This is a genomic window from Massilia pinisoli (genome assembly GCF_024753285.1).
Classification (GTDB): domain Bacteria; phylum Pseudomonadota; class Gammaproteobacteria; order Burkholderiales; family Burkholderiaceae_D; genus Telluria; species Telluria pinisoli.
In genome coordinates, this window is record NZ_JANUGW010000015.1 from 1 (window position 1) to 115,343 (window position 115,343).

The window sequence follows — 115,343 nt, forward strand, 5'->3', positions numbered from 1 at the left end:
ATAAAAAAGGCCGCGTTCGCACGCGGCCCTGTCCTCCTGCGGGCCGACCGACCGGTCAGCCCATGTCGATGCGGCTTACCAGTTGATCGCGTCGACGTAGACCGTACCCGTCCACGCGCCGCCCGTCGTCAGGTTCAGCCCGAGATGCTGCAGCGGCGTGACTGACGTCGACGGCACCGTCAGCGTGAACGTGTTCCAGGCGCCCGGCGTGAACGTGGTCGTCGGGTTCGAGACCCAGTTCCAGTTGTAGTCCTGGAGATAGGGCTCGATGCTCGTGATCTGGCTGCCGGCTGGGATGTACACGTGGAACGTGATCGTCGCGCCGGACGGCACGATCGTGCCGCCCACGGACACCGACGACGTGCCTGCCGCCGCGCCGCCGAAATTCACGGCGAGCGACCGCAGCCCCGCGTAGTGCTGGGCCGTCGACGTTGCGACGCCGCTGATCTGCGCGCCGCCGGGCGTCCACAGCTGGTTGTCGACCTCGAAATTGAACTTCGACGGATCGGGGTTGGTGCCGGGCATGCTTGCACTGACCTCGCTCGAGAAACCGGACGCGCCCGAGCTGTTCACGGCCACGATGCGGTAGTAATACGTCGTGCCGGGGTTCAGGCCCGTGTCCGTGAACGTCGTGCCGGTGATGCCGGTGACGGACGGCGTGGCGGATTCGTTGCCCGAATTGCCGGTGCGGTACAGCTGGTAGCTGGTGGCGCCGCTGACGGCATTCCACGTCAGGCTGGCCTGGCCGGTGCCGGCCGTGGCCGTGAGCCCGGTGACCGCGTACGGCGCGCCATTCGGCGGCGGAGGTGTGGCGGCGCCGGTCAGCAGGTTGAGCAGGGGCTGATCGGTGACGGAGCCCGTGTCGTACGTGAACAGGGAGTTCGGCACGCTCCAGAAGAACGGGCTCAAGCCGTGTGCACGGGCGGAATCGCCCGAGAACTTGTTCCAGTACAGGCGGGACGCGTTATTCCACGTCTGCGAGGCGCCCGTCAGGCCTGGCGTCACGTACGCCCCGAACTCGCCGATCATCACGGGCACGCCCTTGCTGACGAACTGGTCCTGCAACTGCTGCATGGCGGCGTCGATGGCGCCCTCCTCGCCCCACGTGGCGTTACGGGTCGGATCCCCCGAATAATGGTAGGCCGTGCCCCAGTAGTACATCGCGTTGCCCCAGGTCTGGTCCGTGTGGATGATGGTGAACAGCGACGGCGTGTAGTTATGGAACTCCATCATCAGGCGGCCCGGCGTCGGGTCGGACGGCAGTGCCTTGACCCACGACGCGTCACCCTGCATCGGCAACACGAGCCAGCGGTTGGTGTTGTTGCCGCCGACGCCACGCACCGCGTTGACGAAGGTCTGGTAGTACGCCAGCGTCGTCGCCGTCTGCGACGGCCTGCTGATGTTCGGTTCGTTCGCGGCCGCGAACAGCAAGTGGTTGTCGTAGCCGGCGAACGCGGTCGCGATCTGCGTCCACATATTGCGCATCTTCGCGTCGAGCGCGGGGTCGACCGTGTCGCCGATATTGTTTTCGAACCAGCCGTTGTCCCAGTGGTCGTTGATGACGACGTACATGCCGGCCGCGATGCTGTAGTCGACGGCCTGCTTCACCTTCGCCAGATAGGTCGGATCGATCTTGCCCGTGGTCTGGTCCGTATTCGTGTTCCACGCGCACGGGATGCGCACGGCGTTGAAGCCGGCGTTGGCGGCGGCCGCGTACACGGCCTGGCTCGGGTACGAATAGCCCCAGACCGCTTCCAGTGAATTCCCCAGGTTGAAGCCGCGCGTGGGCATCGGCAGCGCCGTCGTGATCGGCGGCGGGTTCACGGCCTGCACGTTCACCGCGTTCGTGTACAAGGTCGAGCCGCCCGTCTTGTCCCTGACCGTGACCGCCTTCATGCCGGCGGTGCCGCCTGGGGTGCAGCGGTAATGCGCTTCCGTGGCGCCGGTCGAGAGCGTCGTCATGCCCGTGCAATCCGTCACGTCCAGCGCCAGGGTGCTGGGCAATTTACTGCCCAACACCTTGAAATACGCGGTCTGGCCCACGTGCAGCGTGGACAGTGTCGCGAAGGTCGAGTCGGTCGAATTGACGGCGCTGACGCTGGCCGTCGAGGTGCGAGCCGTCGCGGCCAGCAGCCGGGGCGACTGCCCGCCGGCGCCCGCATCGGAATCACTGGCACCGCAGCCCGCCAGCAGGACCGCTGCCGCCACAGCAGCAAGAACGAAATGTTTTTTCATATGTCTCCGCCTCCAATATCCTTGTTGGTCGAGTACTCATCATGGAAGACGCGGCCTTGAATTCAATTACATTTTTGCGCAACTTGATTTAACAAAATGTCCGAGATGGCATATGCATATGTGATCCCACTCGGCGTGCACTTCCGCATCGGGGTCACGTGGACGCGCAGAACAAAAAAGGCCGCGTTCGCACGCGGCCTTCATCCTGCAGGCTAGCGGACGGGAACGTCCGCGTCGCCGCTGCTTACCAGTTGATCGAATCGATGTAGACGGTGCCCGTCCACGCCGCCCCCGTCGTCACGCTCAACCCGAGCCTGTGCACCGGCGTGATCGACGTCGTCGGCACCGTCAGCGTCAACGTGTTCCAGGCAGCCGGCGTGAAGCTGGTGACCGGGTTCGAGACGTAGTTCCAGTTGTAGTCCTGGATGTAGGGCTCGATCTTCGTGATCTGGCTGCCGGCCGGGATCCAGACGCGGAAGGTGATCGTCGCGCCGGGCGGGACGACCGCGTCGTTCACCGTCACCGACGAGCTGCCCGCCGCCGTGCCGGCGAAGTTCACGGCCAGCGAGCGCTGCCCCGCGTAGTGCTGGGCGGTCGACGTCGCGACGCCGGTGATCAGGCTGCCGCTGGGCGTCCACGACTGGGTGTCGGTCTCGAAATGGAACTTCGTCGGGTCCGGGTTGGTGCCCGATGTCGTCGCCTTCGCCTCGGTCGAGAAGCCGGACGCGCCCGAGCCGTTCACGGCCACCACGCGGTAGTAATACGTCGTGCCGGCGTTCAGGCCCGTGTCCGTGAACGTGGTGCCGGTGATGCCGGTGACGGACGGCGTGGCCGCTTCGCTGCCGGAATTGGCCGTGCGGTACAGCTGGTAGCTGGTGGCGCCGCCGACGGCAGTCCACGACACGGTGACCTGGCCGGTGCCGGCCGTGGCGGTGACGCCGGTGACCGCGTACGGTGCGCCGTTCGGCGGCGGCGGTGCGACGCCGCCGGTCAGGGCGGTGACGAGGGCCGCGTCGGTGATGGCGCCCGTGTCGTACGCGAACGGGGCGTTCGGCGTGCTCCAGTAGAACGGGCTCAGGCCATGTGCGCGGGCGGATTCACTCAGGTACTTGTTCCAGTAGAGCCGCGATGCGTTGTTCCAGGTCTGGTCGGCGCCCGTCAGGCCAGGCGTGCCGGCCGCCTGGTATTCGCCGATGATCACTGGGACACCCTTGCTGACGAACTGGTCCTGCAGTTGCTGGTAGAACGCGTCGTTGTAGCCCTCCTCGCCCCACGTGGCGTTGCGGCTCGGATTACCCGAATAGTGGTACGACTGGCCCCAGAAGTAGATCGCGTTGCCCCACGACTGGTCCGTGTGGATGATCGTAAACAGCGACGGCGTGTAGTTGTGGAATTCGACACCCAGGCGGCCCGAGGTCGGGTCGGATGGCAATGCGGTGATCCAGGACGCGTCGCCCTGGATCGGCAGCATGAGCCAGCGGTTGGTGTTGCCGCCGCCGGCGGCGCGCACCGTGTTGACGAACGACTGATAGTACGACATCAGCGTATTCATCTTCGTGGGCGAGTCGATCGACGGCTCGTTCGCGGCGGCAAACAACAGGTGGTTGTCATAGCCGGCGAACGCGGTCGCAATCTGCGACCAGATCTTGCGGTACTTCGCGTCGAGGGTCGGGTCGACCGAATTGCCGATGTTGCTGTCGAACCAACCGCCGTCCCAGTGGACGTTGATGACGGCGTACATGCCTGCCGCGATGCTGTAGTCGACGGCCTGCTTGACCTTCGCCATGTACGTGGGATCGATATTGCCCGAGGTGTCGGCGTTCGACGCCCACGCGCACGGGATGCGCACGGCGTTGAAGCCGGCGTTGGCGGCGGAGGTGTACACGGCCTGGCCCGGGATCGAATAGCCCCAGATCGCTTCCAGCGAATTGCCGAGGTTGAAGCCGCGGGTGGGCATCGGCAGCGCCGTCGTGATCGGCGGCGGGTTCACGGCCTGCACGTTCACCGCATTCGTGTACAAGGTCGAGCCACCCGATTTGTCCCTGACCGTGACGGTCTTCATGCCGGCCGTGGTGCCCGGCGTGCACCGGTAATGCGCCTCGGTGGCGCCGGTCGAGAGCGTCGTCATGCCGGCACAATCCGTCACGTCCAGCGCCAAGGTACTGGGCAATTTACTGCCGACCACCTTGAAATACGCGGTCTGCCCCACGTGCATTGTGGACAGTGTCGTAAAGGTCGAGTCGGTCGAATTGACTGTACTGACGCTGGCCGTCGAGGCGCGGCCGGTCGCGGCCAGCAGGCGGGGCGATTGCCCACCGGCACCCGGGTCCGCGTCACTGGCGCCGCAGCCCGCCAGCAGGATTGTGGCCGCCACAGCAGCAAAAACGAAATGATGTTTCATATGTCACCACCTCCAAGATTTATTATTGGATGTGTGATCATCATTGCAGGCGCGACCTCGGATTCAATTAAGTTTTCCCGTAACGCCGCGAGGAAATCCACCGGGACGGCATACACGGGTCAGCAAAAACAAAAAGGCCGCCCCGGTCTCCCGGGGCGGCCTTAATGCGTGCGAAAAACGGCAGGTCAGCGCTTCGCGTCCGCGCCGACCTCGTCCGGGCGCAGCTGGCCGGCCAGGCGGTCCAGCACGCCGTTCACGTACTTGTGGCCGTCGATGCCGCCGAACGACTTGGTCAGTTCCACGGCTTCGTTGATCACGACGCGGTACGGGATCTCGAGCTGGTTCTTCAGCTCGAACGCGCCCAGCAGCAGCACGGCGTGCTCGATCGGGGACAGTTCCGCGATCGGACGGTCGACCGTCGGCGCGATCACCTCGCGCAGTTCGACGGACTGGGCGATCGTGCCGTTCAGCAGCGTCGAGAAGTAGTCGCTGTCGGCCTTGTCGAAGCCGTGCGCGCCGCGGATGTTCGTGACGATCGTGGATGCAGGCTCATTGTTCAGCAGCCATTGATACAGCCCCTGGAGCGCAAACTCGCGCGCGCGGTGGCGCGGCGTGCGGTTCTTGTTGGGGTTGGCGTGCGAGGTAGTGTCAGTCATGGTTGTACTCGGTTGCTTTGCGACTCGGTTGCTTCACTCTTCTTCAGCCTGCAGCTCTTCCAGGCCCAGCAGCAGGTTGGCCATCTCGACCGCGACGCGCGCCGCGTCCGTGCCCTTCTCGGCCATGCGGACTTCCGCCTGCTCGTCGGTCTCGGTCGTCAGCACCGCGTTCGCGATGGGCATGCCGTAGTCGAGGCCGATGCGAGTGATGCCGGCGCCCGACTCGTTCGACACGAGTTCGAAGTGGTAGGTTTCGCCGCGGATGACGGCGCCCAGCGCGATCAGCGCGTCGAACTGCTGCGTCTCGGCCATCTTCTGCAGCGCGAGCGGGATTTCCAGCGCGCCAGGAACGGTCACGTGCAGGATGTCTTCGTCGGCCACGCCGAGGTGCTTCAGCTCGGCCAGGCATGCGGACAGCAGGCCGTGGCCCACGTCGGCATTGAAACGTGCCTGCACGATACCGATGCGCAGGCCCTCGCCCGCCAGATTGCTTTCAAAAGTTCCTACCGTCATGGCTATGCCTTTTCTTTATTAATTAATGTATCAATGGTACCGCGTTGGCGCCGCCCTGCGTAATGCGTCACGCCGGGATGTCGCAGCCGGGCTTCGCCAGGTAGCCCGTGACCTCGAGGTCGAAACCGGTCATCGACGGCATCTTGCGCGGGTTGGCCAGCAGCTTCATCTTGCGCACGCCCAGCTGGCGCAGGATCTGCGCGCCGATGCCGTACGTGCGCAGGTCCAGGTTGGCCGCGCGGCCGACGGGGCGCGCCGGCTTGTCCTCGAACTGCGCGAACAGCTCGCCCGCCGTCTCAGCGCAGTCCAGCAGGACGATGACGCCCGCTTCGGCTCGCTGCACGGCCTGCATCGCGGCGGCCAGGTTCCACGAGTGCGACGTCGAGGCGCTGTCCAGGACGTCGATGATGGAGACGGGTTGGTGCACGCGCACGAGCGTCTCGCGGTCTTCCTGCGGCGTGCCGTGCACGAGCGCCAGGTGCGCGGAGCCGCTCGGCTTGTCGCGGAAGGCGACCAGCTTGAACTCGCCGTGCACGGTGGCCAGCGAACGCTCCGCGACGCGCTCGACGAGGGTCTCGTGCTGGCTGCGGTAGTGGATCAGGTCGGCGATGGTGCCGATCTTGAGATTGTGTTCCTGCGCGAATTCCAGCAGGTCCGGCAGGCGCGCCATCGTGCCGTCTTCCTTGATGATCTCGCAGATAACGGACGCCGGGGTCAGGCCCGCCATTTCCGTCAGGTCGCAGCCGGCTTCCGTATGGCCCGCGCGCATCAGCACGCCGCCCTTCACGGCACGCAGCGGGAAGATGTGGCCCGGCTGCACGAGGTCTTCCGGCTTCGCATCCTGCGCGACGGCCACCTGGATCGTGCGGGCGCGGTCGGCCGCCGAGATACCGGTCGTGACGCCTTCCGCCGCCTCGATCGAGACGGTGAAATTGGTGCCGAACGACGTGCCGTTACGCGTGGTCATCATCGGCAGTTCGAGGCGGTCGCAGATCTCCTCGGACAACGTGAGGCACACGAGGCCGCGCGCGTGGCGGATCATGAAATTGATCGCCTCGGGCGTGACGTGCTCGGCGGCAAGGACCAGGTCGCCTTCGTTCTCGCGGTCTTCCTCGTCGACCAAAATGACCATGCGCCCTGCGCGCAGTTCGTCGACGATTTCCTGGGTGGTGGAGATGGGCATGTGGATTCCTCGGGATTACGGACCGGCTGGTGCGGAAATCCGCTATTTTAAAGGATTTGCCCGTCCTCGACCGTATCCCCGCCGGGCCTCCGGCCCGTCTAGAGTCTTACTACCACTCCCGCCCCATTGTTTCGTTGCATAATGACAACGAGACACATTGCCGGGGCCGCGCCTGTCGGGCAAGGTAGAATGATTTTTTCTGTGCAGAGGACTTCGTCGCATGCTCATCCGTATTGTACGCATCTCGTTCCTCGTCGCCGCCCTCGTCGTGCACGGCCTGGCACCGGGCGCATCCCTGAAGCTGGACGATCCGCTGCCGGTCGGGGCGCAGGTCAAGGTCGGCAAGCTCGACAATGGCCTGACGTACTACATCCAGCGCAACCGCATGCCCGAGCACAAGCTGGAACTGCGCCTCGTCGTGAAAGCCGGCTCGATCCTCGAAGACGACGACCAGCAGGGCCTCGCCCACTTCACGGAGCACATGGCATTCAACGGTTCGCGCCACTTCAAAAAGCACGAGCTGGTGTCGTACCTGCAGTCGATCGGCGTGAAGTTCGGCGCCGACCTCAACGCATACACCTCGTTCGACGAGACCGTCTACATCCTGCCCGTCCCGTCCGACCGCAAGGACGACGTCGACAAGGCCTTCCTCGTGCTCGAAGACTGGGCCCACGGCCTCACGTTGACCGATGCCGACATCGACAAGGAACGCGACATCATCCTCGAGGAAGCGCGCCTGGGCAAAGGCGCCGGCGACCGCATCCAGAAAGTCCTGATGCCGAAGATGTACAACGGCTCGCGCTACGCCGACCGCATCCCGATCGGCAAGGACGACATCGTCCGCACCTTCAAGCCGGACACCCTGCGCCGCTTCTACAAGGACTGGTATCGCCCGGACCTGATGGCCGTCGTCGCCGTGGGCGACATCGACCCCGCAAAGGCCGAGCAATTGATCCGCCGTCATTTCTCCGGTCTCAAGAACCCGGCGCACGAGCGCCCGCGCGAGTATGCGCAGATCCCGGCCCGCACGGACAACGAAGCGCTCGTCGTCACCGACAAGGAGGCGGGGCCCGCGTCGATCCTGATCCGCTATCCGGTGCGGCCGTTCCGCGAGCGCGAGACGCTGCGCGGCTACCGCGAGCAACTGGTCGAAGCGCTGTTCGCCGGCATGCTGAACCAGCGCTTGCAGGAATTGTCGCAGCTGCCGTCGCCGCCGTTCATCGGCGCCAGCAGCGCGCTGTCGCGCCTGACGCCGCGCTACCGCTCGTACAACGCGATGGCCGCGCTGGGCATGAGCGGCGCGACGGTCGCCATCGACGCGCTCGTGCAGGAAAACGAGCGGGCGCGCCGCTTCGGCTTCACGGCGGCCGAACTCGACCGCATGAAGAAGACGATGATGCGCACCTACGAGCGCGCATGGAACGAACGCGACAAGACCGATTCCGCCGTCCACGCGTCCGAGCTGATGCGCAACTTCCTCGAAGGCGAATCGATCCCCGGCATCGATGCGGAATACCGCTATGTGAAGAACATGGTGCCAGGCATCACGCTCGGCGAAATCAATGCGTATGCGGCCAAGACGATTCCCGCCGACTCCGGCAAGCTCGTGATCTACACGGGGTCCACGAAGCCCGAAGGCGACGCGACGATTCCCACCGGCGACCAGCTGCTGGCGGCCGTGACGGCGGCCGAAAAGCGCGACGTGCAGGCGCACGACGAAAAGGCCGTGGCCGCGCACCTGATGGACCATCCGCCGGCACCGGGCAAGATCGTCGGCGAAAACCGCGACGAGGCGCTGGGCCTGACGCGGCTCACGCTGTCGAACGGCGTCAAGGTGATCCTGAAGCCGACCACGTTCCGCAACGACCAGGTCTTGATGAGCGCCGCCCGCTTCGGCGGCCAGAGCCTGTTCGACGACAAGGACATGTTCAATGCCCGCTACGCCGACACGATCGTCTCCGCGATGGGCCTGAAGGATTTCTCGCCGCTCGACATGCGCAAGATCCTGGCCGGCAAGGCCGCCTCGGTGAGCGCGGGCCTGGGCAACAACACGGACGTCGTCGCGGGCACGGCCGGCGCCACCGACGTCGAGACGATGCTGCAGATGGTGTGGCTGAAGTTCGCCGGCGTGCGGCGCGACGAGGATCTGTATAAATCGTTCATCGGCAAGCAGATGGAGCTCGCGCGCAACCGCCTGTCGCAGCCGGGCGCCCTGTTCGGCGACACGGTGCTGGCGACCTTGTACAACAACAACCCGCGCGCACCGCGCGCGCTGCGCCCCGAGGACGTCCCGAAGATCGACCTCGACCGCGCGATCGACATCTACCGCCAGCGCTTTTCCAGCGCCAAGGGCCTGACGTTCATCTTCGTCGGCAGCTTCGACGTGGCCGCCATCAAGCCCCTCGTCGCGACGTACCTCGGCAGCCTGCCGACGCCGGACATCCCGACGGCCTACCGCGACCTCGGCATCCGCCCCGTCGCCGGCGTCGTGAAGCGCGAAGTGAACAGCGGCTCGGAAGACCGCAGCACCGTGTCGCTGACGTTCACGGGCCCGACCGACGTCACGGAGCTGGAAGAACTGCGCCTGTCCGCGCTGACGGAGGTGATGAACATCCGCATCATCGACGTATTGCGCGAAAAGCTGGGCCTGATCTACGGCGGCGGCATGGAAGGCTCGATGACGCGCATCCCGTACAGCCACTACACGATCGGCGTCACGTTGCCGACGGGGCCGGACAACGTCGACAAGGTCTTGAACGCGACGTTCGCGGAAATCGAGCGCATGCGCACGCAGGGGCCCACGCAGGCCGACCTGGACAAGGTCAAGACGAACTGGCTGCAGACGTACCGTAAATCGCTGCAAGAAAACACGTACTGGCTCGCGGCGCTGCAGACGTCGCTGACGGAAGGCACGGACCCGGGTACCATCCTCACGTTCGACAAGGAAGTGCAGAACCTGACCGTGGACGACGTGAAGCGGGCGGCGCAGCGGTTCCTCAACACGGAGAATTATGTGCAGGTCGTGTTGAATCCGGAAGCGAAGGCCGCGGCGGCGCAGGCCAAGAACGACACCGGCAAGCAGCCCAGGTCGTAGGGTGGGCGGCTCTGCCGCCCACCCTACGCTGGCATCAACGCGCCGTGATCATTTCAGGTATTTGTTGAACCACGCGATCTCGCGCGCCCGCAAATCGCGCTGGTTCTCCGGCTTGCGGAACGCGTGCCCCTCGCCGTCGTACACGAGCAAGGTGGTCGGCACGCCCAGCGCCCGCAGCGCGTGCCAGAACTCGAACGATTGCGCCGGCGGACATTCCACGTCGCGCTCTCCCACGTAGATCAGCGTCGGCGTGCGCGCCGCCTTGATCGACTCGATGGGCGACAGCGCGCGGTAGATCGCCGGATCGTCGTACATCGTCGCGCCGAAGTAAGGCACCATCCACTGGTCGATGCCGTTCTGGCCGTAGTAGCTGATCCAGTTCGCGATGCCCGCACCGGCCACGGCGGCCTTGAAGCGCTGGCTGTGCGTGACGCCCCACATCGTCATGAAGCCGCCGTAGGAATGCCCGATCAGGCCGAGGCGGTTACCGTCGATGGGGGCCTGCGCGATGGCCGCGTCGACGCCGGCCAGGATGTCGCGCCAGTCGCCGCCGCCGAAGTCGCGCCGGTTCGCGCGCGTGAACGCGGCGCCCTGGCCATAGCTGCCGCGCGGGTTCGGCATGAAGATGAAATATCCCTCTTTCACGAGGTCGCGCATGAGCGCGTTGCCGCCCTCGCCCGCCGCCACGTAGTGAGGCGTCGCGGCCGCCGCGGGGCCGCCATGCACCGTGACGATCATCGGATACGTTTTCCCCGCCGCGACGTTGCGCGGCCCCACGAGCCAGCCCTGCACGTGGAAACCTTCATTGGTCCAGCCGACGCTGCGCGCGGCCACCTGCGGCGCGAAGCCGTCGTTGTCGCCGGTGATGGGCGCGAGTTCGGGGAGGCGTCCGGCGACGATGCGCGGCGCGTGCTCGAAATCCTCCGTGACCGACGCCGCCACCTTGCCGTCCGCGCTGAACGCGAAGCGCCCGTCGCGTCCCGCCGTCGCGGTGACTGGCGCCTGCCACAGCACGCGCACCGCGCGCGCGTCGGGGTCGATTGCCGCGATGCCGGCATCGCTGCCCGCCAGCACGGACGCGAGCAGCTCCTTGCCGCACCAGGCGATGCCGTTGAACGTGCCCTTGTAGTCGGGCGTGACGTCGACGGGTTCGCCGCCCTCCAGCGGCACCGTGTAGACGTCGCCGCCGACGGACCCGAAGTCGCTCATCAGCCCGCCGATGAACGCCACCGTGCGGCCGTCCGGCGCCACGTGCGGCATGTTCATCTGCATCTTCGGCGCGGCGATCACCCGCAGGCGCCCGCTGGCCGCATCGACGTGGCCCAAGGTGGCGATCCACCAGTTGTTGTCGCCGTTGCCCTTCGCGCTCGTGACGACGAAACCCTTGCCGTCCGGCGTCCAGTCGTATTCATAAATGAACGTGTCGCCCGGCGACACGAGACGATATTCGCCGCCGGCCGCGGGCACGATCGCGATGCGTTGCTCGTCCTCGTTCCCGGCGAGGCCGATCTCGCCGATCTGGCGCGCGCCCGCTTCGACGGCCCCCGTCAGCTTCTTCGCGCCGACCGTCGCGAGGAAAGCGATCTGGCGCCCGTCCGGCGACCAGCGGACGCTGCCCGCGACGCCCTTCACGGTGGCGAGCGGCGTCATGCGGCCATCGCGCAGCAGGACGACGGTGGCGGTGCCGGCGTTCGGATCGGCCACGATTGCCGCCAGCGTCTTCCGGTCCGGCGACCACGCGAGCGTCCCCACCTTGCACTGCGCGCAATCCGTTTTCTGCCAGGTCGACGCGATCTTGCCCGTGGCCGTATCGCGCACGACGACACGCGGCCCCGTCCGGGGCTCGCCCTCCACCGCTTCGACGGCCGCGACACGATCGCCGCCCGCCGTCATCGCGAGCGCGTGGTAGGTGCGCATGCCCGCCGGGTCGGCGGACGCGAGCCCCGCCGCGGCCAGCAGCGCGATCAGCGCCGCGCCGCGTGCGAGGGTCTTGTCATGCTTGTGGATGTCCAACGCCATTGTCTCGTCCTTGTTCTCGTTGTGGATGCCAACGTAAAGACGGACCCGCTTACGCTGGAGAAAATACCAGCGCGAAGTCTACGCCAACTCTGCAACCGTTGGCATCCCCGTTTTCGCGACGGGTGCGGCGCCGGCGGTGCGCGTCAGGCCTTGGCGGCGCTGAGCATGCGCTCCACGTAGCGCGCGATCAGGTCGATTTCCAGATTGACCTTCGCGCCGGCGCGCAGGTGCTTCAACGTGGTGACGGCGATCGTATGCGGGATCAGGTTGATCGAGAAGCGGCAGCACTGGCTGCCGGCGGCGTCGATGTCCTCGACGCTGTTGACGGTCAGCGACACGCCGTTCACAACGACGGAACCCTTGTACGCCAGATATTTACCGAGGTCGCGCGGCGCGTCCACGACGAGCTTCCACGACTCGCCCACCTGCTCGAAGCTGTGCACCTCGCCCAGCCCGTCGACGTGGCCCGACACGAGGTGACCGCCCAGGCGCTCGGCCAAGGTCAGCGCCTTTTCCAGGTTCACTTCGCCCGGCTGGTCGAGGCCGACCGTGCGGTTCAAGCTTTCGCGCGACACGTCGACGGCGAACGCGTTGTCCGATTTTTCGACGACCGTCATGCAGGCGCCGTTGATGGCGATCGAGTCGCCCAGCGCCACGTCGGCCAGCGGCAGCCCGCCCGCGTCGATGGCCAGGCGCACGCCGGCATCCGCGCCGTCCGCCAGCGGGGTGACCGATTGGATGCTGCCGACGGCAGCGACAATTCCGGTGAACATGAGTCTTTCCTTTGCTGTATCGATTTCTGAATTCGTTTGGCGCTCAGCTGGCGGGGCCGTTGAGATGCTCGTCCGGGCGGAACCGGGCGAGGATGCGCAAGTCCGGGCCGACCTGGGTCACGCCGTGAAAATGCAGCGGCAGCTTGTCCGCGAGGTGCGCCAGCGGCGGCAGCGCGAACATGCCCTGCCCCGGACCGACGAGACTGGGCGCAAGGTACACAAGCAGCTCGTCCACGCAGCCTTCGCGTACGAGCGACGCGTTCAGCTTCGCGCCGGCCTCGACGTGCAACTCATTGATCTCGCGCCGCCCCAGTTCAAGCATCAGGGCCGGCAAGTCGACCTTGCCGGACGGATTCGGCAGCATGATGATCTCGTGGCCCAGCGCACGCAACGCCGCCTCCTTGTCCGGATTCGGCATGGCCGCGACGATCCAGCACGGCACGCCTTCAAGGACGCGCGCATCGGGTTCGATGTCGAGGCGGCTGTCGACGATCACGCGGCGCGGCTGCAACGGCGTGTCGATGCCGCGCACGGTCAGCTGCGGATTGTCGACCTTGATCGTGCCGATGCCGGTCAGGATCGCGCTCGCGCGCGCGCGCCACGCATGGCCGTCCGCGCGCGCCTGTGGGCTCGTGATCCACTGGCTCTCGCCATTGTCGAGCGCCGTCGCACCGTCCAGGCTCGCCGCCGTCTTCAGGCGCACCCACGGACGGCCGTGGCGCATGCGCGTGAAGAAGCCGATGTTCAGTTCATAGGCCTGCTCGGCCAGCAGCCCCGCGCTGACGTCGACCCCGGCCGCTTCCAGCTGCGCGAGGCCGCGCCCCGCGACGATCGGGTTCGGGTCGACCATGGACGCGACGACGCGTCCGATCCCCGCCTGGATCAGCGCGTTCGAGCACGGCGGCGTGCGGCCGTAGTGGCTGCACGGCTCCAACGTCACATAGGCCGTGGCGCCGCGCACGTCGTTGCCGCGCGCCTGGGCATCGCGCAGCGCCTGGACTTCCGCATGGGCCTGGCCCGCGGGCTGCGTGTGGCCGGCACCGATGACGGTGCCGTCGCGCACGATCACGCAGCCGATGCGTGGGTTCGGCGCCGTGATGTACATGCCCTTCGCCGCCCATTCCAGGGCCAGCGCCATGCCGTCGGTATCGCTCTGTATCTGCACTCTTCGTTCCGGTCTCGCTACGATGTGTTGCCGCGCCTTGCCATGCTCAGGGCGGCGCCGGTGCGCCGTCGCACCCCGCGTCGCGCGCGGGATCGCAGACGCGCGCGCGGCCCAGCATATTGATTTTAATACGACGGATGTGCCCGCCGTGATACAACGACACCGTGCCCCAGCGAGCCGCCGCGCTGTCGCCGTCGGCGCAGCTGCGCCCCGCGCCATTGTAGGCGATATAGTACGGCCGTGCCGAATTCGTGAAGCTGAAGTCGACGGCGATGCCTGGCGGCAGCGGGCCGTGCTCCGCGACCGGACCGGCCGTGCCGGTTCCGCCGCCAGCGCCGGCACCACCACCGCTGCCGCCACCGTCATCGTCGTCGAGCACGCGCCAACCCAGGCGCCAGTCGGCCCCGAGCGGATCCAGCGGCACGAGCTTGACCTGCCGCCCTCGCGCGAGCGCGCGGGCCCGCGCGAAGTCAATCGCGGCGAACAGGTCGGCGGTGGCCGCCTTCAGTTGCTGTGTGCGCACGAGGTCGCGCAGGTCGGGCGCGGCGACCGCCAGCAGTACGGCGGCGATGGCCAGCACCGTGCACAGTTCCGGTAGCGATAGGCCGGCGGCGGGTGGAACCGGCTTGCGCCGGGACGTCACGGCCAGCATCGCATCCCCGTGCCCTGTGCGCCCTGGCGTCCCGTGCTGTCGAGCGTCAACGTGCCGCAGTCGGGATCGCGGAAGCGCGCGTCGACGCGGGCCGTACCCGGACGGGCACGGATTTCGACGCATTCCGCGATGTCGCGTCCGGGACACGCGTACGCATCGAGTTCGTATGCGCTGGCGGCCGCGTTGGCGCCGGACCACCACACGAATCCATCCGGTCCGGACGCGTCGGCCGAGAACGGCACGTAGCTGTTGTGGCGGAGGCGGTAGCGCTCCTGCCGCTGCATCGCGTCGATCAATGCCGCCATGCCCTCAGTACGGCGCGTGCGCACGATGTAGCCGGAGTACGTGGGATACGCGAGCGCGCCCAGGATGCCCGCGATGGCCAGCACGATCAACGCTTCGATGAGCGTGACGCCGGTGCCGAGGTCCACGCGGCCGAGCCGGCAGGCCCGCCCGGCCGCGTCACGGCTGCGTGCGGGCATGCAACTCCGCCCAGTTCGCGATCTCGCGCCAGCCGACGCGACCGGCCGGTAGCTGACTTCCTTCTTGCGCAGATGAAGACCTGTTGCCATCGCCATTGCCGTTTTCGTTTGAGGTTCCATTGCCGGTCGACGCGCCGTTGCCGTTGCCATCGCCGGTCCCGTTCGCACCGCCGCTCGCGCCCGCGCGGCCGCCTCCGCTGGCGGCCCCGTTCCCGCCGCCGCTGCCGTCGCCGGACGCGCCACCGGTCCCATCCCCGCCTCCGCCCCCGGGACCGCCGCCTGTCGACGCTGACAGCGGCAACCGATACACGGACTGCAGCACGGCATGGGTCGACGCCCGGGTCCCGAACCCGATCGCCGTGACGCGGTAGAACGTGCCCTGCTGCGCCGTGGCCCCGGTCGGTGTGATCCGCTCGATCAGATACGCGGGCAACCGCGCCGGCAACACGCCGCGTCCGACAGCCAGCACGGCCCCCGTGAAGCGGCCGTAAGGCACGAGCGCCGGGTTGGCCGCAGCGGCCAAGTCCAGCGTCTGCCACGCAGGCGGCCCTGTGGCCAGGCAGAGCCCCAGGTCGTCCGCGCCGCGCCCGCATCCGGCGACGAACGCGGCCGCACCTGCCGGCGTGAAGTGGACAGCACGGTCCGGCGACGGCGTCATGCCAATTCCCGCGATGTCGTGCTCGCCGTCGCGCAGGGCCGCCTCGGCCGCGGCCAGCGCCACGTCACGGTCGCGTTCGTTGTGAGCGGCGGCCAGCAGCGCGAAGGCGCCGCGGACGACGGCCAGGCCGATCGCCATCGTCGCCAGCATCAGCATCAGCGCGCAGACAAGAGCCAGTCCCCGCTCGGCGCGGCGTGTGCGTCCAGGTCGCGTATCCGCTGGCTTCATGATTGCGGCCCCGGCAGCGCGACCGTGATCGTGAACAGCCGCCGCTCGCGCCGCCGCAAATCGGGCGACATGCGCGCCTCGTCGAGCGAACTGCCGAGGTCGTCCGCACCGGCGGCTTGCGCATAGGCCGCACCGAGCAGATCGTGGCGAGCGCTGCCCGGTTCGCTGCGCGTGGGGCGGCTTCCGTGCAGCAGCAGGCCCACGCGCACGGCGACGACGCGCTTCCAATGTGTGCGCCGGTTGAACTCGGCCTCGCTCAAGCCCGCCAACGCGTCGTCCAGCGCATCCACGGCGGCTGCGTTCAGGTAGCGGTTCGGGGCGCCGTCGGGCGGATCGTCCGTATCGACGCCGTACAGCACCTGGAAGCCGTCCACGCCGCTCACGAGCGCATCCGCGCTCCAGTGCGCGGCGCCGCGGTATTTGCAGCGCAGCTCGGCCTCGCCTTCCGTGTTGCGCGCCACGTAGAAGATGCTCCAGCCCTCTTCTCCCGCTGCGACGGGAAAGCCGGCGCAGTCGACGACGCTGCCGTCGCCGGCGGGTTCGGCGCCTGCACCGGGAAAGCGGACGGCCAGTACGTCGCTGCCGTTGACGACGCCCGGCAGCGGATCGGCGATGCCCGGTGTCGCGCGCGCCAGCGTGCGCGCGTCGAGCCCGGCCAGGCGCGCCGGCGCTGTGCCGGCGGCCGGGCCGGCGAACGCGTCGACGTCGACGGAAGCGGCCTGGTGCACGGCGCGGCGGATGACGTCGATGGCGACGCGTCCGCCATCGTCGACGGCGGACGACTCGACCTGGGCCGCGTACGTGCCGTTCGCGAGCACGAGCAAGTGCCCGGCCATCAGCACGATGCCGAGGCCGACGGCCAGCGCCACCATCAGCTCGGCCAGCGTCATGCCGCCGTCACGCGTCCGCCGTCGCACGGCGCGTGGCGCCACGTGTCGCGGCGCCGACGGCCGCGGCGCTCGCGCCGCCCTGCTCGGAGCCGTGCTCAATGCCGTACTCAATGCCGTGCTGATGGTCCCGCTCATGGCGCCGCCCCCGCCAGCGCCAGCATCACCTTGGGCGCGCCGGTCGCCGTATCCCCTTGCGCACGCCAGCCGATCTTGACCACGACCGGCGCGCCGGTCCGGCCGTCGCACGCCCAAGCCGAAAGCCCCGTCGCATCAGGCGAAGCGGCATCGCGGCATGTAAGGATGCGGCCGCCGGGGAAAGAAATCGCCAGCGCCGACGACAGCTCGAACAGGTCGAACCGCGCGAGGTCATCAGGATCGCAGGCCGTGTCCGCATAACACGACACAGGCGTCGCCGGCACGCCGCTGTCCGCGTCATAGTCGACCTGGAGGTAGGGATTGGCGTCGTCCGGCCGTGCCGCAGCGACCGGATTGGCGCGCATGCGCTCGCCCAGCGACGACGCAAGCCGAGTGCCATCGGCCAAGCGCGCCGCATCCCGCGCGGCGCGCACGGCCAGCGTCTGCAGCCCGGCAGCGCCTGCGATGCCAAGCCCGACGACGAACAGCGCAACGAGCACCTCGACGAGCGTGAATCCAGAATGAAATGGGAACCGTGACCGCAACCGCATGACCGACCTCCAGCGCACCGTGTTCGGAGCTGCCAAGGTAACAGTCGAGCGCAGGCAAGCCGTGTGATGACTCAACCGTGCAGATGCAACTAAATCGGGAGAATACGGACGCGCGCTTATTTACGCGGCTGACCCACTTCAGCGATCGCTTCCTGGAACTCAGCCAGGTCTTCGAAGTTCTTGTAGACGGACGCGAACCGGATGTAAGCGATCTTGTCCAGACGCTTGAGTTCCTGCATCACGAGTTCGCCGATGTAGACGGAATCGACCTCGCGCCGGCCGCTGGTGAGGAGTTTTTCCTCAATCGACGCAACGGCGCGGTCGATGGCTTCGGCCCCGACGGGACGCTTGCGCAGCGCCAGCATCAGGCTGCCGCGCAGCTTCGAGGATTCGAATTCCGTGCGGCTGCCGTTCTTCTTGACGATGATCGGCATCGAGAGCTCGATGCGTTCGTAGGTGGTGAACCGCTTGTCGCAATGGACGCAGCGACGCCGGCGCCGGATGGCGTCGCCTTCCTCGGATACGCGGGTATCGAGGACCTGGGTGTCTTCATGCTGACAGAACGGACATTTCATGAGCTTGGAGAGGGCGCCGCGAGGACGCCCTCCTTATCGCATTACGCTGCGTAGACCGGATACTTGTCGGTCAGCTGCTTGACTTCAGCCTTGACGCGATCGATGGTCGCGGCGTCGTGCGGGTTGTCCAGCACGTCGGCGATCAGGTGGCCGACCTTGACGGCGTCCTCTTCCTTGAAGCCGCGCGTCGTGAACGCGGGGCTGCCCAGGCGGATGCCCGACGTCACGAACGGCTTCTGCGGGTCGTTCGGGATGCCGTTCTTATTGCAGGTCATGTGTGCCTGGCCCAGGATCGCTTCCGCTTCCTTGCCGGTCAGGCCTTTCGAACGCAGGTCGACGAGCATCACGTGCGACTCGGTACGGCCCGAGACGATGCGCAGGCCGCGTGCGGTCAGCGTGTCGGCCAGTGCCTTGGCGTTCTTGACGACCTGCTGCTGGTACGCCTTGAATTCCGGCGTCAGCGCTTCCTTGAACGCGACCGCTTTACCGGCGATCACGTGCATCAGCGGACCGCCCTGGATGCCCGGGAAGATCGCGGAGTTGATGGCCTTCTCGTGCTCGGCCTTCATCAGGATGATGCCGCCGCGCGGGCCGCGCAGCGATTTGTGCGTCGTCGACGTGACGAAGTCGGCGTGCGGCACCGGGTTCGGGTATTCGCCCGCGGCGATCAGGCCGGCGTAGTGGGCCATGTCGACCATGAAGTAGGCGCCGACTTCCTTCGCCACGCGGGCGAAGCGCTCGAAGTCGATGCGCAGGGCGAATGCGGACGCGCCGGCGATGATCAGCTTCGGCTTGTGCTCGCGCGCCAGGCGTTCCATCTGCTCGTAGTCGATGTCTTCCTGCTCGGTCAGGCCGTAGGAGATCACGTTGAACCACTTGCCCGACATGTTCAGCGCCATGCCGTGCGTCAGGTGGCCGCCTTCGGCCAGCGACATGCCCATGATCGTGTCGCCCGGCTTCAGCATGGCGAAGAACACGCCCTGGTTCGCCTGCGAACCGGAGTTCGGCTGCACGTTCGCGGCTTCCGCGCCGAACAGTTCCTTCACGCGGTCGATCGCCAGCTGCTCGGCGATGTCGACGTATTCGCAGCCGCCGTAGTAGCGCTTGCCCGGATAGCCTTCGGCGTACTTGTTGGTCAGCTGCGAGCCCTGGGCTTGCATCACGGCCGGCGACGTGTAGTTCTCGGATGCGATCAGCTCGATGTGGTCCTGCTGGCGCTTGTTTTCCTTCTGGATGGCATCCCACAGATCCGGGTCAACCTTGGCGAGCGTGTGATCTTTTGCAAACATGAAAAAACTCCAATCGATAAGAGAACCAGGCAACGGTCAGCGCTGAACGGGGAAGCCGGAAACACACGGGGCAGCCGCGCACAGACGCGTACCAGTCGGTGGCTGCCCAGGCGAACGGCAAGTTTGAAATCTCACGTTCCCCGGTGGGAGCCCACCTTCGCCACGCACCGGCAGGCCGATCGCTCCTTGATCGGACGGCAGCGCACGGTTTTCGCCAGTTACGTGAGATGTAAATGGAACTTTCGATTGTACGGGATTGTGCGGTCGACAGGCAAGAAAACCGATGACGACCTGGCAAGCCCGAGGAGGCGCGCCGCTGCACATGGTCATTTCAGCTACAATCGCAAGGTTGCAACCTTGCCAGGCATATAAACATCATGATCGTTTTTATCACCGGCGCATCCGCCGGATTCGGCGCCGCCATGGCGCGTACTTTCGTCAAGAACGGCCATCAAGTGGTGCTGGCGGCGCGCCGCAAGGAGCGTCTGGACGCGCTCGCACGCGAACTGGGCGAATCCGCGCTGCCCGTCACCATGGATGTCACGGACAAGGCCTCGATCGAGGAAGCGCTGTCGATGCTGCCGCAATCCTGGCGCCAGATCGACGTGCTGATCAACAATGCGGGCCTGGCCCTGAACACGAAGCCCGCGCATGAAGTGCCGCTGGAAGACTGGGAGACGATGATCGCGACGAACGTCCGGGGCCTCGTCACGATGACGCATGCGCTGCTGCCGTCGATGGTCGAACGGGGCAGCGGCCTCGTCATCAACATCGGCTCCGTGGCAGGCCGCACGCCGTATCCGGGCGGGAACGTGTACGGCGCCACGAAGGCGTTCGTCGAACAGTTCACGTTGAACCTGCGCGCCGACCTCGTCGGCACCGGGGTGCGCGCCACGAATATCGCGCCGGGCCTGTGCGGCGGCACGGAATTCTCGAACGTGCGCCTGCGCGACGACGCGGCGGCCGCCAAGGTCTACGAGGGCACGCAGCCCCTGACGGCCGAGGACATCGCCGAGACCGCCTACTGGATCGCGTCCCTGCCCCCGCACGTCAACATCAACCATATCGAGATGATGCCGACCTGCCAGGGCTACGGCCCCCTCAACATCAAGCGCACACAGGGCTGAACGACCGGCGCCGGGCCGGATCGGCCGACGGGCGAACGAATTGTTTTCGCTTTGTAACAGCGGCGCCGGCCATCATGAAAAAGTGCTACAGTTGCTGGCTTGGCATGGGGCGGTGGCACCCAAAACGTCCCACCGCAGATACCCGCGCTTATGTATCCGAACGAACATAGCGCGGATGAAAATCGCGTAAAATGTTTCCCATTTTCATTTATGGCAGCTGACATGCCTTCAGTTTTCACCTGGACGGTTCGGGTCTATTACGAAGACACGGACGCCGGCGGCATCGTGTACTACGCCAATTACCTGAAGTTCTACGAACGTGCGCGCACCGAATGGCTGCGTTCGCTCGGCATCGATCAGCAAACCTTGCGCGACCGGGACGGTGCAATCTTCGTCGTGCGCAGCGCCAACATCGACTACCGCGCGTCCGCCCGCCTGGACGACGAAGTCACGCTCACCCTGAACGTGGAAAAGCTTGGTGGCGCCTCCGTGCACTTCTCCCAGCAAGCCTGGCGCGGCGACACCCTGCTCTCCAGCGCCGATGTAAAAGTCGGTTGCGTCGACGCGGCCACCATGCGTCCCCGTTCCCTTCCAGACGTTGCCGCTGCTAAAATGCGTCCCGCCTGATAATTCATTTGACCAAATATTATTTCCAATGAACGCAGTCCAAGACCTCTCCTTCATTGAACTGATCCGCCATGCCCACGTGCTGGTGCAGTTGCTGATGGCCCTGCTGTTCGCGATTTCCCTGATGAGCTGGACGTACATCTTCCGCAAGTTGTTCGCGATCCGCGCCGCGCGGCGCCAGACGGAACAGTTCGAGCGCAGCTTCTGGGCCGGCGGCAACCTGCACACCCTGCACCAGAGCGCCAGCAGCCAGCGCGACCAGAGCGGTCCGCTGGCTCGCATCTTCGAAGCGGGCATGGGCGAGTTCATCAAGGGCAAGCAGGCATCGCGCGACGCACTCGACATGGGCGCCGTGCTGGATGGCGCCCGCCGCGCCATGCGTGCCGCCTTCCACCGCGAACTGGACCAGCTGGACACGCACCTGAACTTCCTCGCGTCCGTCGGCTCCGTGTCGCCGTACATCGGCCTGCTGGGCACCGTGTGGGGCATCATGAACGCGTTCCGCGGCCTCGCCAACGTGCAGCAGGCCACGCTGGCGACGGTCGCGCCGGGCATCGCGGAAGCGCTGATCGCCACCGCGATCGGCCTGTTTGCGGCCATCCCCGCCGTCGTGGCGTACAACCGCTTCACGCACGACATCGACCGCCTCGCGATCCGCTTCGAAAGCTTCGTCGAGGAATTCTCGAACATCCTGCAGCGCCAGTCGCGCTGATCGCCGCAAGAGGATTCGACATGGCCTTCAACAGCAGCCTGCGGGGCAACCGGCGCAAGCTCAAGTCCGAGATCAACGTCGTGCCGTACATCGACGTGATGCTGGTGCTGCTCATCATCTTCATGGCGGTGCCGCCGACGCAGAACCCCAGCGAGATCAAGCTCCCGAGTGCCGAGCGCTCCACGCAGCCGCCCGACGACTACATCCAGATCGCCGTCAAGAACAACGCCCAGCTGCAGATCGGCATCACGGGCAAGAATCCGCAACCGCTGGAAAACGTGGACAGCCGCAGTACCCTCGTCACGCGCCTGCGCGATATCCACGCCGAGCATCCTGACTATCCGGTCTTGATTGCGGGCGACCGCGACAGCAAATACGACGACGTCATCCAGCTGATTTCGGAAGCCAAGAAGATGGGTATCAACCGCGTCGGCCTGGCCACGAAGTGAAGAAGAACTGATGTCAGCAACGAAGCACAACAACATCGGCAACGGCTCGCCCTACGAAGTGCCGCCTGAACCGAACCGCTGGCCGGCCATCGGCCTGGCGGTGGGCGTGCACGCCCTGTTGCTGGCCTTCCTGTGGATCGGCATCAGCTGGCAGAACAACACGCCCATCGCCGTCGAGGCGGAAATCTGGGACGTGACGACGCAGACCGCCGCCCCGCCCCCGACGCCCGCTCCCGAACCGGAACCCGAGCCGGAGACCCCGCCGCCGCAGCCCGCGCCGAAAGCTGCGGTCCCGCCGCCGGTCGTCGAACAGCCGCAGCCGAAGCAGCCCGACATTGCCCTCGAGCGCGAGAAGAAGCGCAAGGAAGAACTGAAACGCAAGCAGGCCGAGGAAGAGCGCGAACGCGAGCTCGAGCAGAAGCGCGCGGACGACAAGAAAGCGAAGGCCCTCGCCGAGAAGAAGGAACGCGAACTCGAAGAGAAGAAAGCCAAGGCCGAAGCTGAAAAGAAAGAAGCCGAGAAAAAGAAAAAAGACGACGCGGAAAAGAAAAAGAAAGAGGACGCGGAGAAGAAGAAAAAGGCCGCCGAGGAACAGAAGAAACTCGACGCCGCACGCGACGCCGAGATGCGCCGCATCACGGGCGCGGCCGGCAATCCGACCAACACCGGCAAGGCGGAGAAATCGACGGCGCCGCGTAACGACCCGGGCTATTCCGCAGCCATCACGGCCAAGGTCAAGGGCAATACGTCGTACGCCGGCAGCCTTGACGAGCCGGGCAATCCGACGGCCACGTTCCGCGTCGAACAGCTACCCACGGGCGAGATCATTTCGGTCAAGAAAATCAAGAGCAGCGGCGTGCCGTCATTCGACGACGCGGTCGAAAAAGGCATCAGCAAATCGTCCCCACTGCCCAAGAAAAAAGATGGTACGGTAGAGCGATCCCTTGTGATCGAGTTCCATATGAAGGACCTGCAGTGATCGCGTCCCGACTCTAACCATTGCTGAGAGAAACATGAAGAAACTACATACCCTGCTGTTTTCGGCCTCCCTCCTGATGGGCGTGGCCGCACATGCCCAGCTGAAAGTCGAAATCGCCGGCGTGGGCAGCAACCAGATCCCGGTCGCGGTGGCGGCATTCGCCGACGAATCCGTCGCACCCGACCAAGTGTCCGCGATCATCCGCGCCGACCTCGAACGCAGCGGCGTGTTCCGCGTGATCGACGCGCGCCAGACCATTTCCGATACGGCCAACGTCGACCTGTCCGCGTTCAAGGCGAGCGGTGCCGATGCGCTCGTCGTGGGCTCCGTGCAGCGTCTCGCGGACGGCCGCTTCCAGGTGCGCTACAAGCTGATGGACACCGTCAAGCAGGCGCAGCTGTCGCAACTGTCGGACGCCGTCAGCGCGCGCAACACGCGCCTGGAAGGCCACCGCATCGCCGACGACATCTACGAAAAGCTGACGGGCGTACGCGGCATCTTCTCGACCCGCATCACCTACGTGAAGCAGGACCCGGCCGCGCGCGACTACAAACTCGTCGTGGCCGATGCGGACGGCGAAGGCGAACAGGTCGCCGCGCACGGCCGCGAGCCGATCATCTCGCCGTCGTGGTCGCCGGACGGCACGAAGGTCGCGTACGTCTCGTTCGAACTGCGCAAGCCCGTGATCTACGTGCAGAACCTCGTGACGGGGCAGCGCACGATCGTCGCCAACGAGAAGGGCAACAACTCGGCGCCGGCCTGGTCGCCGGACGGCACGAAGCTGGCGCTCGCCCTGTCGAAGACGGGCAATACGCAGGTCTGGATCGTGAACGCGGACGGCAGCGGCCTGCGCCGCGTATCGAACAGCAACGGCATCGACACGGAGCCGCAATTCTCCGGCGACGGGCAGTCGATTTACTTCACCAGCGACCGCAGCGGCGGCCCGCAGATCTACAAGATGAGCGTGAACGGTGGCCAGGCCACCCGCGTCACGTTCCATGGCAACTACAACATCAGCCCTCGTATCTCCCCGGACGGCAAGACGCTGGCGTGGATTTCGCAACGCGAAGGGGGTTTTTCCCTGTATGCGATGGACCTGGCCTCCGGCCAGGAACAGCGCTTGGCCGATGGGGCCACCGAACCGAGTTTTTCGCCGAACGGCAAGTACATCATGTATGCGACGAAGGGTGGCGGGCGTACCGCGTTGGCCGTTGTGTCGGTCGACGGACGCGTCAAGCAGCGCTTGAGCACCCAAGCGGGAAACATTCGGGAGCCCAGCTGGGGCCCGTTTATGAAGTAAATCTTTTTGACCAGGAGAAAAACCATGCGTAATGTAAAAAGTGTAGCGTTCATCGTTGCCGCCGCCGCCCTGCTGTCGGCATGCTCGTCGACCAAGCTGCAGGAAGCCCCGAAAGTCGAAGAAAAGCCGGTCGCACAAGCCCCGACGCCGCAGGCCGACACCCGTGAAATCCGTCCGGTCGAAACCGGCAACGTCGATCCGCTGAACGACCCGAAAGGCGTCCTGGCGAACCGCAGCGTGTACTTCGACTTCGACAGCTACGCCGTGCGCGACGATGGCAAGGCAGTCGTCGAGAACCACTCGGCCTACCTGACCAAGAACAAGCAGCGCAAGGTCCTGATCCAAGGTAACACCGACGAACGCGGCGGCACCGAGTACAACCTGGCCCTGGGCCAGAAGCGTGCCGAAGCCGTGCGCAAGTCGATGGCTGCCCTGGGCGTGTCGGACAACCAGATGGAAGCTGTCTCGCTGGGCAAGGAAAAGCCGAAGGCCACCGGCCACGACGAAGCTGCCTGGGCTGAAAACCGCCGCGCCGACATCGTCTACCAATAATCGGGACGCTGTCGCCGCTGTCGAGGACAGTACGTTGACAGCGGGGCGGGATGCGGTGCAGACTGCATCCCGCCCCGTTTCCATTTGGATTTGTAAGTTTTCATAGGTCTAGAAAAAGTCATGATGATCAAACTGTCCCAGTTCCGCCGCGCCGCCATCGCCCTCGCCCTGACCGCCTGGCTGCCCCTGCAGGCGCACGCCGGCCTGCTCGACGACGACGAGGCACGCAAGGCGATCCTGGACTTGCGCGCCAAGGTCGCCGCTTTGACACAAGACCTGAACGCCCGCATGGACACGAAGGCCGACAAATCGATCGGTGTCGACATGCTGAACCAGCACGAGCAGACCATGCAGGAGATTTCGCGCCTGCGCGGCCAGATCGAAGTCCTCGCCAACGAGATCGCCAACGCGCAAAAGAACCAGAAGGACCTGTACGCCGACCTCGACGCCCGCATCAAGAAGCTCGAGCCGCGCCAGGAAACGATCGACGGTCAGACGGCCGAAGTGCTGCCGAGCGAAAAGAAGACGTACGACGCCGCGATGGACCTGTTCAAGTCGGGCGACTACAAGACGGCCGCCACCGCGCTGCAGGACTTCGTCCGCCGCTTCCCCGACTCCGCGTACGCGGCCAACGCGCAGTACTGGCTCGGCAACGCCTATTACGCGCAGCGCGACTACAAGAACGCAATCGCCGCGCAGGAAGCCGTCGTCGCCAACTACGGCACCAGCGCGAAGGCGCCGGACGCCATGCTCAACATCGCGTCCAGCTACACGGAACTGAAGGACAAGAAGAACGCCAAGAAGGCCTTGCAGCACCTCGTCTCGAAGTACCCGGACTCGGCCGCCGCGCAAGCCGCGAAAGACCGCCTGGCCGCGCTGAAGTAAGCCGCGCGTGTCCGTATTGCACCGTGACCGTTTGACACGGTCGCGGTTCCCCCCTATAATCTTGCTTCTTTCGGGTCGTTAGCTCAGTTGGTAGAGCAGCGGACTTTTAATCCGTTGGTCGCTGGTTCGAGCCCAGCACGGCCTACCAGAATTCAGCAGCAGCAAGCAAGGCGTGACGAGTGATCGTGACGCCTTTTTTGTTTTTATCGTCCGCTCAAGCCGTCATTGCCTGGAGCGCCTCGATGTCGTCCGGGTCGCGCGCCAACCGCTCCGCCGCCGCGCGGATCTTGCGGTAGTAAATTCCGTTGCGCACACCGCGATAATCCATGTACGCCTCCGCGACGGGGTCCGGCCGCTTCTCGCGCCGCGCCCGGTCGATCAGCACTTGCAGATAGCGCGTGCCCGTCCGGATGTTCGTCGCCTCGTCGATGAAGGCGGGGCTGTCGTGGAACGCGTCGGCGGCGGCGTACAGCGCGGGCTCGGTGCAGCGCTCGGCGGGCGGCTTGCACAGGTTATCGAGCCGGAACAGCTCGCGGTTCGCCACCTTCAGCACCTGCATCAGCCCGCGCGCGCTGCTGCCCGCGGGCTGGGCGCAGGCATCGAAGCGCGACTCCATATAGATCTGGCAGACGATGACCGAGTCCGGCAGGCCCGAGCGGTTGTTGTCGTGTACGAGCCGGTGGATCTCGCGCAGGCGCGCGACCGGGGCCGGGCACGCCAAGGCGCTGCTTTGCTGTGGAACAGTCCGGTCGGCCATATCGCCCTCCTTCGTCGTCACGACCCTATCGTGCTATCCGTCTTGCATGCTCGGTTTGCGCACGCTCAGCGGGAGGCGAGCTTTGATTGCTTCGACTCAAGTGTTCCATGGGTCCACCGCTCGATAATTTCCGATTGAAATGCTCCTGTCCCGCAACCAAGGAACCCGCGCCATGCCCCTCGATCTCTCCGACACCCTCGTCGTCGGCATCTCCGCCACTGCCCTGTTCGACCTGGCGGAAGCCGACGCCGTCTACAAAGCCAGGTACGCCAAGAATCCCCTGAGCGCGTTGGAGGAATACCGCGCCTGCATGCTCGAACGCGAAAGCGAGCCGCTGCGCGACGGCACCGGCATGGCGCTCGTGCGCGCCCTGCTCGGCCTCAACCGCTACGCCGAGTCCGACGCGAAGCCGCTCGTCGACGTCGTCGTCATGTCGCGCAACAGTCCGGAAACGGGCGTGCGCGTCTTCAACAACATCCGTTCGCGCGGCCTGTCGATCGCGCGCCATGCGTTCACCGGGGGCGAATCCGTCGTCGACTACCTGGACGCGTTCGACGTCGACCTGTTCCTGACGACCAACGTCGAAGACGCCCAGCGCGTGATCGACGCGCAGGCGTGTGCCGCAGCCGTCCTGAAACCGCCGCCGCATGCGGCCGAGGCGCCGCCGGACGACCAGGTGCGCATCGCGTTCGACGGCGACGCCGTGCTGTTCGACGAATCCAGCGCGCTCGTGGTCAAGACGGACGAAAAGCAGAACGAGCCGACGAACGACGGCCCGTACGCGATCCTGCTGCGCAAACTGGCGCGCCTGCAGCAGCGGCTGCCGTTCGGCGCGGACGTGTCGCCCGTGCGCATCGCCATCATCACGGCGCGCAGCGCGCCGGCCGAGATGCGAGTCATCAACACCTTGCGCCACTGGGGCGTGTACGTGAACGAGATCTTCTCCCTCGGCGGCGTGGCGAAGTCGAAGATCGTCAAGGCATTCCGCGCCCACCTGTTCTTCGACGACCAGGACCTGCACCTCGACCCCGCGGCGCGCCACGTCCCGTCGGGGCGGGTGCCCTACCGCTCCGATTCGCCGCTGTTCACACCGCTGCCGCTCGACTTGTCCGCCGACCCGCCGCTGCTCGTGGAAAAAGTCGAGGCGGGCTGACCGGAGCCGTCCGCCCCGCGCACCTCGAAGGGGACGGCGGCGACCGCCCGGCCATCGCTCCCCACCAGCTTCAATTCGTGTTTGCCCGGCTGCGGCGCCCACGTGGCGGCGACGTCGGCCGGCCCCATATTCGTGCCGTCCAGCTCCCAATGCAGGTCCGCGCCGCCGTACGCACGGAACGTCATGCGCTGCAGCGGCGCCGGGATGTCCGGGTCGAGGGCGATGACACTGTCCGCGGCGGGATACGCGATCCGCGGCGTGCGCTTTGCGGGCGCCAGCAGCTCCACGACGGCAGTCTCCGTGCCGCGCACGAACCACTCGGCGCGCTCCGGCTCGATGGCGGGCACGAAACGCACCGTCTGGCGCACGAGGCCAGCCGGCGCGGCCGGCGCGCGGCTGGGGCGGTCGCGGTGCAGGTAGTCCATCACGTCGCGCCACAGCGGGGCGGCGCCGGACACACCGGACACGTCCCACATCGAGCGCCCATCGAAATTCCCCACCCACACGCCGACCGTGTAGCGGTCCGAGAAACCCACGCACCAGTTGTCGCGCATGTCCTTGCTGGTGCCCGTCTTGACGGCGCTCCAGAAGCCCGTCGCCAGCTCGTTCGACAGGCCGAACGTCGTGCTGCGCGCAGCGCGGTCGGACAGGATGTCGGCCACGATGAAGGTCGCGCGCGCATCCAGCACGCGCCGCTTGGCGGAGGTGGCGCGCGGCACGAACGTCACGCCGTCCTGCAGGCCGCCATTCGCCAGCGTGCGGTAGGCGTTCGCCAGTTCCAGCAGGCTGACGTCGCCCGAGCCGAGCGCCAGCGACCAGCCGTAGAACTCGGGCGCTTCCGTGAGGCTCGTGATGCCCAGCAAGCGCAGGCGCTCGTGGAAGCGCTCGAGCCCCGCCAGCATCAACGTGCGCACGGCGGGGACGTTGAGCGAGCCCGCGAGACTCGTGCGCACGCTGGCGGCGTCGCGGTATTGATGGTCGTAGTTCTGCGGCACGTACAGGCCGCCGACGGTCGGGATGTCGACCGGCGTGTCGTCCAGCAGCGACGCGGCCGTCAACTGGCCCCGTTCCAGCACCAGCTCGTACAGGAACGGCTTCAACGTGGAGCCGGCCTGGCGCAGCGACGTCACGCCGTCGACCTCGCCCGCACCGCCGTTCGCGACGTAGGCCAGCACCTCGCCGCTCGCATTGTCGATGACGACGACGGCGCCGTCCCCCACGTTGCGCTCGGCCAGTTCGGCCAGGCGGCGATGCAGCGCGGCGGCGGCGAAGCGCTGCAGGCCCGCGTCGAGGGTGCTGCGCACGACGCTGCCCGGGCCGCCGCCCAACCGGCGCGCCAGTTGCGGCGTCGTGCCCGTGGTCGCCGCAACGGGCGCAGATGACGGCGGCGCCGCGCGCGCGAACGCGGCGTCGACTTCCCATTCGATGGTCCCGCAATCCGTGCGTGGATCGAGCTCGCGCGCGAGTGCGCACGCGCGCCGCGCGACGAGCGCGGGCGCCGCCGTGGGCGCGCGCAGCAGGCTCGCGAGGATCGCGGCCTCGCCCGCGTCGAGTCCGGACGGCGCCTTGCCGAACAACCCGCGCGCGGCGGCGCCGATGCCTTGCAGCTCGCCACGGTAGCTGGCCAGGTTCAGATAGGCTTCGAGGATCTGGCGCTTGCTCCATCCCGCTTCCAGCTCGCGCGCCGCCAGCGCCTGGTCCCATTTGCGTACCCACGTGCGGCCGGCCGATCGGGGCGCCAGCTTCGGGTCGAGCAGGCCCGCGAGCTGCATCGTGATCGTGGACGCGCCGCGCGTGCGCGTGCCGGTGGCGCCGAACAGGTTGTCCCACGCGGCCTTGCCGATGGCCTGGAAGTCGATGCCGCCGTGTTCCATGAAGCGCTGGTCTTCCGCCTGCAGCACCGCGCGGCCGACGGTCGGCGAGATGTCGTCCAGCGCCACCCACGGCGTGCGCCGGCCTGCCATGTCGACGCGCACCGCGGCGATCGTCTCGCCATGGCGGTCCAGCAAAGTGGCGTCCGACGAGCGCCACGCCGACTTGACGTCCTGCGGCGTGGGCACGGCGGCCCACAGCGGGACCGCGACCAGCAGCAGCAACCACGCAGCCCTCGCCTTCACGCCGGCCTCACTGCACGACGACACCGGCATTCGGCACCTCGCCGAACATCTCCGGCGCATACATGGCTTCCACGCGCGTGGACGGCAGCGAGAAGTGGCCCTCGTTGTTCAGCCGCACCGTGTATTCGACGGTGAAGCGGCCCTTCGGCACCCATTCGTAGTACGCGCGGTAACCGGCGTGCGTGCGCTCCTCGAACGCGGGCCACGTCCAGCCGGTGCGGCGTTCGCCGGCCGTCGCGATGCGCGCATCGCGGCCCAGGCCCGAACCGAGCACGCTGGCGCCGGCCGGGATCGGATCGTCGACGACGACCCACGTCATGTCGGACTGCGCATCGATGTCGAGGTGCACGCGGTAGACGTCGCCACGCGACCACGCGCCCTTCGTCTTTTGCTCGACGGGCGTGACGGTGCGCGCGATGCGGTAGCCGGACGACAGCGGCGCCGCGAGGGGCACGGCCGCGAGGCTCTGCACGGTCGCCCACGGCTTGCCGCCGCCGAGCTGGCGCAACGTGAGCGTCCCCGGGCCCTGCGGCCATCCCTGGAGCACCGTCGCGGGCACGGGCCCCGTCCAGCTGACGGGCTTGCCGTCCGCGCCCGTCGTCACGATGTTCGCGTTGCCCGTCACCGGTTCGCGCTCGTAGGTCTCGGAAAACCGCTTCAGCGCGACGACGCCCCACGCATTGGCCGTCGTCGTGTCCCAGTGGCCGTGGTGCTGGCGTCCCAGCGTGCCGCGCGCGAGGCGGCCCGCGTCGATCTTCCATGCCGGGTCGTCCAAGGTCGCCAGCAGCAGGCGGTTGGCGTTGACGTCGGCGGACGTCATGAGCCACCACCAGCCGTCCGCGCGCTCCGTCGAAAAGCCCATGGTCGTGCCCTGCAGGTTCAGGCGCGCGCGCAGCACCTGCGTGGCCTCGGCCAGCCGTTCGTCGCGCCGCGGCAGGTCGTGCGTACGCTTCAGGATCAGGTACCAGTCGATGACGGCCGACGTGGGCCACAGGTTCGGCCGGATGTCGATCGAGTCCAGCATGGCCGGCTGCACCGTCGTGTCGCGCGACAGCGCCTCCAGCGCGGCCAGCTTGCGCACCGCGAGCTCGCCCGCGGCGCGCGGATTGCCGCGCACGACCTTCCCTTCGACGAACCCGGCGAGGCCCGCTTCCATGCGGCCGCGCAGCTCGTCGGGAATCGCGTAGCCCGCTTCGTTCGTCACGGACAGCACGTAGGCCGTGAGCACGTCGCTGCCCTCGTCCATCGGCGCGAAATACTTGACGAGGCCATCGCTGTCCAGGTGCGCCGGCAACGTGGCCACGACCTTGTCCCACATCGCGCGGTCCTGCAGCGCGACGGCACGCGACGTGCGCTGCTCGAAGCAGGAATAGGGATACGCCGCCATGTAGTCGTGCACGCCGGGCAGCTCGCCGCCCAGGCGCGCCAGCAACGTCGTGCGGATGCCGCCGCGGCCCGGCAGCGCATCCTTCGGCCGCTCGATGGGCATCGTCTGCGTGCCGTCGACCTGCACGAGCGTCGCCTGCAAGGTGCGCACGGGGACGGCGGCGCTCACCTGCTGCGTCACGCGCATGCGGTCGCCCGCGCCGTCGCCGGCGGCCGCGACGTCCCACTGCAGCTTGCCCACGCCGACGGGCACCGTGTAGTCCCAGCCGATCTCGCGCGCTTCGCCCGGTTCCAGCGCGATGTCCTGGCGGGGCAGCGCCTGCGCCTTGCCGGCATCCGCCGCGACGGCCGCATCGAGGCGCACGGCAAGCCGGTGGTCGGACGCGTTGCGCACCGTGAAGCCGGCGCGCAGCCGGTCGCCCTCGCGCACCTGCGGCGGCAGGCCCGCGACCACCATCAGGTCTTGCGTCGTGCGGATGTCCGTCGCGCCCGTGCCGAACATGCCGGCGCCGCTGTTTGCCACGGCGACGATGCGGAACGACGTGAGCGAATCGTTCAGCGGCACGTCGACGTGCGCCTCGCCGTTCGCGTCGAGGACGACCTTGCCCTTCCACAGCAGCAGCGTCTCGAACAGTTCGCGTCCGGCACCGCGGCCGCCACCGCCGCCGTGCGGGAACGCCTTGCGGCCGAAGTGGCGCTTGCCTACCACCTGCATCTGCGCCGTCGACGTCTCCACCTGCAGGGTGCGCTCGCGCATCATCGTCTCGAGCAGGTCCCAGCTCGTGTTGGGCATCAGTTCCAGGAGGCCCGCGTCGACGGCGGCCACGGCGACTTCCGTGCCGGCGGCGGGCCGCGCGCCGTCCGGGCCGCGCACGCGGATCGCGACGTGCGCCTGCTCGCGCACCTTGTACACGGGCTTGTCGGCCGCGACGTCGACCTTCAGCTCGTGGCCGCGCCAGCCCACGCGGATCGGCGCGATTCCGAGTTTATAGGCGGGCTTGCCGAGGTCCACGAGCGCCGTCGGCTGCACGCCCGTCACGCGGCCGCGCACGACGAGGGCCGACACGAACACGTTCGGCGCATAGCTCGCTTTCACGGGAATCGAGATCGTCTGGTCGCGGCCCGACAAGTGCCGCACATACGTGTCGAGGATGCCTTCGCGCTCCACGGTCACGAGCACGGTCGCGCGCCGGAATGGGCTGCGTACCTGGAAGCGCGCCTCCTCGCCCGGCTCGTAGCGCTTCTGCGCGGGCAGCAGGTCGATGCGGTCGTGGTCCGCCGTCGCGAACCATTGGTCTTCGTCGCCCGCCACATACACTTCGCGGTGCGTCGCGGCCACGCGCTGCTGCGGATCCGTCGCACGGGCGCGCAGGATCAGGTCGCCGTCGACGGGTGCCTTCGTGTCGCACAGCAGCAGGCCCCGTTCGTCCGTCGTGCCGCTGCACGCGTCGCCCACGCGCTTGATCTCGCTGCTGTTCTCGTACGCGTAAAAGCCGCCGACGAGGCGGCGCCGGTGCGAATACGTCATGCGCTTCAGGAGGTCGACCGTCACCGGCACGTTTGCCACGGGCTTGCCCGTCACGTCCAGCACGACGACGTGGAATTTCAGCGCGTCGCGGTTCAGCAGCCAGCCGTCGGGCTTGATCCCGACGACGTACGCCGACGGCCACAGCGGCACCTGCGTGGACACGGTCAGCGTCTCGCCGTTGGCGTCCTGGTACGACATCTCGGCCACCAGGTTTTTCGGACGCTCGATCGCCGGCAGCTTGTCGACGACGATGCGCGCGCCGCCCGCACGGTCCAGCTGCAGCGACTGCGTGCGCGCGACCTCCTGGCCCGGCGTGCCTTCCGCTTCCTCACCCTCGTCCGCATCCTCGCCGCTTTGGTTCACGACACCCTCACGCACGTCGCCCGCGCCCAGCGCAAATTCGTCATAGCCGGCGAACTGCACGCCCGAGTCCTGCACGACGCTGCTCACCTTCACGGGCGCGAGCCCCGCCGGGCCGCCCGACAAATAGCTCACCTGCGCGTCGAGCGTGACGGACTGCGGCGCCACCGCGGGCTGCTTCGGCCCGGCCAGCTGCGCTTTCATCGTCGGCACGCGGAATTGCTCGACGCGGAACTGACCCGCGTCCTGGCCGCCGATCAGCACGTCGTACGTGCCGAGCTTCGCCTCCGCCGGGATCGCCCACTCGCCTTGCGCGCTGCCGTTCGCGTCCCAATGCAGCGGGAATTCCACCTTTTCGCCGCTGCCCTCGTGGACGAGGAAGCCGCGCGCGGGCAGCGCCGTCTTGTCCGTGCCGAGTTCGCGAGTACGCCAGTCACGCACGTCCGGCGGTGCCGGATCCTTCGCGCGCACGAACGCGAAGCCTTGCGTCGTGCGGCGGCGCAGGTAGTGCTTCATGTGCACCGTCTCGCCGGCGCGCAGCAGGGTGCGGTCGAACACGGTGGCGACGATGCGGCTGTCCTCGTCGCGTTGTCCCGTGGGCAGGTGGAAGCGCCAGGCCTCGATGCCCTGCTGCCAGGTGGACAGGGTGAACGTGAAGTCGTCGCCGCGCGCGGCCGTCACGACATAGACCTCGCCCTCTTCGCAGCGGGAATGCGGCAGCGCCTGGCGGATGCGCGCCACGCCGGCCGCATCGCTCGTGCCGCGCCACAGCAGGCGCGCCGCGCAATCGCGCACTTCCACGCGCGCGCCCGCGACGGGCTGGCCCTTGTCGAGCGACGTCACCCACACGAGCGACGATTGCGCGCCCAGCTTGAAGTGCGCGGCCAGGTTCGTGACGAGGGCTGCGCTGCGCACGTAGGCCGTGCGGCCCTTCGCGTTCAGCGCCGCGCCCAGCCGCGGGCTTTCCAGCTCCACCGCGTAGAAGCCGGGTTCGCGCAGCGGGATGCCGATCACTTCGAACGCGCGCCTGCCGTGCGGCTTCGGCAACGTGAAGCGCTGCAGCGACTCCGCCTTCGTCCCCTTGAAGATCGACGCCTTCAGCTGCTCGCCTTCGGGCTGGCTGGGATTCAGGCCGCCGTGCGGGCCCGCCACCTTGCGCAGCCATGCCAGTACGTCGGCCGTGCGGCTCGCGTCCAGGCGCAGCGCCGTGCCGTTCGTGTGCATGCGGCCGGCCATCTGCGCCTCCACGTTGCGCACGGTGACGGGCAGCAAGCGGTCGCCGCGCGCCTCGATGATGCCGAACGGCGCAGCGAACTTGACGAGCGGCGGCTGCTCGCCCGTGCGCACGGCCAGCGGGAAACGTCCCGCGTTGACGAGCGGGCGGCCCGCATCGTCGTGCAGGCCGGCCGGCACGTGCAAGGTGAAGCGCGCCTGTTCCGGGAACGGCCCCGGGATGCCGACCGCGTTGACGAGGTCGGCCGGACCATCGCCGTCCTTCTCGACGCGCGCCGGCCAGCGCTTGCCACCGGGACCTTCAAGATAGACCTGCGCCGCGTCGGTCGCGCGCACGGGCGCGCTGAACGTCACGCGCATCGGCAGGAACGGAATGCACTGGGAGCGCGCGTTGACCTTGTCGCAGTTGAAGCGCGCCGTGAAATCGGGGCGGGTCTTGAACGACAGCGTCTGGTCCTCGGCGGTCGCGACGCCGTTCGGCGCGGCCACGCCGGCGCCCCACACGAGCGCCACCTCCGCGTCCGCCGGCAACGTACGCTGGCATTGCACGACGACGATCCGGCGCAGGCGCCCGGCCTTCTCGTCCGCGCGCAGACGCGCGTCCGTGTACGACCACGATTCCTGTTCACCCTTGTCCTCGGCCACCACGCGGGCGGCGAACCAGCGGTCGTTCTGCAACACCTGCAGGCGCGCGTCACCCTGCAGCAAGGTGATGCCGATCTTTTCGCCGATGCCGTCGGCACGGCACCAGGCGTGCTTGCGGATGCTGTCCGCATCGGCACCGGCGGCCAGCGCGAGCGCGAACGCCTGCTGCGAGTCGATGTGCTCCGCGCCTTCGCGCGGCAACGAGCCCACGATGGCGGGGCCGCCCGTGGTGACGTCGAATGTGTGCCGTCCCGCGACCGGCTGGCCGGCGAGGTCGCGCACGTCGGTCTTCAGGGTGAAGCGGCATGCGATGGCGCCCGGCAGGTCGCGCTCGAAGTCGTAGCTCCACGTCTGCGCGTCGACCCAGCGGCCGCTGCCCGGCACGGGGCAGTCGACGTCGAACGGCGCCGGCGCGCGCAAGTCGCCGAACGCGACCATCGGCTGCGAGAACCGCGCCACGGCCTGGCGCACGCGCCGCACCTGCCCGTCGGGCGTGAATCCGGTGACGGTGGTCTGCGCCCACGCGCCCGACCAGAAGCACAACAACACGAGGCACAGCACGCGGCGCAGGACAGCCATGGTATCTCCGGCAAGGGGCGTCAGGATGACGGATGAGTGTTGCAAAGTCGGATTGCAGTGTCAACAACATTAAACTTTTGCAACACCCGGTCCCGGATGACCATCATGCAACCCGGCATGATTGGATATAAAATGCGGATCTTATATTTCCTGCACGCATATAAGGCGTGCGGGTCACGAACGAGGACACCATGAGTCTCCCCCTGATCCTGAACCTGGCGATCGCCCTCGCCGGCTGCGGCGTGCTGTACACGATGCAGCAACGGCACCTGTCCTTCACGAAGCGCGTGTTCACGGGCCTCGGCCTCGGCATCGTGCTCGGCGCCGCGTTCCAGGCGTTCTACGGCACGGGCGCGCCCGTCATCGCGCAGACGAACGCCTACCTCGACATCGTCGGCACGGGTTACGTGAAACTCCTGCAGATGATCATCATGCCGCTGATCATGGTCTCGATCATCCAGGCCATCCTGAAGCTGCGCGATGCGTCGTCGCTGGGCAAGATCAGCCTGCTGACGATCGGCACCTTGATGGTCACGACCGCGATCGCGGCCACCATCGGCATCCTGATGGCCAAGCTGTACGGCCTGTCCGCCGTCGGCCTCACGTCGAGCGCGGCCGAGGTCGCGCGGGGCCACTACCTCGAAGGGAAGCTGGCGACGGCGCAGGACGTGTCGCTGCCGACATTGATCCTGTCGTTCATCCCGGAGAACCCGTTCCTCGACATGACGGGCGCGCGCAAGACGTCGACGATCGCCGTCGTGCTGTTCTCGATTTTCATGGGAGTGTCTGCCACGGGCATCGCCGCCAAGAAGCCGGACGTGTTCGAAAAATTCAGCGAGTTCGTCCACGTCGCCCACGTGATCGTGATGCGCATGGTGACGCTCGTGCTGCGCCTGACGCCGTTCGGCGTGTTCGCCCTCATCACGCAGGTGCTGGCGAGTTCCAGCCTGCACGACATCGTGAACCTGATCGGCTTCGTGATGGCCTCGTACAGCGCACTGATCCTGATGTTCGGCGTGCACCTGGTGATCATCGCGGCCGTCGGCCTGAACCCGGGCCGCTACGTGAAGAAGATCTTCCCCGTGCTGGCGTTCGCGTTCACGTCGCGCACGTCGGCCGGCTCCATCCCGATGAGCGTGCAGACGCAGACGGCGCGCCTCGGCACGCCGGAAGGCATCGCCAACTTCGCCGCGTCGTTCGGCTCGATGATGGGCCAGAACGGCTGCGCCGGCATCTATCCCGCGATGCTCGCCGTGATGATCGCGCCGACCGTCGGCATCGATCCGTTCACGAGCGGCTTCCTGCTGCCGCTCGTCGGCATCGTGACGATCGGGTCCGTCGGCGTGGCCGGCGTTGGCGGCGGCGCCACGTTCGCCGCCCTGATCGTGCTGTCGGCGCTGAACCTGCCGGTCGCGCTGGCGGGCCTGCTGATTTCCATCGAACCCCTGATCGACATGGGCCGCACGGCGCTGAACGTCAGCGGCTCCATCACGGCCGGCACGTTCGCCAGCCGCGTGCTGGGCCAGACCGACATGCGCGTATTCGACAGTGATGCGGACGCGAACCTCGACAGCGAGGAACAGGTGGCGTGACGCCCCGAATGGTCGCGTAAGACGGCGGCAGGCGCCCGCGTAAGACCGTGCCTACACCGAGTTTTAACGTACGTTTTCGTCCGGAATCGTGCGCGGAAAGCCCGCCGAATCCGTCTATGATCTCGTCATGTCAAAATCACAAACGGTCGGATGATGGATCAGAAGTGGCCTCAAGAGATCTGGCTCGTCAGGCATGGACAAAGCGCGGGCAACGTCGCCCGTGATGCCGCCGAGGCAGCCGCCGGCCTCAGCATCGACATTGCCGAACGCGACGTCGACGTCCCCTTGTCCGACCTGGGCCGGCGCCAGTCGCAGGCGCTGTCGGACTGGTTCGCCGCCTTGCCGCCCGACGGCCAGCCGAACGTCGTGCTGCATTCGCCATATTTGCGCGCAGCGCAGACGGCCGACATCCTGATGCAGCGCCTGAACCGCGACGAGCTGCTGGCCGTGCATGCCGACGAACGCCTGCGCGAAAAGGAGTTCGGCATCCTCGACCGCCTGACCGTGCGCGGCATCGCCGAGAAATATCCCGAGCTGCATGAACAACGCCACCACGTCGGCAAGTTCTACTTCCGTCCGCCCGGCGGCGAGAGCTGGTGCGACGTCATCCTGCGCCTGCGCAGCGTCCTCGACACGCTCACGCGCGAGTACCCGCGCGAACGCGTGCTGATCGTCGCGCACCAGGTCATCGTCAACTGCTTCCGCTACCTGGTGGAACGGATGGACGAGGCGACGATCCTCGAGCAGGACCGCGCCGGCGACGTGCCGAACTGCTCCGTCACGTCGTACGCGTTCGACCCCACATTGGGCAAGCGCGGCAAGCTGGCCGTGCGGTTGATCAATTTCGTCGCGCCGCTGGAAGACAGCGGCACGCCCGTCACGGTCGCCAAAGACCAGCCCACCGCCGCCAAGGCCTGAGGTCCTCCATGCCGCAGCACACCCCTGCCCGCCCGCGCGACGTCGACACGAGCCTGCTGCGCGCCTGGCCGCTGCCCGTGCCGTCGAACGACGCCGACAAGGAGGGCCGCGGCCACGTCCTCGTGCTGGGCGGCTCGCGCGAAATGCCGGGCGCCGTGATCCTCGCCGCCACCGCCGCGCTGCGCGCGGGCGCGGGCAAGCTGACGATCGCGACGGGACGCAGCGTGGCGCAGCTGGTCGCGCTGGCGATCCCCGAATCGCGCGTGCTGGGCCTCGCGGAAAACGACGCGGGCGGCTTCACCGTCGAGGCCGTGGCCGCGCTCGATCCGCTGGCCGACAAGATCAGCGCCATCCTGATCGGGCCCGGCATGCAGGACGAGGCCGCGACGGCCCGCCTCGTGCACGCGCTGCTGCCCCGCCTGGACGGCACCGACACAAAGGTGTTACTGGACGCCGAGGCAATGGGCGCCGTGCTGCATCCGCCCGCCGGCGATCCCCCGTTCCGCTTCGCCGTGCCCGTGCTGCTGACGCCCCATGCGGGCGAGATGGCGCACCTGACGGGCATCGCAAAGGACGACGTCTGCGCGGCGCCCGACCGCCACGCGCTGGACGCGGCGCAGCGCTGGAACGCCGTCGTCGCGCTGAAAGGCGCGCGCACCGTCATCGCGGCGCCGGACGGCGAAGAGTGGCAGCACGAAGGCGGCAACGTGGGGCTCGCCACGTCAGGCTCCGGCGACGTGCTCGCGGGCGTCATCGCGGGGCTCGCGGCGCGTGGTGCGCAGCTTGCGCAGGCCGCCGCCTGGGGTGTCGCGCTGCATGCGCGCGCGGGCGAGAGGCTGGCCGAACGCTTCGGAAAACTGGGTTACCTGGCGCGGGAATTGTGCGACGACATTCCCTCGCTGCTCGAACAGGCCGCCGGCACGGATGCCGGCGCGCCGCCACGACCATCCGGCCATGTCGCCGGTGGGCTGAGGACTGGACGATGATGGTCCGGTCCGTATCAAGAGAAGGAGCGCAATCCGACGAACCGGCCGGCCCGATGCCAGTCTAATCGTCACAGTCGGATTCGTACTCCACCGGGGCCGCGTATTGCGTCGGTTCCCCGATGGTTCACGCTTGGGCCTGCAGGTCCATCGGGAACCCTAAGCCGTCGCCGACCTCCGGCGCATTACCCGGAGACGGCGGCACACCATAGACGTGAACGAGGAGTCATTCAAATGAAAGCTCTTAACAACGCATCGAAAGTCCTGTTGGCTGCGGCCTTGATGGCAAGCCTGGCCGCCTGCAAGAAAACGGAACCCACCAGCACGACGGGTACGGGTGAAACGTCGGCCACCGCGCCGACCAGCAGCTCGGGCACGAGCGGCACCAGCGGCTCGACCGCCACCGGCACCACGGGCGCCACCGGCACGACGGGCGACACCACGGGCACCGGCGCAACGGGCACCACGGGCACGATGAACGGCAGCACGGGCACAACGGGCACGACGGGTGATACGGGCACCGGCGCGACGGGCACCGGCACCACCGGTACCGGCACCACGGGCACGAACACGACGGGCCACTGATCGCCATGGCGCAGCGGCAAAGGGTCGCAGACGGCCCTTTGCGCCGGCGCGGCCTGCCACCGCGCTGGCATCATGGCACCGCAAGACCGTGCGGTCGTCGTTCCGGCACCGAGACCGGTAGGGTGGGCACCGCAACGAACAAGGGCCTGCACGTGCAGACCCTTGTTCTTGCTTGCCGGCCGCGGCCGGCAACGTGTCACGCCGTTGCCGGACGGCCGCGGCCCAGTGCGAAGCGGCCGACCTTCACGATCGTGCGGTACACGAGGCGCACGAGCACCAGCGTGAGGATCGCCTCGATGAAGGTCATCACGAATGCCGGCACCGCCGTGTAGCGGACGGCGCGGCGGTGGAACTTCGCCACCATCCGGTCGCGCGCGATCTCGATGCTGTCGTAGAACGTCGGGACGACCAGCAAGGTGAGCATCGTCGACGTGATCGTGCCGCCGATGATCGCGATTGCCAATGGCTGGTAGAACTGGCCCGAATCGCCCAGCGCGAGCGCGACCGGGAACATGCCCGCGATCAGCGCGAACGTCGTCATCAGGATCGGCCGCAGGCGGGCGCGGCCGGCGGCCATCAGCGCTTCCTCGCGATCCATGCCTTCCGCCTCGCGGGTACGGGCGGCGTCCAGCAGCAGGATCGCGTTCTTCGCCACGAGGCCCATCAGCATGATGATGCCGATGAAGCTCATCAGGTTCAGCGTGCCGTGCGTGAGGATCAGCGCGAGGACGACGCCGATCAGCGACAGCGGCAGCGACAGCATCACGGACAGCGGCGCCGTGAACGAGCCGAACTGCATCACGAGGATCAGGTACATCAGGCCGATGCCGGAGACGAGCGCGATCGTCATCTGCGTGAACACCTCGGCCTGGTCCTTGCCGGCGCCGCCCAGCGACAGGCCGTAGCCCGGCGGGAAGTCCATCGACTTGGCCAGCTTCATGGCCTCGTCCGTGACTTCGCCGTTCGAGCGGCCCTCGACGTTGGCCGACACGGTGATGACGCGCTTGCCGTCCTTGTGCTCGATCGCCGACGGACCTTTGCCCATCGTGATCTTCGCGATCTGGTCGAGCGGGACCATCGTGTTGGTGCCGTTCACGGCGATCGGCAGGCGCTCGATGTTCTCGGCGCCCACGCGGTCTTCCGGTGCCAGGCGGACTGCGACGTCGCGGGTCTCGCCCGTCGGGTCGACCCAGTCGCCCACTTCGATGCCGGCGAACGCGACGCGCAGCGCGCTGGCGGCGTCGCCGACCGAGATGCCCATCATGTTCGCGAGGCCACGGTCGAGCTCGATCTGCAGCTCGTCCTTCGGATCCTGCTGCGACAAGGTGACGTCGACGGCGCCCCGCACCTGGCGCAGCTTGTCCATGTAGGCGTTCGTCAGCTCCATCAGCTTGCGCGAATCGGGGCCCGTGAACTCGATCTGCACGGGCTTGCCGTTGCCGTTCAAGTCGTCCGTGACCGTGTACTCGGCACCGACGAGGCGCGCGATCTTGCCGCGCAGCTCGACGGCGATCTCGGCGGCCGTGCGGTGGCGCTGGCCGCGCTTGCCGATGTCGACGTAAATGCGGCCGCCGGCCGACGTGATCGAGCTGTTCGTCTCCTTCGTTTCCGGCAGGGTGCGTGCGATGGCGGCCGCCTCTTCCATCTTCATCTTGGCATAGCCCACCGACGACGACGCCGGCGTGCGCACTTCGATGGCGATCTGGCCCGCGTCCATCTTGGGCAGGAACGCGGAGCCGCCGAAGCCCATGTGCAGGGCGAGCGCGCCGACGAAGCTGGCGACGGCGATCAGGGTCATCCAGCGGCGGTGGTGCAGCGCCCAGGCGATCACGTGGCCGTAGCGGTTGGCCTGGTGGTCGAACCAGACGTTGAACTTCGCCAGGTATTTCTCGATGCCGCGCTTCGGTGCATGGTGGTGGCCCGGCGGGTCGCCCCAGTAGGCCGACAGCATCGGGTCGAGCGTGAACGAGATGAACAGCGACACGATCACGGAGCACGCGACGGTCAGCGCGAACGGCCGGAACCATTCGCCGGAAATGCCCGGCATGAACGCGACCGGGATGAACACGGCCATGATGGAGAACGTCGTCGACGCGACGGCCATGCCGATCTCGGCCGTGCCTTCCAGCGCGGCCGTGCGGCGGTCGGCGCCGTTTTCCATGTGGCGCACGATGTTTTCCCGCACCACGATGGCGTCGTCGATCAGCACGCCGATGGCCAGCGACAGGCCCAGCAGGGTCATGAAGTTCAACGTGAAGCCGCACAGCCACACGGCGATGAACGCGGCCAGCACGGACGTCGGCAGCGACAGCGCCGTGATCAGGGTGGAGCGCCAGGAATTCAGGAACGCGTACACGACGAAGATGGTCAGCACGGCGCCGAACACGAGCGATTCGATCACGTTGTTCAGGCTGCGCTGCGCCTCGTCGCCGCCGTCGCGCGTCACATCCAGCTTGGTGCCCTGCGGCAGTTCCTTGTTGATGTCCTCGACCATCGCCCGGACCTTCTTGGCGATGCCGACGGTGGACGCTTCACGCGAGCGGACGATCGAGATGCCGACGTTCGAGCGGCCGCTGCGCATCGAATAGCTTTCGATGTCGGCGAAGCCGTCCTTCACGTCCGCCACCTGGTTCAGGCGCACGATCGTGTCGCCGTTGCGCTTGACGACGATCTGCGAAAAGTCTTCCGGATGCTCGATGCGGCCGACGAGACGGATGCCCTTCTCGTCCAGTTCGCTGCGCACCTTGCCGACCGGCGCATTCGTGTTCTGGCGCGACAGCGCGTTCGTCACATCGCTGACCGAGACGTTGTACTCGCGCAGCTTTTGCGCGTGCAGCAGCACGGACAGTTCGCGCTTCAGCGAACCGTTGACCTGCACGTTGGCGACGCCGTCGACGGCGCGCAGGCGGTCGGCCAATTTGTCCTCGGCGAGGCGCGAGATCTCGGCATGGCTCAGCGTGCTGGACGACAGGGCGAGATTCATGATCGGCTGGGCCGACGGGTCCACGCGCCGCAACACGGGTTCGCGCATCTCGACCGGCAGCTTGTAGCGCACGCCGGCGATCGCGTTACGCACGTCGTCGGACGCTTCGATCAGGTTGCGCTTGAAGTCGAACTGCAGCACGATCGTCGCGCTGCCTTCGTTCGCGTACGAGTTGATCTCTGTGACGCCGGTAATCGCCTGCATCGGCTTTTCGAGGCGTTCGAGCAGTTCGCGCTCGCTCGTCTCCGGCGACGCGCCCGGGTACGGAATCGTGACCACGATGATCGGGATCTCGACGTCCGGGTTCTGGTTCACGCGCAGCTTGGACAGCGCGAGCAGGCCCATGCACATCATGCCGATGACGAGCACGAGCGTCGCGATGGGTTTCTTGACACTGAAATTGGACAGGAACATGTCGGATTCCCCAGATTATTTGGCCGGCGCCGGATTGCTGGCGGCGCTCGCCACCCGCGCTGCCGTCATCTCGACCTTCTGCCCGTCCTTCAGGCTCGAGTTCGGATGGCGCAGCACGGTGTCGCCGGCGGCCACGCCGCCCTTCACTTCGAAGCCGCCCGAGCGAGGGTCGCGCTGGCCCATCGCCAGGTCGGCCTTGGCCAGCGTGTTGCCCTTGACCTTCCATGCATACGTCTTGTCACCGTCACGCACGAGCGCGGACTCCGGCAGCATCAGCGCGTCGGACAGCTCGGCGTCGATATGGCCTTCGGCATACAGGCCGGCCACGCGCGGACGGCTTTCGCCCGCGAAGCCGACGAGCACCTCCACCTGGCGCGTGACGTCGTTCGCGGCGGGGTCGATGCGCTTGACGATGCCGCTGAATTTCTGTTCGCCGTAGCCGTTCACGCGGAACATGACGGGCTGGCCGACCTTGACGGCGGCGATCTTGTCGGCCGACACACGGCCTTCGAAGCGCATGCTCGACGGATCGATCACCTTCAGCAATTCCTTGCCGATCGCCGCGGTGTCGCCCGGCGACACCTTGCGGTCCGACACGATGCCGTCGAACGGCGCACGCACGAGCGTGCGGGTGACCTGCTGCTGGGCGGCCACGACGCGCGCGCGCGCGGCCGACAATTCGCTCTGCGCGGAGTTGCGGCGCACTTCCGCATCGTCGAGCGCCTGGGCCGACGTCATGCCCGAGGCGCGCAAGGTCTTCAGGCGCTCGAGGGCGCGCTGCGACTGCTCGAGCGCCTGCGTGGCGGCGCGCTGGGCTTCCTGGGCCGACATCAGGCTGTCGCGGATCGACGTCTCGTCGAGCTTGACGAGCACGTCACCTTTCTTGACCGGATCGCCGTTTTCCTTCAGCACCTGCAGCACGACGGCGGACACTTCCGCGCGCAGATCGGCCTTGCGTTCCGGCTGGATCGAGCCCGTGATCACGGGGCCGTTCGCCAGTTCGCTGCTCTGCACGGTCAATACATCCTCGGGCGCGACGAGCAGCTGGACGGCCTTGCCATCCTTCTGTTTGCCGTCCGCCTGTGCCGTGGTGGCGCCCGGCTTGGCAGGGTCCTTGTCATGTTTTCCGCACGCAGTCAGTGCAGAAGCAATGGCAAGGAAAATTATAGTTTTGCGCAACATTTTTTTGTTCCCCCGAGGATGGACTCGCTACCTGTAAAAATAAGAATGGAAAAGGCCAGCGGGCAGTATCAATGACCCTGTCCTGACCGTCAATTGACGGTTCGGCAAAGCGCGGTTTTGGTGGGATGAACTGCAGATAGGCGGGATGAAATGCGTTTGGCCGAGTATGAATTGCACGACAAAACGGACAGGCGGACGGGGGGCGGACGTCCGCCCACTGTGCAGAGTTACCTGGAGAACAGGTGGTACACGAGGTTGCCCATCAGGATGCCGGTGACGATACCGCCGCCGATCTCGACCAGCGTGTGGCCCATCCGCTCGCGCAGGGTCTTGTGGCCGGTCGTGCCCTCAGCCAGGCGGTTGATCGCGGCGGCCTGGCGCCCCACGTGCTGGCGCAGGCTGTTGGCGTCGATCATCACGATGAAGCACAAGGTGACGGCCACGCCGAACGCCGGGTGGCCGATGCCCTCGCGCAGCGCGATCAACGTGGCCATGCTCGTGACGGTGGCGCTGTGGTTGCTGGGGAAGCCGCCGTTGCCGACCAGGTTGAACGCCCAGCGCCGCTGGCGCGCACTGTTGATGAGGAATTTGATCGGGCCGACCACGAGCCAGGTCAGCAAGGGGGTGACCAGGTAAGAGACATCCATGTGAAATCCATTCGACGAAGACGGCGGGCATTATCGCAGATGCCATGTTGCGTGAGCAATTTCATGCTGACCCAACACCGGCGCCACACGGCATCCGCTGCGCCCGCCGCCGTGGGAACCGGTTAATATGCGCGGGTGTGGTGTTTCAGTCAATAATTCGGCGCTGCCGGGCGCCTTGGTGAGTCTTGGGAGAAGTGCATGCAACATTTCAGGTTGTCGTTCGTGGTCGCCGCCGTCCTGCTGGCGCTGGCCGGCTGGTGGGGCTTCGCCCACGGCGGCAGTGCGGGGCTGCTGCAGGGCCTGTGGATCGCGGCCGTGCTCGGGGTGCTCGAGATCTCGCTGTCGTTCGACAACGCCGTCGTCAACGCGACCGTGCTGCGCAACTGGAACCCGTTCTGGCAAAAGCTGTTCCTCACGGTCGGCATCGTCGTCGCCGTGTTCGGCATGCGCCTGCTGTTCCCCCTGGTGATCGTATCGGTGGCGACGGGCCTGGGCCTCATCGACGTGTGGCATATGGCGGTCGCCAACCCGGCCGAGTACGCCCGCAACCTCACGTCGCGCCACGCCGAAGTGGCCGCGTTCGGCGGCGCGTTCCTGCTGCTGGTCTTCCTCAACTTCCTGTTCGACGAGGAAAAGGAACTTCATTGGCTCGGCTGGCTCGAAGAAAAAGTGGGCCAGTACGGCACGGAAGGCCTCGCCATCCTGCTGGCGCTGCTCGCCGCGTTCGGCTGCATGAGTCTCGTGCCGCCCGAGCGCAAGCTGTCGGTGCTGATTGCCGGCATCATCGGCGTGCTCGTGTACGTGGGCGTGGACTGGTTTTCCGGGCTGCTGGAGGAAGAAGAATCCGATCCGGCGGTGGGCAAGCTGATCTCGCAGGGCAGCATCGGCGGCTTTTTGTACCTGGAAGTGCTGGACGCGTCGTTCAGCTTCGACGGCGTGATCGGCGCGTTCGCGATCACGAACGACGTCGTGATCATCATGCTGGGCCTCGCGATCGGCGCCATGTTCGTCCGCTCGCTGACCGTGTTCCTCGTGCACAAGGGCACGCTGGACGAATTCGTCTTCCTCGAGCACGGCGCGCACTACGCGATCGGCATCCTCGCGCTGATCATGTTCGCCAGCGTCGAATACGAGATTCCCGAATGGTTCACCGGCCTGTCCGGCGTGGCGTTCATCCTGGTGTCGCTGTGGTCGTCGATCCGCTACAGGAAGCGCACGGCGCTGGAACCGGCGGCCTGAACGTAACTCTCAACCGAAAGCAGAAAGGAAGCAAGATGGCGATCAGTTTGCAGAAAGGCGGCAACGTCAACCTGTCCAAGGAAGATCCGAACCTCAAGCGGGTCATCGTCGGCCTCGGCTGGGATCCGCGCTCGACCGACGGCGCCACCTTCGACCTCGACGGCAGCGCCTTCCTGCTGCGCGGCGACGGCAAGGTGCGCGGCGATGCCGACTTCATCTTCTACAACAACCTGCAGTCCGCGGACGGCGCCGTCAAGCACACGGGCGACAACCGCACGGGCCAGGGCGAAGGCGACGACGAGCGCATCCTCGTCGACCTCACGCGCGTGCCGCCCGAGATCGAGAAGATCGCGTTCTCCGTCACCATCCACGAGGCCGACCAGCGCCGCCAGAACTTCGGCCAGGTCGGGCGCGCCTTCATCCGCTGCCTGAACGCGGACGGCGAACGGGAGATCGCCCGCTACGACCTGTCGGAAGACGGCTCGTCGGAGACGGCGATGATCTTCGGCGAGCTCTACCGCTACGGCAACGAGTGGAAATTCCGCGCCGTCGGCCAGGGCTATAACGGCGGCCTCGGCCCCCTCGCCCGTTCGTTCGGCGTGAACGCTTAAGTCTGGCCTGATTGACAATCCGGGCGCTCATGTCAGAATGGGCGCGCTTCGTCACGTCCGTGACCTCAACCACCGCACACGACCATGCCCAATACCCTGCCGCGCCGCGCCTTCACCCTCCTCGTTGCCGTCGTCATCGCCGCCGTGGCGCTGTTCGCCCTGTACACGTGGGTCGTGCTGCACTGGTCGTATTCGGAAGGCGAACGGGCGGGCTATCTGCAGAAGCTGTCGCGCAAGGGCTGGCTGTGCAAGACGTGGGAAGGCGAGATCCTGCTGTCGAGCATGCCGGGTGCGATCCCCGAGCGCTTCAACTTCACCGTGCGCGACGAGAACGTCGTGCGCCAGTTGCAGGCCGCGATGGGCCAGCGGGTGCAGCTGACGTACGAACAGCACATCGGCATCCCGACCTCGTGCTTCGGCGAGACGCAGTACTTCGTCGACAAGGCCGTCGTCGGCGGCACGAACCCGGTGGCGCCCGGCAATATGTGACGTCTTGCCACACAAATGTTAGACGCAAACATTTTTGTTGCCGCCTGAGTCGCCCTGTCCTACACTCTCCTGAGCATGCATACAGACAACAGGAGACAACATGCAACAGAATGCCATCCGCAAGATCGTCATCGTGGGGGGCGGCACGGCAGGCTGGATGACCGCGGCCCCGCTGGCCCAGCGGCTCGGCAGGCGCTGCGAGATCGTGCTCGTGGAATCGCCGGAGATCGGCACCATCGGCGTCGGTGAAGCGACCTTGCCCACGATCCGCTTCTACAACAGCGTCCTCGGGCTGGACCACGCGGACTTCGTCAAGAAGACCCAGGCCACCTTCAAGCTCGGCATCGAATTCAAGGACTGGGGCCACGTCGGCAACCGCTTCTTCCACGGCTTCGGCGACTTCGGACCTCTGCTCAACGGCATCCAGCCGCACCATTACTGGTTGCGCCTGGCCCGTACGTTCGACCAGATGCCGGCCATGGACAACTGGTCGATGGCGTCCGTGATGGCGCGCACGAACAAATTCGCGATGCCGTCGGACGCGCAACCGCAGGTCACGGACGCATTCACGTTCGGGTACCAGTTCGACGCCGGGCTGTACGCCGCCTACCTGCGCGATTACGCAATGGCGCGCGGCGCGCAGCGCATCGAAGGCAAGATCACGGGCGTGGACCAGCATCCGGAGACGGGCTTCGTCACGGCCGTGCGCCTCGACGACGGCCGCGCGATCGGGGGCGACCTGTTCATCGACTGCTCGGGCTTCCGCGCCCTGCTGATCGAAGGCGCGCTCAAGACGGGGTACGACGACTGGAGCGAATACCTGCCCTGCAACAGCGCGCTCGCCGTGCCGTCCGCCCGCGTGGCGCCGCTCACGCCGTACACGCGCTCGACGGCGAAGGGGGCGGGCTGGCTCTGGCGCATCCCGCTGCAGCACCGCACGGGCAACGGCCACGTGTACAGCAATGCGTTCACGACGGATGAGCAAGCACGCCAGGACCTGCTCGACGGGCTGGACGGGGCAGCGCTGGACGAGCCGCGACAGCTGCGCTTCGTGACCGGCAAGCGCAAGAAATCGTGGGTCAAGAATGTCGTCGCCATCGGCCTGTCGGCCGGTTTCGTCGAACCGCTGGAATCGACCAGCATCAGCCTGATCGAAACGGCCACCGGCACGCTGCTCGAACTGTTTCCGGACCGCGAGTTCCGTCCCGAACTGGCGAACGAGTTCAATCGGCTCATCAACAGCCGCTACGAGTCGATCCGCGACTTCATCATCATGCACTACAAGCTGACCAAGCGCGACGACACCGAATTCTGGCGCCATTGTGCGAACATGAAGATCCCCGATACGCTCGCGGAACAGATCGAGCTGTTCCGCGAGACGGGCCGCGTGACGATCCGCGACCGCGACAGCTTCGGCCTGCCCTCGTTCGTCTCGATGTTTGTCGGCCTGGGCATCGAGCCGAAGCGCTACGACCCGTTCGTGGACGAGGTCGACATCCGCCAGCTGCACGGGCATTTCGCCGGGCTGCGCGATCTCATTGCGCAGGCGGCGGCGAAGATGCCGGACCATGCGGCGTTTTTGGCGTCGAACCCGAAGGCGTAAAAAAAACGTCAGCGATGTGCTGACGTTCGCGTGAACCCGGCAGCGCGATCACTCGTGCTCGCGGTCCGCCCGTTGCTTGGCGACGGCATCGGCGAGACGAATCGCGGCCTGCACCTTCGACGGCTGCTGCGAGAACCGTCCCAGCACTTCGCGTGCGAGGTCTTCCGATTCCGCGCGCTGCTTGGCCCCGGCCTGGCGCGCCTCGATCTGTTCGCGCAGCGCGGCCAGTTCCGCCACCTGCTCGTCCTGGCGCGCCGACTCCAGTTCGACGAGACGCTTCTTCGCATCCGCCATTTCCTGCGTCGCCAGCGCCGTCTTGCGCTGCATCTCGGCCGCCCGCTGGGCGTCGGCCAGCAGCGCGCGCTGGGCGTCGCGCTTGTCGATCGCGGCCTGGGCCGCCGCCTGCTCGGCCGCCTCGCGCATCTTCGCCAGCTGGGCGCGTTCGGTCTCGGCGGCGGCGCGGGCCTCGGCCGCCGCCACGGCCGCCCGTTCGGACGCCATGCGCGCCGCCGCCGCTTCGTTGGCGCCCACGTCGGCCGCCGTCTGCTGCTGCTGCGACGACAGCTTTTGTTCCAGCAGCAGCAAGGCGTCGTGCGCGACGTTCGCGGCGGCCCGCTCGGCTGCCAGCAATTCTTCCGTCAACTGCTGCTGGCGCCGCTCGTGGGCCGCGCGGTCGGCCTGCGCCTGCGCCAGTTCCGCCGCGCGCGCCGCCTGGGCGCGCTGGGCGTCGGCGACGGCTTGTTCGGCGTCGGCCTGGCGCGTCGCCTGCTCCGTGACGGCACGCTGCGCATCGATGACGGCCTGGCGCTCGGCGGCCGCGCGCTGTTCCTGTTCGGCGTGTGCGGCCAGCAGCGCCGCGTGTTCCTGTTCGGCCGCGGCGCGGCGCGCGTCGAATTCGGCCTGCTGGCGAGCAAGCGCGTCGCGGTGCGACTGCAGCAACGCGGCGTGCTCCTGTTCGAGGGCGGCGCGGCGCGCCTCGACGTCGGCCTGCTGGGCCGCGAGCGCGTCGCGCTGGGCCTGCAGGCGGGCCGCATGCTCCTGCTCCGCGGCCGCGAAGCGGGCCGCCGCCTCGGCCTGCAGTGCGGCGATCTCGCGCTGCAGCGCTTCGATCCGCTCGGCCAGCCGCGCCGCCTGCTCCTGTTCCGCGGCGGCGCGCGCCTCGGCCGCCGCCGTCAACGTGCGCTCGGCCTCGAGACGTGCGTGCTCGCGCGCCAGCGCATCCTGCTCGGCCTGCACGCGCGCGGCCTCGGCCTGCGCGGCCTCGCGTGCCTGTGCGGCGCGCTCCTCTGCAAGGCGCGCGGCCTCGCGCTCGTGTTCGACCCGCTCGGCCTGGGCGGCGACTTCCGCCTCGGCCGCCGCGTTCTGCGCGGCGCGCGCCGCCGCCGCGGCGTCGGCCAGTGCGGCCCGCTCCTCGGCGAGTTGGCGCTCGCGCTGCTGCGCCTCGGCGTCGCGGTGTGCCGCCTCCTGCGCCATGCGGTCGGCCTCGGCGCGCAGGCGCGCCTGCTGCGCCGCTTCGCGCTCGGCGTCGAGGCGCGCCTGGCTCTGCTGGGATTCCTCTTCTTCCGCCGCGGCGCGGGCCAGCGCGACGTCGCGCAGCTTGCGGTCGGCCTCGATGCGCGCCTCGGTGGCGGCGAGGATGCGCGTTTCCGCTTCGCGCCGCGCGCTCGCGGCGTCGGCCGCCATCTGTTCCAGGCGCTCGCGGTGGACGGCGGCGTCGCGCAATTCCTTCTCCGTCTGCATGCGCATGCGCAGCGATTGCGCGGCCGTCCGCTCCGATTCCACCTGCGCCTGCGCGATGGCTTCCCGTTCCTGTTCGATGTGCGCGAGGGCGCGTGCTTCCTCGAGCGCGCGCGCCTCCGCGGATGCGCGCGCGAACGCGGACGCCAGCGCGACCTGGTCCGCCCGCTCGCGCTGCTGGGCCAGTTCCAGCGCTTCGGCCTCCGCCTGCGCGAGCTTCTCCGCGGTCTGGCGCGCCGCGCGCTCGGCCCGTTCGCGCTCGCGCGCGAGGATCGCCACGCGGGCATCGGCACTGGCGCTGTAGTGCACTTCCTCGTGCGCTGCGTGCACCGCGGCCGCGCGCTCGGCGGCCTGCAGGCGCGCCTGTTCGGCCTGCATGGCCAATGCGTCGGCCTCGCGCTGGGCGCGTTCGGCCATCTCGGCGTCGACCCTCGCCTGTTCTTCCGCCCGCTTGCGGGCATCGTCCTCGGCGCGGGTACGCGCCTCGGCCGCGAGGCGGATCTGCGTGTCCGATTCGACGCGGGCGCGCAGCCCGGCCGTCTCCTGCCGGATCGCGTCCAGGCGCTCGGCCGCGGCCTTGGCGGCGGCGCGCAAGGTCTCGATGCGGTCGCGGTTGGCCTCGATCGCGTCTTCCGACGCCTGCGCGTTCGCGAGCGCCGCGGCCGCCGCTTCCGCATCGATGGCGGCCCGTTCCTCGGCCAGGCTGCGGGCGCGGGCCTCGGCATGGGCGCGGTTCTCGGCCGCGACGGCCGCCTTCGCTTCCGCCTCCACGCGCGCGATGCCTTCCTTGATCGCACGCTGCTCCAGATGCTCGCGCTGCGGCTCGACTTGCGGCGCCGCGTGCTCCTGGGCGGCGGGCATCAGGTCGATCGTGAAATCGGCGTCGTCGTGCTTGGCGGTCGGGTCGGTCTGGTCGGCGCGGTCGGTCATGGAATGCTCGCTGGATGGCAAGCGGGCCCGGACGGGCCCGCACTACGATTATGCGGCATGGCTGCGTTTCGTGTCACGCCGAGCTGAATCGTGAAACAGTGGCAATTCCGCGTTTAGACCGGCCACAAAGGCGGCTCATCCATCAGCGCCACCTGCTCGCGCAGCTCGAGGATGCGGTCTTGCCAATAGCGTTGGGTATTGAACCAGGGGAAAGCGGCGGGAAACGCGGGATCGTCCCAGCGCATCGCCAGCCATGCAGAGTAATGAATGAGCCGCAATGTACGCAGCGCCTCGACGAGATACAGCTGGCGCGGGTCGAACTCGCAAAAATCCTCGTAGCCCGCGAGCACGTCGGACAGCTGGCGCACCATCTCGTGGCGCTCGCCCGACAACAGCATCCACAAGTCCTGGACGGCCGGCCCCATGCGGCTGTCGTCGAAGTCGACGAAGTGCGGGCCGTCCGTCCACAGCACGTTGCCCACGTGGCAATCGCCGTGCAGGCGGATCAGGGGCAACGCGCCCGCGCGGTCGTAGCAGCGGGCGACGCCGTCCAGCGCCTGGTCGAGCACGCTTGCATACGCCGTCAGCAGCTCGGGCGGAATGAACCCGTGGCCGATCAGCCAGGCGCGCGGTTCGCGGCCGAACGTGTCGAGATCGAGCCGCGGACGCTCGGCGAACGGCCGCGCCGCGCCCACCGCGTGGATGCGGCCGATGAAGCGGCCGATCCATTCCAAGGTGGCCGGATCGGACAACTCCGGCGCCCGCCCGCCGCGGCTGGGAAACACGGCGAAACGAAAGCCGTCGTGCTCGTGCAGGGTGCGGCCGTCGATCGTCTCCGCCGGCACGACGGGCACTTCCGCGTCGGCCAGTTCTTGCACGAACGCGTGTTCCTCGAGGATGGCGGCGTCGCTCCAGCGGCCGGGGCGGTAGAACTTGACGACGACGGGAGGCCCCTCCTCGCGCCCCACACGGTACACGCGGTTCTCGTAGCTGTTCAGCGCGAGAAGGCGGCCGTCGCCGCACAGGCCCACGCTGTCGACGGCGTCCAGCACCATCAAGGGATCGAGTCGGGAAAAAGGGTGTTGGCTCGGGTTGTCAGACTGTGTATCCATCCCGCCATTGTAAGACGGGCGGCCGGAACGCGTCTTTTTTCGCCGGGCGGGGGGCAACAGGCGTTACACTGGCGCCTTCAACGCAAGGAAACGCAACAATGCAACTCGACCAGCCCCTCTCCGAAAAAGAATTCGACGACCTCGACAACTTCCTCCTGTCCGACCGCTGCTCCGACGACGCGATGACGATGGACACGCTGCATGGCTACCTGACGGCCATCGCCATCGGCCCGGAAACCATCATGCCCGCCGAATGGCTGCCGCGCGTGTGGGGCGAAGAAGGCGCCGTGCCCAAGTGGAAGAATCCGAAGGAGGAAGAGCGCATCGTCAACCTCGTCATGCGCTTCATGAACGAGGTGCTCGTCACGTTCGAGGTCGCGCCGAAGGAATTCGAGCCGCTGTACGTCGAGCACGACATCAACGGCGAGACGCTGATCGATGCCGAGGCGTGGTGCTGGGGTTTCTGGGAAGGCATGGAGCTGCGTCCCGGTTCGTGGGACGAGATCTGGGATTCGGAAGCGGGCCCCCTGATGCGCCCCATCTACCTGCTGGGCGCCGACGAGATCGACGAAAGTGAGCTGGCCGAAGTCGAAGATCCGAAGAAGGCGCACAAGCTGGCCCTGGACATCGAGGCGAACCTGCCGGGCATCCACCGCTTCTGGCTGCCGCGCCGCAAGGCCGCCGTCGAAACCGTGCGCCGTGACGAACCGAAGGTCGGCCGCAACGACGATTGCCCGTGCGGCAGCGGCAAGAAGTACAAGAAGTGCTGCGGGGCCAACGAAGGCTGACTCCGCCAGGATGGCGCCTCGGCGCGCACGCCGACCCGGCTGCCACACCGCACGGCCACGACCATCCATTGCCCTGTCGGCGTCAGCGATAATCCCCTTGGTGTGGACACGCCGTGTCCACACCGCTGCAGTTCCTCTTCCCTCGTTCGCGCGCCCGCTGGCTCGCTTTCGACGCGTCCCCGCTGACCCCGTTCGCCGCTTCCTGTCGATCGCCATCGTGCTTGCCCGCTGATCTGCTGCGGCGTCAATGGCCGGGCATTGCCACGATTTCGATGCATGCGCGACACCAGTGATTCCTGTCGAAAATATTTACACTTGACAGTTGTCGAATTAGTAAGTGCTTGTTAATACTAAACATTTCGTGCTGGCATCTATCTTGCTTTATAGATATTGTCCTCAACCACCTGAAAGAAACTGAAAAAAATGAAAAAGATTCTTCTGAGCTTGGCTCTGGTTACCGGTGTGTTTTCGAATGCTCAAGCAGTCATCATCGATTCCAGCACCGCGATTCCAACCGCGAACATCCTCAGCAACTTCAACAATAGCGGCCTCGACTGGGTGTATGCCGGTCCGATCGCACCGAACGAATGGGGTGCAGGAAATATCGAGCCAGCCAGCTACCGCGCCGCTGAAGGCTGGCGTGCGGCTACCGCGGCCGAGTGGGCCGCCCATCCGCTGTGGAACGATTTCATTGCCCCTGGAAACCCGGGCGGCATCGTTTCCCCGCAGACGATTACCGACCATTCGATCTACATCTATGCTTCCGAGTACTGGAGCGATTTTAGGCACGTCGATACGGGCGACTTTGCCTTTGGCAATGTAACCGACGGCGTGAATGGCCCGATCAGCGGCGTACCGGAAACGATCTATGTCCGGAATACGCCACAGAGCAACGATGTGCCGGAACCTGCATCCATCGCCCTGCTCGGTCTCGGCGCGTTTGGCATGAGCGTACTGCGTCGTCGCAAGGCGCGTTAAGACATACCGTCAGATCAGCATGTCTGATACGAAGAGGCCAACAGTCATGTTGGCCTTTTTCGCGTTGGCGGTCCGATCTACCCGTTCTGTACCGTGCTGTTGGCGTACACCCAGGTGTATTCGGCACCGAACAGGAAGATCTGCGCGGAGTAATAAAACCACGCGACGAGAATGACAAACGAGCCGGCCGCACCAAAACCCGAGGCCACGCTCGATTTCGCGAGGTACAACCCGATCAACGCTTTGCCGACATTGAAGAGCAACGCCGTGACCGCGGACCCCATCCACACATCGTGCCACGATATCTTCGCGGTCGGCATGATCTTGTAGATCATCGCGAACAGCACGGTGAAGAGCGCGAACGACGCGGCGAAATTCAATACGTTTGCCAAGACGCTTTCCGCTGCCGTCACCCCGCCCAACCAATCGCTGGCCGCTGCCAGCGCGGCGCTGACGACGAGTGAAATCATCAGCATGAAAGCCAGTCCGAGAACCAGCCCGAACGATAATATCCGGCTGCGCAACCAGCCCCATACGCCCGACGGCTTCGCTTTCGCCGGCACGCGCCAAATGCGGTCCAAATCCGTTTGCAGCTCGGCGAACGTGGCGGTTGCGCCCACAAGCAGAAGAACACCGCCAACGATACTGGCGACAACCCCGGTAGATGGTTCGCGCGCAGCGTTCAGCAAGCCCTGCAAGGCCGTCGCCCCCTGCTTACCCATAATGCTTTGAAACTGGGCAATAATTGCTCCTTGTGCGGCGTCCTGTCCAAATACCATCCCGGCAATCGCGATGATCAACACCAGTAGCGGTGCCAAGGAAAACAGCGTGTAATACGAAAGCGCTGCCCCCATGCTCGGCGCGTAATCATCCATCCATGCGTTTGCCGCCGCCCGGAAGATCTGCCACTGGCGACCAATCCAGCTCGTCGAGGTTTGCTCGAACGTCGGGCGCGCAGGCGCGCTTGCAGATGGTTCCGCGTCCTTCGCGTCGACTTTGCCGTCCTCAAAACGCGTCGGCGCGGGTTCCTTTTCTTTCTCGACCGGGGCGGATGCATCGGCGCTGACAGTGCTCATGGCCGAGGCAATCGGCGCGACCAGTGAGAGAACAAAACTACCGACCTTCAGCAACTCCCCGAGGCGGTCTTTACGCTCCGGTGCAATGTCGGATATCGGGGCTTTCTTGCGCCTGAGGAGCGCGTAGCCCGCCGCCGAGATGCCCAGTACGGCGGCGCCGCGCATGTACGGAGAGGAAAGCACGTCCGAAACCTTCGATTTCAACGCTTGGAATTGCTCATTCGTTCCCAGCTCGGCGGCAGCCAGCCGGGTTTCCGCTTCATGGATCTCGTGAGCGGTCGTGGTCATATCGTCCTCCTGTGGCTCTTACGGTCATCAGATGTGCTATCGACTTGATAGCTTCACCGTAAGCCTTCCATCAGGGACGTTCAGTACGGTGACTCACCGTCTACAGGAGCAAAACTCCGCGCCGTCGTGTTTTTCACGCTCCCGCAACAGCGCTGGGAAGTCGATTGTCAATAATGAGGTTCAGCGGCGGCGGGCGGCGATGCGGTTGTTTTGCCGATGTTAATCTGGCCGGTATAGGCGTCACCCATTCCCGATGCGGCGACGACAAATTCGTCAGGGCCGGAACGAACGGATTCGGCACGAGGGCCGCACTCCTTTTGGCAGCTCCAGGCGCTTCCACCAGTCGACGTCAAATCGAACGTGACCGGGGCGAGGTCCTTGAGGTAAGTGGGGATCGGCGCAGGCACTTCGGCAGGGAACCATTCGGGCTTTGTTTTCATGCTGTGAACATTGCCGGTCAACGTCAGAATAAGCGACGTCGGGGCGGCATTAAACGCCTCGCGTATCCGTGTTGCCATCTTCTCGTCATTGCGAAGGTGCCAGTCGGCGCCTGCCCCTTGCATGGCAAACACTTCCAGAGAATAGCCGGCCTGACGCAAACGACGCAAACCGTCGATCATATCGGCCATCGCCACGCTGGCCCTGCCATCTTGCCCTTGCTTCCAAAACTCAGTGCGCAACAGCGCGGTACGGGCGGCGAGGTCACCCGTTGATTGCAGATAAGTGGCGAGAGGCTCGTTCAAGTCGACGGGCATTTCCAGGCCGACCGCAACACTGGCGCCTTGTCTGAGGGCAGCACACACGATGCGCAAAAAAGTGGCCGGTGACTCCTTGGTGCCGTGACCTTCGCCAAACATCACGATCCGGTGACCGCGCAAATAATCGGTCGTACGCGGAATCGCCGAGCAATCCATGCCAGCGGGAATGTTCACTGCCCTCGTGGGCACCGCGAGAACCGCAATGAAGGCAGTAAATATGGTGACGGCGATGCTGCGTTTCTTCATGTCGAGCGTCCTCGTTTTTGCAGAACAAGAATATTGCGCGAGATCGACTGGAAAAGGCACACGCATATCCCACGTGCCGCCGAGTGTCTGGATTTGGCCGAACTCAGCCGTTCGGATCAGCATAGCAGGCTGCCATTGAGAAAAGCTCTCCGATTGTCACGACAGCTTCGGCGGTTGCAAAAGCTTCACAATTAGCAATTATTTCCTTATAGAAATCAAATTTTGTTCCATAATGACGCGGCATTTCCGATAGGAATTGATGTTCTTCGGCTCAACATCTGCATTTCAACTAATTTCACCCAACGGAAAAATAACAATGGCACTCGTAATCAAGAAATGGTACGCCGGCACGACCCAGAACAAAGACGGAAATTATGTGCACCTGATCGGGCGCGAGGCCGGTCTGTTCGCCTGGCTCCTGTCTGTCATCGGTATCGATCCCACCACGGAAGTCGAAATCCGGGACACGATGATCGTCTTCACTGCCGGCTCCCTGTCTGGCAAGCAAAAACGCGTCATTCCGATGCTGTCGGTTTGCTCGGCCTATTACGGCTACGTCAAGCCCTGGCAAATGGCCCTGCTGCTCGGGTTGCTCCTGACGCCATTTTTTGGACTCGGCTTGATTGTCGGTCCACTTTACTATTTCCTGAACAAGGAATTGACCGTGGGCGTCGTAGAGAACTCGAGCTGGGTCGGTGGTTTCGCGTTCAAGCGCTCTGTGATCGAGGGACAGAATATCGGTGAACAAAAGGCGTATGAAGTCATCAACATCATCCGCAGCCTGATCGAAGCAAAAACGGCTTAAGAGGAAGTGCGGTCCTGTGCGTACTGCATTGAGTCGCCGCTTCAGGCCGCTTCGGCCAGGCGAGCCTCGAACAGCGCGGCCAGCAAGTCCGACTGGCTGACGACGCCGAGAAACACGGCGCGCTCGTCCACGACGGGAATGTGGTGCAGGCCCACGTTGCTCATCAACGGGACGAGCGTGGCAATCGGTTCGTCCGCGCTCACGACCGCGACCTTCGTCGACATCAACTCCCCCACCGTCGCCGCCCGCTCCGGCCGCACGCCCAGCACGTGGGCGAACAGGCCGCGCAGGCGCTCGGCCACGGTCTGGTAATCGTCCAGGCCCGCATGGTGCAGGAAATCGCTCTGGCCGATGATGCCCGCCACGCGGCGCGACGGGTCCAGCACCGGCAGCGCGTGCAGGTTGTGGTGGCGCAGCAGGCGCCATGCTTCGGCCAGCGTCATCTCGGGCGTGGCCGTCACGACGTCCTTCGACATGATCGCCCCGCAGTTCACCGTGCCGAAGCGGCGGGCGTAGGCGCGCTGCTCCGTCTGCAGCAGGATCTCTTCCAGGTCGTCGCGGCTGACGTCCAGCACCTGGCCGTAGCGCGCGAGCACGCCGTCCAGGTCCTCGGCCGTGAAGCCCAGGCGCGCCATCGGTGCCGGGTCGCGCGTCGCGTGCGCCGCCTGCTGCGCCGTGCGCAGCATCGATTTCTGGTTGTGCGGATAGCGCCGGCCCGTCAGATTGTTGAACACGAGCGCGGCCAGCACGATCAGCGTGGAGTTCAGGCAGACGGGCAGGAACGCGAACGTGAAGCCCGCCGCGTGGATCGCGGGTCCGCCGAGAACGGCCGTCAGCGCCACGGCGCCGCTGGGCGGATGCAGGCAGCGCAGCAGGAACATGACGAAGATGGCACAGGCGCCCGCCAGCGGCGCGGCCAGCGCGGGATTGGCGACGCTCTTCGCGCAGATGATGCCGATCAGCGCGGAAATCGTGTTCCCGCCGATCACGGACCACGGCTGGGCCAGCGGACTGGCCGGCACGCAGAACAGCAGCACGGCTGATGCGCCCATCGGGGCGACGAGGGCCAGCGGCCCGATGCCCGATCCCTTCGTCAGCATGTCGCTGAGGATCGCCGTCACGAACAGCCCCACGAGAGCCCCTGCCACCGCACGCATGCGTTCGCCGCGCGGCACCGTATTCGGCTGCGGTACGAACGAGCGCAGCCATTCCAAACTGTGTTCCAGCATCATTCCTGTCGCTGCAAAAAAATATCACGTTATGATATATTATTTGGTTCCCAAAGCCAACGCCCTCCAGCAGGTCCATCCCCGTGAAAGACGAATCACCCCCGCTGTCCAAGCCGGATTTCGCCGCATTGTCGGAATTCCGCTACCAGATGCGGCGCTACGAGCGCTTCTCCGAAAACGCCGTGCAGGCGGAAGGCATCACGCCGCTGCAATACCTGCTCCTCCTGCACATCAAGGGTTTTCCCGGACGCGAATGGGCCACCGTCGGCGAGCTGGCCGAGCGCCTGCAGGCCAAGCAGCACGGCGTCGTCGCGCTCGTCTCGCGCTGCGAGGCCGGCGACCTCGTCGAGCGCCGCACGAACGCGGCCGACCGGCGCCGCGTCGAAGTGCACCTGCTGCCCAAGGGCGAAGCCTTGCTGACGCGCCTGGCCGCCGTCCACCACGCCGAACTGCGCGCGCTGCAAGGCGTCTTCACCGTTCCCACTCTTGCATGACAATATGAAAACAACCACGCACCCTACCGCGCCCCGGCGCGACTTTTCCGGCGACGCGAACCTGCTCCGCATCGCCGCCCTCGCCGCCGTCATCGGCGCGCTCAGCACGGTCGCCGCGCGCGTCCTGCTGACGATGATCCGCTTCTTCACGGACCTGTTCTTCTACGGCAAATTCTCGTTCGACGACCTGTCGCCGGCCAACAACACATTGGGCGCATGGGTGATCGCGATTCCCGTAATCGGCGGCCTCATCATCGGCCTGATCGCCCGCTTCGGCACGGAAGCCATCCGCGGCCACGGCATTCCCGAGGCGATCGAGGCGATCCTGTTCAAGCGCAGCGCCATGTCGCCGAAGGTCGCCGTGCTGAAACCGCTGTCGTCCGGCATCGCGATCGGCAGCGGCGGCCCGTTCGGCGCGGAAGGCCCGATCATCATGACGGGCGGCGCAATCGGCTCGCTGCTCGCCCAGTACTTCCACCTGACGGGTGGCGAGCGCAAGTCGCTGCTCGTAGCGGGCGCCGTGGCCGGCATGACGGCCGTGTTCGGCACACCGGTGGCCGCCGTGCTGATGGCCGTCGAACTGCTGCTGTTCGAACTGCGCCCGCGCAGCCTGCTGCCCGTCGCGACGGCGTGCGCCGTCGCGGGCTTCCTCCGTCCGCTCGCGATCGGCGCGGGCGCCCTGTTCCCGCTGCAGACGGCAGCCGTGAGCCCCGTGGCCCTCGTGTCCTGCCTCGTCGCGGGCATCGCGTGCGGCGCGCTCGCGTGGCTGATGTCGACGGCGCTGTACCGCGTCGAGGACGCCTTCCACCGCCTGCCCATCCACTGGATGTGGTGGCCGGCGCTGGGCGGCCTCGCCGTCGGCATCGGCGGCTACTTCCAGCCGCGCGCTTTAGGCGTCGGCTACGACGTCATCGGCGACCTTCTGCACAATCACATGCTGGCGGGCGCCATCGTCGGCCTGCTCGCGGTGAAGCTCGTCATCTGGTTGATCGCGCTCGGGTCCGGCACGTCCGGCGGCGTGCTCGCTCCGCTGCTGATGCTGGGCGCGGGCCTCGGCGCCCTGCTCGGCCCCTACCTGCCCGGCGCCGATCCCGCGCTCTGGCCGCTCGTGTTCATGGCCGCCACCCTGGGCGGCATGATGCGCGCGCCCGTGATGGCCGTCGTGTTCGCCTTCGAACTCACGCATGACGCGAACTCCCTGCTGCCGCTGCTGGCGGCATCGGCCGGCGCATACGGCTTCACGGTGCTGACGATGGGCCGTTCGATCCTGACGGAAAAGATCGCCCGCCGCGGCCACCACATCTACCGCGAATACGGCATCGACCCGCTCGAGCGCCACAGCGTGGCCGAGGTCATGACGACGGACGTGCTGCACGTCGACGCCAACGACACCATCGGCACCGTGCTCGCGAACCGCTTCGGCCCCGGCCAGCAGCACCGCGCCTTCCCCGTCGTCCGGAGCGGCGTCGTCATCGGCATGCTCGAGCGCGACACGCTGACGGGCCACCTGCCCGAGCTTCCCGTCGGCGCGCTGTACGGCGCCAACCCGCCGCTCGTCGCGCTGCCGGGCGAGACGTGCCGCGCCGTCGCCACGCGCCTGGCCGTGCACGGCATCGAACGCCTCCCCGTCGTGGCGCAGCCCGGCCACGGGCAACTGGTGGGCATCGTCAGCCGCAGCGACCTGATCAAGGCGACGGCCACCTTGCACGACGAGGAACACGAACGGCTCGTGCTACGCACCTTGCCGCTGGGACGCGGCCGCCGCGCGTCCGATCGCGCCGAAACCTGACCGAGGGCAAAGAGGCCGCGCGGGCGGCCGGCACGGTCCAGCGAGTTACTGAACAATCATGTACGATAAGCAACCCGCGTTCGCGCGCGGTCGTTCATTCATCGAGGATAACAACATGATCAAACCGCTCAAGCAGACCCTGCTCGCCGCCGCCCTCGCCATGGCAGCCGCCGGCCTCGCCGTTCCCGCCGCCCAGGCCGCCGCGCCGATGGTCAAGACGCCGGCCCCCGGCTTCTACCGCGTGATGGTCGGCGACTTCGAAGTCACGCCGATCAGCGACGGCACGTTCGACCTGCCGATGGACCAGTACATGCGCGAGAAGCCCGAGGTGACGCGCGCCGCCATCGCGAAGAATTTCCTCAAGGTGCCGGTGGAAACCTCCGACAACGCCTTCCTGATCAACACGGGCAGCAAGCTCGTGCTGGTCGACACGGGCGCCGGCGCCCTGTTCGGCCCGACCGTCGGCAAGTTCGTCAACAACCTGAAGGCGGCCGGCTACCAGCCGGAACAGATCGACGAGATCTACATCACGCACATGCACGGCGACCACGTCGGCGGCCTCGTCAGCAACGGCCAGCGCGTGTTCCCGAACGCGATCGTGCGCGCCGGGAAGGCCGACGCCGACTACTGGCTCAGCCAGGCCAACATGGACAAGGCACCGGCCGACAAGAAGGATTTCTTCAAGGGCGCGATGGCGTCGATCAACCCGTACATCAAGGCCGGCAAGTTCAAGGCCATCGATGCGGACGGCGAACTCGTCCCGGGTGTCTCCGCGATGGCCGAGCATGGCCATACGCCGGGCCACACGGTCTACGCGGTGGAGAGCCACGGCCAGAAGCTCGTGCTGATCGGCGACCTGATCCACCTGGCCGCCGTCCAGTTCGACAATCCGCAAGTGACCATCGCCTTCGACAGCGACGAGAAGGCCGCGTACGCGGCGCGCAAGCGCGTGTTCGACGAGGCGGCCAAGAACGGCTGGCTGGTCGGCGGGGCGCACCTGCAGTTCCCGGGGCTCGGGCATCTGACCACGCAGGGCAAGGGGTATCGCTGGGTGCCGGTCAATTACACGCAGATGCGTTAAAAAGCTGCCGCCGCCCGGTGCCGCTGCATTGATGCGTAGGGTGGACGGCTGTGCCGTCCACGCGTTCAAACGACACACGCGGGACCACACGACCTGATCCGACCAGTCTCCGCTGGCTGGACGCGTGGACGGCGAGCCGTCCACCCTACCTCTCTGACTCGATTCCTGCCAACAAGGCCGCCAGCTCATCCATGTCGACGGGCTTCACGAGGTGATGGTCGAACCCCGCCTCGAACGCCGCGCGGCGATCCTGTTCCTGTCCATAGCCCGTGACTGCCACCAGCACGATCGCGCCCGTCTGCGCATCCGCGCGCAGGCGGCGCGCCAGTTCGTTCCCGTCCATGTCCGGCAGGCCGATGTCGAGCAGCGCCACGTCCGGCCGCTGCTGGCGCGCCCGCTCGAGCGCGCGCTGCGAATCGTGTTCGACCTCCACCAGGTAGCCGCACGCTTCCAGCAGCATGCCCAAGGTGGCCGCGGCGTCGACGTTGTCGTCCACCACGAGCAATCGCAGCGGCCGCCGTCCACCGGACGCTGCGCCGGCCGTGTCAGTGGCGAAGGCGGGTGGCGCCGTCGGCATGGCAGGCTCCATCAGCGGCAGCGCCACCTCGAACGTGCTGCCCTGCCCCAGCCCCGGACTCGTGCAGAGGACCGTGCCGCCGTGCAGCTCGACGAGGTTCTTGACGAGTGCAAGCCCCAGCCCGAGGCCGCCCTGGGCGCGGTCGGACGAACGCTCGGCCTGCGTGAACAGGTCGAACACATGGGGCGTCAGCTCCGGCTCGATGCCGATGCCCTCGTCGCGCACGACGAGCAGCAACCGGCCACGCGCCTTGTCGATGGTGGCGGCAACCTCGATGCGACGGTCTTCCGGCGTGTACTTCGCCGCGTTGTTCAGGAGGTTCGCGAGCACCTGCACGAGGCGCGCGCGGTCGCCGAGGACGGTCGCATCCGGATCGGCGATGTCGACGGCGAGATGCTGGCGGCGCGCTTCGAACATGGGACGCACCTGCTCGATCGCCTCGTCGACGATGGTGCGCGCCGCCACGGGCGCGCGCGCGAGCGTGACGAGCCCGCGCGTCACGCGCGAGACGTCCAGCAGGTCGTCCACGAGGCTCGTCATATGGCGCACCTGCCGGCCGATGATCGCGCTGCTCTGGCGCACCCTCGCTTCATCGAGGCGGCCGATGCGCAGGAGGTCGGCGGCGGCGCTGATCGGCGCCAGCGGGTTCCTCAGCTCGTGCGCCAGCATCGCGAGGAATTCGTCCTTGCGGCGGTCGGCCGCGTGCAGCTTGTCCTCGGCGGCCTTGCGCTCCGTGACGTCGCGGAAGAACGTCACGATGCTGTCGTCGGCCGTCGGGTAGGCGCGCACCTCGCACCAGATCTCGCCGCCGTCCGGCATGCGCTGGCGGTACTCCGCCGTGCCGGCCACGCGGTCGCGCATCACGCGGCGGTACATGCGCCCCGCCGCGCTGTCGATCGCCTCCGGCCAGATATCCCAGTGGTTGCGGCCGATGACGTCGTCCGCTTCCATGTGCGCGATGCGCAGGCCGGCGGGGTTGATCTGCAGGACGGTCCAGTCGCTGGCGAGCAGCATGAAGCCTTCCGCGATCGTGTCGAGGATCGTGCGGCTGCGGTCGCGCTCTTCGCGCAGCGTGCCCTGCACGCGCGCCAGGTCGGCGGCGGCGCGGATGCGCTCGGCGGTGCCGCGCGCCAGCGCGACGTCGGCGTCCGTCCACGCGTGCGGCCGGTCCAGGCCCAGCATGAGGAAGGCCTGCAGGCGCCCGCTGCGGCGCAGCGGCACGGCGAGGCAGGCCTGGATGTCCAGCGCGAGGTACGTGCCCTGGCGCCCGGCCGTGCGCGGGTCGGCGCGCACGTCGGCCACGGCGACGACGTCGCCCGCGCGGCCCGCACGCCCCAGCTCGGGGCCGAACGCGTCGATGGCGAATGTGTGGCCCGCGACGCCGGCCAGGCCCGGCCGGCACCAGTCGCGCGGCACCGCCATCGTGGCGAGCCCATCGTCGACCTCGGCGTACAGCACGCGCGCCATGCCCAGCTCCAGGCCCAGCAGCGCGCAGCCCTTGCGGATGGCGTCGTCGCTCGACGCGAGGGGACGCAGCGCGTCGGCCATCGTCAGTTCGAACGCCGCGCGGCGCTCGGCCTGCACGCGGGCCGTCGTCTCGATGCAGGTGCAGTACAGCCCCGCGACGCGGCCGTGGCCGTCGTGCAGCGGGGAATACGAAAACGTGAACCAGGTCGACTCGCGGAAGCCCTTGCGCTCCATCGTCAGGGGCAGGTCTTCGAAATAGGCGGAGATGTTCGACAGCGCGCGGTCGACGATCGGCACGAGGTCCGGCCAGATCTCCGACCACACCTGCTGGAATGGCGCGCCGAACGCGGCCGGGTGCTTGTCGCCGAGGATGGGGGCGTAGGCGTCGTTGTACAGGAAGCGCAGGTCGGGCCCCCACGCGACGAACATCGGGAAGGCGGAGCTGAAGGCCATCGACACGGCGGTGGCCAGTTCCGGCGGCCAGCCTGCGGGCGGACCGAGCGGCGACATGCTCCAGTCGTGCTCCCGCAAGAGACGCCGGACTTCGCTCTCTCCGCCGAGGCCGGCGGTGGTACGCAAAATGTCAGCCATGCGCCGATTCTCGCATACCTGCTCCACGACCCCATGCACGATTGCAACTTCGTATCGGGGGTCGCGTGGTCGCGTTACAGCTTGATGAAGTGCTCGCGGTAGTAGCGCAATTCTTCGATGGACTCGATGATGTCGGCCAGCGCCGTGTGCTTCTGCGCCTTCTTGAAGCCGGACGCCAGTTCCGGCTTCCAGCGGCGGCACAGTTCCTTCAACGTGGACACGTCCAGGTTACGGTAGTGGAAGAAGGCTTCCAGCTTCGGCATGCCGCGCGCCATGAAGCGGCGATCCTGGCAGATCGAGTTGCCGCACATCGGCGACTTGTTCGCCGGCACCCACTGCTTCAGGAAGGCGATCAGCTGCTCCTCGGCCTGCGCTTCGTCGATCGTCGACGCCTTCACGCGGTCGATCAGGCCCGAACGGCCGTGCGTGCCCTTGTTCCAGGCATCCATCTTGTCCAGGGTGGCGTCGCTCTGGTGCACGGCGATCACGGGACCTTCGGCCAGCACGTTCAGGTTGGCGTCCGTGACGACGGCGGCCACTTCGATGATGCGGTCGTTGTCCGGATCGAGGCCGGTCATTTCCATGTCGATCCAGACGAGGTTGAATTCGTTCGGACGCTGGGCGGATGCTTCGGTAGGGGTGGCTTGTGACATAATTCTCTCTTTGCTGTAATAGCTAAACCTGCATTTTCTCACAGGCATAGAATGCTTTCATCCGCGTTTTCGGTTTTGTTCGTCGTCTTTCTGCTGCTGACCCTCGGCCTGCGCTACTGGCTGGCCCGGCGGCACATCCGTCACGTGCTGCGCCACCGCGACAGCGTGCCGGCCGAATTCGCCGAAAAGATTCCCCTGTCCGCGCACCAGAAGGCGGCCGACTACACGGTCGCCAAGACCCGCTTCGGCCTGTGGGGGGCGCTGTGGAACACGCTCGTACTCACCGGCTTCACCCTGCTGGGCGGCCTGCAGGCGCTGTCGACGGCGCTGCTGCACGCGACCGGCCCCGGTATGGTGCACCAGATCCTGTTGATCGTCGCGTTCGCCGTCGTCTCCGGTGCGCTCGACCTGCCATTCTCGTACTACCGCCAGTTCGTGCTGGAAGAACGCTTCGGCTTCAACAAGATGACGGTCGGCCTCTGGGTCGCCGATGCCGTCAAGGGCGCCCTCGTCGGCGCCGCCATCGGCCTGCCGCTGCTGTGGGTCGTCCTCACCCTGATGGACAAGACGGGCACCTTGTGGTGGTTGTACGCGTGGCTAGTGTGGAGCGGCTTCCAGCTGTTGATGATGGTGCTGTACCCCACCGTCATCGCGCCGTTGTTCAACAAATTCACGCCGCTCGCGGACGACACGCTGAAGGCCCGCATCGACGGCCTGATGGCACGCGTGGGCTTCGCCGCGAAGGGCCTGTTCGTGATGGACGGCAGCAAGCGCTCCGCGCACGGCAACGCGTATTTCTCCGGCTTCGGCGCGAATAAACGCATCGTGTTCTTCGACACCCTGCTGTCGCGCCTCGCGCCGGCCGAGGTCGAAGCCGTGCTCGCGCACGAGCTGGGACACTTCAAGCTGAAGCACATCGTCAAGCGCATCGTCGTCCTGTTCGCGCTGTCGCTCGCGTTCCTCGCCCTGCTCGGCTGGCTGAAGACGCAAGTGTGGTTCTACACGGGCCTCGGCGTGCTGCCCCTGCTGGGCCAGTCGAACGATGCGATGGCCCTGCTGCTGTTCTCGCTCGTGCTGCCGGTCTTCACGTTCCCCTTCTCGCCGCTCACGTCGATCACGTCGCGCAAGCACGAATTCGAGGCGGACGCCTTCGCCGCGAGCCACAGCGACGCGCGCGACCTCGTGTCCGCTCTCGTCAAGATGTACGAGGACAATGCCTCCACCTTGACGCCGGACCCGCTGCATTCCGCGTTCTACGATTCGCATCCGCCGGCCTCGGTGCGCATCCGCCAGCTGCGCCTCGCGGGGGCCGCATGAGTCTCGTCGACCACCACTGCGTGCACGGCGCCGCCGCGCTGGACGATGCGGCTATCCAGTCCCTGCTGCCCGACGTGCCCGACTGGCACCTGACCGGCAACCGTCTCGAACGCGAATTCGTGTTCCGCGACTTTCACGAAACGATGGAATTCGTGAACGCCCTCGCCTTCATGATCCACCGCGAAGACCACCACCCCGACCTCACGGTGGGCTACCGCCGCTGCACCGCGGCGTGGACGACGCATTCGGCCGGCAACCGCCTGTCCGAGAACGATTTCATTTGCGCAGCCAAGGCGGACGCCCTGTACGCGGGACGGGCGGGCGCATGAGCAAACACGATCTGACGGGTACCATCGTCGCGGCCCACGGCCGCCATTACCTGGCCGACGTCGACGGCGAATTCCTCCAGTGCGTCACGCGCGGCAAGAAGACGAATGTGGCCGTCGGCGACATCGTGCACCTGAAGCGCACGTCGAACGACCAGGCCGTCATCGAAAAGATCGCGGAGCGCACCACCTTGCTGTACCGCTCCGACCAGTACAAGAGCAAGCTGCTGGCGGCGAACATCTCGCGGCTGTTCATCGTCATCGCGACGGAACCGAGCTTCGCGGACGACCTCGTGTCGCGCGCCCTCGTCGCGTGCGAGGCGGCCGGTGTCGACGCGCACCTCATCCTGAACAAAGTCGACCTCGAGCCGAACCTCGCCCGCGCGCGCGAACGGGCGAGCCTGTACACGAACCTCGGCTATCCGCTGCATGAAGTCTCCGCGAAGACGCATCCCGAGGAGACCGTCGCCACGCTCACGCCGCTGCTGCAGGGCCAATCGTCGATCCTGATCGGCCAGTCGGGCATGGGCAAGTCGTCGATCGTGAACCTGCTGGTGCCGGATGCGGACATCGCCGTGCGCGAAATCTCGGAAGCGCTGGACACGGGCAAGCACACCACGACGTTCACCCGCCTGTATAAATTGCCGGCGGGCGGTACCTTGATCGATTCGCCCGGCTTCCAGGAATTCGGGCTGTACCACCTGACGGAAGGCATGCTGGAACGGGCGTTCGTCGAATTCAAGCCCTACCTGGGCGGCTGCAAGTACTACAACTGCCGCCACCTGGCGGAACCGCAGTGCGCCGTGCTGCAGGCCGTCGCGGACGGCAAGATCGCGAAGCTGCGCCACGACCTGTACGCCCAACTGCTGCACGAGTCGGCGCAGACGTTGTACTGACAAATTCCGCGCCAATTTCCCGGCAGATAAACAAAAACGCTTATAATCCAAGAGATTATCGTATCTCAGACACAAAAAATGGCTGGCACGACTCCCACCAACATCAAGCATTTCCTGCAGCTTTCCGACTTCACCCGCGCCGAATTCGAGTACCTGATCGAGCGTGCGACCGTCATCAAGCGCAAGTTCAAGAACTACGAGATCTACCACCCGCTCGTCGACCGCACGCTCGTCATGGTGTTCGAAAAGAACTCCACGCGCACGCGCCTGTCGTTCGAGGCGGGCATGCACCAACTGGGCGGCGCCGCGATCTACCTGAACACGCGCGACAGCCAGCTGGGCCGCGGCGAACCCGTCGAGGACGCGGGCCAGGTCATGTCGCGCATGTGCGACATCATCATGGTGCGCACGTTCGGCCAGGACATCATCGAGCGCTTCGCGGCGCATTCGCGCGTGCCCGTGATCAACGGCCTGACGAACGAACACCACCCCTGCCAGGTGCTGGCCGACATCTTCACATACTACGAGCACCGCGGCGCCATCGTCGGCAAGACGGTGGCGTGGATCGGCGACGCCAACAACATGCTGTACTCGTGGCTGCAGGCGGCCGAGGTGTTCGGCTTCCACCTGAACGTGTCGACGCCGAAGGGCTACGACCTGGACCCGACGCTTGTCACGACGAAGAACTACACGCTGTTCGAGAACCCGTCGGACGCGTGCGCCGGCGCGCACCTCGTGAACACGGACGTGTGGACGAGCATGGGCTACGAAAAGGAAAACGCCGAGCGCCTGAAGGCGTTCGACGGCTTCATCGTCGACGAGGCGAAGATGGCGCGCGCGAGCGCCGACGCGCTGTTCATGCACTGCCTGCCCGCGCACCGCGGCGAGGAAGTGTCGGCCGGCGTCATCGACGGTCCGCAATCCGTCGTCTGGGACGAGGCCGAGAACCGCCTGCACGTGCAGAAGGCGCTGATCGAATACCTGCTGCTCGGACGCATCGAAGACAAACACTGACACCACCCTTGAGCCTGATCGTCGGCCCGCTGAGGGCCGGCTGACCATCATCCCCCTCCACATCTGACACCACTGGAACTTCCATGAGCGACATTAAAAAAGTAGTCCTCGCCTACTCGGGCGGCCTCGACACCTCCGTCATCCTCAAATGGCTGCAGGATCACTACCAATGCGAAATCGTCACCTTCACCGCCGACCTGGGCCAGGGTGAAGAGCTGGAGCCGGCACGCGCCAAGGCGCTGAAGTTCGGCATCAAGCCGGAAAACATCTACATCGACGACGTGCGCGAAGAGTTCGTGCGCGACTTCGTGTTCCCGATGTTCCGCGCCAACACCGTGTACGAAGGCGAATACCTGCTGGGCACGTCGATCGCGCGTCCGCTGATCGCCAAGCGCCTGATCGAGATCGCCAACGAGACCGGCGCCGACGCCGTGTCGCACGGCGCGACCGGCAAGGGCAACGACCAGGTCCGCTTCGAGCTGGGCGCGTACGCGCTGAAGCCGGACGTCAAGATCATCGCCCCGTGGCGCGAGTGGGACCTGCTGTCGCGTGAAAAACTGCTGAAGTACGCGGAAGACGCCGGCATCGACATCGACATGAAGCACAAGAACGGCGGCGCGCCGTACTCGATGGACGCCAACCTGCTGCACATCTCGTTCGAAGGCCGCCACCTGGAAAACCCGAGCGCGGAAGCCGAGGAATCGATGTGGCGCTGGACCGTGTCGCCGGAAGCGGCCCCCGACCAGGCCGAGTACCTGGACATCGAATACGAACACGGCGACATCGTGGGCCTGAACGGCAAGAAGATGACGCCGGCGCAAGTGCTCACGGAGCTGAACCGCCTCGGTGGCAAGCACGGCATCGGCCGCCTGGACCTCGTGGAAAACCGCTACGTCGGCATGAAGTCGCGCGGCTGCTACGAAACCCCGGGCGGTACCATCATGCTGCGCGCGCACCGCGCCATCGAGTCGATCACCCTGGACCGCGAAGTGGCGCACCTGAAGGACGATTTGATGCCGCGCTACGCCTCGCTGATCTATAACGGCTACTGGTGGGCGCCCGAACGCGTCGCGCTGCAGACGCTGATCGACCACACGCAGAAGAGCGTGAACGGCTGGGTGCGGGTCAAACTGTACAAGGGTAACGTGATCGTCGTGTCGCGCGATTCGAAGACGGATTCGCTGTTCGACATGAACATCGCCACGTTCGACGAAGACGGCGGCGCCTACAACCAGGCCGACGCCGGCGGCTTCATCAAGCTGAACGCGCTGCGCATGCGCATCGCCGCCAAGGCGCGCGCAAAACGCGGCCAATAACGCGACCCGTCACACCGCGCGGGCTTGCCCGACGAGCCGCCGCTCCGCGAGGACCGGCGGCTTTTTCGTGCGTGCAGCCTTTTCAGCGGCCCGCCGGCACGCTACCATCGCGTCTCCCCTGCCGGACACCATGACCGATCACAGCGACAATCCCTGCCTGTCGTGCGGCGCCTGCTGCATGACCTACCGCGTCTCCTTCTACTGGGCCGACGGCGACGCGCGCGGCCTGCCGCCCGCCCTGACGGAGCGCGTCAACCCGCACCTCGCGTGCATGGCGGGCACGAACTCGAACACGCCCCGCTGCGCGGCCCTCGAGACGGGCCCCGGCGGCCACGTCGCGTGCCGCGTCTACGAGCAGCGTCCCGATCCCTGCCGCGAGGTGCAGATCGGCGACGACAAGTGCCGCCATGCGCGCGCACGGCACGGCCTGCCCGCGCTATCCTGAACAAGCCGGCCCCGGCCGCGCGTTTCATCCGTGCGGGAATTTCCGTGAAGCCAATAAACTGATACATTCACGACGTTTCCCCCGACACACTGGAGAGCGCATGTTTAACAATTTGAGCATCAGGCACAAACTCGTCGCGGGCTTTGGCGCCATCGTCGCGATCATCCTGTTCCTGCTGATCCTCGCCTATAACAATTTCGCCCGCCTGTCGGACGCCAACCAGTGGAACCGTCATACGCTGGAAGTGCTGCTTGAGATCGACCAGATCGCCACGTCCGTGCTGCAGGTGCAATCGTCCGCGCGCGGCTACCTGTTGACGGGCAACGAGGCACTCGTCGCGCCGATCCACACCGACTACGCGACGGCACGCGCCCACCTGAAGCGCATCCAGGCCCTCACCGTCGACAACGCCCAGCAGCAGGACCGCCTGCGCCGGCTCGACACGCTGCTCTCCACGTGGATGGAACAATCGGTCACGCCGCAGATCGAGTCGCGCCGCTCCGCGGGGGCGGCCGGCACGGTGAACGTGTCGGCGCGGATCGAAGCCACCGTACTGGCGGGTACAAGTTCCATCGGCGCCGTGCGCGGCGTGCTGGACGACGTGGAAGCGGAGGAAAACCGCCTGCTCGTCCAGCGCCAGAAGGACACCGACACGCTGCGCGAAACGATGACCGTGCTGCTGACCGCGGGCGGCGTCGTCTGCGTCGCGCTGGCCGTGCTCATCTCCACGCTGCTCGTGCGCGCGATCTCGCGTCCGCTGGACAGCCTGATGCGGGCGGCCGGCCAGATAGCGGGCGGCACGCACGGCGCCCGCGCCGAAGTCCTGTCGCGCGACGAACTGGGCCAGGTGGCGCTGGAATTCAACCGCATGGCCCAGGCCATCGAGGACAGCCAGTCCAAGGAACAGGCGGCGACGAGCACGCTGCGCGCCAAGGTCGACGCGCTGCTCGACGTCGTCTCGAAGGCCGCGCGCGGCGACCTCACGGGCACGATCGAGATCGCGGGCACCGACGCCATCGGCCGCCTGGGCGAAGGCCTGGCCACCATGTTCGGCAACCTGCGCAGCCTGCTGAACAACGTGCAGCGGGCCGGCATCCAGGTCACCACGTCGGCCACGCAGATCGCCGCGTCGGCGCGCGAGCAGGAAGCGACGGGCATCGAGCAGGCGCAGACCAGCGTCGAGGTCCTGTCGACGACGCGCGAGATCTCCGCGAACACGTCGCAGCTGCTGCGCACGATGGAGGAAGCGACGGAGGTGGCCGACTACACGACGTCCGCCACGACCGAGGCACAGGACAACCTCAGGCGCATGGACCAGTCGATGCAGCAAATGGTCGCGGCGACCGACGCGATCAGCGCCAAGCTCGCGACCTTGTCGGAAAAGGCCAGCAACATCAACGGCGTGCTGACGACCATCACCAAGGTCGCGGACCAGACCAACATCCTGTCGTTGAACGCGGCGATCGAGGCCGAGAAGGCCGGCGAGGCGGGCCGCGGCTTCGCCGTCGTCGCCAGCGAGATCCGGCGCCTGGCCGACCAGACGTCCGTGTCGACGTGGGACATCGAGCAGATGCTGAAGGAGATGCAGTCCGCGGTGTCGGCCAGCGTCATGGGCATGGACAAGTTTACCGAGGACATCCGCCGCAGCGTGGACGAGGCGCGCCACGTGGCCGAGCAGCTCTCCGGCATGACGGAGCAGGTGAGCAAGCTGCCGCCCCGCTTCGACCTCGTGCTGCAGGGGATGCAGTCGCAGGCCGTCGGCGCACAGCAGATCACGGAGACGATGACGCAGTTGTCCGAGGCGAGCCAGCAGTCGGTCGATTCGCTGAAGGCCACGAGCGAGGCCGTGCACCAGTTGCAGTATGCCGCCACGGACCTGCAGCAGTCCGTCGCCACGTTCTCCGTCACCCAGTAGGCGGGCCCGCGATGAAAGTGATGGTGTTCCACATCGGCGTCGACCGCTACGCGCTGCCCCTCGCGGACGTGCTGCGCGTGGTGCCCGTGGCGAGCCTGAAAGCGCTGCCGGGCGCCCCCGATTTCGTGCGCGGCCTGCTCGACCTGCACGGGGAGGCGATTCCCGTCATCGACCTGTCGCGCCTGGCCGGCGCGCCGCCGGACGCCGTCCGCTACGACACCCGCATCCTGCTCGTCGACGTGCCCGCCGGCGGCCGGCGCCGCAGGCTGGGCCTGAAGGCCGAGCGCGTGATCGGCGTGGCCGACATCGACGGGCCGTTGGCCGATGCGGGTGTCGCCAGCGCGCCGTGGCTCGGCCAGGTCGCGGCCGGCACCGAAGGCATGCTGCAACTGGTCGACCCCGACCGCATGCTCGCGCCGGACGTCGAAGCGCTGCTGTTCGGCGCGGGAGAAGCCGCATGAACCTGACGTGCCGCCTGCGCGCCGCCACGGGACTGGACCTGGCGGTGGCCACCGTCGAGCGCGCGGTCCGCGAGCGCATGCGCGCGACGGGCGCGGACCTCGATTACGACCCGCACCCCGGCACGCCCGAATTCGATGCGCTCGTCGACCTCGTCGTCGTGCCGGAATCGTGGATCCTGCGCGACCCCGCCCAGTTCGACACGGCGCTGCGCTTCGTGCAGGCGCGCCTGGCGGCGCAGCCGGGCCGGCCCGTGCGCGTGCTGTCGGTGCCCTGCGCCGGCGGCGAGGAACCCTACACGCTGGCGATGCTGCTGGCGCGCGCCGGCATCGGGCCGGACGCGTGCCGCATCGACGCGTTCGACCTGTCGCACGAGGCCATCGCCCGCGCCCGCGCGGGCCACTACACGCGCAACGCGTTCCGCGGCGACGACCGCGGCCTGCGCGAACGCTTCTTCACGGACGACGGCGACGGCTGCGTGATCGGTGCCGAGCCACGGGCCTACGTCGCGTTCGACCAGGTCAACCTGTTCGACCTCGCCCCGCTGCGGACGGGTGCTTACGACCTCGTGTTCTGCCGCAACCTGCTGATCTATTTCGACGCGGCCCGGCAGGCGCGCGCGGCCGCGTGCCTCCTCGCGCTGCTGGCCGACGACGGCCTGCTGCTCGCGGGCCATGCCGAGGCGCCCGCGCTGTGCCGCCACGGCTTCGGCCCCGCGACGCCGCGCGCCACGTCGGCGCTGCGCAAGCAGGGCCGGCGCCGCGCACATGTCGTGCCCGCGGCCGTGCGCGCGGCGCTGCCGCCGGCGGCCCGGCCCGCCGCGCCGCGCCCGGCCGCACCGCCCGCTTTTGCGCCACCGGTTGCGAAGCCACCGGCCGCCCCGGCGCCGCGCGACCTGCTGGCCGACGCGCGGCGCCACGCGAACGCGGGCCGCCTGGCCGAGGCTGAGCAAAGCTGCCGCGCCGCCCTCGCGCTGCGCGCGGACGATGCCGAGGCGTGGTTCCTGCTGGGGCTCACGGCCGAATGCGCGGGCCGGACGCGGGAGGCCGAGCGCGACTGGCGGCGCTGCGTGTACCTGGCTCCGGACCACTACGAAGCCTTGTGCGCCCTGGCCCTGCTGCTCGAACAGCGGGGCGACGCGGGTGCCGGTGCCATCTTCAAGCGGCGCGCGGCGCGCGTGCACGCGCGGCGCGGGAGCACGACGGCATGAAGCACCTGCCCCTGCGCCCATGGAAGGACGACGCGTGCTGGCGCCGCATCGGCGTGGCCGGCGACCGCAGCTGCCCCGAACTGGCGCAATACGTCCACTGCCGCAACTGCACCGTGTACGCGGGCGCCGCGCAGCACAACCTGCAGCGCCCCGTCGAAGCCGACTACCGCGACGCCTGGGCACGCGAACTGGCCCGTCCTCTGCCCGCTCCGGCCCACACCGACGCCGCCGCGATGGCGTTCCGCGTCGGCGCCGAATGGCTGGCCGTGCCGCTGGCGCTGGCCGTGGAAGTGGCGCCGCTGGCGCCCGTGCACCGCCTGCCGCACCGCGACGGCGGCGCCCTGCTGGGCGTCGTCAACGTGGGCGGCCGCCTGCTGCCGGCCGTGTCGCTCGCGCGCCTGATGGGCGTCGACACGGACACTGCCACGCCGCCCGCCGGCCGCCACGCGTTCGCGCGCCTGCTCGTGCTGGCCCCCGCCGGACAGCGCATCGCGCTGCCGGTGGACGAGGTCCACGGCGTGCTGCGCCACGCGCAGCACGCGCTGCGTCCGCCCGCCGCCAACGTGGGACGCGCGCCGTCGCCCCTCGTCGCCGGCATCATCGCCGACGGCGCGCTGGAAGCGGCACTGCTCGACACGGCGCGGCTGGCGGCGCAACTGGAGGGCCTGCTGCGATGAGCATGGACGACGAGGACCTGAGCGGCTATTCGATGCTGGACCTGTTCCGCATGGAGACGCGCGAACAGATGCGCGTACTGACGGACGGCCTGCTGCAGCTCGAACAGGGGACGGCCGACGCCGCGATGCTCGAGGCGATGATGCGGGCAGCCCATTCGGTCAAGGGCGCCGCCGTGATCGTCGGGCTCGATCCGGCGGTGCGTCTCGCGCACGCGATGGAGGACGTGCTGGTCGCCGCCCAGGAAGGCCGCGCGCGGCTGGACGCGGACGGCGTCGACGTGCTGCTCGGCGCCGTCGACCTGCTGCAGGAACTGGCGCTGACGTCCGAGCCGGGCAAGCGCACGCCGCATGCCAACCGCCTGGCGCGGACGCTGACGATGCTGCGGGCGCTGCTCGATCGGGACGCGACGGCGCCGGCCGCCCCGGCCGCGCCCGAACCGGCGCCCGCCACGGACCCCACTCCCGCACCGGAACCTGCCATCGCACTGGAATCGGTCATCGCCCCCGAACCTGTCCCCGAGCCGGAACCCGCGCCGCCAGCGCCGGCACGGGAAGCTGCCCCGCCACCGCCCGCGCCCGCGGCACCCGACGGCGGCGGCGACCTGCTGACCCTGGCCGGGCAGGCACGCCTGCAGGCGGGCCAGCTGCGGCCGTGGATCGCCGGGCTGCAGCGCTACAAGCGCTACCAGCACGGCGTGTTCGACGCGCTGGAGCGGCTGCAGGACGCCATCCGCACGACGGGCGATCCGCACCTGGCCGAACTGGCGCAGCGCGTCGCCGACCGGGCCGCCCCGTTGCGCGACACGCTGCTGCAGACGATCGAGGGTGCCGAGCACTACGAGCGCCGGGCGCTGTCCGTGTCCGCACGCCTCGCGGACGAAGTGCTGGCGCTGTCGATGTGCCGCTTCGCGGACGGCGTGCGCGGCCTGCCGCGGATGGTGCGCGACCTGGCGCGCGGCCTCGGCAAGGACGTGCGCGTGGAGATCGACGGGGACGCCACTCTCGTCGACCGCGCCGTGCTGGCGCGCATGGACGCGCCGCTGAACCAGCTGCTGCGCAACGCCGTCGACCACGGCATCGAGCTGCCTGCCGAGCGCACGGCCGCCGGCAAGCCCGCGCACGGCACGATCCGCCTGGAAGCACGGCACCGTGGCGGCATGCTGTCGCTCGTCGTCGAGGACGACGGCCGCGGGGTCGATCCGGAGCGCATCCGCGCGGCCGCCGTGCGGCGCCAGATCGCCGCGCCCGCGTTCGCGCCCGCGCTGTCGCAAGCGGAGCTGATGGAATTCCTGTTCCTGCCCGGCTTTTCTCTGAAGGACAGCGCCACCGAATTGTCCGGCCGCGGCGTCGGCCTGGACGTCGTGCACGACACGGTGCGCGCGCTGAACGGCACGGTACGCGCGGAATCGGCGCCGGGCGCAGGCTTCCGCACCGTGATCACGCTGCCGCTCACGCAATCGATCGTGCGCGCCCTCGTCGTGGACGTGGCCGGCGAAGCGTACGCGCTGCCGATCGCGCGCGTGGAACGCGTGCTGCGGGTGCCGGCGACCGCCGTGCTCACGCTGCAGGGGCGCCAGTACGTCAAGACGGGCGCGGATGGCGAGGATAGCGAGGAACTGGGCATCGTCGCCGCGAGCCAGGTACTGGGCCTGGGCGAGGCCGTCGCCGGCACGGACTTGGCCCTCGTCGCGATCGGCACGGGCCGCGAGCGCTACGGCCTCGCCGTCGACGCCGTGCACGGCGAACAAAGCCTGACGGTGCAGCCGCTCGAGCCCACGTTCGGCAAGCTGCGCGACGTGGCCGCCGGGGCGTTGCTCGACGACGGCACGCCGGTGCTGATCCTGGACGTGCCCGACCTGCTGCAATCCATCGCGCGCCTGCTCGGCACGGGGGCCGCGCTGCGCCTGGCGCCCGGCGCGCCGGCGGCCGCGAGCGCGCGCCGCGTGCTCGTCGTCGACGATTCGCTCACCGTGCGCGAGATGCAGCGCAAGCTGCTGGCGGGGCGCGGCTACCGCGTCGACGTGGCGCTCGACGGCGAAGACGGCTGGAACCAGTTGCGCGCGGCCGACTACGACCTCGTGATCACGGACATCGACATGCCGCGGCTGGACGGCATCGGCCTCCTGGAACGCATCCGGCGCGACCCGCGCCTGCACCGGCTCCCGGTGATGATCGTGTCGTACAAGGACCGCCCGGAAGACCGCGCGCGCGGCCTGGAGGCGGGTGCGGACTACTATCTGGCCAAAGGCGCGTTCCACGACGCCACACTGCTCGACGCCGTGCGCGACCTGGTCGGCGCGGCCCACGGGGAAGGAACGCCATGAGGATCGGCATCGCCAACGACAGTCCGACCGCGTCCGAGGCGCTGCGGCGCGCGCTCGCGGGCAGCGAGCACCAGGTCGCTTGGGTGGCGCGCACGGGCGCCGACGCCGTGCGCCTGTGCCGCGACCTGCCGCCCGACCTCGTGCTGATGGACCTCGCCATGCCCGTGATGGACGGCGTCGAGGCCACGCGCAACATCATGCGCGAGGCGCCGTGCGCGATCCTCGTCGTCACGGCGGCGCCGCAGGACAACGTGGGCCAGGTGTTCCGCGCGCTCGGCGCCGGCGCCCTCGACGTGACGGCGACGCCCGTGCTGCTCGGCCGGCCCGGCGGCGAGGCCGCGCTGCTGGCGAAGATCCGCACGATCGCCAAGCTGATCGCGGCGACACCCGCCGCACCCGCTGCCGTGGCGGGTCCGCCGCCCGACAACGGGTCCGGCGTCGCGCGCCTCGTCGCGATCGGCGCGTCCACCGGCGGCCCCAACGCGCTGGCGCGGCTGCTCGCGCGCTGGCGGCCGCCGCCCGACACCGCGGCCGTCGTCGTCCAGCACATCGACCCCGCGTTCGCCCTCCAGCTGGCGCGCTGGCTGCACGAACAGGCCGGCGTGCCCGTGCGGCCGATCGCCGGCGGCGACGCGGTCGAGGGCGGCATCGTGCAGGTGGCCGCCAGCGACGACCACCTGCGCCTCACGGCGCGCCACAAGCTCGTCTACGATGTCGATCCCCGCGACGAGGTGTACCGGCCGTCGGTCGACGTGTTCTTCCACTCGGTGGCCCGGCACTGGGAACGCGCCGCCACCGGCGTCCTCCTGACGGGCATGGGCCGCGACGGCGCGGCCGGGCTGCTCGCCATGCGCGACGCGGGCCACGCGACGATCGCCCAGGACGAGGCCAGCAGCGCCGTGTACGGCATGCCGCGCGCGGCGGCGGAACTGGGCGCGGCCGAAAAGATTTTACCCATCGACAATATCGCGGCCGCATTGCGGTAGAATGGCGCCCCGTCGTCAATACGCCCTTTCCCCGTTCGATCCGATGTCCGCAGCCAGCCCGATCCCCGCCGTCACGCGCGACGCCGACGACACGATGCGCGTCCTGCTGGTCGACGACCAGCTCATCATCGTCGAGGCCGTCCGCCGCATGCTGGCCGGCCATCGCGACATCGAATTCCATTACGTGACCGACCCGCGCGCCGCACGCGCGGCCGCGCTGCGCCTGCGGCCGACGGTGATCCTGCAGGACCTCGTCATGCAGGGCGACGACGGCTTCGAGCTGATCCGATCCTACATGCGGGACGATATCTTGCGCGACGTGCCCGTGATCGTGCTGTCGACCAAGGATGAAGCGAAGCTGAAGGCGCACGCGTTCGCCGTCGGCGCGCACGACTACCTCGTCAAGCTGCCGGACGCGCTGGAACTGGTGGCACGCATCCGCCACCATTCGGACGGCTACATCAGCCGCCTGCAGCGCGACGCCGCATGGCGCTCGCTGCGCGCCAGCCAGGAAGAACTGGCGCGGGCCAACGAGGAATTGCGCCGGCTGGCCGCGCTGGACGGGCTGACCGGTATCGCCAACCGCCGCCGCTTCGACGAAGCGCTGCAGGCGGAATGGCAGCGGGGCCGGCGCAACGGGTCGCCGCTCGCGCTGCTGCTGTGCGACGTCGACCATTTCAAGCTGTACAACGACGGTCTCGGCCACCCTGCCGGCGACCTGTGTCTCAAGAAGACGGCCGCCGTTCTGACGGGCCAGCTGAAACGCCCGGCCGACCTCGCGGCGCGCTACGGCGGCGAGGAATTCGCGCTGCTGCTGCCGGACACCGACCTGGCCGGCGCCCTGCGCGTGGCCGAAGCATGCCGCGCCGGCCTCGCGCAACTGGCACTGCCGCATCCCGGCGCGCCTTGTGGCTTCGTCACGATGTCGCTGGGCGTCGCGTGCATGCAGCCGGGCGGGGACGCCACCTTTGATGTCCTCGTCGCCCGCGCCGACGCCGCGCTGTACGCCGCCAAGCGCGGCGGCCGCGACCGCGTCAGCCCCGCTGCCTGACCGTCACACCAGCACGGGTTCCGGCTCCAGCCGCACGCCGAAGCGCGCCTCGACGTCGTCCTGGATGGCGCGTGCCAGCGCCAGGATCTCGGCGCCCGTCGCACCGCCATTGTTGACCAGCACGAGCGCCTGCTTCGGATACACGCCGGCGCGACCGAGGTTCCTGCCCTTCCAGCCGCAGCGGTCGATCAGCCAGCCGGCCGCCAGTTTTTCGCTGCCGTCCGGCTGGGCGTGGTGCACGAGGTCGGGCCACGTGTCCAGCAGGCGCACGCAGTGCTCGCGCGGCACGACGGGGTTCTTGAAGAAGCTGCCCGCGTTGCCGATCTCGGCGGGATCGGGCAGCTTGCGCCGCCGGATCGCGATCACGGCGTCCGCCACCTGGCGCGGCGTCGGCACGGCGATTCCCTGCACGGCCTGCGCCAGTTCCGCGTAGCGCAGGTTCGGCGTCCACGCGCGCGGCAGCGCGAACGTCACGTCCAGCACGACGAGCGAGGCGCCCTCCGGGTGCTTGAACACGCTGTCGCGGTAGCCGAAGCGGCACGCGGCCGCGTCCATCGTACGCGTCGTGCCGTCGGCGAAGTCGAACACGGTCAGCGCATGAAAACAGTCCTTCACCTCGGCCCCGTACGCGCCGATGTTCTGGATCGGGGACGCACCCACGGTGCCCGGGATCAGCGCCATGTTCTCCAGGCCGCCGAGGCCTTGCGCCAACGTCCATTCGACGAACGCATGCCAGTTCTCGCCCGCGCGGGCACGTACGAGGACGGCGTCGTCCGTCGTGCCGACGATCTCCTTGCCGGCCAGTGCCATGTGCAGCACGAGCGCTTCCACTTCGTCATGCGCGATCAGCAAATTGCTGCCGCCGCCGAGCACGAGCCGCGGCAGCGCCGCCAGCGCGGGGTCGGCCGCGACGGCGGCCAGGTGGCCCGGATCCGTCACGCGCACGTAGCGCCTGGCGCGCGCGGGAATGCGGAACGTGTTGAAGGCAGCGAGGGAAACGTCGTGTGAAAGAGGCAGGTCGGCGGGCATGGCTGGGATGGGTAGTGTTTGGCGCATTATAGTGGGCGGCGCGTTGTTGGTTACAATATCGGCATTCACTACTGTGCAACAGAAAAAGGAAAAAGAAGATGCCATCGTTTGATGTGGTCTGCGAAGCAGACATGGTCGAAGTCAAGAACGCCGTCGAGCAGTCCGACAAGGAAATCGGCACGCGCTTCGACTTCAAGGGCAGCTCCGCCAAGGTCGAGCAGAAGGAACGCGAGATCACCGTCTTCGGCGATTCCGACTTCCAGCTCGGCCAGGTGCGCGACGTGCTGTTGAACAAGATGACCAAGCGTAAGGTCGACGTGCGCTTCCTCGACGAGGGCAAGATCGAGAAGATCGGCGGCGACAAGGTCAAGCAGGTGCTCAAGGTGCGCAACGGCATCGAGACGGAAAACGCGAAGAAGATCACGAAGCTCGTGAAGGAAAGCAAGCTGAAGGTGCAGGCGTCGATCCAGGGCGAGACCGTGCGCGTGACCGGCAAGGACCGCGACACGTTGCAGGAAGCCATCGCACTGCTGCGCAAGGACGTCAAGGACCTGCCGCTCGAATTCAACAACTTCCGCGACTGATCCTCGCGGCCACCGTCGCGTTGCCGCACGACCGTGCGGCAAATGGTGCTCTCGGTGTGACCCCTCCTGCTGTAAAATGCGGGTGCGCAGACACGCCGGCCAACCGGCGGGGTCGCACGACAGAGAGAGAACAAGATCGTCCAGGGGCGCGCCCCCGGTAGTTAAGGATAACAATGAAACGTGTTGATGATTTCCGCTTGCGTTTGGGTGACAAGGAATACGTGCCCATCATGATCGGCGGAATGGGTGTGGACATTTCCACTTCGGAACTGGCGCTGGAAGCGGCCCGGCTGGGCGGCATTGGCCACATTTCCGATGCGATGGTGCCGGACGTGTCGGACCGCAAGTTCGACACCAGCTTCGTCAAGGACAAGACCAAGCTCTACAAGTTCAACATCAACAACATGGACAAGTCCGTCGTCCAGTTCGACCTCGAGCGACTGGCCGAGGCGACGCGCCTGCACGTGGGCGCCACGATGGCGGCGAAGAAAGGCGATGGCCTGATCTTCGTGAACTGCATGGAAAAGCTGACGATGAATGCGCCGAAGGAAACGCTGCGCACCCGTCTGTCGGCGGCGCTGGACGCGGGCATCGACGGCATCACGATGTCGGCCGGCCTGCACCTGGGCTCGTTCGAACTCATCAAGGACCATCCCCGCTTCCGTGAGGCCAAGCTGGGCATCATCGTGTCGTCCGTGCGCGCGCTGCAACTGTTCCTGCGCAAGGTATCGCGCCTGAACCGCAACCCCGACTACATCATCGTCGAAGGCCCGCTGGCCGGCGGCCACCTGGGCTTTGGCATGGAAGACTGGAAAGACTACGACCTGCACACGATCATGGACGAGATCCATGCGTACCTGAAGGCCGAGCAGCTCGACATTCCGCTGATCGCCGCGGGCGGCATCTTCACGGGTAGCGATGCCGTGGGCTTCCTGGAAAAAGGCGCGGGCGGCGTGCAGGTGGCGACCCGGTTCACGGTGACGCACGAATGCGGCCTCCCGGATACCGTCAAGCAGGAATACTTCCGCGCCAGCGAAGAAGACATCATCGTCAACGGCGTGTCGCCGACGGGCTATCCGATGCGGATGCTGAAGCAGACGCCCGCGATCGGCTCCGGCATCCGTCCCGGCTGCGAATCGTATGGCTATCTGCTGGACGCGACGGGCAACTGCGCCTACATCAATTCGTACAACCGCGAGGTGCAGGCGAACCCGGGCCAAAAGAATATCCAGGTCTTCGACAAGACGTGTCTGTGCACGCACATGCGCAATTTCAATTGCTGGACGTGCGGCTCGACGACGTACCGCCTGAAGGACACGACGCACAAGCTGTCCGACGGGACTTACCAGATTCTGTCCGCCGAACATGTGTTCAAGGATTATCAGTTCAGCGTGGACAACCAGGTCGCACTGCCGCCGCGCCAGGAGGCGGCGGCCTGACGGGCCCACGGCTTCGACTCCACACGGCGTGCTTCGGCGCGCCGTTTTCGTTTCGCGTTGTCGTTTCGCGTTTTTGTTCGGTAGCGCGTGCGGAACGGAAGCCAGGTTCGCCTGTCCAATGCGTGTCGACCGCGAAAGCAGGAGCGCAGCATGTCCGATTCCGAACCGCCGAGCCGCTGCATTTTCCTGACGGACGACACCGGCACCGTCCAGGCCTGGAACGAGCCCTGTGCGGCATTGTTTGCCTTGCCGGCGGAACAGATCCTCGGCCGTCCCATCACGACGCTGTTCACCCCGGCCGGACGCGACGTCTGGGGCGCCGGCTGGGGCGCCCTCACCTGCCGGCCCGACGGGGCCGAGCTGCGCGTCGACCTCCACTGCGCGGGCGGCCGCGTGCGCGAAGGCACGCTGACCCTCGCGCCCCTGCTGGACGCCGACGGCACGCAGCACGGCTGCGCGGTCGCCGTCGCCACCGGGCGCGACCGCGGCGGGACGGAAGCGGAGCGCGTGGCACGCACGCCGCTGTCGGCCATCGTCGACATGTTGCCCGGCACGTTTTACGCGATCAACCGTGAAGGCCGCTTCGTGCTGTGGAACCGCAACCTGGAACGGGTGACGGAACTGACGCCCGACGAGCTGGGCGCCACCCGTGCGCTCGACCTGATCGAACTGGAGGAACGGCCGGCCGTCGCCGCCGCGATGGACGACATCTTCTCGCACGGCCATGAAACGCGGTTCGAAGTGGACTACGTGTCGCGCAGCGGACGCGAGATCCCCATGCTGTTGTGCGGCACGCGGCTGCGCTGCTACGGCGGCGACTATCTGTTCGGCATGGGCGTCGACATCAGCGACAGGCGCGACAGCGAGCAGCGCCTGCGCCTGCGCGAGCGCGCACTGCATGCGACCAGCAACGGCATCGTGATCGCGCGGCTGGACCACGAACAGAGCGTCATCGAATACGTGAACCCCGCGTTCGAACGCATCACGGGCTATGCCGAACAGGAAGTGCTCGGCAAGGAACCGGGCTTCATGGCCGCGCCCGGCATGGACCTCGCGGAACGGGCGCAGCTGCGCGCAGCGATCGCCGCGCGCATGGGCTGCAGCGTCGTGCTGCGCAACCTGCGCAAGAACGGCGAACTGTTCTGGAACGATCTCGCCATCACGCCCGTGCAGGACGAGCACGGCGACGTCACGCACTACATCGGCGTCATCACCGACGTGACGGCCACCAAGCTGCGTACGGCGCACCTGGAACACGAGGTCAACCACGACCCGCTGACGGGCCTGGCCAACCGAAACCTCCTGTGGGACCGGCTGGAACAGGCGGTGCACCTCGCGCAGCGCCACAAGGCGCTTGTCGCCACCGTCCTCATCGACCTCGACAACTTCAAGACCATCAACGACACCTTCGGCCACGAGGCGGGCGACGTCGTGCTGAAGGTCGTCGCGCGCCGCCTGCAGGCGTCCGTGCGCGACAGCGACACGGTGGCGCGCATGTCCGGCGACGAGTTCGTGCTCGTCCTCGCCAACCAGCCGTCGCTGCGCTTCACGTTGCGCATGGTCGAACGCCTGCGCGAGAGCTTCGCGATTCCCGTCGCGTTCAACAACCGCGAAATTCCCGTCGGCGCCAGCGTCGGCGTGTCGCTGTACCCGCACGATGGCGCCACGGCGGCGGAACTCGTGCGCGCGGCCGACCTCGCGATGTACCACGGCAAGGGCAGCGGCCGCAACGACGTGCATTTCTTCTCGGCCGACATGAAGTCGACGACGGAGGCCAAGCACCGCATCGAACTGGCGCTGCGCGACGCGCTCGACCGCGACGAGCTGTTCCTGCTGTACCAGCCCCGCGTCACGTTCGCCGACAACCGGGTCGCCGGCTTCGAGGCCCTGCTGCGCTGGCGCCATCCCGAACAGGGCGTGCTGGTCCCGGCCCGCTTCCTCGCGGAGGCCGAGGAAAGCGGCGTGATCGTGCCGATCGGCCAGCGCGTGCTCGACCAGGCCTGCGCGTTCGCCGCCCAGCTGCGCGCGGCGGGCTTCGGCGACGTGCCCGTCACGGTGAACGTATCGCACCGCGAATACAGCCAGCCCGGCTTCGTCGCCTGCTTGGCCGACCGCCTGACGCGTCACCGGCTGCCGCCGCGCAGCCTCCAGCTCGACCTGCGCATCGACGGCTTGATCCGCAATCCGTCGCTCGGGCAGGAATTGGCCGGCCAACTCCGCACGCTGGGCGTCGACCTGTCCGTCGACGACTTCGGCGCCGGCCTGTGCGACCTCGGCTTCCTGCAGCAGCTGGCGGCCAGCCAGGTCAAGCTGGCGTCCGGCACCGTGCAGGCGCTGGACGAAGGCGGCCAGGGCGTGGCCAAGAGCCTGATCGACATCGGCCACAACCTGAACATGGCCGTGGTGGCCGAGGCCGTCGAGACGCAGCCCCAGCTGGACTTCCTCGCATCGAACGGTTGCGACCAGTTCCAGGGGGCATGGTTCAGCGAGCCGCTGGCCGCGGAGGCGGCGCAGCGCATGCTGGAGGAACAATTGCCGGCGTGATCAACCCTCGCTCGTGATGCGCTGGATGAGCGCGCCCAGCACGTCCTCGGCCATGTCGTTGGAGACCTGGCACGTGCCCGCATTCTCGTGCCCGCCCCCGCCGTATTCCAGCATCAGCGCGCCGATGTTCGTGTTCGACGTGCGGTTGAGAATCGACTTGCCCGTCGCGAACACCGTGTTCTGGTTCTTGAGGCCCCACAACACGTGGATCGAGATGTTCGTCTCGGGGAACAGCGCGTAGACGATGAAGCGATTGCCCGCATAGATCACGGGTTCGTCGCGCAGGTCGAGGACGACGAGGTTGCCGTGTACTTGCGCGCAGCGCTTGATCTGCGCCTTGCACAACTCGCTGTGCTCGAAGTACAGCCGGGTGCGCTCCTGCACGTCCGGCAGCGCCATGATCTGGTCGATCGTGTGGTTCCGGCAGTAATCGATCAAGTCCATCATGAGCTGGTAGTTCGAGATGCGGAAATCGTGGAAGCGCCCCAGCCCCGTGCGCGCGTCCATCAGGAAATTCAGCAGGTTCCACCCGGTCGGATCGAGCACCTCCTCGCGCGTGAAACGGGCCGCGTCGCCTTTGTCGACGGCGTCCATCATGTCGCGCCACGCGGCCGGGAACGAACGCGTGGCGCCGTAATGCTCGTAGACGACGCGCGCGGCGGACGGCGCCTTCGCGTCGATGACATGGTTGTCGCGCCGCCCCGTATTGCGGAGCGTTTCCGACGAGTGGTGGTCAAATGCGAGGTGCGCGCCGGCGACGTACGGCAGGTTCGTCGTGATGTCGCGCGCGGTGATGGCGATCTTGCCATCCTGCATATCCTTCGGGTGGACGAACAGGATCTCGTCGATCAAGTCCAGGTGCTTCAGGAGGACGGCGCACACGAGGCCGTCGAAATCGCTGCGGGTGACGAGGCGGTAACGCTTGGGAACGGCAGACATCGGCAAACCCCTTTCATGTCGACAATGAAGCATGGGCTGGCGCAGGCAGGAGGGCGTTCATCATACCGCGCAATATTGCCGATTAACAGTTTTTCTACATGTCATTACGGCGTCATCAACCTGTGCATTCCAGGACGGGAATCCTGCAGGCTGTCGCAAAACGGTGGCGGCGCGCAGACCGGGAAACTAAGCTTTCATTATTCCAACAGTGGCCGGCCACTGTATGAGCGGTTACACTCGCCGCATCCTTGATAAAGACGAGTTTCATGCAAACACGGCGTTCTACCCAGCAAGCTTTTTCGACCACCCTGTCGTCGCTGCACCGCGGCTTCGATGCCGTCGCGACGTGGGTCACGCATTTGTCGTGGTGGAAGTTTTTCCTGTTCGCCGCACTGATGCTCGTCGCCGGTCAGATTTTGCAGGACGAATTGTTTTCCGGCGGCGAGGAAGAGATCGCACGCACGGAACGCAAGCCGCGCAAGCCCGAGCCTACCGTCACGATCGACGACAGCGGCATCCACATCAATCCGGGCAAGAACAGCCGCGGCGCGATCACGATCAATCCCGAGGTCGAGGCCGCCAAGGCCGAGGCGGCGGCGAACGCGGCCGCCGGCAAGGCCGACACCGCACAAGCGAAGGCCGATGCAGCGGAAGCGGCGGCCGACGAGGCAGATCAAAAGGCCGACGCCGCCGATGCCGTCCCCGCCGCGCCACCGGCACCGCCCGCCCCGCCCGCGCCCGCCGCCAAGGGTGCCCATCCCGTCACGAAGACGATCCGCGGTGCCAACGGCGAGGAAGTCCACATCGACCTGCCGCCGCAAATTGGCGAGGAATTGTCCAACGCCATCGAAGCGGCCGTCGACGACGCGGCCGAAGCGAAGGCGCGCAGCTACCACAAGCAGGCATCGACGTGGTTCACGAGCTTCGTCTGGCTGCTGATCCTTGCGCTGTTCGGCACGAAGGCCCTCGTGGGCGGCAAGAAGCGCGCCGAAGCCGAGATGCAATCGGCCACGGCCGCCGCGGAGCGCGAGTCGATGCAGCGCCAGCTGTCCGAAGCGAAGATGCAGGCCATGCAGGCGCAAGTCGAGCCGCACTTCCTGTTCAACACGCTCGCTTCCGTCGAACATTTGATCGAGACGAATCCCCCGCGCGCATCCGCGATGCAGCGCACGTTGATCCAGTACTTGCGCGCCGTGCTGCCGCAAATGCGCGACAACAACCTCGTCACGAACCTGGGGCGCGAAGTCGACATGGTCAAATCCTACCTCGACCTGCTCAAGATGCGCATGGAAGAACGGCTGACCGTCGAGCTGCAGGTGCCGGAAGGCCTGCGCAGCGCCGCGTTTCCCCCGATGATGCTGCAGTCGATGGTCGAGAACGCGATCAAGCACGGCCTCGAATGCAAGCCGGAGGGCGGGCACCTGGCCGTCACGGCGGAAGTCGTCGACAGCAAGCTGCGGGTGACGGTGGCGGACGACGGCGTCGGCTTCGGCGTCATGCCCAGCAAGGGGACGGGTCTCGGCCTGTCGAACATCCGCGAGCGGCTGAAACTGCTGCATGGCGAGGCGGGCCAGTTGCACATCGCGGCGAACAGCCCCAGCGGTGTAATCGCTACCATCGAGGTACCCTACCAGCTTGCGCCCAAGTAGGCATGCCGGGTATTGCTTGTCCCGACAATTCGTTGAATAATCGACATTCCTTGACTGCCCCGACCTGACCATGCCAACCGCTATCATTGCCGATGACGAAAGACTGATGCGCGACCTGCTGCGCACCCGATTGTCCCAGGTGTGGCCTGACCTCACGATCGTCGGCGAGGCGAAGAATGGCGACGAGGCCGTGCAACTGGTCGACGAACTGAAGCCCGACCTCACGTTCCTCGACATCCGCATGCCGGGCAAGACGGGCATGGAAGCGGCGCGCGACATCGGCGACGCGAGCCAGGTCGTGTTCGTCACCGCGTACGACCAGTACGCCGTCGAAGCGTTCGAGCGCGGCGCCATCGACTACGTGCTGAAACCGCCCGAGCCTGAGCGCCTGAAGATCACCGTCGAGCGCCTGAAGGAGCGCCTGGCGACGCCGGCGCAGGCGGCCACCGCGGCCGTCAACGTCAGCGACACGGTCACCGCGATGCTGTCGCAGCTCGCGGAAAAGATCGCCGCGCCGAAACCCAAATACCTGCAGTGGATCCAGGCAAGCATCGGCCAGGACCTGCGCATGATCCCCGTCGAGGAAATCCTGTTCTTCCGGTCGGACGAAAAATACACGTGCGTCCAGACCGAGAAATTCGAAGCGCTGATCCGCAAGCCCGTGCGCGACCTGGCGGACGAGCTCGATCCGTCGCTGTTCTGGCAGATTCACCGCGCCACGCTCGTCAATGTCAATGCCATCGAAGGCGTGACGCGCGACATTCGCGGCCGTCACCTCGTCCTGATCAAGGGCCGCCCGGAAAAACTCGAAGTCAGCCGCAGCTTCCTGCACCTCTTCAAGCAGATGTAAGTCAAGCCGGCGGTTTGCATGGCGGGTAAGGTAGGTGAAACGACCGCGCCGCCCCCCGCGTTTCCGGCCGGGCCGCAGCCTGCTTCCTGGCCGGGCTTGCGGTCGGCCATTGGCTGGGCAGGCGCACATCAGGGGAGCCCGATACCGTGCCGGCCAGCCGCCAGATCGTCAACCACGTCAGCGAAGCCATCATCTCCGCCGACCGCGCGAACACCATCGTCATGGCCAACCCCGCGGCGGCCGCGCTGTTCGACACGAGCGTCGAGCAGATGGTGGGCAGTCCGCTGGGCCGCTACCTCGAGGAACCGGCCGGCGGGGCCGACCGCGCGGGCGAGCCCGTCGATTTCTTCCGCCCCGGCAGCGGGCGTGCGGGCCGCCGCGCGACCGACTACACGGTCGTCGGCCTGCGCAACGGCGAACGCTTTCCCATCGAAGGCTCGATCTCGCGCGCGAACGCCGGCGCGCCCTTTTATACGGTGGTCATGCGCGACGTCAGCGAACGCCGCCACGTGCAGGAAAAACTGACCCGGTCGCACGACCAGTTGCGCCAGTTGTCCGCCGCTCTGCAGACCATCCGCGAGGAAGAGCGCACGCACATCGCGCGCGAACTGCACGACGACCTCGGCCAGCTGCTCGCATCGCTGCGCATGGACCTCACCTTGCTGCAGCAGGCCGACGGCACGCCGGCCGACAGCCTGCGCCTGATGCGCGGCATGGAAGACAATCTGCTGACGGCCATCACGTCGCTGCGCCGCATCGCCACCAACCTGCGCCCGCGCGCGCTCGACGAAGGCGGCCTGTATTTCGCGCTGCAGGGGCTGCGCGACGATTTCGTGGAACGCTACGGCATCCCCACCACCCTGCTCGCCGACGAAGCGGAACTGCGCCTGGACGACGCGGCCAGCACGGCCATCTTCCGCATCGTGCAGGAAGCGCTGACGAACATCGCCCGCCATGCGCAAGCGACGCGCGTCATGATGAATCTGTTCCGGCTCGACGGCGAACTGCTTCTCACGATCCGCGACGATGGCCGTGGTATCCGGCCGGAAGACATGGAAAAAGCGGAATCGCTGGGCCTGATCGGCATGCGCGAACGGGTCTGGGCCATGAAGGGCGACATCACGATCGGCGCGGACGAGCCGCAGGGCACGCGCATCGACATCGTGCTGCCGCTGGGTGGCCACGTCGTGTCATGACAGGGTCACGCGTTGATGACAATGAAAATGTGGTAGCTGTGCAACATTTCGTTCTGTCATCAAACCGACATATCGCTTCGATAAGATGCCTGCCAATCAAGCAATAGTGTTGACATTGCTTGAGTCGAACCGACATCTTATTGGAGAAACCTGAATGCAAGTCAAACGCCTGGCCGCCGCCTCGGTAGCTACCCTGATCGCAGCTGCCCCGCTGGCCGTTAAAGCCCAGACCAACGTGACCGTGTACGGCGTCGTCGATGCCGCCATCGAGTCCGCCGACACGGGCGGTGCCGTCGGCCGTCACACCAACGTCCAGTCGGGCAACCAGTCGGGCAGCCGCTTCGGCTTCCGCGGTTCGGAAGACCTGGGCAACGGCCTCAAGGCCATTTTCAACCTGGAAGCGGGCGTCGCTGTCGACACCGGCGCGCAAGACTCGTCCGGCCTGTTCCAGCGCCGTGCCGTCGTCGGCCTGGAAGGTGAATTCGGTACCCTGACGCTGGGTCGCGAATACTCGCCGCTCGCCGCCGTCGCCGGCGCGACCGACGAATTCGGTCAAGGTTTCTACGGTAACAACCTGTCCAGCTTCGGTTCGGGCCGTCTGACCCGCCGCCTGGCCAACTCGGTCAACTACAAGAGCGCTTCGTTTAACGGCTTCGACCTGCTGGCCACCTACTCGGCCGGCGAAAAAAACCCGGGTCCGTCGGGTGACCTGAAAGGCATCGGCGCGGAATTCAAGCAGGGCGGCCTGTACCTGGGCGCCGCCTACCACACGGTCAAGCGCCTCTCGAGCGGCGACGACAAGGAATACGGCGCAGGTGTCGCCTACACGTTCGCCGACATCGGCGGCCTGGAAGTCAAGGCCAACTACCTGTCGGCCGATCCGGAAGGCGCAAACAACAAGTTCAAGCAATACAACCTCGGCGCCGGCTACCCGGTCGGTGCGAGCAAGTTCTACGTGAACCTGCAGCAGAGCAAACTCGAGAACGGCGCCAAGGGTAATGCCTGGGCACTGGCCTACAGCTACTCGCTGTCGAAGCGCACGAACCTGTATGCAACGTACGCCAGCCTGAACAACAACGGCCTGGCCGCGTTCGGCCTGAACTCGGGTTCGAACAACGTGACGCCGGCCGCGACCGAGCTGGGCGCCGATCCGTCGGTGTTCACGGTCGGTATCCGTCACGCGTTCTAAGCGTAGCGACATTCCGCGTGGGCTCGTGATTGATGCCCCCAGCATCAGTCACCCCACCCTACGATTTCGCACGTAGGGTGGGCGCCCCGTGCCCACGCGTACGTTCGCAGACAGCGAACGTCATTTGAGCCGGCAAGTCAGCATCCAGTAATACGTCAACCGCTCGATGCGAATCTCGCGCACGCCATCCGCCAGCCGCTTGCGCAACGCACTGTCCGCCGGATAACTCTTCGGCAACTCGAACCGCTCGCCGTCCGGCGCCGCGACGATCTCATACGTATTGCCCTGCGCATCCGTCCGCGCGACCGTGGTACTGCTGCCTTCGACGTAGGCATCGTCCAGCAGGATCAGCACGACGCCCTGCCCCAGGCGCGCGCGCAGCTGGGCCAGCAGCGCATCCTGCTCGTCGCGCTTCAGGTGCGACCACCAGAAACCGATGAACACGCAGGAAAACGTGCCGAGGTCGTCCGGCAGGTCGAGGCCGTCCACGCGCCGGAACGCGACCTTGCCCTCCGGGAAGCGGCGGGTCTGTGCCCGCGCCAGCATCGTGTCGAGGATGTCGGTGGCGAGTACCTTGTCGGCCGTCGCGGCGATCACTTCCGTCCAGTAGCCGGTGCCGCAGGCCAATTCCAGCACGGTCTGGCCGCGCACCAGCTGGGCGAGGCGTTCGCGCACGCGCGCGAGGTCGTTGGCCCGTTCGGCACGGGACAGCGCCGCGTCCGCGGCCTGCGTGCTGCTGGCGTAGTAGCGCGCGACGGGATCATTGTTGCGATTCATATCAAAGCTCGTAGTTCTCGCTGGTACCGCGCATGGCCGATTCGACCATCTTGCGATTGAGCGTCGGCGCCAGCAATTCGATGAAAGTGTAAATGTAGCTGCGCAGATAGGCGCCCTGCTTCACGGCGACGCGCGACACGTTCATGCCGAACAGATGGCCGACAGGGATCGCGCGCAGGTTGCGGTCGCGGTCGTGGTCGAACGCCATGCCGGCGATGATGCCGATGCCCATCCCCAGTTCCACGTACGTCTTGATGACGTCGGCGTCGATGGCTTCCAGCAGCACGTCCGGCTTGAGGTTGCGCAGTTCGAACGCGTGGTCGATCTTGCTGCGGCCCGCGAACGCGGCATCGTACGTGATCAACGGATAGCCGGCGATCTCTTCCAGCGAAATGGCCTTCGATTTCGTCAGTGGATGCTCGGGCGGCAGCACGAGCACGTGTTCCCACTGGTAACACGGCAACGTGATGAGGCCGTCGACGGCCGCGATGGATTCCGTCGCGATGGCGAGGTCGGCCTGGTCGTTCTTGACCATGTCGGCGATCTGGCGCGGATTGCCTTGCAATAAAGACAATCTGACCTTCGGGAAGCGCTGCATGAACGCTTGCACGACCTTGGGCAACATGTAGCGCGCCTGGGTGTGCGTCGTCGCGATCGTGAAGCTGCCGCTGTCCTGGGCCGCGTATTCCTTGCCGATGCGCTTGAGGCTGTCGATCTCCTGCATGATCAGCTCGACCGAATGCAGGACGAGGCGGCCCGGCTCCGTCAGGCCGCGGATGCGCTTGCCGTGGCGGGTGAAGATGTCGACGCCGAGCTCTTCCTCCAGTTCGATGATCGCTTTCGACACGCCGGGTTGCGACGTGAACAACGCCTTGGCGGCGTCGGTCAGGTTGTAGTTCTGGCGGACCGCTTCGCGCACGAAACGTAGTTGGTGTAGGTTCATTGCCCTTATCTTGTCAATCTGATGCCGCATTTTACAAGGATGCTTATACCGCAGGCTCATATAAGCAAATAAATTCTCCGTCGTTTGGAATATAGCTGGATTTTATTAATATTCGGGATAGTTTGGGTCAGGATTGGCCCGCCCCTAAGGAATCTTGCCCATGTACCGTTACGACCAATACGACCATCTCATCGTACGTGAACGCATCGCCCAGTACCGCGACCAGGTACGGCGCCGTCTCGCCGACGAGCTGACCGAAGAAGAATTCCTGCCGCTGCGCTTGCAGAACGGCCTGTACATGCAGCGCCATGCCTACATGCTGCGCATCGCCGTGCCGTACGGCCTGCTGTCGACGGCGCAGATGCGCATGTTCGCGCACATCGCGCGCAAGTACGACCGCGGCTACGGCCACTTCACCACGCGCCAGAACATCCAGTTCAACTGGATCGAGCTGGAACAGACGCCGGACATCCTGGCGGACCTCGCTTCCGTCGAGATGCACGCGATCCAGACGTCGGGCAATTGCATTCGTAACACCACGACGGACGAATTCGCCGGCGTCGCCGCGGACGAGATCGTCGACGTGCGCCCGTACGCCGAGATCATCCGCCAGTGGAGCACGTTCCACCCCGAATTCATCGCCCTGCCCCGCAAGTTCAAGATCGCGATCAACGGCGCCGTGGAAGACCGCGCCGCCATCGCCGTGCACGACATCGGCCTGACCGCGGTGGTCAACGACGCCGGCGAAGTGGGCTTCAAGTTCATGGTCGGTGGCGGTCTGGGCCGTACCCCGATCATCGGCAGCGTCATCAACGACTTCGTGCCCTGGCAGCACCTGCTGACGTACACGGAAGCGATCATGCGCGTGTACAACCAGTTCGGCCGCCGCGACAACAAGTACAAGGCCCGCATCAAGATCCTCGTGAAAGCCGTGGGCGCCGAGGAATTCGCGCGCATGGTCGAGGCGGAATTCGCCGACCTGAAGGACGGCCCGGAAACGCTGACCCGCGAGGAAGTCGAACGCGTGGCGCAATGGTTCAATCCGAAGCCTTACCTCACCTTGCCGAACATCGACCCGCGCGCCGAGCACGCCGGCGACAAGGCGTTCGCCAACTGGCTGCAGCGCAACGTCAAGCCGCACAAGGTGCCGGGCTATGCGTCCGTCGTGCTGTCGCTGAAGAAGACCGGCGTGCCGCCGGGCGACGCGACCGCGGAGCAGATGGACTTCGTGGCCGACCTGGCCGACAAATACAGCTTCAACGAACTGCGCGTGACGCACGAGCAGAACCTCGTGCTGGCCGACGTCGAGCAATCGAAACTGTTCGAAGTGTGGCAGCAGGCCAAGGCGCGCGGCCTCGCGACGCCGAACATCGGCCTGCTGACGGACATGATCGCGTGCCCGGGCGGCGACTACTGCTCGCTGGCGAACGCGAAGTCGATCCCGATCGCGGCCGCCATCGCGGAGCGCTTCGACAACCTCGACTTCCAGCACGACATCGGCGACATCGAACTGAACATCTCGGGCTGCATCAACGCCTGCGGCCACCACCACGTGGGCCATATCGGCATCCTGGGCGTGGACAAGGATGGTTCCGAGTGGTATCAGGTGTCGATCGGCGGCGCACAGGGCAATGAATCGGCCATCGGCAAGATCATCGGCCCGTCGTTCTCGGCAACGCAGATGCCGGAAGTCGTCGGCCGCCTGCTGGAGGTCTATGTGAAGAACCGCGTCGACGGCGAACGCTTCGTCGACGTGGCGCAGCGCCTCGGCGTCGCGCCGTTCAAGGAACATGTTTATGCCACGCCGATCCCGGCCGGCGCACTGGTTGGGGAAGACGAATATGCCTAATTTCGAATTGCACGCGCACAAGCAGATCATCAAGCACCGCGAAGTGGTGGCTGACGACTGGAGCGTCCTGAAGATCGTCGAAGATGGAACCCCGGAAACCGTCGACGTCCCGGCCGGCAAGATCATCGTCCCCGTGACAGTGTGGCTGGCGCAGCGCGAACAGCTGCTGGCCCGCGCCGCCCGCAAGGAACTGGGCATCTGGTTCGCGTCGGACGAGCTGGCGCAGACGGTGAAGGACGACCTCGACAAGTTCGCCGTCGTCGCCGTCGACTTCCCGAAGTTTTCCGACGGCCGCGGCTATTCGATCGCCTACAACCTGCGCAAGCGCCTCGGCTACCAGGGCGAGCTGCGCGCGATCGGCGACGTGTTGCGCGACCAGCTGTTCCAGATGGCCCGCTGCGGCTTCAACGCCTATGCGACGCGTGAAGACCGCAACATCCACGATGCACTGAAAGGCTTGACGGTGTTCTCGGAAACGTACCAGGCATCCGTCGACAATCCGCTGCCGCTGTTCCGCCGCCACGCACGCGGCGCGCTGCCCGAGCACAGCGACGTCGGCGCCGGCATCTGACCGACCAAGGTAACTGAGCAAGGAAACCCATGAACGACCTGAACGCGCGGGTGAATGAAACCCGCGGCATCCTGGAGCGCATCGCGCGCGATTTTTCACCCGCCGTGTTCGCGTCCAGCCTGGCGGCCGAGGACATGGTCCTCACCGACCTGATCCTCAAGGCCGGCCTGCCGATCACCATCTTCTCGCTGGAGACGGGGCGCCTGCACAAGGAAACGCTGGCCATGTTCGACAAGGTCAAGGCCCGCTACGGCTACGACATCGTCGTGATGCGTCCGAAGCAGGAACTCGTCGACGAGTACGTGAACAAGAACGGCCTGAACGCGTTCTACGACAGCGTCGAGATGCGCAAGGGCTGCTGCTACGTGCGCAAGGTCGAGCCGCTGGGCCGCGCCCTCGCGGGCAACAAGGCATGGATCACGGGCCAGCGCCGCACGCAGTCGACGACGCGCTCCGACCTGCCGGTGCAGGAAGACGATGCGGCGCACGGCATGGCCAAGTTCAATCCTCTGGCCGACTGGAGCGAAGACGACGTCTGGGCCTATATCCGCGCCAACGACGTGCCGTACAATGACCTGCACGATCGCGGCTACCCGTCGATCGGCTGCGAACCCTGCACCCGTGCGATCCAGCCGGGCGAGGACGTGCGCGCCGGCCGCTGGTGGTGGGAAAACGCCGACTCCAAGGAATGCGGCCTGCATCTCGTCGACGGCAAGCTCATCCGAATCAAATCCGTGGCCCCGGCCTAATGACCGGACACCGGCCCAATCAAGACATCGACAGGCAAGTTAAACATGACGACTTTTTCCGATACGCCGCTCGCCCTCAGTGACGTGAATGCGCGCCACCTGGACGCACTCGAATCCGAAGCCATCCACATCCTGCGCGAGGTCGCGGCGGAGTGCTCGAACCCTGCCCTGCTGTTCTCGGGCGGCAAGGACTCCGTGGTGCTGCTGCGCCTGGCCGAGAAGGCGTTCCGTCCGGGTAAATTCCCGTTCCCCCTCGTGCACATCGACACGGGTCACAACTTCGATGAAGTGATCACCTTCCGCGACGCACGCGTGGCCGAACTGGGCGAGCGCCTGATCGTCGGTTCCGTCGAAGAGTCGATCAAGAAAGGCACCGTCCGCCTGCGCAACCCGCAGACGGATTCGCGCAACGCCGCGCAAGCCGTCACCCTGCTGGAAACGATCGCCGAATACGGCTTCGACGCGTGCATCGGCGGCGCCCGCCGCGACGAGGAAAAGGCGCGCGCGAAAGAGCGCATCTTCTCGTTCCGCGACGAATTCGGCCAGTGGGACCCGAAGGCCCAGCGTCCGGAACTGTGGGACCTGTATAACACCCGCGTGCACCCGGGCGAGAACATGCGCGTGTTCCCGATCTCGAACTGGACGGAGCTCGACGTCTGGCAATACATCGCCCGCGAAAAACTCGCGCTGCCGCCGATCTATTTCGCGCACGAGCGCCAGGTGATCCCGCGCAACGGCCTGCTCGTGCCGCTGACGCCGCTGACGCCGGCCCGTGACGGCGAGGAAGTCGAGACGCGCGTCGTGCGCTTCCGTACCGTCGGCGACATCTCGTGCACGTGCCCGGTCGCGTCGGATGCATCGACCGTCGACGCGATCATCGCCGAAACGGCGATCACCCAGATCACCGAGCGCGGCGCGACCCGCATGGACGACCAGACGTCGGAAGCCTCGATGGAAAAGCGCAAGAAACAAGGATATTTCTGATGAACGCGATCACTGAAAAACTGAACCACAACGACGACCAGAGCGGCCAGGCCGGCCTGCTGCGCTTCATCACCGCCGGCTCCGTCGACGACGGCAAGAGCACCCTGATCGGCCGCCTGCTGTTCGACAGCAAGGGCATCTTCGCCGACCAGCTCGCGGCCGTGTCGCGTTCCAAGCACAAGCGCACCGTGGGCGACACCATCGACCTGTCGCTGCTGACGGACGGCCTGGAAGCGGAGCGCGAGCAAGGCATCACGATCGACGTCGCGTACCGTTATTTCGCCACGCCGAAGCGCAAGTTCATCATCGCCGACACGCCGGGCCACGAGCAGTACACGCGCAACATGGTGACGGGTGCGTCGACGGCGGACGCCGTCATCATCCTCGTCGACGTGTCGAAAGTGAAGCTGGGCGATGATGGTTCCGTCGAACTCCTGGTGCAGACGAAGCGCCACTCCACGATCGCCAAGCTGCTGCAGATCGAGCACGTGATCGTCGCCGTCAACAAGATGGACCTCGTGAACTACGACCGCACCGTGTACGACCGCATCGTCGCGGAATACACGAAGTTCGCCGATACGCTGGGCCTGAAGGACATCACGGCGATCCCGCTGTCGGCACTCGCGGGCGACAACGTCGTCGAACGCGGCGACAACATGCCGTGGTACGAAGGCCCCACGCTGATCGAACTGCTGGAAGGTTTGAGCGTCTACGACGAGACCCACGCCGCCCCATTCCGCTTTCCCGTGCAGCTGGTGGCGCGCCACAACGGCCACGAAGCGAACGACTTCCGCGGCTATATGGGCCGCGTGGAATCGGGCAAGGTGGCCGTCGGCGACAAGCTCGTCGTGCAGCCGTCCGGCCACAGCGCCACCGTGAAGGAAATCGTCACGTTCGACGGCCCGCTGCAGCAGGCCGTGGCCGGCCAGTCCGTCACGATCACGTTGAACGAACACGTGGACATCTCGCGCGGCGACGTGCTGGCACCGGCCGAGCAACCGGCCACGTTGCTGAAGCAGGTGAAGGCGGACGTCTGCTGGATGGCCGACGAACCCCTGGACGTGCGCCGCAAGTACTGGATCAAGCACGGCACGCGCCAGACGATGGCCAAAATCAAGGCGATCGAGTCCGTGCTGGACGTGAACACGCAAACGCGTCGCATCGTCGACAACCCGGCCGAAGGCCTCAAGTTGAACGACATCGCCCAGATCGAACTGGCCGTGCAACAGCCGCTGGCGGCAGACGCCTACGATGCGATCCGCGCAACGGGTGCCTTCATCCTCATCGATGAAGTGACCCATCAGACGGTCGCCGCAGGTATGATTCGTATTGACGCGTAACGAACGACTGAAAGGGATCCATGGCGGCGCTGGGAAAAGTGTATCTGGTTGGAGCCGGTCCCGGCGCCGTTGATCTCATCACCGTGCGCGGTGCGCGCCTGCTCGGGGAGGCGGAGGTCGTGCTGTACGACGCCCTCGTCACCCCGGAGATGCTCGCGCTGTGTACACAGGCCGAGCTGATCCCCGTCGGCAAGCGCTCCGGCCAGCGGTCGACGGCGCAAACCGTCATCAATGAAAAACTCGTCGATGCCGCGCGCCGCTACCAGCGCGTCGTGCGGTTGAAAGGCGGCGACCCGATGCTGTTCGGGCGCGCCGACGAGGAACTCCGCGCGCTCGAGGAAGCGGGTATCGAGGTCGAAGTCGTTCCCGGCATCACGACCGCGGTTGCCGCGGCGGCCGCCACCTTGCAGCCGCTGACGAAGCGGGGTGTCGCGCGCAGCGTCGCTTTCTTCACGTCCAGCACGGCACCCGACCAGCCCGACCATCCTGCGCTGCCGGAAACGGATACGTTGGTGCAGTATATGGGAGGCCGCGAAGCCGCCGCAACGGCGGAACGCCTGCTGGCCGAAGGCCGCCGGCCGGAGCTGCCCGTCGTCGTCGTGGAAAACTGCAGCCGCGCCGACCAGAGCGTGCGCCGCCTCACCTTGGCCGACCTCGCCCATGGCCTCGACGTCGCGCACGGCCCCGTGCTCGTCATGATCGGCGAGGCGATGGCGCACCGGCCGCACCAGACCCTGTAATTCGCTAGCGCGCCCGCGCTTCCAGCTCGGCCTCGAGCCGCGTCGCCGCGGCGTGCGTGTCGACGGCGATGCGGTTCAGGCGCGCCAGCGCCGTCGCCAGCCGCTCGCCGCTCTCGCCTCCGCATTCCTCCGCATACCACAGCGCGAGATCGCAGCGCATCCGCGACAGCTCACCACGCAGGTCCACGAGCATGCGGCGCAGGCTGCCGTCGGCGTCGGGGCGCCCCGGCGCGCCGTCGCCCAGCAGATGGTCGCGCATGAGCGCAATGCGCGCCTGCATCTGCCCCATGCGGCGCGCCAGGCGGTCGAGGCGGCGCGCGCAGCGCCACTCCACGAAGGAGCGAGGCCCCGGCACCAGGCGCAGGGGGTCGAGCGCGCGCAGGCATGCGCGCAGGCGGACGGAGAACGGTACGGGTTTGCTGGACATGACCGGATCGGAATCGTCAGTAACGGACATCCGACCAGTCTGGGCGCCGCGGGCATCCGCGGGCCTGATGTACAGCAAACTCAGGTCATTGAGCGCCCGCGCAATAGGCGGCCATGGCGGCCAGCACGCCCGGATCTTCGCCGACGGCCGGCACCGTGGCAAACGTCACGTGCGGATGGCTCGCGCGCAGCTGGTCGAGCAGCAGCGGCAGGTCGCGCAGCAGATGGCCGCCCTGCCCCAGGAACACGGGGACGATGGTGACGTCGCGCGCGCCCAGCGCCACGAGGGCGTTCACTTCGTCGGGCAGGCTCGGGGTCATCAGCTCGAGGAACGCCAGCGACACGGTGCAATCGGGGCGGCGCGCGGCCGTGAGATCGCGCAGGCGCTGGAACGGCGCGGCCCAGCCGGCGGCGCGCGCGCCGTGCGCGAACAGGACGAGTGCTTTTTCCATCAATGTCTCTCCACCCAGCGCAGGGCGACGATCGCCAGCAGCAGGAACAGCAGGCTGGGCGCGGCCGCCGTCAGGAACGCGGGCCAGGTCGACAACATGCCCACGTGCGAGAACAGCGAGTTAATCAAGAGGAAGCTCACGCCGATCATGATGCCGATGAAGATCTTCAAGCTCACGCCGCCACTGCGCGTGTGCAGGTAGCCGAACGGCAGCGCGAGCGCCATCAGCACGAAGATCGACAGCGGATCGATCAGCTTCTTCCAGAACGCGATCTTGAAGCGTTCCGTCTCCTGGCGGTTCTCGGCCAGGTGGCGCGTGTACACGGCCAGTTCGTTGGCCGACATCTGCGACGGGTCGGAGCGCGACACGGACAGGATCTTCGGCGTGATCTCGGAAACGAGGTCGAGGCTCGCGACCTTGCGCGTGGAGACGGACGCCGTGTCCTGGCCGAAGCGGCTCTGGATGGTCTGGCCGGCCGCCAGGGGCGCGTCCGGCGCGGGCAATTCGCGGCTGTTCGCGAACAGCGTCTCCGTCACGTCGTTCAGGCGCCACGTACCGTTGCCGCTGAACGTGGCATTGGCCGCGGTGATCAGCGAGCGCATGCGCATGCTGTTGTCGAACTCGTACAGGCGCACATCGATCAGCTGGCCGTCCGGGCGGATCTGGCGCGCATTGAAGAAGCGCGAGCCCGTCACGGGGCCTTTCGCGCCGCCCATGTGCACGGTATCCTTCGTCCACATGCCGGACCGGAATTCGGCGGACAACGTCGCGCCCTTCGCGGACAGGCGCACGCGCTCCGCGATGGGCGCCGTGCGCGGCGTGATCAATTCGCCGAACAGGAACGTGAGGGCGACGAACACGAGGCCGATCTTCGCGAGGATCATGGCGGCCTGCTGCGTGGACATCGACGACGCCCGCATGATGGTGAATTCCGAGCTTTGCGCGAACTGCGCCATCGTGTAGATGGTGCCGATCAGCGCCGCGACCGGCATCACCTCGTACACGTGACCGGGGACGAGCAGCAGCACGTACAGGACGGCGTGCTGGATCATGTAGCCGCCCTTGCCCACCGACGGGAGTTCCTGCGTGAGGTCCATGAACGCGATGAGGCCGAGGAGGCCCACGAGCACGAAGGCGACGGCCTGCGCGATGTTGACGAGGAAGTAGCGCTGCAGGATCTTCATTGCGCGCCCTCGTGCGTTGCGGCGGCGGTCGCGCCGCTGCGCAGCAGCCGGCGGCGCTTGAACGCGCCCAGCAGCGCGAGCGGATGCCAGCGGTGGTTCACGTTCAGGCGCCACGCGAACAGGCCGGCGACGACGAGCAGCGCGAACACGTGCAGCGGCCACCACGCGACGCCGAAGTTCATCTTGCCCTGCTTGACGCTGGCCTCGAACAGTTTCGACAGATTGCTGTACGTGAAAAAGATCAGCAGCGCGAGGATCAGGTTCGCGGAGCTGCCCGCGCGCGGGTTGACGAAGCCGAGCGGGATCGCGAGCAGCATCAGCACGACGCAGGTGATCGGCGCGGAAATCCGGTACAGCAGTTCGGCGTTCGTATAGCGGTTGTCGGGCAACGCCAGCAGCGCGGGCGTGGACAGCGCGTCGGCCGGCGTCTCGGACCCCATCACGGGCACCGAGCTGGAGACGCGCATGCGGTAACGATCGAATTCCATCGACTGGAAATCGGCGCGCCCGGGCTGCCCCTGGTAGCGCCGGCCGTTCTTCAGCACGAGATATTGGCCGCCCTTGCCGTCCGGCTCGATCACGCCTTCCTTGGCGACGACGATCGAGCTGCCGTCCTTGTCGACGGAATTCACGAACACGTTCTGCACGACGGTCGATCCGCCCGTGCTGCCTTCGACGAAGAACACGCGGTTGGTCGACGTCGATTCGCGGAACTGGCCGGGCGACACGCGCTTCAAGTCTTCGCGCTTCTCGAAGCGCTCGACGAATTCCGCGCTCTTCATCTTGGCCCACGGCGTCGCGACGAACGACAGCACGGCCACGAGCGCGACGAGCGGCAACCCGAACACGAGCACGGGGCTCACCCAGCGCATCAGCGACTGGCCGGACGCGAACCACACGACCATCTCGGAATCGCGGTAGCTGCGCGTGACGGTGACGATGACGGCGATAAAGCTGGTAAGGATGAGGATTGTTGGCAGATAATTCAGCACCGAAAAGCCGATCAGCGCCAATACGTCGCTCGAGGCGACCTTGCCCCCCGCGGCCTTGCCGAGGATGGAGATCAGGGTCCAGGTAACGAAGATCGTAAACAGGACCGTGAAGGTGGCGCCGGCCACGCTGGCCAATTCACGCTGTAGGGCGCGTTTGAAAATCATTCGATCGTTATAATTGCAGGTTTGAAGGAACCCCAAGGAACCGTCACGAGCGGGTGCCGAATGGGAGGTTCCTCGGACAGCACGCGCGTCAAAACTCGAAACGGAGAATCAAATGGACTTTAGCATAAAAGCATTCGACACAAAAAACACGCTGGCCGCAGCCAAATCGGGCTGTGTGGCAGTCGCGGTGTTCGAAAACAAGAAACTGTCGGAGGCGGCGAAAGCCCTCGATCTGAACGGCGACATCGGCGCCGCCGTCAAGTCGGGTGACATCTCCGGCAAGCCCGGTTCGACCCTGCTGCTGCGCGGCGTGGGCGGCGTGGCCGCGGCCCGCGTGCTGCTGGTCGGCATGGGTGCGGACGAAGCCATCACCGAGAAAAGTTTTGCCGGCGCCGTCTCCGCTGCCCTGAAAACCTTCGCTTCGCTGGGCGCGCAAGATGCCATTATCGCATTCCCGCTGGAGAATGTGAAAGCGCGCGACCTGAATTGGGCCCTGCGCACCATCGTCCTCGCCGCCAACGAAGGCGAGTTCCGCTCCGACGCGCAAAAGAGCAAGAAGGATCCGGCCCCGACTGGTGTGCGCAAGCTGGCCATCGCCGTCCCGGCGGCCACGCCGCAGCTGAAGGCGACGCTGGCGCAGGCCCAGGCCATCGCGAACGGCATGAACCTCACGAAGGAACTGGGCAACCTGTCGCCGAACGTCTGCACCCCGACGTATCTCGCGAATACGGCGAAGAAGCTCGCGGGCGACTTCGGCTTCGACGTCGAAGTCCTGGACCGCAAGCAGCTGGAAGCCCTCAAGATGGGCAGCTTCCTGTCCGTCACGCGCGGCAGCGAAGAGCCGCCGAAGTTCATCGTCCTGAAGCACAACGGTGGCAAGAAGAACGACGCGCCCGTCGTCCTCGTCGGCAAGGGCATCACCTTCGACACGGGCGGCATCTCGCTGAAGCCGGGCGCGAACATGGACGAGATGAAGTACGACATGTGCGGCGCCGGTTCCGTGCTGGGGACGTTCCGCGCCATCGGCGAAATGGGTCTCAAGCTGAACGTCGTCGGCATCGTCGCCGCCTGCGAGAACATGCCGTCGGGCCGCGCCACCAAGCCGGGCGACATTGTCACCGCGATGAACGGCACCACGATCGAGATCCTGAATACGGACGCGGAAGGCCGCCTGATCCTGGCCGACGCGCTGACCTACGCCGAGCGCTTCAAGCCGGCCGCCGTCATCGACATCGCGACCTTGACGGGCGCCTGCATCGTCGCCCTGGGCCACCACACGTCGGGCCTGTTCACGCGCCACGACGATGCGCACGACGCCCTCGCCGACGAATTGCTGGATGCGGGCAGGCAGGCGGGCGACGTGGCCTGGCGCTTCCCCATCGGCGAGAACTACAGCGAGCAGCTGAAGTCGAACTTCGCCGACCTGGCCAACATTGGGACGCCGGGCGGCGCATCGATCACCGCGGCATGCTTCCTGGAGAACTTCACGCGCAACTACACGTGGGCCCACCTGGACATCGCGGGCACGGCGTGGAAATCGGGGGCCGCCAAGGGTGCGACGGGCCGTCCGGTGCCCCTGTTGACGACGTTCCTGCTGAACCGCGTGTAAGCAACACGGGTTCGATATAAAAAACGGATGCCGCGGCATCCGTTTTTTATTGGGCAATCCGGTTATTGCGCGCTCAGAAGACGACGTTGCCGTTCTCGCCGGACGCGCCCGGCGTGCCCGCCGCCGCGGGCGCCGGATGCATCAGCACCGTCAACGTGGACTGGTAGGCGACGCCGGAACCGTCGTTCGCATTGATGTAAGGCGCGCCGCCGGCGCTGACGATGATGTTGCCGATCAGCCGGTCGCTGTCGAAAAACGACGTGGCATGCGCGACGGCGACCTCGCGCGCGTCGCCCGTGCCCGCGCGCGCGCAATCGATCGTCAGCGGGCTGCGGCTGCGCTCGACCGTGACCCGTCCCGGCGCCACGACGAACCAGCGTCCCGCCGCATTGGACAGCACGCAGCCGACGCCCGCCACTTCGCGGTGATCGAGGATCGTGTGGACTTCCAGCTGCTGGGTGGGCGTCTCGCCCATCGTCGTCACGCAGCCGCTTGTGGCGGCCATCAGCGCGACGGTGCAGGCGGTACGGAAATAAGAATTGGACATGTCTTCACCGATAAAGCATACCTGTCCGTTTACGGCGGCAATCGGCAAGACATGAGCGGCACTAGGCGGGTTCGGCCGAGACGAGGGGCGCGAAGCGCGGCAGGCATGTGCCGTCCACGTCGACGAACCCGAAAAACGCGTCGCGCGGGCGGACCCAGGTCTTGCCGTCCTCCCCGCGATACACGACGACGGCCGTGTGGTCCGCCTCGAGGACGGCCTCGCAGACCACCTCGTACACCCCGCCCTTGTAGTGGCGGTAACGCATCAAGCCTTTTCTTCGGCCGCCGCGCGATGCTTCTTCTTGAGGCTCTGGATGACCTTGACGATGCCTTCGACGCCGGCGTTGTCGTCGAGTTCGCTGAACGCATCCAGCACCTCGTTGAGTACGCGATTGCGCACGCTCGCCTCGTCGGCCTGCATCTTCTGCGGCTGCTGCGGATTCTCGGACGGCGCGAATTTCTGCGGCGTCTCGGCCGCGGCTTTCTGTCCGTGGGCCAGCGCGGCCTGCCAGATCAGCCAGCGGCGCTGGGTTTCGTACACGAGGTACTCTTCCGGCTTGTCTTCACGACGCCGGACAATGTGGCCATCGCGTTGGGCCCATGCTTCAAATGCTTGGCGCATTGTTGTCCTTTAATAAGCTGTGTGCAAATCCTGCTCTCGGGATCCGCGATCGTTACACACCTGCCAAAGGCCGGTCGCTCGACCGACCACGGCAACCCTCTCTCAATGCAACGGATTGCTGTTGAATTCTTGGTTCCTGAGCAATATGCCAATAGTACAACCAAAGTTGGCCTACTGCAATTTTTTTCTTTCGAGAAGGAGACGATACGGAAATGTCCCCTGTCTTGCTGTGATTGTTACATCTTGTCACAGTTACGCGAAACTTTCCAGCGTCGTTACGATTTTTTACTCCACGGACAATAATTTTACGACATGTTTGTTGCAACTAGCACAAATAATTCCAATTGTGTGATGGCTTGGCGAGCCAGGAAGTGTTGCAAGAATGGCTCACAGCCACGATACTGCCCGGATTGTGCCGGACGGTCCGGCCCGTGCAACCAGACATCTTCATGAAAATCGCCACCTGGAACGTCAACTCGCTGAAAGTACGCCTGCCGCACCTGCTCCAGTGGCTCGCCGCCAACCCCGTCGACGTGCTGTGCCTCCAGGAGACCAAGCTCACGGACGACAAGTTCCCCGTGGCCGAAATCAACGCGGCCGGCTACGAGGTCGTGTTCAGCGGCCAGAAGACGTATAACGGCGTGGCGATCCTGTCGCGCCTGCCGCTCGCGGACGTCGTGCGCAACAATCCGTACTACCAGGACGAGCAGCAACGCCTGATCGCCGCGACGATAGGCGGCGTGCGCATCATCTGCGCGTACGTGCCGAACGGCCAGGCTGTCGGCTCCGACAAGTATGCGTACAAACTGGGGTGGTTCGAAGCGCTGCGCCGGTGGGTCGGCGAGGAATTGAAGATCCACGAGCAATTCGCGATCCTGGGCGACTACAACATCGCCCCCGAGGACCGCGACGTGCACGACCCGGAACTGTGGGCCGGCCAGATCCACTGCTCCGACCTGGAGCGCGAAGCGCTGCGCGAACTGTGCGGCCTGGGACTCGTCGACGCATTCCGCCTGTTCGAGCAGCCCGAGAAGCAGTACAGCTGGTGGGACTACCGCCAGATGGCGTTCCGCCGCAACCGCGGCCTGCGCATCGACCACATCCTGCTGTCGCAGGCGCTGGCGAAGCGTTGCGAGGCGTGCGCAATCGACCGCGAACCCCGCAAGTGGGAGCAGCCGTCGGACCACACGCCAGTGATCGCGACGATCGTCTAAAACGGTACGGTGGGATACGCGTGGGCACGGGGATGCCAGAACATCGCCCGGCCTACGAATTTTGCAGAAGCGCCGGGATGGCCTCGGCATCCACCGGCCGCGCGAACAGATAGCCCTGCGCAAACTGGCACCCGGCGCGGCGCAGCAGCGCCAGCTGGGCCTCGTTCTCGACGCCCTCGGCCACGACAGCCATCTGCAAGCTTCCGGCCAGCGCCATGACCGCGGCGACGATGGCCTGGTCTTCGCTGCTCGTCTCCAGGTCGCGCACGAACGCGCGGTCGATCTTGATCTTGCGGACCGGGAAGCGCTTCAGGTACGCGAGGCTCGAATACCCGGTGCCGAAGTCGTCGATCGACAGGCGGATGCCCATGCTGTAGATCTGGCCCAGCGTCTCCAGTGTCTGCCCGCCGTGCTGCATCAGCGCCGTCTCCGTGATCTCGAATTCCAGCAGGCTCGGGTCGATGCCCGTGTCGTCGACGATCGAGCGGATGGCCTGCATCAGGCCTCGGTGCACAAACTGGCGCGCCGACAAGTTGACGGCGAGCGGGAGCGCCGGCAAGCCCGCGCGCTGCCATGCCATCGACTGCTCGCAGGCGCGCCGGATCACCCATTCGCCCACCGGCACGATCAACCCGTTCTCTTCCAGGATCGGGATGAAGTCGTCGGGCGCCACGAGGCCCTGCTCCGGATGGCGCCAGCGCAGCAGCACTTCGAGGCCCTGCACGCGGCCGTCCTGCGTGCTGACGATGGGCTGGTAGAACAGCACGAATTCCTCGCGCAGCAGCGCACCGCGCAAGTGCGTCTCCAGCTCGAAATGGCGCGCGGCCGCCGCGTTCATCGGCTCCGCGTAGAACTGGTAGTTGTTGCGGCCGGCCGCCTTCGCGTAATACATCGCGGCGTCGGCCTTGCGCATCAGGCTCGCGACGTCGTGGCCGTCGTCCGGGTACAGGCAGATGCCGATCGACGGCGAGATGTGCAGGTCGCGGCCTTCGAAGTCGACGGGCGCCGCCAGCGCCTCGATGATCTTGTCGCCCACGAGACCGCACTCCTCGGCCGCGCGCACGCCCGGCACCAGCACGACGAATTCGTCGCCCCCGAGGCGCGCGACGGTGTCGCTCGCGCGCACGACGCGGCACAGGCGCCGCGCCACTTCCTTCAGCAGGTGGTCGCCCGCCGCGTGGCCCAGCGAATCGTTGATCGTCTTGAAGCGGTCCAGGTCGATGAACAGCAGCGCGAGCTTCAGGCCTTCGCGCCGCGCCGCCAGCAGCGCGCGATCCAGCCGGTCGGACAGGAGCGCGCGGTTGGGCAGGCCCGTGAGCGCGTCGTGGTACGCCATGTGGTGGACGCGCGCCTCGGCCTGGCGCCGCTCGACGATCTCGGCCTGCAGCTCCGCCGTGCGTTCCTGCACGCGCACTTCGAGCTCGTCGCGCGCGCGCCGCAGCGCGTCCGCGGCCTCGCGCTGCGCCGTCACGTCGTCGATCAGCCAGACGCTGCGCCCGCCGCGGTCCGCCATGTCGAACGGCCGGCCCGACAGGCGCGCCCAGAAGCGCATGCCGTCGCGCCGCACCAGTTCATACTCCGCCATGTGCACGCGCCCCGCCTCGAAGTCGCGCCGGGTCTCGTCGCGCGCGCGCTGCCAGCCCGCGTCATCGGGATACAGGTCGCGCACGGGCAGGCCCTCGATGCTGCCGCCATGGTGGCCGAACAGCTCTTCCATCTTGCGGTTGCAGTGCAAGGTCCGGCCGTTCTCGACGACGGCGATGCCCAGCACGGCGTTGTCGAGGATCGCCTGGTTTTCCAGCAGCGCGTTGCGCAGCGATTCCTCGGCAGCCTTTTCGCCCGTGCGGTCCTCGATCATCCAGACCATCGTGCCCGTGCCCAGCTCCTCCGGATTGACGGCATAGCCGATCAGGTTCACCCACATCGGCGTGCCGTTCCGGTGCACCATCGTCGTCTCGGTCTTGAACGAGCCGCCCGTGCGCAACACGCCGTATGCCTTGTCGCCCATGTCGACGAACGCGTCGTCGTCCGCGTACAGCACGCGCGTCGGCTGGCCCAGCACCTCGCCGGGCCCGTAGCCGAACATCGCGCCGAAGCAATCGTTGTAGCGCGTGATGATGCGCTCGCGCGTGAAGAAGATGCCGATCGACGCATTCGTCATGATGGCCTGGATCTCCGTCAGCGCCTGGCGCGCCTCCGTGACGTCTTCCACGATCCACACCGTGCCCGCCTCGCGCGCGCTCATGTCGACAGCCTTCGCGCGGATGCGGCACCAGATCGTGCTGCCGTCGCGGCGGCGCAGCGGCACTTCGCTCTTCTCGAACAGGCTGCCCGTCGTCAGCACGAGGACGGCCTCGCCGATGAACGCCTCGTACATGGCGCGCGTGGCGAAGACCTTCGCCGGGGTATGGTTGATCAGTTCTTCCGGCGTGTAGCCGAGCATCCCGGCCATCCGCGGATTGCACGACTTGACGAGGTCGGGCAACGTGACGGCGATGCCCACCGGCGCATGCTCGACGACGGCAGCCTGTTCCAGCAAGCGCCCGCGCAGCGCGGACTGGCCGTCGCCGAGCGTGAGCACGTCGCCGAATACGAAGACGGCACCACCGGCCGGCAGCGGCTTCGCGCGCACTTCGACGGGACGGCCGCGCAGGCCGCGGTCGAGCAAGCCATCCCAGCGGCGCTCGCCGGCCAGCGACAGGCGGATCTCGACCGCCATCGCGGCCGCCGTGTGCGCGCAGAACAGCGACACCAGCGCACGCCCGTCGACGGCGCCGCCGGCCAGCTCGACGAGCGCCGCGTTCGCGGCCCAGATCCTGCCTTCGCCGTCGCAGGCGCAAGCCGGCGCCGCAATCAATGCCAGCGCCTCGGCCACCAAGGCCGGTGTGTTCGTTCCCCGATCCATCCCTCTTCCCGGCTAGCCTATTGACAAGGCTATTTGTCGATTTTTGGGTGGATCATAGCTGAAAATGTTCGTAATTTATCGTTTGGAAACACTAAATTCAGCGGATGACGCTAGGCAACAACGGTTCAGAACGCGTCACCCGGCACGCGCACCCAGCCTTCCATCAGGACGCGTGCGCTACGACTCATGACGGCCTTCGTGACGACCCAGTCGCCGCCGTCCTGGCGCGCCTCGGCGCCCACGCGCAGCACGCCGGACGGATGCCCGAAGCGCACGGCCTCGTGCGCGCGCCCGCCCGCGGCGAGGCTCACGAGCGTGCCCGGAATCGCGGCCGCCGTGCCGATGGCGACGGCCGCCGTCCCCATCATCGCGTGGTGCAGCTTGCCCATCGACAGCGCGCGTACGAGCAGGTCGATGTCGTCCGCCTCCACGCGCTTGCCGCTCGACGCGACATAGCCTGCCGGCGGCGCCACGAACGCGACTTTCGGCGTGTGCTGGCGCCGCGCCGCCTCCTCCACGTGCGCGATGAGGCCCATGCGCATGGCGCCGTACGCGCGGATGGTCTCGAACATCGCCAGCGCCTTCGGGTCGCCGTTGACGGCGTCCTGCAGTTCCATGCCCGTGTAGCCGATGTCGGCCGCGTTCACGAAGACGGTCGGGATGCCGGCGTTGATCAGCGTGGCTTTCAGCGTGCCGACGCCGGGTACCTCGAGGTCGTCGACCAGGTTCCCGGTCGGGAACATCGCGCCGCCGCCCTCGCCCTCGTCGGCGGCCGGGTCCATGAATTCGAGCTGCACTTCGGCCGCGGGGAACGTGACGCCGTCCAGTTCGAAGTCGCCCGTCTCCTGCACCTGGCCGTTCGTGACGGGCACGTGGGCGACGATCGTCTTGTTGATGTTGGCCTGCCAGATGCGCACGGTGACGATACCGTTGTCCGGGATGCGGGCGGGATCGATGAAGCCGTTGGCGATGGCGTACGGCCCGACCGCGGCGGACAGGTTGCCGCAGTTGCCGCTCCAGTCGACGAACGGCTTGTCGATGGCGACCTGGCCGAACAGATAGTCGACGTCGTGGCCGGGCCGCGTACTGGGCGCCACGATGACGGTCTTGCTCGTGCTGGACGTGGCGCCGCCCATGCCGTCGATGTGCTTGGCGTACGGGTCGGGGCTGCCGATCACGCGCAGCAGCAGCTTGTCGCGCGCCTCGCCGGGGACTTGCGCCGCTTGCGGCAGGTCCTGCAGGCGGAAGAAGACGCCTTTGCTCGTCCCGCCGCGCATGTAGACGGCGGGGATCTTGATTTGGGGTGCGTGGGCCATGTGTTTGTCTTTCGTTGAATGCGCGCGGTGTTCAAACGTGCGTCGAACGCGTGGACGGCAGAGCCGTCCACGCGTCCAACCGGCGCATGAACAACCACGACGTTATGCGGCGACCTTGGAAGACGCGAGGAAGTCCTGCGCGAACCGCTGCAGCACCCCGCCCGCCTCGTAGATCGACACTTCCTCGGCCGTGTCGAGACGGCAGGTCACGGGCACCTCGACGGTGTCGCCATTGCGCCGATGGATCACGAGCGTCAACGCAGCGCGCGGCGTGCGCTCGCCCACGACGTCGAACGTCTCCGTACCGTCGATGCCCAGGGTGAGACGCGTGGTGCCCGCCTGGAATTCCAGCGGCAGCACGCCCATGCCGACGAGGTTCGTGCGGTGGATGCGCTCGAACCCTTCCGCCACGATCGCTTCCACACCCGCGAGGCGCACACCTTTCGCGGCCCAGTCGCGCGACGAGCCCTGGCCATAGTCGGCGCCCGCGATCACGATCAGCGGCTGCTTGCGCTCCATGTACGTCTCGATCGCTTCCCACATGCGCGTGACCGTGCCGTCCGGCTCGATGCGCGCGAGCGAACCGGCACGCACGCTGCCATCCGTATTGCGCACCATCTCGTTCTTGAGCGTGGGATTCGCGAACGTGGCGCGCTGCGCCGTCAGGTGGTCGCCGCGGTGCGTCGCGTACGAATTGAAGTCTTCTTCGGGCAGTCCCATCTTCGCGAGGTATTCGCCCGCGGCGCTGTCGGCCATGATCGCGTTCGACGGCGACAGGTGGTCCGTCGTGATGTTGTCGCCCAGGACCGCCAGCGGCCGCATGCCCGTCAGCGTGCGTTCTCCGGCGAGCGCGCCTTCCCAGTACGGCGGGCGGCGGATGTAGGTGCTCATCGGGCGCCAGTCGTACAGCGGCGAGACCGATTCACCACCCTCTTCGCGCCGTGCGAACATGATGTCGTAGACCTTGCGGAACTGCTGCGGCTTCACGGCCCGTTCGACGACGGCATCGATCTCCGCGTCGCTCGGCCAGATGTCGGCCAACCGCACCGGCTTGCCGTCGGCGTCGACGCCCAGCACGTCCTTCTCGATGTCGAAGCGGATCGTGCCCGCGATCGCGTACGCGACGACGAGCGCCGGCGACGCGAGGAACGCCTGCTTCGCATACGGGTGGATGCGGCCGTCGAAATTGCGGTTGCCCGACAGGACCGCCGTCGCGTACAGGTCGCGGTCGATGATCTCCTGCTGGATCGCCGGATCGAGCGCGCCGGACATGCCATTACACGTCGTGCAGGCGAAGGCAACGACGCCGAAGCCCAGTTGTTCCAGTTCCGGCAACAGCCCTGCTTCGTCGAGGTACATCGGCACGGTCTTGGAGCCCGGCGCGAGCGACGACTTCACCCACGGCTTGCGCGCGAGCCCGCGCGCGTTCGCGTTGCGCGCGAGGAGGCCCGCCGCGACCATGTTGCGCGGGTTGTTCGTATTCGTGCAGCTCGTGATCGCGGCGATGATGACGGCACCGTCAGGCATCTTGCCCGGCTCGTTCTCGACGACGCCCGTGATGCCGTGCTGCGCCAGATCCGACGTCGGCACGCGCTTGTGCGGATTCGACGGGCCGGCGATGTTGCGCACAACGGTGGACAGGTCGAAGCGGAGCGTGCGCTCATACTGCACGTTCTTCAAAGTGTCGGCCCACAACCCCGTTTCCTTCGCATACAGCTCGACCAGCTTCACGAGCTCGTCGTCGCGTCCGGTCAACTTCAGGTACTTGATGGTCTGCTCGTCGATGGCGAACATCGCGGCGGTTGCACCGTATTCGGGTGCCATGTTTGAGATCGTCGCGCGGTCGCCCAGCGTGAGGTTCGCGGCGCCTTCGCCGTAGAACTCGAGGTACGCGGACACGACCTTCGACTTGCGCAGGAATTCCGTCAGCGCCAGCACGATGTCGGTCGCGGTGATGCCCGGTTGCGGCTTGCCCGTCAATTCGACGCCGACGATGTCCGGCAGGCGCATGTACGACGCGCGGCCCAGCATGACGCTTTCCGCTTCGAGACCCCCGACGCCGATCGCGATGACGCCGAGCGCATCGACCATTGGCGTGTGCGAGTCGGTGCCGACGAGCGTGTCCGGGAACGCGACGCCGTCCTTCACCTGCACGACGGGGCTCATGCGCTCCAGGTTGATCTGGTGGAGGATGCCGTTCCCCGGCGGGATCACGTCGACGTTCTCGAATGCCTTCTTCGTCCATTCGATGAAGTGGAAGCGGTCTTCGTTGCGGCGGTCCTCGATGGCGCGGTTTTTCTCGAACGCGTCCGGATCGAAGCCGCCGCATTCGACGGCGAGCGAGTGGTCGACGACGAGCTGCGTCGGCACGACCGGGTTCACGAGTGCCGGGTTGCCGCCCTCCTTCGCGATGGCGTCGCGCAGGCCGGCCAGGTCGACGAGGGCCGTCTGGCCGAGGATGTCGTGGCAGACGACGCGCGCGGGGTACCAGGGGAAATCGAGGTCGCGCTTACGTTCGATGAGCTGCTTCAGCGAGGGCACCAGCGCGACGGGATCGCAGCGGCGCACGAGGTTTTCGGCCAGCACGCGCGACGTGTACGGCAGGGTGTCCCAGGCGCCGGGCTGGATGTCGTCGACGGCGGCGCGCGCGTCGAAGTAGTGGAGTTGCGTGCCGTGCAGGGGCTTGCGATATTGACTGTTCATGGCGTTGCCTGTGAAACGAGAGAGAGGTGCAGGTGGTGCAGCGCACGGTACCCGCCCTCGTGGTAAATGGCGTCCGGCTCGACGCCGAAGGATTGGAAGCCGAAGGCGTCGTACAGCCGCCGCGCGGGCAGGTTGCCGTCGATGAGCTTCAAGGTCAGGCGGCGCAGGTGGCCGAGCGAACGGGCGTGATCGATCAGGTGCGCGGTCAGCAGGCGCCCCACACCGGCGCGCTGGTGGCTGCGCGTGACCATCAGGCTGCTCAGCATCGCCGAATGGTGCAGCCGGCTGCCCTTCTTCGCGCACAGGCAGATGACGCCAGCGAGCAGGTCGCCGTCGAACGCGCCGAACCACGTGTAGTCGGGCAGCGCCAGCCGGTCGGCATGCCAGGTTTCCGATTGCGCGAGCGCGTCTTCGTACGCGGGGCCGTGCGCGTACTGGAAATCGCGCAGGTTTTCCAGGCGCAGCGCGCGGTAGGCCGCGACGTCCGCGGCGCCGAGGGGACGGATGTGGATGCCGCCGGCGTCCATCTTCATTTGCGGTCCGCGAGGGGCACGAACTGCAGGTCTTCCGGGCCGACGTAGTTCGCGCTCGGGCGGATGATCTTGTTGTCGATGCGCTGCTCGATGACGTGCGCCGACCAGCCGGACGTGCGCGAGATGACGAACAGCGGCGTGAACATCGCCGTCGGCACGCCCATCATGTGGTACGAGACGGCCGAGAACCAGTCGAGATTCGGGAACATCTTCTTCACTTCCCACATGACGGATTCGAGGCGCTCGGCGATATCGAACATCTTCATCGAGCCTGCTTCGTGCGACAACGTGCGCGCCACCTCCTTGATCACCTTGTTGCGCGGGTCCGAGATCGTGTACACCGGGTGGCCGAAGCCGATCACGACTTCCTTGTTCGCCACGCGGTTGCGGATGTCCGCTTCCGCCTCGTCCGCGTTTTCGTAGCGCTTCTGGATGTCGAACGCCGCTTCGTTGGCGCCGCCGTGCTTCGGACCGCGCAGCGCGCCGATCGCGCCCGTGATGGCGGAATAGATGTCGGAGCCCGTGCCGGCGATGACGCGGCCCGTGAACGTGGACGCGTTGAACTCGTGTTCCGCGTACAGGATCAGCGACGTGTGCATTGCCTTCACCCACTCGTCGGACGGCTTCGCGCCGTGCAGCAGGTGCAGGAAGTGGCCGCCGATCGAATCGTCGTCCGTCTCCACGTCGATGCGTTTGCCGTTGTGGCTGTAGTGGTACCAGTACAGCAGCATCGAGCCGAACGACGCCATCAGGCGGTCGGCGATGTCGCGCGCGCCGGCGATGTTGTGGTCGTCTTTTTCCGGCAGCACGCAGCCGAGTACCGAGACGCCCGTGCGCATCACGTCCATCGGATGCGCGCCGGCCGGCAGCGCTTCCAGCGCGGCTTTCACCGCCTGCGGAAGGCCGCGCAGCGATTTCAGCTTCGCCTTGTAGCCACGCAGCTCCGCATTGTTCGGCAGCTTGCCGTGCACGAGCAGGTAGGCGATTTCCTCGAACTCGCTGTTGTCGGCGACGTCCAGGATGTCGTAGCCGCGGTAGTGCAGGTCGTTGCCGGAACGGCCCACGGAGCACAGCGCCGTGTTGCCGGCGGCGACGCCGGACAGGGCGACGGATTTCTTCGGCTTGAACGTTGGGGTATCGGTCTTCACATCGGTCATCGTAGTCTCCTTTTATTTCGCTTCATTTGGCTTTGTTCTGGGCGAACAGCGCGTCGAGCTTCTGTTCATAGCTGTGGTAATCGATGCGCTCATACAGCTCGGCGCGGGTCTGCATCGTATCGACGACGTTCTTCTGCGTGCCGTCGCGGCGGATCGCCTCGTAGACGTTTTCCGCGGCCTTGTTCATCGCGCGAAATGCCGAGAGCGGGTACAGCACGATGTCGACGTCGGCGCCGCGCAGCTCGTCCACGGTGAACAGCGGCGTCGCGCCGAATTCGGTGATGTTGGCGAGGATCGGCACCTTCACGGCACGCTTGAACTGCGCGTACATCTCCAGGCTCGTGATGGCTTCCGGGAAGATCATGTCGGCGCCCGCCCCCACGCACGCGACGGCCCGTTCGACGGCTTTATCCAGGCCCTCGACCGCGAGCGCATCCGTGCGCGCCATGATGACGAAGTTGTCGTCCGTACGCGCGTC

97 protein-coding genes, 1 tRNA gene and 1 riboswitch (1 of these 99 running past the window's edge) are annotated in these 115,343 nt (G+C 66.7%); of the genes, 53 read left to right on the plus strand and 45 right to left on the minus strand.

Translation table 11 applies throughout. The features are described 5' to 3' along the window. Window positions 1–75 precede the first annotated feature (75 nt). The 5 genes from NX784_RS18825 to ribBA all read right to left on the minus strand — a co-directional run bounded on the left by NX784_RS18825 (window position 76) and on the right by ribBA (window position 6,988). The gene (locus NX784_RS18825; RefSeq protein ID WP_258818231.1) at window positions 76–2,235 is read right to left on the minus strand and encodes a glycoside hydrolase family 5 protein; all 2,160 of its coding nucleotides are present in this window, start codon (window positions 2,233–2,235) and stop codon (window positions 76–78) included. A gap of 244 nt (window positions 2,236–2,479) precedes the next feature. Next, entirely contained in the window at window positions 2,480–4,636 is a 2,157-nt protein-coding gene (locus NX784_RS18830; protein ID WP_258818232.1) for a cellulase family glycosylhydrolase, read from the minus strand. 185 nt (window positions 4,637–4,821) lie between these two features. Continuing rightward, window positions 4,822–5,292, minus strand: coding sequence for a transcription antitermination factor NusB (nusB, locus tag NX784_RS18835; protein WP_258818233.1), 471 nt, complete (start codon window positions 5,290–5,292; stop codon window positions 4,822–4,824). 33 nt (window positions 5,293–5,325) lie between these two features. Continuing rightward, window positions 5,326–5,805 (minus strand): 6,7-dimethyl-8-ribityllumazine synthase, encoded by a 480-nt coding sequence (ribH, locus tag NX784_RS18840; RefSeq protein WP_166865066.1) that lies wholly within the window; start codon window positions 5,803–5,805, stop codon window positions 5,326–5,328. Between the two features lie 67 nt (window positions 5,806–5,872). Next, on the minus strand, window positions 5,873–6,988 hold the full coding sequence (gene ribBA / locus NX784_RS18845; RefSeq protein WP_258818234.1) for a bifunctional 3,4-dihydroxy-2-butanone-4-phosphate synthase/GTP cyclohydrolase II: 1,116 nt from the start codon (window positions 6,986–6,988) through the stop codon (window positions 5,873–5,875). A gap of 220 nt (window positions 6,989–7,208) precedes the next feature. Here ribBA and NX784_RS18850 point away from each other — a divergent pair, with 220 nt between their 5' ends. Next, window positions 7,209–10,082, plus strand: coding sequence for a M16 family metallopeptidase (locus tag NX784_RS18850; RefSeq protein ID WP_258818235.1), 2,874 nt, complete (start codon window positions 7,209–7,211; stop codon window positions 10,080–10,082). A gap of 48 nt (window positions 10,083–10,130) precedes the next feature. Here NX784_RS18850 and NX784_RS18855 read toward each other — a convergent pair whose 3' ends face one another. The 10 genes from NX784_RS18855 to glyA all read right to left on the minus strand — a co-directional run bounded on the left by NX784_RS18855 (window position 10,131) and on the right by glyA (window position 19,499). Beyond that, entirely contained in the window at window positions 10,131–12,101 is a 1,971-nt protein-coding gene (locus NX784_RS18855) for a S9 family peptidase (RefSeq protein ID WP_258818236.1), read from the minus strand. A 143-nt stretch (window positions 12,102–12,244) separates the two neighbouring features. Further along, window positions 12,245–12,874 carry a riboflavin synthase gene (locus NX784_RS18860; RefSeq protein ID WP_258818237.1) on the minus strand — a complete coding sequence of 210 codons (630 nt, stop codon included), beginning with the start codon at window positions 12,872–12,874 and terminating at the stop codon, window positions 12,245–12,247. 43 nt (window positions 12,875–12,917) lie between these two features. After that, window positions 12,918–14,039 (minus strand): bifunctional diaminohydroxyphosphoribosylaminopyrimidine deaminase/5-amino-6-(5-phosphoribosylamino)uracil reductase RibD, encoded by a 1,122-nt coding sequence (gene ribD / locus NX784_RS18865; RefSeq protein WP_258818238.1) that lies wholly within the window; start codon window positions 14,037–14,039, stop codon window positions 12,918–12,920. 46 nt (window positions 14,040–14,085) lie between these two features. After that, the gene (locus NX784_RS18870; RefSeq protein ID WP_258818239.1) at window positions 14,086–14,691 is read right to left on the minus strand and encodes a GspH/FimT family pseudopilin; all 606 of its coding nucleotides are present in this window, start codon (window positions 14,689–14,691) and stop codon (window positions 14,086–14,088) included. Continuing rightward, window positions 14,679–15,173, minus strand: coding sequence for a type IV pilin protein (locus NX784_RS18875; protein WP_258818240.1), 495 nt, complete (start codon window positions 15,171–15,173; stop codon window positions 14,679–14,681). The genes NX784_RS18870 and NX784_RS18875 overlap by 13 nt, the downstream gene beginning before the upstream one ends. Next, window positions 15,154–16,059: a pilus assembly PilX family protein gene (locus NX784_RS18880; RefSeq protein WP_370662950.1), complete on the minus strand. Its 906-nt coding sequence runs from the start codon at window positions 16,057–16,059 to the stop codon at window positions 15,154–15,156. The genes NX784_RS18875 and NX784_RS18880 overlap by 20 nt, the downstream gene beginning before the upstream one ends. After that, window positions 16,056–16,949, minus strand: a complete 894-nt coding sequence (locus NX784_RS18885) for a PilW family protein (protein WP_258818242.1) — start codon at window positions 16,947–16,949, stop codon at window positions 16,056–16,058. The genes NX784_RS18880 and NX784_RS18885 overlap by 4 nt, the downstream gene beginning before the upstream one ends. A 131-nt stretch (window positions 16,950–17,080) precedes the next feature. Beyond that, window positions 17,081–17,635 (minus strand): type IV pilus modification protein PilV, encoded by a 555-nt coding sequence (gene pilV / locus NX784_RS18890; protein WP_258818243.1) that lies wholly within the window; start codon window positions 17,633–17,635, stop codon window positions 17,081–17,083. Between the two features lie 116 nt (window positions 17,636–17,751). Beyond that, window positions 17,752–18,210: a transcriptional regulator NrdR gene (nrdR, locus tag NX784_RS18895; protein ID WP_258818244.1), complete on the minus strand. Its 459-nt coding sequence runs from the start codon at window positions 18,208–18,210 to the stop codon at window positions 17,752–17,754. A 41-nt stretch (window positions 18,211–18,251) separates the two neighbouring features. Beyond that, complete coding sequence (gene glyA / locus NX784_RS18900) at window positions 18,252–19,499, minus strand: serine hydroxymethyltransferase (protein WP_166865102.1); 1,248 nt, start codon at window positions 19,497–19,499, stop codon at window positions 18,252–18,254. Between the two features lie 97 nt (window positions 19,500–19,596). Further along, a riboswitch (ZMP/ZTP riboswitch) is annotated at window positions 19,597–19,731 on the minus strand. 145 nt (window positions 19,732–19,876) lie between these two features. Here glyA and NX784_RS18905 point away from each other — a divergent pair. From NX784_RS18905 to NX784_RS18945, 9 genes are all read left to right on the plus strand, one after another. Further along, window positions 19,877–20,626: an SDR family oxidoreductase gene (locus NX784_RS18905; protein WP_258818245.1), complete on the plus strand. Its 750-nt coding sequence runs from the start codon at window positions 19,877–19,879 to the stop codon at window positions 20,624–20,626. Window positions 20,627–20,848: 222 nt separating this feature from the next. After that, window positions 20,849–21,253, plus strand: a complete 405-nt coding sequence (ybgC, locus tag NX784_RS18910) for a tol-pal system-associated acyl-CoA thioesterase (RefSeq protein WP_258818246.1) — start codon at window positions 20,849–20,851, stop codon at window positions 21,251–21,253. A 28-nt stretch (window positions 21,254–21,281) separates the two neighbouring features. Then, the gene (tolQ, locus tag NX784_RS18915; RefSeq protein WP_198119678.1) at window positions 21,282–21,965 is read left to right on the plus strand and encodes a protein TolQ; all 684 of its coding nucleotides are present in this window, start codon (window positions 21,282–21,284) and stop codon (window positions 21,963–21,965) included. 20 nt (window positions 21,966–21,985) lie between these two features. Beyond that, window positions 21,986–22,414, plus strand: a complete 429-nt coding sequence (locus tag NX784_RS18920; protein ID WP_258818247.1) for a biopolymer transporter ExbD — start codon at window positions 21,986–21,988, stop codon at window positions 22,412–22,414. A gap of 10 nt (window positions 22,415–22,424) precedes the next feature. Further along, complete coding sequence (tolA, locus tag NX784_RS18925) at window positions 22,425–23,393, plus strand: cell envelope integrity protein TolA (protein WP_258818248.1); 969 nt, start codon at window positions 22,425–22,427, stop codon at window positions 23,391–23,393. A 34-nt stretch (window positions 23,394–23,427) separates the two neighbouring features. Beyond that, entirely contained in the window at window positions 23,428–24,693 is a 1,266-nt protein-coding gene (gene tolB / locus NX784_RS18930; RefSeq protein WP_258818249.1) for a Tol-Pal system beta propeller repeat protein TolB, read from the plus strand. 24 nt (window positions 24,694–24,717) lie between these two features. Next, window positions 24,718–25,245 (plus strand): peptidoglycan-associated lipoprotein Pal, encoded by a 528-nt coding sequence (gene pal, locus NX784_RS18935; protein WP_258818250.1) that lies wholly within the window; start codon window positions 24,718–24,720, stop codon window positions 25,243–25,245. Between the two features lie 123 nt (window positions 25,246–25,368). Next, entirely contained in the window at window positions 25,369–26,130 is a 762-nt protein-coding gene (gene ybgF / locus NX784_RS18940; RefSeq protein ID WP_258818359.1) for a tol-pal system protein YbgF, read from the plus strand. A gap of 72 nt (window positions 26,131–26,202) precedes the next feature. Further along, a tRNA-Lys gene (locus tag NX784_RS18945) sits at window positions 26,203–26,278 on the plus strand. A gap of 66 nt (window positions 26,279–26,344) precedes the next feature. Here NX784_RS18945 and NX784_RS18950 read toward each other — a convergent pair. Further along, window positions 26,345–26,908, minus strand: a complete 564-nt coding sequence (locus tag NX784_RS18950) for a lysozyme family protein (protein WP_258818251.1) — start codon at window positions 26,906–26,908, stop codon at window positions 26,345–26,347. A 151-nt stretch (window positions 26,909–27,059) separates the two neighbouring features. Between NX784_RS18950 and NX784_RS18955 the strand changes: the two genes are divergently transcribed. Next, window positions 27,060–28,040, plus strand: coding sequence for a 5'-nucleotidase (locus NX784_RS18955; protein ID WP_258818252.1), 981 nt, complete (start codon window positions 27,060–27,062; stop codon window positions 28,038–28,040). Here NX784_RS18955 and pbpC read toward each other — a convergent pair. Beyond that, a complete protein-coding gene (gene pbpC, locus NX784_RS18960; RefSeq protein ID WP_258818253.1) occupies window positions 27,950–30,187 on the minus strand; it encodes a penicillin-binding protein 1C in 2,238 nt (745 codons plus the stop codon). The two genes, NX784_RS18955 and pbpC, sit on opposite strands and share 91 nt — an antisense overlap. Then, window positions 30,165–35,888, minus strand: coding sequence for an alpha-2-macroglobulin family protein (locus NX784_RS18965; protein WP_258818254.1), 5,724 nt, complete (start codon window positions 35,886–35,888; stop codon window positions 30,165–30,167). Before NX784_RS18965 ends, pbpC begins: the two co-directional genes overlap by 23 nt. Before the next feature lie 191 nt (window positions 35,889–36,079). Between NX784_RS18965 and NX784_RS18970 the strand changes: the two genes are divergently transcribed. From NX784_RS18970 to NX784_RS18985, 4 genes are all read left to right on the plus strand, one after another. Further along, entirely contained in the window at window positions 36,080–37,480 is a 1,401-nt protein-coding gene (locus NX784_RS18970; protein ID WP_258818255.1) for an L-cystine transporter, read from the plus strand. A gap of 153 nt (window positions 37,481–37,633) precedes the next feature. Further along, window positions 37,634–38,398: a histidine phosphatase family protein gene (locus tag NX784_RS18975; protein ID WP_258818360.1), complete on the plus strand. Its 765-nt coding sequence runs from the start codon at window positions 37,634–37,636 to the stop codon at window positions 38,396–38,398. Between the two features lie 8 nt (window positions 38,399–38,406). Next, a complete protein-coding gene (locus tag NX784_RS18980) occupies window positions 38,407–39,384 on the plus strand; it encodes an NAD(P)H-hydrate dehydratase (RefSeq protein ID WP_258818256.1) in 978 nt (325 codons plus the stop codon). Window positions 39,385–39,615: 231 nt separating this feature from the next. Beyond that, on the plus strand, window positions 39,616–39,966 hold the full coding sequence (locus tag NX784_RS18985) for a hypothetical protein (RefSeq protein ID WP_258818257.1): 351 nt from the start codon (window positions 39,616–39,618) through the stop codon (window positions 39,964–39,966). A gap of 196 nt (window positions 39,967–40,162) precedes the next feature. Here the strand turns inward: NX784_RS18985 and NX784_RS18990 are convergent, their stop codons facing one another. The 3 genes from NX784_RS18990 to NX784_RS19000 form a co-directional block, all read right to left on the minus strand. Further along, window positions 40,163–43,363: an efflux RND transporter permease subunit gene (locus NX784_RS18990; RefSeq protein WP_258818258.1), complete on the minus strand. Its 3,201-nt coding sequence runs from the start codon at window positions 43,361–43,363 to the stop codon at window positions 40,163–40,165. 15 nt (window positions 43,364–43,378) lie between these two features. Next, on the minus strand, window positions 43,379–44,545 hold the full coding sequence (locus NX784_RS18995; protein ID WP_258818259.1) for an efflux RND transporter periplasmic adaptor subunit: 1,167 nt from the start codon (window positions 44,543–44,545) through the stop codon (window positions 43,379–43,381). A 227-nt stretch (window positions 44,546–44,772) separates the two neighbouring features. Beyond that, window positions 44,773–45,192 carry a divergent PAP2 family protein gene (locus NX784_RS19000; RefSeq protein WP_258818260.1) on the minus strand — a complete coding sequence of 140 codons (420 nt, stop codon included), beginning with the start codon at window positions 45,190–45,192 and terminating at the stop codon, window positions 44,773–44,775. A gap of 198 nt (window positions 45,193–45,390) precedes the next feature. Between NX784_RS19000 and NX784_RS19005 the strand changes: the two genes are divergently transcribed. From NX784_RS19005 to NX784_RS19020, 4 genes are all read left to right on the plus strand, one after another. Next, window positions 45,391–46,431, plus strand: coding sequence for a DUF475 domain-containing protein (locus NX784_RS19005; RefSeq protein ID WP_258818261.1), 1,041 nt, complete (start codon window positions 45,391–45,393; stop codon window positions 46,429–46,431). A gap of 35 nt (window positions 46,432–46,466) precedes the next feature. Next, a complete protein-coding gene (locus NX784_RS19010) occupies window positions 46,467–47,042 on the plus strand; it encodes a TerD family protein (RefSeq protein ID WP_258818262.1) in 576 nt (191 codons plus the stop codon). An 84-nt stretch (window positions 47,043–47,126) separates the two neighbouring features. Then, window positions 47,127–47,531 carry a DUF8785 domain-containing protein gene (locus NX784_RS19015; protein ID WP_258818263.1) on the plus strand — a complete coding sequence of 135 codons (405 nt, stop codon included), beginning with the start codon at window positions 47,127–47,129 and terminating at the stop codon, window positions 47,529–47,531. A gap of 100 nt (window positions 47,532–47,631) precedes the next feature. After that, window positions 47,632–49,134, plus strand: coding sequence for a tryptophan halogenase family protein (locus tag NX784_RS19020; protein ID WP_258818264.1), 1,503 nt, complete (start codon window positions 47,632–47,634; stop codon window positions 49,132–49,134). A gap of 48 nt (window positions 49,135–49,182) precedes the next feature. On the opposite strand, the gene NX784_RS19025 is transcribed toward NX784_RS19020, so the two are convergent. Both NX784_RS19025 and NX784_RS19030 read right to left on the minus strand, forming a co-directional pair. Then, window positions 49,183–51,801: a coiled-coil domain-containing protein gene (locus tag NX784_RS19025; RefSeq protein WP_258818265.1), complete on the minus strand. Its 2,619-nt coding sequence runs from the start codon at window positions 51,799–51,801 to the stop codon at window positions 49,183–49,185. 113 nt (window positions 51,802–51,914) lie between these two features. After that, window positions 51,915–52,913, minus strand: a complete 999-nt coding sequence (locus NX784_RS19030) for a serine/threonine protein kinase (RefSeq protein WP_258818266.1) — start codon at window positions 52,911–52,913, stop codon at window positions 51,915–51,917. A gap of 98 nt (window positions 52,914–53,011) precedes the next feature. On the opposite strand from NX784_RS19030, the gene NX784_RS19035 reads away from it, so the two are divergent. Both NX784_RS19035 and NX784_RS19040 read left to right on the plus strand, forming a co-directional pair. Next, complete coding sequence (locus NX784_RS19035; RefSeq protein WP_258818267.1) at window positions 53,012–53,701, plus strand: UPF0149 family protein; 690 nt, start codon at window positions 53,012–53,014, stop codon at window positions 53,699–53,701. Window positions 53,702–54,124: 423 nt separating this feature from the next. Further along, window positions 54,125–54,679, plus strand: coding sequence for a PEP-CTERM sorting domain-containing protein (locus NX784_RS19040; protein WP_258818268.1), 555 nt, complete (start codon window positions 54,125–54,127; stop codon window positions 54,677–54,679). Window positions 54,680–54,756: 77 nt separating this feature from the next. Here NX784_RS19040 and NX784_RS19045 read toward each other — a convergent pair whose 3' ends face one another. Both NX784_RS19045 and NX784_RS19050 read right to left on the minus strand, forming a co-directional pair. After that, entirely contained in the window at window positions 54,757–56,043 is a 1,287-nt protein-coding gene (locus tag NX784_RS19045) for a YihY/virulence factor BrkB family protein (protein WP_258818269.1), read from the minus strand. Window positions 56,044–56,210: 167 nt separating this feature from the next. Next, entirely contained in the window at window positions 56,211–57,170 is a 960-nt protein-coding gene (locus tag NX784_RS19050) for a TraB/GumN family protein (RefSeq protein WP_258818270.1), read from the minus strand. A 193-nt stretch (window positions 57,171–57,363) separates the two neighbouring features. Between NX784_RS19050 and NX784_RS19055 the strand changes: the two genes are divergently transcribed. Further along, entirely contained in the window at window positions 57,364–57,852 is a 489-nt protein-coding gene (locus NX784_RS19055) for a hypothetical protein (protein WP_258818272.1), read from the plus strand. 41 nt (window positions 57,853–57,893) lie between these two features. On the opposite strand, the gene NX784_RS19060 is transcribed toward NX784_RS19055, so the two are convergent. Next, the gene (locus NX784_RS19060) at window positions 57,894–59,084 is read right to left on the minus strand and encodes an HPP family protein (protein WP_307736047.1); all 1,191 of its coding nucleotides are present in this window, start codon (window positions 59,082–59,084) and stop codon (window positions 57,894–57,896) included. Window positions 59,085–59,230: 146 nt separating this feature from the next. Here NX784_RS19060 and NX784_RS19065 point away from each other — a divergent pair, with 146 nt between their 5' ends. From NX784_RS19065 to NX784_RS19075, 3 genes are all read left to right on the plus strand, one after another. Further along, window positions 59,231–59,575: a MarR family winged helix-turn-helix transcriptional regulator gene (locus NX784_RS19065; protein WP_258818362.1), complete on the plus strand. Its 345-nt coding sequence runs from the start codon at window positions 59,231–59,233 to the stop codon at window positions 59,573–59,575. A gap of 4 nt (window positions 59,576–59,579) precedes the next feature. After that, window positions 59,580–61,364 (plus strand): chloride channel protein, encoded by a 1,785-nt coding sequence (locus NX784_RS19070; RefSeq protein ID WP_258818274.1) that lies wholly within the window; start codon window positions 59,580–59,582, stop codon window positions 61,362–61,364. 115 nt (window positions 61,365–61,479) lie between these two features. After that, window positions 61,480–62,445 carry an MBL fold metallo-hydrolase gene (locus tag NX784_RS19075; RefSeq protein WP_258818276.1) on the plus strand — a complete coding sequence of 322 codons (966 nt, stop codon included), beginning with the start codon at window positions 61,480–61,482 and terminating at the stop codon, window positions 62,443–62,445. Window positions 62,446–62,590: 145 nt separating this feature from the next. On the opposite strand, the gene NX784_RS19080 is transcribed toward NX784_RS19075, so the two are convergent. Then, a complete protein-coding gene (locus tag NX784_RS19080) occupies window positions 62,591–65,080 on the minus strand; it encodes a hybrid sensor histidine kinase/response regulator (protein ID WP_258818277.1) in 2,490 nt (829 codons plus the stop codon). Between the two features lie 74 nt (window positions 65,081–65,154). Beyond that, a complete protein-coding gene (gene orn, locus NX784_RS19085; protein WP_258818278.1) occupies window positions 65,155–65,733 on the minus strand; it encodes an oligoribonuclease in 579 nt (192 codons plus the stop codon). Window positions 65,734–65,784: 51 nt separating this feature from the next. Between orn and NX784_RS19090 the strand changes: the two genes are divergently transcribed. The 13 genes from NX784_RS19090 to NX784_RS19150 all read left to right on the plus strand — a co-directional run bounded on the left by NX784_RS19090 (window position 65,785) and on the right by NX784_RS19150 (window position 79,669). Beyond that, window positions 65,785–67,050: a M48 family metallopeptidase gene (locus NX784_RS19090; protein WP_258818279.1), complete on the plus strand. Its 1,266-nt coding sequence runs from the start codon at window positions 65,785–65,787 to the stop codon at window positions 67,048–67,050. Further along, window positions 67,047–67,379: a 4a-hydroxytetrahydrobiopterin dehydratase gene (locus tag NX784_RS19095; RefSeq protein WP_258818280.1), complete on the plus strand. Its 333-nt coding sequence runs from the start codon at window positions 67,047–67,049 to the stop codon at window positions 67,377–67,379. The genes NX784_RS19090 and NX784_RS19095 overlap by 4 nt, the downstream gene beginning before the upstream one ends. Beyond that, entirely contained in the window at window positions 67,376–68,272 is an 897-nt protein-coding gene (gene rsgA / locus NX784_RS19100) for a ribosome small subunit-dependent GTPase A (RefSeq protein ID WP_258818281.1), read from the plus strand. Before NX784_RS19095 ends, rsgA begins: the two co-directional genes overlap by 4 nt. 78 nt (window positions 68,273–68,350) lie before the next feature. Beyond that, window positions 68,351–69,286, plus strand: a complete 936-nt coding sequence (argF, locus tag NX784_RS19105) for an ornithine carbamoyltransferase (protein WP_258818282.1) — start codon at window positions 68,351–68,353, stop codon at window positions 69,284–69,286. Window positions 69,287–69,369: 83 nt separating this feature from the next. Then, window positions 69,370–70,602 carry an argininosuccinate synthase gene (locus NX784_RS19110; protein ID WP_258818283.1) on the plus strand — a complete coding sequence of 411 codons (1,233 nt, stop codon included), beginning with the start codon at window positions 69,370–69,372 and terminating at the stop codon, window positions 70,600–70,602. Window positions 70,603–70,732: 130 nt separating this feature from the next. After that, window positions 70,733–71,047, plus strand: coding sequence for a YkgJ family cysteine cluster protein (locus NX784_RS19115; RefSeq protein ID WP_258818284.1), 315 nt, complete (start codon window positions 70,733–70,735; stop codon window positions 71,045–71,047). Window positions 71,048–71,147: 100 nt separating this feature from the next. Beyond that, window positions 71,148–72,962, plus strand: coding sequence for a methyl-accepting chemotaxis protein (locus NX784_RS19120; protein WP_258818285.1), 1,815 nt, complete (start codon window positions 71,148–71,150; stop codon window positions 72,960–72,962). Window positions 72,963–72,973: 11 nt separating this feature from the next. Then, window positions 72,974–73,423: a chemotaxis protein CheW gene (locus NX784_RS19125; protein WP_258818286.1), complete on the plus strand. Its 450-nt coding sequence runs from the start codon at window positions 72,974–72,976 to the stop codon at window positions 73,421–73,423. Next, window positions 73,420–74,631 (plus strand): CheR family methyltransferase, encoded by a 1,212-nt coding sequence (locus NX784_RS19130; RefSeq protein WP_258818287.1) that lies wholly within the window; start codon window positions 73,420–73,422, stop codon window positions 74,629–74,631. Before NX784_RS19125 ends, NX784_RS19130 begins: the two co-directional genes overlap by 4 nt. Further along, window positions 74,628–75,308, plus strand: a complete 681-nt coding sequence (locus NX784_RS19135) for a chemotaxis protein CheW (protein WP_258818288.1) — start codon at window positions 74,628–74,630, stop codon at window positions 75,306–75,308. Before NX784_RS19130 ends, NX784_RS19135 begins: the two co-directional genes overlap by 4 nt. Further along, window positions 75,305–77,632: a hybrid sensor histidine kinase/response regulator gene (locus NX784_RS19140; RefSeq protein ID WP_258818289.1), complete on the plus strand. Its 2,328-nt coding sequence runs from the start codon at window positions 75,305–75,307 to the stop codon at window positions 77,630–77,632. The genes NX784_RS19135 and NX784_RS19140 overlap by 4 nt, the downstream gene beginning before the upstream one ends. Further along, window positions 77,629–78,618, plus strand: a complete 990-nt coding sequence (gene cheB / locus NX784_RS19145; protein WP_258818290.1) for a chemotaxis-specific protein-glutamate methyltransferase CheB — start codon at window positions 77,629–77,631, stop codon at window positions 78,616–78,618. The genes NX784_RS19140 and cheB overlap by 4 nt, the downstream gene beginning before the upstream one ends. Before the next feature lie 43 nt (window positions 78,619–78,661). After that, a complete protein-coding gene (locus NX784_RS19150) occupies window positions 78,662–79,669 on the plus strand; it encodes a GGDEF domain-containing response regulator (RefSeq protein WP_258818291.1) in 1,008 nt (335 codons plus the stop codon). A 3-nt stretch (window positions 79,670–79,672) separates the two neighbouring features. On the opposite strand, the gene murB is transcribed toward NX784_RS19150, so the two are convergent. Further along, entirely contained in the window at window positions 79,673–80,698 is a 1,026-nt protein-coding gene (murB, locus tag NX784_RS19155; protein WP_258818292.1) for a UDP-N-acetylmuramate dehydrogenase, read from the minus strand. Window positions 80,699–80,796: 98 nt separating this feature from the next. Between murB and NX784_RS19160 the strand changes: the two genes are divergently transcribed. From NX784_RS19160 to NX784_RS19170, 3 genes are all read left to right on the plus strand, one after another. Then, complete coding sequence (locus NX784_RS19160; RefSeq protein ID WP_258818293.1) at window positions 80,797–81,282, plus strand: YajQ family cyclic di-GMP-binding protein; 486 nt, start codon at window positions 80,797–80,799, stop codon at window positions 81,280–81,282. A gap of 173 nt (window positions 81,283–81,455) precedes the next feature. Then, window positions 81,456–82,721 carry a nitronate monooxygenase gene (locus NX784_RS19165; RefSeq protein WP_258818294.1) on the plus strand — a complete coding sequence of 422 codons (1,266 nt, stop codon included), beginning with the start codon at window positions 81,456–81,458 and terminating at the stop codon, window positions 82,719–82,721. 150 nt (window positions 82,722–82,871) lie between these two features. After that, window positions 82,872–85,265, plus strand: coding sequence for a sensor domain-containing protein (locus NX784_RS19170; RefSeq protein ID WP_258818295.1), 2,394 nt, complete (start codon window positions 82,872–82,874; stop codon window positions 85,263–85,265). Here the strand turns inward: NX784_RS19170 and NX784_RS19175 are convergent, their stop codons facing one another. Further along, window positions 85,266–86,204: an exopolyphosphatase gene (locus tag NX784_RS19175; protein WP_258818296.1), complete on the minus strand. Its 939-nt coding sequence runs from the start codon at window positions 86,202–86,204 to the stop codon at window positions 85,266–85,268. It abuts the gene before it with no gap. A 266-nt stretch (window positions 86,205–86,470) separates the two neighbouring features. On the opposite strand from NX784_RS19175, the gene NX784_RS19180 reads away from it, so the two are divergent. The 4 genes from NX784_RS19180 (at window position 86,471) to NX784_RS19195 (ending at window position 91,088) form a co-directional block, all read left to right on the plus strand. Next, window positions 86,471–87,853 carry a sensor histidine kinase gene (locus tag NX784_RS19180; protein WP_258818297.1) on the plus strand — a complete coding sequence of 461 codons (1,383 nt, stop codon included), beginning with the start codon at window positions 86,471–86,473 and terminating at the stop codon, window positions 87,851–87,853. A gap of 70 nt (window positions 87,854–87,923) precedes the next feature. After that, entirely contained in the window at window positions 87,924–88,703 is a 780-nt protein-coding gene (locus tag NX784_RS19185; RefSeq protein WP_258818298.1) for a LytR/AlgR family response regulator transcription factor, read from the plus strand. A 146-nt stretch (window positions 88,704–88,849) separates the two neighbouring features. Then, a complete protein-coding gene (locus tag NX784_RS19190; protein ID WP_258818299.1) occupies window positions 88,850–89,899 on the plus strand; it encodes a PAS domain-containing sensor histidine kinase in 1,050 nt (349 codons plus the stop codon). A 154-nt stretch (window positions 89,900–90,053) separates the two neighbouring features. Continuing rightward, a complete protein-coding gene (locus NX784_RS19195; RefSeq protein WP_258818300.1) occupies window positions 90,054–91,088 on the plus strand; it encodes a porin in 1,035 nt (344 codons plus the stop codon). A 120-nt stretch (window positions 91,089–91,208) separates the two neighbouring features. Here the strand turns inward: NX784_RS19195 and NX784_RS19200 are convergent, their stop codons facing one another. After that, window positions 91,209–91,865, minus strand: a complete 657-nt coding sequence (locus NX784_RS19200; protein WP_258818301.1) for a class I SAM-dependent methyltransferase — start codon at window positions 91,863–91,865, stop codon at window positions 91,209–91,211. A gap of 1 nt (window position 91,866) precedes the next feature. Beyond that, a complete protein-coding gene (locus NX784_RS19205; RefSeq protein ID WP_166859923.1) occupies window positions 91,867–92,808 on the minus strand; it encodes a CysB family HTH-type transcriptional regulator in 942 nt (313 codons plus the stop codon). A gap of 160 nt (window positions 92,809–92,968) precedes the next feature. Here NX784_RS19205 and NX784_RS19210 point away from each other — a divergent pair, with 160 nt between their 5' ends. From NX784_RS19210 to cobA, 6 genes are read left to right on the plus strand one after another with little or no spacing between them, the layout of a single operon-like run. Beyond that, on the plus strand, window positions 92,969–94,657 hold the full coding sequence (locus NX784_RS19210; protein WP_258818302.1) for a nitrite/sulfite reductase: 1,689 nt from the start codon (window positions 92,969–92,971) through the stop codon (window positions 94,655–94,657). After that, window positions 94,650–95,228 (plus strand): DUF934 domain-containing protein, encoded by a 579-nt coding sequence (locus NX784_RS19215; protein WP_258818303.1) that lies wholly within the window; start codon window positions 94,650–94,652, stop codon window positions 95,226–95,228. Before NX784_RS19210 ends, NX784_RS19215 begins: the two co-directional genes overlap by 8 nt. 29 nt (window positions 95,229–95,257) lie before the next feature. Then, window positions 95,258–95,977, plus strand: coding sequence for a phosphoadenylyl-sulfate reductase (locus tag NX784_RS19220; RefSeq protein ID WP_258818304.1), 720 nt, complete (start codon window positions 95,258–95,260; stop codon window positions 95,975–95,977). 45 nt (window positions 95,978–96,022) lie between these two features. Next, window positions 96,023–96,961, plus strand: coding sequence for a sulfate adenylyltransferase subunit CysD (cysD, locus tag NX784_RS19225; RefSeq protein ID WP_258818305.1), 939 nt, complete (start codon window positions 96,023–96,025; stop codon window positions 96,959–96,961). Next, window positions 96,961–98,301 carry a sulfate adenylyltransferase subunit 1 gene (locus tag NX784_RS19230; RefSeq protein ID WP_258818306.1) on the plus strand — a complete coding sequence of 447 codons (1,341 nt, stop codon included), beginning with the start codon at window positions 96,961–96,963 and terminating at the stop codon, window positions 98,299–98,301. The genes cysD and NX784_RS19230 overlap by 1 nt, the downstream gene beginning before the upstream one ends. A gap of 20 nt (window positions 98,302–98,321) precedes the next feature. After that, complete coding sequence (cobA, locus tag NX784_RS19235) at window positions 98,322–99,041, plus strand: uroporphyrinogen-III C-methyltransferase (RefSeq protein WP_258818307.1); 720 nt, start codon at window positions 98,322–98,324, stop codon at window positions 99,039–99,041. Window positions 99,042–99,045: 4 nt separating this feature from the next. Here cobA and NX784_RS19240 read toward each other — a convergent pair whose 3' ends face one another. From NX784_RS19240 to lptF, 4 genes are all read right to left on the minus strand, one after another. Next, window positions 99,046–99,468: a hypothetical protein gene (locus NX784_RS19240; RefSeq protein ID WP_258818308.1), complete on the minus strand. Its 423-nt coding sequence runs from the start codon at window positions 99,466–99,468 to the stop codon at window positions 99,046–99,048. Between the two features lie 85 nt (window positions 99,469–99,553). Then, entirely contained in the window at window positions 99,554–99,919 is a 366-nt protein-coding gene (locus NX784_RS19245) for a sirohydrochlorin chelatase (RefSeq protein ID WP_258818309.1), read from the minus strand. Beyond that, the gene (lptG, locus tag NX784_RS19250; protein WP_258818310.1) at window positions 99,919–101,103 is read right to left on the minus strand and encodes an LPS export ABC transporter permease LptG; all 1,185 of its coding nucleotides are present in this window, start codon (window positions 101,101–101,103) and stop codon (window positions 99,919–99,921) included. The genes NX784_RS19245 and lptG overlap by 1 nt, the downstream gene beginning before the upstream one ends. Further along, the gene (gene lptF / locus NX784_RS19255; protein WP_258818311.1) at window positions 101,100–102,260 is read right to left on the minus strand and encodes an LPS export ABC transporter permease LptF; all 1,161 of its coding nucleotides are present in this window, start codon (window positions 102,258–102,260) and stop codon (window positions 101,100–101,102) included. The genes lptG and lptF overlap by 4 nt, the downstream gene beginning before the upstream one ends. A 112-nt stretch (window positions 102,261–102,372) precedes the next feature. Here lptF and NX784_RS19260 point away from each other — a divergent pair, with 112 nt between their 5' ends. Beyond that, complete coding sequence (locus tag NX784_RS19260) at window positions 102,373–103,869, plus strand: leucyl aminopeptidase (RefSeq protein ID WP_258818312.1); 1,497 nt, start codon at window positions 102,373–102,375, stop codon at window positions 103,867–103,869. 73 nt (window positions 103,870–103,942) lie between these two features. On the opposite strand, the gene NX784_RS19265 is transcribed toward NX784_RS19260, so the two are convergent. The 3 genes from NX784_RS19265 to NX784_RS19275 form a co-directional block, all read right to left on the minus strand. Then, window positions 103,943–104,416, minus strand: coding sequence for a hypothetical protein (locus NX784_RS19265; protein WP_258818313.1), 474 nt, complete (start codon window positions 104,414–104,416; stop codon window positions 103,943–103,945). A gap of 61 nt (window positions 104,417–104,477) precedes the next feature. Next, window positions 104,478–104,681, minus strand: a complete 204-nt coding sequence (locus NX784_RS19270) for a DUF1653 domain-containing protein (RefSeq protein ID WP_258818314.1) — start codon at window positions 104,679–104,681, stop codon at window positions 104,478–104,480. Further along, window positions 104,681–105,037: a phiTE_015 family protein gene (locus tag NX784_RS19275; RefSeq protein ID WP_258818315.1), complete on the minus strand. Its 357-nt coding sequence runs from the start codon at window positions 105,035–105,037 to the stop codon at window positions 104,681–104,683. The genes NX784_RS19270 and NX784_RS19275 overlap by 1 nt, the downstream gene beginning before the upstream one ends. Window positions 105,038–105,486: 449 nt before the next feature. Between NX784_RS19275 and xth the strand changes: the two genes are divergently transcribed. Next, on the plus strand, window positions 105,487–106,251 hold the full coding sequence (xth, locus tag NX784_RS19280) for an exodeoxyribonuclease III (protein WP_258818316.1): 765 nt from the start codon (window positions 105,487–105,489) through the stop codon (window positions 106,249–106,251). A 52-nt stretch (window positions 106,252–106,303) separates the two neighbouring features. On the opposite strand, the gene NX784_RS19285 is transcribed toward xth, so the two are convergent. The 6 genes from NX784_RS19285 to prpB all read right to left on the minus strand — a co-directional run. Further along, complete coding sequence (locus NX784_RS19285; protein ID WP_258818317.1) at window positions 106,304–109,156, minus strand: EAL domain-containing protein; 2,853 nt, start codon at window positions 109,154–109,156, stop codon at window positions 106,304–106,306. A gap of 125 nt (window positions 109,157–109,281) precedes the next feature. Continuing rightward, window positions 109,282–110,472 carry a 2-methylaconitate cis-trans isomerase PrpF gene (gene prpF, locus NX784_RS19290; protein WP_258818318.1) on the minus strand — a complete coding sequence of 397 codons (1,191 nt, stop codon included), beginning with the start codon at window positions 110,470–110,472 and terminating at the stop codon, window positions 109,282–109,284. A gap of 102 nt (window positions 110,473–110,574) precedes the next feature. Beyond that, the gene (acnD, locus tag NX784_RS19295; RefSeq protein WP_258818319.1) at window positions 110,575–113,175 is read right to left on the minus strand and encodes a Fe/S-dependent 2-methylisocitrate dehydratase AcnD; all 2,601 of its coding nucleotides are present in this window, start codon (window positions 113,173–113,175) and stop codon (window positions 110,575–110,577) included. Continuing rightward, window positions 113,172–113,708 (minus strand): GNAT family N-acetyltransferase, encoded by a 537-nt coding sequence (locus tag NX784_RS19300; RefSeq protein WP_258818320.1) that lies wholly within the window; start codon window positions 113,706–113,708, stop codon window positions 113,172–113,174. Before NX784_RS19300 ends, acnD begins: the two co-directional genes overlap by 4 nt. Beyond that, the gene (prpC, locus tag NX784_RS19305) at window positions 113,705–114,865 is read right to left on the minus strand and encodes a bifunctional 2-methylcitrate synthase/citrate synthase (protein ID WP_258818321.1); all 1,161 of its coding nucleotides are present in this window, start codon (window positions 114,863–114,865) and stop codon (window positions 113,705–113,707) included. Before prpC ends, NX784_RS19300 begins: the two co-directional genes overlap by 4 nt. A 22-nt stretch (window positions 114,866–114,887) precedes the next feature. After that, a protein-coding gene (prpB, locus tag NX784_RS19310) for a methylisocitrate lyase (RefSeq protein ID WP_258818322.1) crosses the window boundary here: on the minus strand, window positions 114,888–115,343 show its 3' portion. The gene runs 435 nt beyond the window's last position; only the last 456 of its 891 coding nucleotides appear in the window; its start codon lies off the right edge, out of view; the stop codon is at window positions 114,888–114,890.

Coding starts and splice junctions, on each gene's coding strand:
- NX784_RS19270 (WP_258818314.1), bottom strand. CDS start 104,681: ATGCGTTACCGCCACTACAAGGGCGGGGTGTACGAGGTGGTCTGCGAG.
- pilV (WP_258818243.1), bottom strand. CDS start 17,635: ATGCGGTTGCGGTCACGGTTCCCATTTCATTCTGGATTCACGCTCGTC.
- orn (WP_258818278.1), bottom strand. CDS start 65,733: ATGTCACAAGCCACCCCTACCGAAGCATCCGCCCAGCGTCCGAACGAA.
- NX784_RS19035 (WP_258818267.1), top strand. CDS start 53,012: ATGCAACTCGACCAGCCCCTCTCCGAAAAAGAATTCGACGACCTCGAC.
- acnD (WP_258818319.1), bottom strand. CDS start 113,175: ATGAACAGTCAATATCGCAAGCCCCTGCACGGCACGCAACTCCACTAC.
- NX784_RS19245 (WP_258818309.1), bottom strand. CDS start 99,919: ATGGAAAAAGCACTCGTCCTGTTCGCGCACGGCGCGCGCGCCGCCGGC.
- NX784_RS19060 (WP_307736047.1), bottom strand. CDS start 59,084: ATGATGCTGGAACACAGTTTGGAATGGCTGCGCTCGTTCGTACCGCAG.
- prpC (WP_258818321.1), bottom strand. CDS start 114,865: ATGACCGATGTGAAGACCGATACCCCAACGTTCAAGCCGAAGAAATCC.
- NX784_RS19110 (WP_258818283.1), top strand. CDS start 69,370: ATGAGCGACATTAAAAAAGTAGTCCTCGCCTACTCGGGCGGCCTCGAC.
- NX784_RS18955 (WP_258818252.1), top strand. CDS start 27,060: ATGCCCCTCGATCTCTCCGACACCCTCGTCGTCGGCATCTCCGCCACT.
- NX784_RS18975 (WP_258818360.1), top strand. CDS start 37,634: ATGGATCAGAAGTGGCCTCAAGAGATCTGGCTCGTCAGGCATGGACAA.
- NX784_RS19265 (WP_258818313.1), bottom strand. CDS start 104,416: ATGTCCAATTCTTATTTCCGTACCGCCTGCACCGTCGCGCTGATGGCC.
- NX784_RS19140 (WP_258818289.1), top strand. CDS start 75,305: ATGAGCATGGACGACGAGGACCTGAGCGGCTATTCGATGCTGGACCTG.
- NX784_RS19275 (WP_258818315.1), bottom strand. CDS start 105,037: ATGCGCCAAGCATTTGAAGCATGGGCCCAACGCGATGGCCACATTGTC.
- NX784_RS19215 (WP_258818303.1), top strand. CDS start 94,650: ATGCCTAATTTCGAATTGCACGCGCACAAGCAGATCATCAAGCACCGC.
- NX784_RS18985 (WP_258818257.1), top strand. CDS start 39,616: ATGAAAGCTCTTAACAACGCATCGAAAGTCCTGTTGGCTGCGGCCTTG.
- argF (WP_258818282.1), top strand. CDS start 68,351: ATGGCTGGCACGACTCCCACCAACATCAAGCATTTCCTGCAGCTTTCC.
- NX784_RS19200 (WP_258818301.1), bottom strand. CDS start 91,865: ATGAATCGCAACAATGATCCCGTCGCGCGCTACTACGCCAGCAGCACG.
- NX784_RS18980 (WP_258818256.1), top strand. CDS start 38,407: ATGCCGCAGCACACCCCTGCCCGCCCGCGCGACGTCGACACGAGCCTG.
- NX784_RS19125 (WP_258818286.1), top strand. CDS start 72,974: ATGAAAGTGATGGTGTTCCACATCGGCGTCGACCGCTACGCGCTGCCC.
- tolQ (WP_198119678.1), top strand. CDS start 21,282: ATGAACGCAGTCCAAGACCTCTCCTTCATTGAACTGATCCGCCATGCC.
- NX784_RS19240 (WP_258818308.1), bottom strand. CDS start 99,468: ATGTCCAGCAAACCCGTACCGTTCTCCGTCCGCCTGCGCGCATGCCTG.
- NX784_RS18905 (WP_258818245.1), top strand. CDS start 19,877: ATGATCGTTTTTATCACCGGCGCATCCGCCGGATTCGGCGCCGCCATG.
- NX784_RS18880 (WP_370662950.1), bottom strand. CDS start 16,059: ATGAAGCCAGCGGATACGCGACCTGGACGCACACGCCGCGCCGAGCGG.
- NX784_RS19055 (WP_258818272.1), top strand. CDS start 57,364: ATGGCACTCGTAATCAAGAAATGGTACGCCGGCACGACCCAGAACAAA.
- NX784_RS19010 (WP_258818262.1), top strand. CDS start 46,467: ATGGCGATCAGTTTGCAGAAAGGCGGCAACGTCAACCTGTCCAAGGAA.
- pbpC (WP_258818253.1), bottom strand. CDS start 30,187: ATGCCGGTGTCGTCGTGCAGTGAGGCCGGCGTGAAGGCGAGGGCTGCG.
- NX784_RS18875 (WP_258818240.1), bottom strand. CDS start 15,173: ATGCCCGCACGCAGCCGTGACGCGGCCGGGCGGGCCTGCCGGCTCGGC.
- NX784_RS19020 (WP_258818264.1), top strand. CDS start 47,632: ATGCAACAGAATGCCATCCGCAAGATCGTCATCGTGGGGGGCGGCACG.
- NX784_RS19160 (WP_258818293.1), top strand. CDS start 80,797: ATGCCATCGTTTGATGTGGTCTGCGAAGCAGACATGGTCGAAGTCAAG.
- NX784_RS19095 (WP_258818280.1), top strand. CDS start 67,047: ATGAGTCTCGTCGACCACCACTGCGTGCACGGCGCCGCCGCGCTGGAC.
- NX784_RS18825 (WP_258818231.1), bottom strand. CDS start 2,235: ATGAAAAAACATTTCGTTCTTGCTGCTGTGGCGGCAGCGGTCCTGCTG.
- NX784_RS19025 (WP_258818265.1), bottom strand. CDS start 51,801: ATGACCGACCGCGCCGACCAGACCGACCCGACCGCCAAGCACGACGAC.
- NX784_RS19000 (WP_258818260.1), bottom strand. CDS start 45,192: ATGGATGTCTCTTACCTGGTCACCCCCTTGCTGACCTGGCTCGTGGTC.
- NX784_RS19175 (WP_258818296.1), bottom strand. CDS start 86,204: ATGTCTGCCGTTCCCAAGCGTTACCGCCTCGTCACCCGCAGCGATTTC.
- murB (WP_258818292.1), bottom strand. CDS start 80,698: ATGCCCGCCGACCTGCCTCTTTCACACGACGTTTCCCTCGCTGCCTTC.
- ribH (WP_166865066.1), bottom strand. CDS start 5,805: ATGACGGTAGGAACTTTTGAAAGCAATCTGGCGGGCGAGGGCCTGCGC.
- NX784_RS18870 (WP_258818239.1), bottom strand. CDS start 14,691: ATGCTGGCCGTGACGTCCCGGCGCAAGCCGGTTCCACCCGCCGCCGGC.
- NX784_RS19210 (WP_258818302.1), top strand. CDS start 92,969: ATGTACCGTTACGACCAATACGACCATCTCATCGTACGTGAACGCATC.
- NX784_RS19195 (WP_258818300.1), top strand. CDS start 90,054: ATGCAAGTCAAACGCCTGGCCGCCGCCTCGGTAGCTACCCTGATCGCA.
- NX784_RS18990 (WP_258818258.1), bottom strand. CDS start 43,363: ATGTTCCTGTCCAATTTCAGTGTCAAGAAACCCATCGCGACGCTCGTG.
- NX784_RS19170 (WP_258818295.1), top strand. CDS start 82,872: ATGTCCGATTCCGAACCGCCGAGCCGCTGCATTTTCCTGACGGACGAC.
- NX784_RS19040 (WP_258818268.1), top strand. CDS start 54,125: ATGAAAAAGATTCTTCTGAGCTTGGCTCTGGTTACCGGTGTGTTTTCG.
- NX784_RS19135 (WP_258818288.1), top strand. CDS start 74,628: ATGAAGCACCTGCCCCTGCGCCCATGGAAGGACGACGCGTGCTGGCGC.
- NX784_RS19070 (WP_258818274.1), top strand. CDS start 59,580: ATGAAAACAACCACGCACCCTACCGCGCCCCGGCGCGACTTTTCCGGC.
- NX784_RS19165 (WP_258818294.1), top strand. CDS start 81,456: ATGAAACGTGTTGATGATTTCCGCTTGCGTTTGGGTGACAAGGAATAC.
- NX784_RS19205 (WP_166859923.1), bottom strand. CDS start 92,808: ATGAACCTACACCAACTACGTTTCGTGCGCGAAGCGGTCCGCCAGAAC.
- NX784_RS19015 (WP_258818263.1), top strand. CDS start 47,127: ATGCCCAATACCCTGCCGCGCCGCGCCTTCACCCTCCTCGTTGCCGTC.
- nusB (WP_258818233.1), bottom strand. CDS start 5,292: ATGACTGACACTACCTCGCACGCCAACCCCAACAAGAACCGCACGCCG.
- NX784_RS18920 (WP_258818247.1), top strand. CDS start 21,986: ATGGCCTTCAACAGCAGCCTGCGGGGCAACCGGCGCAAGCTCAAGTCC.
- NX784_RS19300 (WP_258818320.1), bottom strand. CDS start 113,708: ATGAAGATGGACGCCGGCGGCATCCACATCCGTCCCCTCGGCGCCGCG.
- NX784_RS19120 (WP_258818285.1), top strand. CDS start 71,148: ATGTTTAACAATTTGAGCATCAGGCACAAACTCGTCGCGGGCTTTGGC.
- NX784_RS18885 (WP_258818242.1), bottom strand. CDS start 16,949: ATGACGCTGGCCGAGCTGATGGTGGCGCTGGCCGTCGGCCTCGGCATC.
- cheB (WP_258818290.1), top strand. CDS start 77,629: ATGAGGATCGGCATCGCCAACGACAGTCCGACCGCGTCCGAGGCGCTG.
- cysD (WP_258818305.1), top strand. CDS start 96,023: ATGACGACTTTTTCCGATACGCCGCTCGCCCTCAGTGACGTGAATGCG.
- xth (WP_258818316.1), top strand. CDS start 105,487: ATGAAAATCGCCACCTGGAACGTCAACTCGCTGAAAGTACGCCTGCCG.
- pal (WP_258818250.1), top strand. CDS start 24,718: ATGCGTAATGTAAAAAGTGTAGCGTTCATCGTTGCCGCCGCCGCCCTG.
- glyA (WP_166865102.1), bottom strand. CDS start 19,499: ATGTTTGCAAAAGATCACACGCTCGCCAAGGTTGACCCGGATCTGTGG.
- NX784_RS19185 (WP_258818298.1), top strand. CDS start 87,924: ATGCCAACCGCTATCATTGCCGATGACGAAAGACTGATGCGCGACCTG.
- NX784_RS19285 (WP_258818317.1), bottom strand. CDS start 109,156: ATGGATCGGGGAACGAACACACCGGCCTTGGTGGCCGAGGCGCTGGCA.
- NX784_RS19045 (WP_258818269.1), bottom strand. CDS start 56,043: ATGACCACGACCGCTCACGAGATCCATGAAGCGGAAACCCGGCTGGCT.
- ybgC (WP_258818246.1), top strand. CDS start 20,849: ATGCCTTCAGTTTTCACCTGGACGGTTCGGGTCTATTACGAAGACACG.
- NX784_RS19130 (WP_258818287.1), top strand. CDS start 73,420: ATGAACCTGACGTGCCGCCTGCGCGCCGCCACGGGACTGGACCTGGCG.
- NX784_RS19050 (WP_258818270.1), bottom strand. CDS start 57,170: ATGCTGATCCGAACGGCTGAGTTCGGCCAAATCCAGACACTCGGCGGC.
- NX784_RS18850 (WP_258818235.1), top strand. CDS start 7,209: ATGCTCATCCGTATTGTACGCATCTCGTTCCTCGTCGCCGCCCTCGTC.
- NX784_RS19005 (WP_258818261.1), top strand. CDS start 45,391: ATGCAACATTTCAGGTTGTCGTTCGTGGTCGCCGCCGTCCTGCTGGCG.
- NX784_RS19115 (WP_258818284.1), top strand. CDS start 70,733: ATGACCGATCACAGCGACAATCCCTGCCTGTCGTGCGGCGCCTGCTGC.
- prpF (WP_258818318.1), bottom strand. CDS start 110,472: ATGGCCCACGCACCCCAAATCAAGATCCCCGCCGTCTACATGCGCGGC.
- NX784_RS19230 (WP_258818306.1), top strand. CDS start 96,961: ATGAACGCGATCACTGAAAAACTGAACCACAACGACGACCAGAGCGGC.
- NX784_RS18965 (WP_258818254.1), bottom strand. CDS start 35,888: ATGGCTGTCCTGCGCCGCGTGCTGTGCCTCGTGTTGTTGTGCTTCTGG.
- NX784_RS19260 (WP_258818312.1), top strand. CDS start 102,373: ATGGACTTTAGCATAAAAGCATTCGACACAAAAAACACGCTGGCCGCA.
- NX784_RS19180 (WP_258818297.1), top strand. CDS start 86,471: ATGCAAACACGGCGTTCTACCCAGCAAGCTTTTTCGACCACCCTGTCG.
- NX784_RS18970 (WP_258818255.1), top strand. CDS start 36,080: ATGAGTCTCCCCCTGATCCTGAACCTGGCGATCGCCCTCGCCGGCTGC.
- NX784_RS19220 (WP_258818304.1), top strand. CDS start 95,258: ATGAACGACCTGAACGCGCGGGTGAATGAAACCCGCGGCATCCTGGAG.
- tolA (WP_258818248.1), top strand. CDS start 22,425: ATGTCAGCAACGAAGCACAACAACATCGGCAACGGCTCGCCCTACGAA.
- ribBA (WP_258818234.1), bottom strand. CDS start 6,988: ATGCCCATCTCCACCACCCAGGAAATCGTCGACGAACTGCGCGCAGGG.
- tolB (WP_258818249.1), top strand. CDS start 23,428: ATGAAGAAACTACATACCCTGCTGTTTTCGGCCTCCCTCCTGATGGGC.
- lptF (WP_258818311.1), bottom strand. CDS start 102,260: ATGATTTTCAAACGCGCCCTACAGCGTGAATTGGCCAGCGTGGCCGGC.
- lptG (WP_258818310.1), bottom strand. CDS start 101,103: ATGAAGATCCTGCAGCGCTACTTCCTCGTCAACATCGCGCAGGCCGTC.
- cobA (WP_258818307.1), top strand. CDS start 98,322: ATGGCGGCGCTGGGAAAAGTGTATCTGGTTGGAGCCGGTCCCGGCGCC.
- NX784_RS18995 (WP_258818259.1), bottom strand. CDS start 44,545: ATGTTGCGCAAAACTATAATTTTCCTTGCCATTGCTTCTGCACTGACT.
- NX784_RS19075 (WP_258818276.1), top strand. CDS start 61,480: ATGATCAAACCGCTCAAGCAGACCCTGCTCGCCGCCGCCCTCGCCATG.
- NX784_RS19030 (WP_258818266.1), bottom strand. CDS start 52,913: ATGGATACACAGTCTGACAACCCGAGCCAACACCCTTTTTCCCGACTC.
- NX784_RS19090 (WP_258818279.1), top strand. CDS start 65,785: ATGCTTTCATCCGCGTTTTCGGTTTTGTTCGTCGTCTTTCTGCTGCTG.
- ybgF (WP_258818359.1), top strand. CDS start 25,369: ATGATCAAACTGTCCCAGTTCCGCCGCGCCGCCATCGCCCTCGCCCTG.
- NX784_RS19065 (WP_258818362.1), top strand. CDS start 59,231: ATGCGGCGCTACGAGCGCTTCTCCGAAAACGCCGTGCAGGCGGAAGGC.
- NX784_RS18830 (WP_258818232.1), bottom strand. CDS start 4,636: ATGAAACATCATTTCGTTTTTGCTGCTGTGGCGGCCACAATCCTGCTG.
- NX784_RS18855 (WP_258818236.1), bottom strand. CDS start 12,101: ATGGCGTTGGACATCCACAAGCATGACAAGACCCTCGCACGCGGCGCG.
- NX784_RS19080 (WP_258818277.1), bottom strand. CDS start 65,080: ATGGCTGACATTTTGCGTACCACCGCCGGCCTCGGCGGAGAGAGCGAA.
- nrdR (WP_258818244.1), bottom strand. CDS start 18,210: ATGAAATGTCCGTTCTGTCAGCATGAAGACACCCAGGTCCTCGATACC.
- NX784_RS18860 (WP_258818237.1), bottom strand. CDS start 12,874: ATGTTCACCGGAATTGTCGCTGCCGTCGGCAGCATCCAATCGGTCACC.
- rsgA (WP_258818281.1), top strand. CDS start 67,376: ATGAGCAAACACGATCTGACGGGTACCATCGTCGCGGCCCACGGCCGC.
- NX784_RS19150 (WP_258818291.1), top strand. CDS start 78,662: ATGTCCGCAGCCAGCCCGATCCCCGCCGTCACGCGCGACGCCGACGAC.